The 84964-nt window shown below is 34.5% G+C and carries 75 protein-coding genes, 2 tRNA genes and 1 riboswitch; of the genes, 38 read left to right on the top strand and 39 right to left on the bottom strand.

What is annotated here, in order from left to right; translation table 11 throughout:
* The 12 genes from DMB71_RS16840 to DMB71_RS16785 form a co-directional block, all read right to left on the bottom strand.
* A partial coding sequence (locus tag DMB71_RS16840; protein ID WP_111368042.1) for an Ig-like domain-containing protein occupies positions 1–7137 on the bottom strand: 7137 nt, incomplete at its 3' end.
* Positions 7138–7655: 518 nt separating this feature from the next.
* Positions 7656–8579 (bottom strand): tRNA epoxyqueuosine(34) reductase QueG, encoded by a 924-nt coding sequence (gene queG / locus DMB71_RS16835; protein ID WP_111368040.1) that lies wholly within the window; start codon positions 8577–8579, stop codon positions 7656–7658.
* On the bottom strand, positions 8579–9925 hold the full coding sequence (locus tag DMB71_RS16830) for a cytochrome P450 (protein WP_111368038.1): 1347 nt from the start codon (positions 9923–9925) through the stop codon (positions 8579–8581). The genes queG and DMB71_RS16830 overlap by 1 nt, the downstream gene beginning before the upstream one ends.
* A gap of 11 nt (positions 9926–9936) precedes the next feature.
* Positions 9937–10959: a Holliday junction branch migration DNA helicase RuvB gene (gene ruvB / locus DMB71_RS16825; protein WP_111368036.1), complete on the bottom strand. Its 1023-nt coding sequence runs from the start codon at positions 10957–10959 to the stop codon at positions 9937–9939.
* 105 nt (positions 10960–11064) lie between these two features.
* Positions 11065–12867: a cytochrome c oxidase subunit I gene (locus tag DMB71_RS16820; RefSeq protein ID WP_111368034.1), complete on the bottom strand. Its 1803-nt coding sequence runs from the start codon at positions 12865–12867 to the stop codon at positions 11065–11067.
* A 30-nt stretch (positions 12868–12897) separates the two neighbouring features.
* On the bottom strand, positions 12898–14088 hold the full coding sequence (locus DMB71_RS16815; protein WP_111368032.1) for a cytochrome c oxidase subunit II: 1191 nt from the start codon (positions 14086–14088) through the stop codon (positions 12898–12900).
* Positions 14089–14107: 19 nt separating this feature from the next.
* The gene (locus tag DMB71_RS16810; protein ID WP_111368074.1) at positions 14108–15502 is read right to left on the bottom strand and encodes a cation-translocating P-type ATPase; all 1395 of its coding nucleotides are present in this window, start codon (positions 15500–15502) and stop codon (positions 14108–14110) included.
* Positions 15503–15529: 27 nt separating this feature from the next.
* Positions 15530–16075 (bottom strand): c-type cytochrome, encoded by a 546-nt coding sequence (locus DMB71_RS16805; RefSeq protein ID WP_111368030.1) that lies wholly within the window; start codon positions 16073–16075, stop codon positions 15530–15532.
* A gap of 8 nt (positions 16076–16083) precedes the next feature.
* Positions 16084–16608 carry a DUF3341 domain-containing protein gene (locus DMB71_RS16800; protein WP_008466841.1) on the bottom strand — a complete coding sequence of 175 codons (525 nt, stop codon included), beginning with the start codon at positions 16606–16608 and terminating at the stop codon, positions 16084–16086.
* Complete coding sequence (nrfD, locus tag DMB71_RS16795) at positions 16601–18004, bottom strand: NrfD/PsrC family molybdoenzyme membrane anchor subunit (protein ID WP_111368028.1); 1404 nt, start codon at positions 18002–18004, stop codon at positions 16601–16603. The genes DMB71_RS16800 and nrfD overlap by 8 nt, the downstream gene beginning before the upstream one ends.
* 34 nt (positions 18005–18038) lie before the next feature.
* Positions 18039–21089, bottom strand: a complete 3051-nt coding sequence (locus tag DMB71_RS16790; RefSeq protein WP_111368027.1) for a TAT-variant-translocated molybdopterin oxidoreductase — start codon at positions 21087–21089, stop codon at positions 18039–18041.
* Between the two features lie 32 nt (positions 21090–21121).
* The gene (locus DMB71_RS16785) at positions 21122–22456 is read right to left on the bottom strand and encodes a c-type cytochrome (RefSeq protein ID WP_111368072.1); all 1335 of its coding nucleotides are present in this window, start codon (positions 22454–22456) and stop codon (positions 21122–21124) included.
* Positions 22457–22676: 220 nt separating this feature from the next.
* Here DMB71_RS16785 and DMB71_RS16780 point away from each other — a divergent pair, with 220 nt between their 5' ends.
* Positions 22677–23066: an SPOR domain-containing protein gene (locus DMB71_RS16780; protein ID WP_111368026.1), complete on the top strand. Its 390-nt coding sequence runs from the start codon at positions 22677–22679 to the stop codon at positions 23064–23066.
* Positions 23067–23340: 274 nt separating this feature from the next.
* Here the strand turns inward: DMB71_RS16780 and DMB71_RS16775 are convergent, their stop codons facing one another.
* The 4 genes from DMB71_RS16775 to rimP all read right to left on the bottom strand — a co-directional run bounded on the left by DMB71_RS16775 (position 23341) and on the right by rimP (position 28548).
* Positions 23341–23733, bottom strand: coding sequence for a DUF4920 domain-containing protein (locus DMB71_RS16775; RefSeq protein WP_317048400.1), 393 nt, complete (start codon positions 23731–23733; stop codon positions 23341–23343).
* Positions 23734–23878: 145 nt separating this feature from the next.
* Positions 23879–26752: a translation initiation factor IF-2 gene (gene infB, locus DMB71_RS16770; RefSeq protein ID WP_111368025.1), complete on the bottom strand. Its 2874-nt coding sequence runs from the start codon at positions 26750–26752 to the stop codon at positions 23879–23881.
* A 58-nt stretch (positions 26753–26810) separates the two neighbouring features.
* Positions 26811–28064 carry a transcription termination factor NusA gene (gene nusA / locus DMB71_RS16765; RefSeq protein WP_095927936.1) on the bottom strand — a complete coding sequence of 418 codons (1254 nt, stop codon included), beginning with the start codon at positions 28062–28064 and terminating at the stop codon, positions 26811–26813.
* Positions 28065–28083: 19 nt separating this feature from the next.
* Positions 28084–28548, bottom strand: coding sequence for a ribosome assembly cofactor RimP (gene rimP / locus DMB71_RS16760; protein ID WP_162536295.1), 465 nt, complete (start codon positions 28546–28548; stop codon positions 28084–28086).
* 175 nt (positions 28549–28723) lie between these two features.
* On the opposite strand from rimP, the gene DMB71_RS16755 reads away from it, so the two are divergent.
* From DMB71_RS16755 to DMB71_RS16745, 3 genes are all read left to right on the top strand, one after another.
* Positions 28724–29548, top strand: coding sequence for a universal stress protein (locus tag DMB71_RS16755; protein WP_111368022.1), 825 nt, complete (start codon positions 28724–28726; stop codon positions 29546–29548).
* A 156-nt stretch (positions 29549–29704) separates the two neighbouring features.
* Positions 29705–31126, top strand: coding sequence for an aldehyde dehydrogenase family protein (locus DMB71_RS16750; RefSeq protein WP_111368020.1), 1422 nt, complete (start codon positions 29705–29707; stop codon positions 31124–31126).
* Positions 31127–31188: 62 nt separating this feature from the next.
* Positions 31189–31995, top strand: a complete 807-nt coding sequence (locus DMB71_RS16745; RefSeq protein ID WP_111368019.1) for a helix-turn-helix domain-containing protein — start codon at positions 31189–31191, stop codon at positions 31993–31995.
* A gap of 230 nt (positions 31996–32225) precedes the next feature.
* On the opposite strand, the gene DMB71_RS16740 is transcribed toward DMB71_RS16745, so the two are convergent.
* Together DMB71_RS16740 and DMB71_RS16735 are read right to left on the bottom strand one after the other, a co-directional pair.
* Positions 32226–32296: transfer RNA gene (locus DMB71_RS16740), tRNA-Gln, on the bottom strand.
* A 111-nt stretch (positions 32297–32407) separates the two neighbouring features.
* Positions 32408–32478: transfer RNA gene (locus DMB71_RS16735), tRNA-Gln, on the bottom strand.
* A gap of 247 nt (positions 32479–32725) precedes the next feature.
* Between DMB71_RS16735 and DMB71_RS16730 the strand changes: the two genes are divergently transcribed.
* Both DMB71_RS16730 and DMB71_RS16725 read left to right on the top strand, forming a co-directional pair.
* Positions 32726–36004: a glycosyltransferase family 117 protein gene (locus tag DMB71_RS16730; RefSeq protein WP_111368017.1), complete on the top strand. Its 3279-nt coding sequence runs from the start codon at positions 32726–32728 to the stop codon at positions 36002–36004.
* A 101-nt stretch (positions 36005–36105) separates the two neighbouring features.
* Complete coding sequence (locus DMB71_RS16725; protein ID WP_111368015.1) at positions 36106–36747, top strand: polysaccharide deacetylase family protein; 642 nt, start codon at positions 36106–36108, stop codon at positions 36745–36747.
* Positions 36748–36772: 25 nt separating this feature from the next.
* Here DMB71_RS16725 and DMB71_RS16720 read toward each other — a convergent pair whose 3' ends face one another.
* The 7 genes from DMB71_RS16720 to DMB71_RS16690 all read right to left on the bottom strand — a co-directional run bounded on the left by DMB71_RS16720 (position 36773) and on the right by DMB71_RS16690 (position 41456).
* A complete protein-coding gene (locus tag DMB71_RS16720; protein WP_008466807.1) occupies positions 36773–37075 on the bottom strand; it encodes a thioredoxin family protein in 303 nt (100 codons plus the stop codon).
* A gap of 72 nt (positions 37076–37147) precedes the next feature.
* Complete coding sequence (locus DMB71_RS16715; protein ID WP_111368013.1) at positions 37148–38383, bottom strand: metallophosphoesterase; 1236 nt, start codon at positions 38381–38383, stop codon at positions 37148–37150.
* A 161-nt stretch (positions 38384–38544) separates the two neighbouring features.
* Positions 38545–38727: a hypothetical protein gene (locus tag DMB71_RS16710; protein ID WP_111368011.1), complete on the bottom strand. Its 183-nt coding sequence runs from the start codon at positions 38725–38727 to the stop codon at positions 38545–38547.
* Positions 38728–38831: 104 nt separating this feature from the next.
* Positions 38832–40160: a sensor histidine kinase gene (locus tag DMB71_RS16705; RefSeq protein ID WP_239452993.1), complete on the bottom strand. Its 1329-nt coding sequence runs from the start codon at positions 40158–40160 to the stop codon at positions 38832–38834.
* 11 nt (positions 40161–40171) lie between these two features.
* Complete coding sequence (locus DMB71_RS16700; protein ID WP_111368010.1) at positions 40172–40846, bottom strand: response regulator transcription factor; 675 nt, start codon at positions 40844–40846, stop codon at positions 40172–40174.
* Positions 40847–41031: 185 nt separating this feature from the next.
* Positions 41032–41214, bottom strand: a complete 183-nt coding sequence (locus DMB71_RS16695; protein WP_111368008.1) for a hypothetical protein — start codon at positions 41212–41214, stop codon at positions 41032–41034.
* A 26-nt stretch (positions 41215–41240) separates the two neighbouring features.
* Positions 41241–41456, bottom strand: coding sequence for a hypothetical protein (locus DMB71_RS16690; protein ID WP_111368007.1), 216 nt, complete (start codon positions 41454–41456; stop codon positions 41241–41243).
* A 325-nt stretch (positions 41457–41781) separates the two neighbouring features.
* Here DMB71_RS16690 and polA point away from each other — a divergent pair, with 325 nt between their 5' ends.
* Positions 41782–44619, top strand: coding sequence for a DNA polymerase I (gene polA / locus DMB71_RS16685; RefSeq protein WP_111368005.1), 2838 nt, complete (start codon positions 41782–41784; stop codon positions 44617–44619).
* Between the two features lie 57 nt (positions 44620–44676).
* A complete protein-coding gene (locus DMB71_RS16680) occupies positions 44677–45066 on the top strand; it encodes a hypothetical protein (protein ID WP_111368003.1) in 390 nt (129 codons plus the stop codon).
* Positions 45067–45107: 41 nt separating this feature from the next.
* Here DMB71_RS16680 and DMB71_RS16675 read toward each other — a convergent pair whose 3' ends face one another.
* Positions 45108–46133 (bottom strand): LacI family DNA-binding transcriptional regulator, encoded by a 1026-nt coding sequence (locus tag DMB71_RS16675; RefSeq protein ID WP_111368001.1) that lies wholly within the window; start codon positions 46131–46133, stop codon positions 45108–45110.
* A gap of 207 nt (positions 46134–46340) precedes the next feature.
* On the opposite strand from DMB71_RS16675, the gene DMB71_RS16670 reads away from it, so the two are divergent.
* The 6 genes from DMB71_RS16670 to tsf all read left to right on the top strand — a co-directional run bounded on the left by DMB71_RS16670 (position 46341) and on the right by tsf (position 51011).
* The gene (locus tag DMB71_RS16670; protein WP_111368000.1) at positions 46341–47087 is read left to right on the top strand and encodes a ferritin-like domain-containing protein; all 747 of its coding nucleotides are present in this window, start codon (positions 46341–46343) and stop codon (positions 47085–47087) included.
* A gap of 25 nt (positions 47088–47112) precedes the next feature.
* Positions 47113–47925 (top strand): ferritin-like domain-containing protein, encoded by an 813-nt coding sequence (locus tag DMB71_RS16665; protein ID WP_111367998.1) that lies wholly within the window; start codon positions 47113–47115, stop codon positions 47923–47925.
* Positions 47926–48119: 194 nt separating this feature from the next.
* Positions 48120–48575: a 50S ribosomal protein L13 gene (gene rplM, locus DMB71_RS16660; protein WP_008466793.1), complete on the top strand. Its 456-nt coding sequence runs from the start codon at positions 48120–48122 to the stop codon at positions 48573–48575.
* Positions 48575–48961 (top strand): 30S ribosomal protein S9, encoded by a 387-nt coding sequence (rpsI, locus tag DMB71_RS16655; RefSeq protein ID WP_008466792.1) that lies wholly within the window; start codon positions 48575–48577, stop codon positions 48959–48961. The genes rplM and rpsI overlap by 1 nt, the downstream gene beginning before the upstream one ends.
* Positions 48962–49137: 176 nt before the next feature.
* Entirely contained in the window at positions 49138–49905 is a 768-nt protein-coding gene (gene rpsB / locus DMB71_RS16650) for a 30S ribosomal protein S2 (RefSeq protein ID WP_111367996.1), read from the top strand.
* A gap of 143 nt (positions 49906–50048) precedes the next feature.
* Positions 50049–51011: a translation elongation factor Ts gene (gene tsf / locus DMB71_RS16645; RefSeq protein ID WP_091493501.1), complete on the top strand. Its 963-nt coding sequence runs from the start codon at positions 50049–50051 to the stop codon at positions 51009–51011.
* 60 nt (positions 51012–51071) lie between these two features.
* On the opposite strand, the gene DMB71_RS16640 is transcribed toward tsf, so the two are convergent.
* Positions 51072–53135: a M3 family metallopeptidase gene (locus DMB71_RS16640; RefSeq protein WP_111368069.1), complete on the bottom strand. Its 2064-nt coding sequence runs from the start codon at positions 53133–53135 to the stop codon at positions 51072–51074.
* A gap of 161 nt (positions 53136–53296) precedes the next feature.
* Here DMB71_RS16640 and DMB71_RS16635 point away from each other — a divergent pair, with 161 nt between their 5' ends.
* From DMB71_RS16635 to DMB71_RS16580, 12 genes are all read left to right on the top strand, one after another.
* On the top strand, positions 53297–53959 hold the full coding sequence (locus DMB71_RS16635; RefSeq protein ID WP_111367994.1) for a queuosine precursor transporter: 663 nt from the start codon (positions 53297–53299) through the stop codon (positions 53957–53959).
* Positions 53960–53982: 23 nt separating this feature from the next.
* Positions 53983–54663: a hypothetical protein gene (locus DMB71_RS16630; protein WP_111367992.1), complete on the top strand. Its 681-nt coding sequence runs from the start codon at positions 53983–53985 to the stop codon at positions 54661–54663.
* Between the two features lie 14 nt (positions 54664–54677).
* On the top strand, positions 54678–55238 hold the full coding sequence (locus DMB71_RS16625) for a DNA-3-methyladenine glycosylase I (RefSeq protein ID WP_111367991.1): 561 nt from the start codon (positions 54678–54680) through the stop codon (positions 55236–55238).
* A gap of 109 nt (positions 55239–55347) precedes the next feature.
* Positions 55348–55444: riboswitch (TPP riboswitch) on the top strand.
* A gap of 67 nt (positions 55445–55511) precedes the next feature.
* Complete coding sequence (thiS, locus tag DMB71_RS16620; protein WP_111367989.1) at positions 55512–55718, top strand: sulfur carrier protein ThiS; 207 nt, start codon at positions 55512–55514, stop codon at positions 55716–55718.
* A gap of 138 nt (positions 55719–55856) precedes the next feature.
* Positions 55857–57680, top strand: coding sequence for a phosphomethylpyrimidine synthase ThiC (gene thiC / locus DMB71_RS16615; protein WP_111367987.1), 1824 nt, complete (start codon positions 55857–55859; stop codon positions 57678–57680).
* Positions 57681–57770: 90 nt separating this feature from the next.
* Positions 57771–58382, top strand: coding sequence for a thiamine phosphate synthase (locus DMB71_RS16610; RefSeq protein WP_111367985.1), 612 nt, complete (start codon positions 57771–57773; stop codon positions 58380–58382).
* The gene (locus DMB71_RS16605) at positions 58340–59092 is read left to right on the top strand and encodes a hydroxymethylpyrimidine/phosphomethylpyrimidine kinase (RefSeq protein ID WP_111367983.1); all 753 of its coding nucleotides are present in this window, start codon (positions 58340–58342) and stop codon (positions 59090–59092) included. The genes DMB71_RS16610 and DMB71_RS16605 overlap by 43 nt, the downstream gene beginning before the upstream one ends.
* Positions 59085–59723: a thiamine phosphate synthase gene (locus tag DMB71_RS16600; RefSeq protein ID WP_111367981.1), complete on the top strand. Its 639-nt coding sequence runs from the start codon at positions 59085–59087 to the stop codon at positions 59721–59723. Before DMB71_RS16605 ends, DMB71_RS16600 begins: the two co-directional genes overlap by 8 nt.
* Positions 59704–60480, top strand: a complete 777-nt coding sequence (locus DMB71_RS16595; protein WP_111367979.1) for a thiazole synthase — start codon at positions 59704–59706, stop codon at positions 60478–60480. Before DMB71_RS16600 ends, DMB71_RS16595 begins: the two co-directional genes overlap by 20 nt.
* A gap of 133 nt (positions 60481–60613) precedes the next feature.
* Positions 60614–60991 carry a GxxExxY protein gene (locus DMB71_RS16590; protein ID WP_111367978.1) on the top strand — a complete coding sequence of 126 codons (378 nt, stop codon included), beginning with the start codon at positions 60614–60616 and terminating at the stop codon, positions 60989–60991.
* Between the two features lie 40 nt (positions 60992–61031).
* A complete protein-coding gene (thiH, locus tag DMB71_RS16585; RefSeq protein WP_111367976.1) occupies positions 61032–62144 on the top strand; it encodes a 2-iminoacetate synthase ThiH in 1113 nt (370 codons plus the stop codon).
* 71 nt (positions 62145–62215) lie between these two features.
* Positions 62216–62926 (top strand): HesA/MoeB/ThiF family protein, encoded by a 711-nt coding sequence (locus DMB71_RS16580; protein ID WP_111367974.1) that lies wholly within the window; start codon positions 62216–62218, stop codon positions 62924–62926.
* Here DMB71_RS16580 and DMB71_RS16575 read toward each other — a convergent pair.
* The 4 genes from DMB71_RS16575 to DMB71_RS16560 all read right to left on the bottom strand — a co-directional run bounded on the left by DMB71_RS16575 (position 62923) and on the right by DMB71_RS16560 (position 65838).
* Positions 62923–63717 carry an MOSC domain-containing protein gene (locus DMB71_RS16575; protein ID WP_111367972.1) on the bottom strand — a complete coding sequence of 265 codons (795 nt, stop codon included), beginning with the start codon at positions 63715–63717 and terminating at the stop codon, positions 62923–62925. The two genes, DMB71_RS16580 and DMB71_RS16575, sit on opposite strands and share 4 nt — an antisense overlap.
* Before the next feature lie 4 nt (positions 63718–63721).
* Complete coding sequence (gene aat / locus DMB71_RS16570; RefSeq protein ID WP_111367970.1) at positions 63722–64366, bottom strand: leucyl/phenylalanyl-tRNA--protein transferase; 645 nt, start codon at positions 64364–64366, stop codon at positions 63722–63724.
* A 192-nt stretch (positions 64367–64558) separates the two neighbouring features.
* The gene (locus DMB71_RS16565) at positions 64559–64930 is read right to left on the bottom strand and encodes a DUF3127 domain-containing protein (protein ID WP_111367968.1); all 372 of its coding nucleotides are present in this window, start codon (positions 64928–64930) and stop codon (positions 64559–64561) included.
* Positions 64931–64962: 32 nt separating this feature from the next.
* Positions 64963–65838: a flavin reductase family protein gene (locus DMB71_RS16560; RefSeq protein ID WP_111367966.1), complete on the bottom strand. Its 876-nt coding sequence runs from the start codon at positions 65836–65838 to the stop codon at positions 64963–64965.
* 161 nt (positions 65839–65999) lie between these two features.
* Here DMB71_RS16560 and DMB71_RS16555 point away from each other — a divergent pair, with 161 nt between their 5' ends.
* The gene (locus DMB71_RS16555; protein WP_111367964.1) at positions 66000–67151 is read left to right on the top strand and encodes a sensor histidine kinase; all 1152 of its coding nucleotides are present in this window, start codon (positions 66000–66002) and stop codon (positions 67149–67151) included.
* 50 nt (positions 67152–67201) lie between these two features.
* Here the strand turns inward: DMB71_RS16555 and DMB71_RS16550 are convergent, their stop codons facing one another.
* Together DMB71_RS16550 and greA are read right to left on the bottom strand one after the other, a co-directional pair.
* On the bottom strand, positions 67202–67591 hold the full coding sequence (locus DMB71_RS16550; protein WP_111367962.1) for an HIT family protein: 390 nt from the start codon (positions 67589–67591) through the stop codon (positions 67202–67204).
* Positions 67592–67701: 110 nt separating this feature from the next.
* Entirely contained in the window at positions 67702–68178 is a 477-nt protein-coding gene (gene greA, locus DMB71_RS16545; RefSeq protein ID WP_111367960.1) for a transcription elongation factor GreA, read from the bottom strand.
* A 159-nt stretch (positions 68179–68337) separates the two neighbouring features.
* Between greA and DMB71_RS16540 the strand changes: the two genes are divergently transcribed.
* On the top strand, positions 68338–68754 hold the full coding sequence (locus DMB71_RS16540; protein WP_111367958.1) for a Rieske (2Fe-2S) protein: 417 nt from the start codon (positions 68338–68340) through the stop codon (positions 68752–68754).
* Positions 68755–68809: 55 nt separating this feature from the next.
* Here the strand turns inward: DMB71_RS16540 and DMB71_RS16535 are convergent, their stop codons facing one another.
* The 5 genes from DMB71_RS16535 to DMB71_RS16515 form a co-directional block, all read right to left on the bottom strand.
* The gene (locus DMB71_RS16535; RefSeq protein WP_111367956.1) at positions 68810–70993 is read right to left on the bottom strand and encodes a TonB-dependent receptor; all 2184 of its coding nucleotides are present in this window, start codon (positions 70991–70993) and stop codon (positions 68810–68812) included.
* 314 nt (positions 70994–71307) lie between these two features.
* On the bottom strand, positions 71308–71712 hold the full coding sequence (arfB, locus tag DMB71_RS16530; RefSeq protein ID WP_111367954.1) for an alternative ribosome rescue aminoacyl-tRNA hydrolase ArfB: 405 nt from the start codon (positions 71710–71712) through the stop codon (positions 71308–71310).
* Between the two features lies 1 nt (position 71713).
* Positions 71714–73828, bottom strand: coding sequence for a DUF4301 family protein (locus DMB71_RS16525; RefSeq protein WP_111367952.1), 2115 nt, complete (start codon positions 73826–73828; stop codon positions 71714–71716).
* Positions 73789–74412: a nicotinamide riboside transporter PnuC gene (gene pnuC / locus DMB71_RS16520; protein WP_111367950.1), complete on the bottom strand. Its 624-nt coding sequence runs from the start codon at positions 74410–74412 to the stop codon at positions 73789–73791. Before pnuC ends, DMB71_RS16525 begins: the two co-directional genes overlap by 40 nt.
* 20 nt (positions 74413–74432) lie before the next feature.
* Positions 74433–75161, bottom strand: coding sequence for a geranylgeranylglyceryl/heptaprenylglyceryl phosphate synthase (locus tag DMB71_RS16515; protein ID WP_111367948.1), 729 nt, complete (start codon positions 75159–75161; stop codon positions 74433–74435).
* Between the two features lie 94 nt (positions 75162–75255).
* Here DMB71_RS16515 and DMB71_RS16510 point away from each other — a divergent pair, with 94 nt between their 5' ends.
* From DMB71_RS16510 to DMB71_RS16500, 3 genes are all read left to right on the top strand, one after another.
* The gene (locus DMB71_RS16510; protein WP_111367946.1) at positions 75256–75852 is read left to right on the top strand and encodes a Crp/Fnr family transcriptional regulator; all 597 of its coding nucleotides are present in this window, start codon (positions 75256–75258) and stop codon (positions 75850–75852) included.
* An 82-nt stretch (positions 75853–75934) separates the two neighbouring features.
* Positions 75935–76222, top strand: coding sequence for a hypothetical protein (locus tag DMB71_RS16505; protein WP_111367944.1), 288 nt, complete (start codon positions 75935–75937; stop codon positions 76220–76222).
* Positions 76219–76617, top strand: coding sequence for a group III truncated hemoglobin (locus tag DMB71_RS16500; RefSeq protein WP_111367942.1), 399 nt, complete (start codon positions 76219–76221; stop codon positions 76615–76617). The genes DMB71_RS16505 and DMB71_RS16500 overlap by 4 nt, the downstream gene beginning before the upstream one ends.
* Before the next feature lie 87 nt (positions 76618–76704).
* Here DMB71_RS16500 and DMB71_RS16495 read toward each other — a convergent pair whose 3' ends face one another.
* On the bottom strand, positions 76705–77352 hold the full coding sequence (locus DMB71_RS16495) for a 4'-phosphopantetheinyl transferase family protein (protein WP_111367940.1): 648 nt from the start codon (positions 77350–77352) through the stop codon (positions 76705–76707).
* Positions 77353–77645: 293 nt separating this feature from the next.
* Here DMB71_RS16495 and ahcY point away from each other — a divergent pair, with 293 nt between their 5' ends.
* The 7 genes from ahcY (at position 77646) to DMB71_RS16460 (ending at position 84892) form a co-directional block, all read left to right on the top strand.
* Entirely contained in the window at positions 77646–78962 is a 1317-nt protein-coding gene (gene ahcY, locus DMB71_RS16490; RefSeq protein WP_111367939.1) for an adenosylhomocysteinase, read from the top strand.
* A 199-nt stretch (positions 78963–79161) separates the two neighbouring features.
* On the top strand, positions 79162–81480 hold the full coding sequence (locus DMB71_RS16485; protein ID WP_111367938.1) for a patatin-like phospholipase family protein: 2319 nt from the start codon (positions 79162–79164) through the stop codon (positions 81478–81480).
* A gap of 242 nt (positions 81481–81722) precedes the next feature.
* The gene (locus DMB71_RS16480) at positions 81723–82007 is read left to right on the top strand and encodes a hypothetical protein (protein ID WP_111367937.1); all 285 of its coding nucleotides are present in this window, start codon (positions 81723–81725) and stop codon (positions 82005–82007) included.
* 48 nt (positions 82008–82055) lie between these two features.
* Positions 82056–82388, top strand: coding sequence for a DMT family transporter (locus DMB71_RS16475; protein ID WP_111367936.1), 333 nt, complete (start codon positions 82056–82058; stop codon positions 82386–82388).
* A 17-nt stretch (positions 82389–82405) separates the two neighbouring features.
* The gene (locus DMB71_RS16470) at positions 82406–82924 is read left to right on the top strand and encodes a GNAT family N-acetyltransferase (protein WP_111367935.1); all 519 of its coding nucleotides are present in this window, start codon (positions 82406–82408) and stop codon (positions 82922–82924) included.
* A gap of 277 nt (positions 82925–83201) precedes the next feature.
* The gene (locus tag DMB71_RS16465; protein ID WP_111367933.1) at positions 83202–84044 is read left to right on the top strand and encodes a bifunctional helix-turn-helix domain-containing protein/methylated-DNA--[protein]-cysteine S-methyltransferase; all 843 of its coding nucleotides are present in this window, start codon (positions 83202–83204) and stop codon (positions 84042–84044) included.
* A 134-nt stretch (positions 84045–84178) separates the two neighbouring features.
* Positions 84179–84892 carry a 2OG-Fe(II) oxygenase gene (locus tag DMB71_RS16460; RefSeq protein WP_111368067.1) on the top strand — a complete coding sequence of 238 codons (714 nt, stop codon included), beginning with the start codon at positions 84179–84181 and terminating at the stop codon, positions 84890–84892.
* The last annotated feature ends 72 nt before the right edge of the window (positions 84893–84964 follow it).

Raw genomic sequence — 84964 nt, 5'->3', positions numbered from 1 at the left:
ATAATTTCCTTTTGGCGTGTTTGGCGCAACAGTGATAGTGTAATCTGAATTTAAAGTTAATCCTGTAGGAAGCGTTCCGATAATTTCAAACTTAACTTCTCCAGCTCCTGTTCCAACTACGATTGGGCTTCCGTTTAATTTATCATTTGCTGTTAATGCTATTGTTTTTCCTCCGATATTTCCGTTTATTGAAGCTATCACATCTTCAACGGCATCGATTACCGGCATAGCAACTGTAACTTTCACAGTATTTGAACTGCAGTTGTCTGGATTCAGTTTCTCGCAGATTTCATACGTCAGCTCATAATCTCCTGCTGGCGGATTTGCTCCTAAAACAATGTTTCCATTTGCATCTACAGTCAGATATCCTTTTGGATCTGCCGATGTAGTTTTCAGCGTAACATCTGACGGATTTAACGGCTGGGCATTTTTTGTGTCATTGTCAAAAACATTCTTCCCTAATGCCTGAGGAACATTCGATCCTAAAACTGAAGGAATTTCATCTGCATTTGCTACAAGATTTCCTGCTGTTACAGGCACAGTAATAGTTACTGAATCGCAGTTTGTTGGATTTGTGTTTTCGCAGATTTTATATTCTACATTGTAATTTCCTTTTGGCGTATTTGGCGCAACAGTAATAGTTCCATTTGCATTTAATGTCAATCCTGTCGGAAGCGTTCCAATAATTTCAAACTTAACTTCTCCTGCAGCTGTTCCAACCACAATTGGATTTCCATTTAATTTATCATTTGCAGTCAATGAAATTGTTGTTCCTCCGATATTACCGTTTATTGAAGCTATAACATCTTCAACTGCATCAATTACCGGCAAACCAACTGTTACTTTCACAGTATTTGAACTGCAGTTGTCTGGATTCAATTTCTCGCAGATTTCATAAGTCAATTCATAATCTCCTGCTGGCGGACTTGCTCCTAAAACAATGTTTCCATTTGCATCTACAGTAAGATATCCTTTCGAATCTGCCACTGTAGTTTTCAGCGTAACATCTGACGGATTTAACGGCTGGGCATTTTTTGTGTCATTATCAAAAACATTCTTCCCTAATGTCTGAGGAACATTCGATCCTAAAACTGATGGAATTTCATCTGCATTTGCTACAAGGTTTCCTGCCGTTACCGGTACGGTAATAGTTACTGAATCGCAATTAGCAGGAACTGCACCTATTTCGCAAATTCTATACTCTAGATCATAATTTCCTTTTGGCGTATTTGGCGCAACAGTAATAGTTCCATTTGCATTTAATGTCAATCCTGATGGCAAAGTACCAACAATATTTATTGCAACTTCTCCAGAATTGATTCCAATTGCAGCTTGTTTTCCATTTAATGTATCATTTCCTATTAGAGATACCGTTGTCCCGCCAATATTTCCATTAATTGGATCAATAGTATCTAGTACTGCGTCTATTGTATTTACAACTTTAACTTCCGCAACTGCTGTCTTGCAGTTTGCAGGATTTGCGCCTTTCTCGCAGATTTCATAAGTAATGCTGTAAGTTCCGCTAGGCGTGTTTGCCGCTAGAGTTACATCTCCGTTTGCATCAACGCTTAATGGTCCTGATGAATCTATTGTAACAACTGTATTTCCAGACGTAACAAATGCTCCGTCTAAAGTGTCATTTGTTTTTACATTTCCGATAGTTGCCGATGTTGATCCTGAAGTTTTTGTTCCGAAATCGTCTTTAACCGCAATTAAGCCGTTTTCAACCTTAACTTCTGCTGTTGCTGTCTTGCAGTTTGCTGGATTCGCACCTTTCTCGCAGATTTCATAAGTAATGCTGTAAGTTCCGCTTGGCGTGTTTGCCGCTAGAGTTACATCTCCGTTTGCATCAACGCTTAATGGGGCATCACTGTGAACTGATACAACTGTATTTGCATTAGTAACAGCCACTCCATTTAAAGTGTCATTTGTTTTTACATTTCCAATTGTTGCTGCTACGGATCCCGAAGATTTTGTTCCAAAATCATCATTATTAGCGCATAAGATTGATTTTATAACAAAACTTACATCACTAGAAAAACATCCATTAGAAGATACTGAAATAATATAACTCCCTGCAGGTGCTGTAATTGTGCCTGCATTATTTGTAACTCCAGTTGAAGGAGTTATTGTATAATTATAAGCTGAATTGTAATTATTAATACTAAAGCTTCCCTTTGCATCTAAACATGTTGGCTGTGTTATAGCACTTAATACTGCCGCTGCTGGCGTCGCATTTACTGTAACCGATACCGAAGTTCTTGAGCTCTCGCATCCGTTTGTTGTTTGGCTTACGTAATAAGTTCCTGTTGCAAGTGTTTCAGTTCCTGCATACAGAGTCCCGCCCGTATTGGCGCTGTACCATTTATATGATGCTCCTGATGGAGACAGGTCGCTTACTTTTTTATTGTCCGATGAACAGAATGTTTGAGCTGAAGCTGTCGGTGCTGATGGCGTAGCATTCACTGTATCCCATAACGAAGTTCTCAAACTCTCGCATCCGTTTGTTGTTTGGCTTACGTAATAAGTTCCTGTTGCAAGTGTTTCAGTTCCTGCATACAGAGTCCCGCCCGTATTGGCGCTGTACCATTTATATGATGCTCCTGATGGAGACAGGTCGCTTACTTTTTTATTGTCCGATGAACAGAATGTTTGAGCTGAAGCTGTTGGTGCTGATGGCGTAGCATTCACTGTAACCGATACCGAAGTTCTCAAACTCTCGCATCCGTTTGTTGTTTGGCTTACGTAATACGTTCCTGTTGCAAGTGTTTCAGTTCCTGAATACAGAGTCCCGCCCGTATTGGCGCTGTACCATTTATATGATGCTCCTGATGGAGACAGATCGCTTACTTTTTTATTGTCTGAAGCACAGAACGTTTGACCAGAAGCTGTCGGTGCTGATGGCGTAGTATTCACTGTAACCGATACCGAAGTTCTTGAACTCTCGCATCCATTTGTTGTTTGGCTTACGTAATACGTTCCTGTTGCAAGCGCTTCAGTTCCCGTGTATAGAATTCCGCCTGTATTAGCGCTGTACCATTTATATGATGCCCCTGATGGAGACAGATCGCCTATTTTTTTATTGTCTGATGAACAAAACGCTTGGGCAGAAGCTGTCGGTGCAGTTGGCGTAGTATTCACCGTAACCGATACCGAAGTTCTTGAACTCTCGCATCCGTTTGATGTTTGGCTTACGTAATAGGTTCCCGTTGCAAGTGTTTCAGTTCCTGCATACAGAGTGCCGCCTGTATTGGCGCTGTACCATTTATATGATACTCCTGATGGAGACAGATCGCCTACTTTTTTATTGTCTGATGAACAGAATGTTTGAGCTGAAGCTGTCGGTGCTGATGGTATAGCATTTACCGTAACAGTTGTTGCTGTTGAAAATGCACTATAACATCCTGAAGCATTAGATACTTTAACACTATAATTTCCTGAAGCTGATACAATAATTGATTGTGTTGTTGCTCCTGTTGACCATAAATAACTGCTTCCTCCTGTAGAAGTCAAAGTTACACTACTTCCTTGGCAGAAAGTTGTTGCTCCATCTGCTGAAATTGAAGGTGCTGTCGGTGTAGGATTTACAGTGACAGACACTAAAAGCCTTGTACTTTCACAACTATTAATAGTTTGACTTACATAATAATTACCTGAAGTTAAAGTTTCGTCTCCTGAATATTGTGTACCTCCTGCACTTGAATCATACCATTTTAAGTTAGATCCTGTTGCAACTAAATCTTTTACTTTTTTATTTTCTGATGAACAGAAAGTTTGTGTTGATGCTGAAGGTGCAGTTGGAGTTTGATTTACAGTTACATTTACAGCTGTTCTTAAACTTTCACATCCATTTGTTGTCTGGCTTACATAATAAGTTCCTGTTGCAAGTGTTTCATTTCCTGCATACAAAGTTCCACCTATGTTAGCATTATACCATTTATATGATGCTCCTGAAGGAGATAAATCACTTACTTTTTTTAATTCTCCAGAACAAAAAGTTTGAGATGAAACTGTAGGGGCAGCGGTATTATTTATTGTTACAGAGACTGTAGTTCTTGTGCTCTCTCCACAGTCATTTGTTTGACTTACATAATAATTCCCTGATGATAAAGTTTCAGTTCCTGCATATAAACTACCTCCTGTAGCAGCACTATACCATTTATAAGCAGCTCCTGAAGGCGTTAAATCGCTCACTTTTTTATTATCATTTGCGCAAAATGCTTGAGAAGAAACCGTTGGCGCAGATGGTCTTGTATTTATCGTAACAGTAACCTTTGTTCTTGCACTTTCTCCGCAACTATTTGCTGTCTGGCTTACATAATAGTCTCCATTAGTTAGACCTTGCGATAATAAAAGCGCAGTACCTCCTGAAGATACATTATACCATTTTAAACTTGCACCTGTCGCTTGTAAATTATTAACTGTACTATTATCTGCAGCACAAAATGATTGTGACGCAGCAGCAACTGGAGCCGAGGATTTAGAATTCACAGTCACACGAACTCTAGTTCTTGAGCTTTCACAGCCATTCAAAGTTTGACTAGCATAATAATCTGTGTTATTAGTCAATGCTAAATTTGATGCTAATACAGTATTACTGCTATTACTACTATACCATTTTATATTATTTCCTGTTACGATCAAATCTCCGACAGTTTTATTCTCTGAAGAACAGAATGTTTGATCAGAAGCTGTAGGTGCTGGTGAAAAATTAACTGTAACAGCTGCTGAGCTATTACTAACGCAACCAGAACTATTTACTATTTGAAGAGTATATGTTCCATCAGTTGTAACCGTTATACTTTGTGTAGTAGCACCAGTTGACCATAAATAAGAGGTTCCATTATATGAAGCGGCAGTATTATCTGCCTTTAAAACTGTAGAAGCTGAAGTTACACACAATGTCGCGTTTCCATTAATTTTTGGAGTTAATGGTTGCGGATTAATTGTCACCACAACTGGTTTTATAAAAGTACATCCATCTGCAGAAACTGCTTTTATGTAATAAGTTCCTGAAGCAGTAACAGCATTCGGTGAAGATAATGCTGTTGTTGCACCTGAGTTTGTCCAGTAAGAAAGTGTCAAATTTGAAGAACTTCCTGCTGTTACAGCAGAAGCTGTCAAATTAACAGTCGAAGGTGCGCAAACTGAAGCTGGATTAGTTACAACAAGATTTGCAGATTTTGGATTTACCGCCACACTCGCAGAATTGTTTGCTGTATTGGTATCTACTCCATTTGGTAATGCTGCTGTGTTTGTATAATTTCCAGATGCATTTACTGTCGCAACAATTTTTAATGTAATTGAAGATTGTGCCTCCACATCACCAATAGTCCAAATCCCTGTTGTTGCATCATACACGCCAACAGAGGGTGTCGAATTTACATACGTATAGCCAGAAGGAAGCAAATCAGTTACTGAAATTCCAGAAACATTATTCCCTCCCAAATTACTAACCTTAACCGTAAATTCTACATTAGATCCAATACAAGGTGTAGCATTATCAACTGCTTTAGTAATTCCTAAATCAGTACATAAAGTTACCGAAGCTGTTTTAGAAGGAGTTTGAGCTCCACATGCCAATGTATAAGACACTGAATAATTACCAGTTTTTGTCGCAATATATGTCGAAGAATTAGCGCCACTAATTGCTACGCCATTGTAATACCACTGATAAGGATCAAAACCCGATTGTGTTGTTAATTTGGCAGTATTGTTTGTACATCCACCTCCTTCAATATAAGTTAAAGTAGGATCTTCTGGTAGAGATGCAAAAGTCGAGAAAAAACCAGCCATCGAAAAACCTCCTGCTTGCTGCACTATAGAAACAGTAAGCTTAGCTTTACTTTCAATTGAAAGAACTTCAGGTCTTCCAATTTGTTCACTATTAAAATTTATTATATACCAACCTGTAGAACCTATCTGATAACGATTCCCTACTCCAGATATGCTGGTAGTTTTAACACCATTAATAGTAACATCTTCAGAAGCACTTCTTAATAAAATATATCCAAAATAATCTAAATTAGATGAGTTATAGCTTTTAAATTTAGATGTTTCAATAAATTCAGAACCTCCACATTCCGACACTGGTGCAATAGTTGAAATATCAACCTCACAGCCTTGCGCCGTTCCGGAAAACACAGCTACCCTCTTGTTTGCAACAATACGTGAAGCTGTAAAATTGGTATTATTTGAACCATTAACAAAAGTATAAAACTTACCTGCCTTATCTAAAACAACTGTATTTCTAGTTACTAATGCTCCAGTAGTAGAATACCCTTCAACAGTTACAGATGTATCATCTTGTGTTGCAACTACAGTAGTCTGCTCTGCTGTACTATTACCTGTTCCTCTTTCTAAAAAATATTCTGTTCCTAAAACAGCTTCAGGTGGAATTTGATTATACGCACTATCACCACAACCGCCCGGGGTATCAATTGCAGCAGACGTATTCATCACAATTGGGTTCGAAGATTCAACTAAAGTTCCTATAGGGGCTTTAAATAAATAACTCTGTCCAACATTTAAGGTAGTAGTAACAATATTATTAAGTTTTATTGTTGTATTATTAGCAGTAGCCATAATACTATAAATCGGACGTTGATCTCCATAATTATTAAAATTACCTAACGACCCGTCTCTATAATATCCAACTCGAAATCTTACTCCAAGACCTGCATCACCAAAGCTTGTTAATGCAGCATTTCCTTTAATCTGCTTATCTATATCTTGACCTGTTAAAGCGTCAGAAGCCACATTTCTTAAATTAATAGAAACAGGAGCGCTACCTTCTACAATTAATCCTATGCCATTTAAAACGGTGTCAAAAGCATATGCCTTTGTTCCTGTTGGACTAGGTGCACCAATAAATCTATATACAGCAGGAGCTCCTTTACTTGCTGTTAAGTTAGTTACTAGTGTTCCATCGCTTTTTGATACACGAATATTTACAGTGCTTACAGAATTTGTTGCTATAACAATTTCATTAGCATTATTAAAATATTGCCAAGGGGCTGGTGCAATGTAATGCTTAGTATAAAATTGAGCCGAAACACTGTAAGCATTTAGTAATAAAAAAACAATAAGAAAAATTAGTCTGGAAAATCCAGACTTACAAAAAGTAGAGTTACGCATAGACAACTTGAGTTTGTGGAACAGAAATTTTGAATGCTAAAAAACGGATGATCATTTTTTGCATCTTGATGAGATACGTGAAAAAATATAAAATGGATTTAGAAAAACTAGAAATAGTTTTTTCAAGACTTACATACAAAAAAGGCATTATGTAGACCATTGTCATATAGTAAAATAAAGACTATAAAAGTCTTTCTGGTTTTAAATTAAGTAGATTTGGAAAGCGCGAAAGTATATCTAGGAACGACAACTATCCTCATTATTCCGACAAAGTGCACATAAACTCGTTAAACAACCGTTTTTAACAATTGTTCATCACTTGAAAATCAAAAATCTATAAACATTCAGCAATAAAACAGTTGAATTTTCTTAAATATTTGCAATAATCAAGAGTTCTTACAGAATTTATTGACAAATAAGTAATTAAACGTAGGAAATAAAAACGATGAAATAGGAAATGATACTTTCAATAAAAAACACTGAAAACCAACAACATAAACAAAACAAACATTGATATGCTATTGCAAAAACTTGATGTTACGTTTTAGTCCGTCAAATTTTGTTCTCTTGATTGGTGAATTTTTAAAGACTGTTCGGAAAGTTTCCTCAGTAATCTCTAACCAGTCTTTTTTAGTAAAGGAAAGTAAATCTGGATTAGGATTAAACAAAGGCTCCGAGTGTGGTTTTGAAAATCGATTCCATGGACAAACATCTTGGCAAGTATCACAGCCAAACATCCATTCATCAAATTTTCCTTTCATCTCTTCAGGAAGATTTTCTTTTAATTCGATGGTGTAATAAGAAATGCATTTACTGCCATCAACAATGTAGGGAGCTACAATTGCTTGCGTGGGACAAGCATCAATACAGGCTGTACAAGAACCACAATGATCTGTGACAGCATAATCATATTCTAATTCTAAATCAATAATAAGTTCGGCTATAAAATAAAAAGAGCCAACTCTTTGAGTAATCAAATTACTGTTTTTTCCAATCCAACCTAAACCGCTTTTAGCTGCCCAAGCTTTATCTAAAACTGGTGCAGAATCGACAAAAGCACGTCCAGAAACTTCACCAATATTTTCTTGAATAGAGTGAAGAAGTTCTTTCAATTTATCCTTAATTACAAAATGGTAATCTTGTCCGTAAGCGTATTTGGAAATCTTAAAACTTTCATCATTTTGGAAGGAATCAGGATAATAATTAAGTAAAAGTGATACGACACTTTTTCCGTCATCTACCAATAAAGTTGGGTCTAAACGTTTGTCAAAATGGTTTTCCATGTATGCCATCTGACCATTACGATTATTCTTCAACCAATTTTCAAGACGAGGTGCTTCCTGTTCTAAAAAACCTGCTTTAGATATACCGCAAGAAAGAAATCCAAGTCTTTTGGCTTCCTCTTTTATAAATTTCGAATATTTTTCTTTAGAATTAATCATTATCTTTCAGAAAAAACAACTTCAACACCAACAGGTTTTAAGGTAATCAACGGATTAAACTTGACAATATCTTCTATTGCAACCACTTTGTATTTTTTAACAATATAAGAAATTGCTAAACACATTTCATAAATAGCGAAACCAGCACCAATACACATTCTTGGTCCAGCTCCAAAAGGATAAAAATATTGCATCGAACGCTTTTTCTGTTCTCCTAAAAAACGATCTGGATTGAATTCATCTGGATTATCCCAATACTTTGGATTTCGGTGCAATTCATAAAAAGAAACACCAATCAAAGTATCTTTTTTGATATTAAATTTTCCTAAAACATCATCTTCCACATTTTGTCGATCTGTAATCCAAGCCGGCGGATATAAGCGCATTGATTCATTCAATACGGCGTTTATATAAGTCATTCTTTGCAGTTGCTCTATAACATCATTGTTTTCAGATTCAACTTTAAGAATTTCTTCATATACCTTTTGCTGAACATCTGAATTGCTCCCCAGTAATTGTAATGTAAAAGTCAAGGCATTGGCAGTTGTTTCATGTCCAGCAATAAATAAAATTTTTATTTCATCTATTAATTGTTCAACTGACATTCCTTCGCCAGTATCTTCATAACGAGTTTCCAAAAGCATATTAAGTAAATCATTTACTTCGCTTTTTGAAGCAACTCGTTCTTCAATAATACTTCGAATGATTGCATTATTTTCTTCAGCCAATAGAAGATGTTTTTTCACTTGACCGCTAATAGCAAACCACCATCCTTTATGTGGAAGTCGAATTTCTTTAATTAGGAAATTTTGAACTGTTTCGATAATATATTTTATCCGATTCAACTTTTCTTCTGCAATAGAAAATTGAAATAATGATTTGGCAACAACATTAAAAGCCAGTTCACTCATTAAAGGAAAAAGATCCATTACCTTATTTTCCTCTATTCCTTCTAACTCAGAAATGATTGTCGTCTTCATATTACCAACCAGCTGATTCATCTTTTGTTTATGAAATGCTGGCTGAATAAGTCTACGCTGCTTTAACCAATATTCTCCATCAACTGTTAATAATCCTTTACCCAAATATTTAGATAAATAAACAGACTGGAACTTGGACTTATGGTAGTTCTTATGATTTTTTTGAAGGATGTATTGAGCAACCTCATTATCTCTAGATAAAATAATGTGTCGAGATTTTCCTATTCTTATAGAAAATGAATCTCCAAAATGCTCAAAATATTTTTTATGATATGGTATCGGATTTCTACGAACTCCTTCGGCGTCAACAAAAAATCTTAAAATAGAGAGCTTTGGCGGATAATTATATTTTTTACTTATAGACATTTCTATCAGTATTAAAACAATTCTCCCTGAATATTTGTATTTACTTTTCCGAGATGTTTATAAGCCTTATCTGTAACTTCTCTACCACGAGGAGTCCTCATGATAAATCCTTCTTGAATTAAAAAAGGTTCGTACACTTCTTCAATAGTTTCACTGCTTTCACTAACGGCAGTGGCTAAGGTTGAAAGTCCAACCGGACCTCCTTTGAATTTATTGATGATGGTCAACAATATTTTATTATCCATTTCATCCAATCCATGAGCATCTACATTAAGTGCTTTTAAAGCATATCTCGAAATTTCTATATCAATTCTTCCGTTTCCTTTAATTTGTGCAAAATCACGAACTCGTCTTAATAAAGCATTTGCAATACGAGGTGTACCTCGGCTTCTACCCGCAATTTCAATCGCAGCTTCTAAATCAATAGGCATTTTTAAAATAGAAGCACTTCTTTCAACAATAGTTGTTAAAAGTTCAGTAGTGTAATATTGTAAACGAGAAGATATTCCAAAACGAGCACGCATCGGTGCCGTTAATAATCCTGAACGAGTAGTTGCCCCAATTAGAGTAAAAGGATTTAAATTAATTTGAACCGTTCTTGCATTTGGACCAGATTCAATCATAATATCAATCTTGAAATCCTCCATCGCAGAATACAAATACTCTTCAACAACAGGACTAAGTCTATGAATCTCATCAATGAATAAAACATCTCTTTCATCTAAGTTAGTTAGCAAACCAGCCAAATCACCGGGCTTATCTAATACTGGACCAGAAGTGATTTTAATACCAACTTGCAGCTCATTGGCTAAGATATTTGCCAAAGTAGTTTTTCCTAGACCTGGAGGACCATGAAAAAGGGCATGGTCAAGCGCTTCTCCACGCTGATTGGCAGCAGCAACAAAGACTTTCAAATTTTCCAAAACTTGATCTTGTCCGGCGAAATCATCAAATGATAGCGGACGCAATCTTTTTTCAAGATCTAACTCTTCTGAGTTGTATCCTTTAGTAGTAGGATCTAGATTTTCATTCATCCCACAAAGATATATAAACTAATCAGTTTCTAAAACAGTTAAACTGAACGATTAAAACTTTAACTAAACAAAAAGGCTGTCATCTCTGACAGCCCTTGATTATTTCTAGTGGTGTAAAACTTCTTCACCTTCTTTCATTGGTACATTTTGAGGAACAAAATCTACATCGTGATTAGGGTTACTATAGTCATACGGCCAACGGTATACGTGAGGAATTTCTCCTGGCCAGTTTCCGTGGATATGCTCAACTGGCGTAGTCCACTCTAAAGTTGTAGACTTCCATGGGTTTTGAACTGCTTTCTTACCGTAGAAAATACTGCTAAAGAAGTTGTATAAGAATACTAATTGGAACGCACCTCCTACAAGAGCAAATGTTGTAATTAAAACATTCACATTTTGTAAATCATCAAATAATGGGAAGTTAGTATTTGTATAGTAACGTCTTGGTAAACCAGCTAATCCGATAAAGTGCATTGGGAAGAAAACTCCATAAGCACAAACTGCAGTTACCCAGAAGTGGATGTAACCTAAGTTTTTGTTTAACATTCTTCCGTACATTTTAGGGAACCAGTGGTAAATACCAGCAAACATTCCGTAAAGTGCAGAGATACCCATTACTAAGTGAAAGTGAGCAATTACGAAGTAAGTATCGTGAACGTTAATATCTAATGTACTATCTCCTAAAATGATTCCTGTTAAACCTCCAGTGATGAAAGTAGAAACCATTCCGATAGAGAATAACATCGCAGGGTTGAATTGTAAGTTACCTTTCCATAAAGTTGTAATCCAGTTAAAAGCTTTTACAGCAGAAGGGATTGCAATCAATAAAGTTGTAAAAGTAAATACAGATCCTAAGAAAGGATTCATACCTGAAATAAACATGTGGTGACCCCAAACGATAGTTGATAAGAATGCAATTGCAAGAACTGACATAATCATCGCTCTGTAACCGAAAATTGGTTTACGAGCATTTGTTGCCATAATTTCTGAAACAAGACCCATTGCTGGTAAGATTACAATGTAAACCTCAGGGTGACCTAAGAACCAGAATAAGTGCTCAAACAATACTGGAGAACCTCCTTGGTAGTGTAAAACCTCTCCTGCAATATAGATATCAGATAAGAAGAATGAAGTTCCAAAACTTCTATCAAAAATCAATAATAAAGCTGCAGATAATAAAACTGGGAATGAAATAACACCAATAATAGCTGTTACGAAAAATGTCCAGATTGTAAGTGGAAGTCTAGTCATAGACATTCCTTTAGTTCTTAAGTTAAGTACAGTAACGATGTAGTTCAAAGATCCCATTAAAGAAGATGCAATGAAAATAGCCATAGATACTAACCATAATGTCATACCTGTTCCTGATCCTGGAATTGCTTGTGGCAATGCACTTAAAGGAGGGTAGATTGTCCATCCTGCAGATGCTGGTCCAGCTTCAACAAATAAAGAACATAACATTACAACTGCTGATAAGAAAAACAACCAGTATGAAATCATATTCATAAATCCAGATGCCATATCTCGTGCTCCAATTTGAAGTGGAATCAATAAGTTACTGAATGTTCCACTCAAACCAGCCGTCAGTACAAAGAATACCATGATGGTACCGTGAATTGTAACTAAAGCTAGATAAATATCATTTGCCATTACACCATCAGGTGCAAATTTATCTCCTAATAAAACATTAAATATTTTGAAAGACTCTTCTGGCCACGCTAACTGCATTCTGAAAAGCAAGGACATTGCAATCCCAATTACTCCCATAACAATACCAGTAATCAAGTATTGTTTAGCAATCATTTTGTGATCAATACTAAAAATATATTTAGTAATGAACGTGTCTTTATGATGATGTTCGTGCTCGTGATCGTGTCCGTGATCGTGACCGTGCGCTTCTGCTGACATATAATTGTACTTTAAATTTTCTTAATAATATTATTTCATCGCAACTTTAGCTACAGCAGCTTTAACAGTATCAACAACTGTTTTAACAGTGTCAATTACTTTTGCAGCAGTATCTGTAGTTGGTGCAGCTCCTTCAGCTGGTTTCTCAGCAGCAGCTGCCGCTTTAATATCTTGAGCTAAAGTAGTTTTCTCACTTAACCATTTTTTGTAATCCTCCGGAGAATCAACTACAACTTTCATTTGCATATTGTAGTGAGAAGCTCCACAAATTTTATTACATAATAATAAATAATCAAATGTGTAAGGATCTAAAGCTGTACCACCTTTTGCAACTAACTCAGCACTTTTTTCAGCTCTAAGTTTGTTGATGTGTGCCACTTTTTCAACCATAAATGGTAACTCTCTATATTCCGCAGTAGTATAAGTTGGAACGAAAGCAAATTCAGTAACCATACCTGGAACACAGTTCATTTGTGCTCTAAAGTGAGGAAAGTAAGCAGAGTGCAATACATCCTGAGAACGCATTTTAAAGTGAACTTTTTTTCCTTTAGGAATGTGTAATTCTGAAACTACAATATCATCTTGAGCATTAGGATCAGACATGTCAACTCCTAATGTATTAACTCCTTCAATTAAACGTACGTTAGCTTTACCTAAAACATTGTCTTGTCCAGCATATCTAGCTGTCCATTTAAATTGTTGAGCGTATAATTCGATTTCGATTACATCTTCATCTTTATCAACAAACATAATGTTATTCCAAGCATATAATCCGTAAAGGATCAAACAAGCTAAAACAACAGATGGAATAATACTCCAGATTGCTTCTAGTTTATTACTATCAGCAAAGAATAATGCTTTTCTATCCTTGTTTCCTCTATTTTTAAAAGAAAACCAGTAAAGCAAACCTTGCGTAATAACTTGAACTGTAAAGATTAAAACCCAAGTAATATTCATTAAATTATCTACTAAACCACCGTGCTCAGAAGCAGGAGTATGAAGTACCAAATTACCCCATTTTAGTAAACCATAAATCGTAAATATATAAATGAAAGCTAAAAAGCCAAACATAATATATCCCTGTACGTTATTGTCATTATCTGATGCAACCTGAGAATCATCAGAAGACGATCCTACCTGAGTAAGATCAAATATCTTCGTCAATTGCCATAATGCAACCGCTAATAAAACTAAAACTATAATTACCAACAAACTTGTCATCTGTTTACTTCTTTAAATATTAATAATGAAAATGTTTACTTTCTTCGATGAAAGGATTTCTTTTTGCAAGCAAAGGAGATTTAGTTAATGCAGTAAATACAACAAATATAAATAAACCTAAGAAGAAAAGAATTGATGCAATTTCAGGAACTCCAATAAACCATTTGTCTCCTACTGTACCAGGCATAATCATATTAAAGAAATCAACATAATGACCTAATAATATTACAATACCTGCCATTACAACAACCCAGTTAAGACGTTTGAAGTCAGTATTGATTAATATTAATAATGGGAAAACAAAGTTCATAACAACCGCTCCAAAGAAAGGAAGGTTATATAATTGAATTCTTGTTACAAAATAAGTTACCTCTTCTGGAATGTTAGCGTACCAAATCAACATGAATTGAGAGAACCATAAATAAGTCCAGAATACACTAATACCAAACATAAACTTAGCTAAATCATGGATATGACTTGTATTTACATACTCTAAATATCCTTTTGATTTTAAATAAATTGTTACTAATGCAATAGTTGTAATACCACTTACGAAGAAAGAAGCAAATACATACCAAGCAAACAATGTACTAAACCAGTGTGGGTCAAATGACATAATCCAATCCCAAGCCATGATAGACTCAGATACAATGAAGAATACTAAGAATCCTGCAGAAGCTTTGAAGTTCTTTTTGTAGTAAAGATCATCATTTGCCTCATCTTGCTCTAAACAGTTTTTTCTAGAATAGTATCGGTATAAGTTCCATCCTAACAAAAAGATAGCTGCTCTTACAATCCAGAAAGGAAAATTCAAATAACCAGATTTTCCAGCAATAATTGCATCATAATTAGCGTTTTTAGGATCTGTTACACCTTCACCTAACCAAACAAAGATATGGTTGAAGTGCAATCCGCATAAAACTAAGATGATAAAAAAGATAACAGAACCAGCTGGTAAATAAGCTGTGATACCTTGCATAACTCTAAACAAAACTGGAGACCAACCAGCTTGAGCAACTTGTTGGATAGCATAGAAAGCTAAAACTCCCATTGAAAGCAGTAAAAAGAAAATACAAGCTACATATACAGCAGACCAAGGCTTGTTTTGCAATTGGTGTAATACGTGCTCTAAATGTTTTTCGTGCTCATTTGCACCAGAAACTTCAGCATGTGCTGCTCCTTTGTGAGCGTCATGTCCAGCTTCAGCAGCTTCATGATGACCTGCTTCTTTGTGAGATGCCTCCGCTTTTTCTTCATGTGCAGCACCATGTGAACCATGTTCATCTGCAGCTAGTATTTTTTCAACTTCTTGAATATCTTTTGGTGCACTTAAAAAACCATACCCAATTCCTAATAAACCAACGGCCATTAAGATGATAGAAAAAGTTTTTAATTTACTTGAAAATGTATACATATCTATTACGATCAGTTTGTTCAACAATTATAATTGGCTTCTTAGTTTCAGAACATAGTCAGCAACTAACCAACGTTCGTGAGCACTTAATTGATTTGCATGTGAACCCATTGCATTTAAACCATAAGTCTCAACATGAAAGATACTTCCTTCAGTGATCTCTCTGTCTTTATAGCTAGGTACTCCAAGAAATTTCTCTCTCTCAACCAATTTACCTTTACCGTTACCAGCAGCACCATGGCAACTGATACAGTAAATTTCGAAAAGTTCTTTTCCTTTTCCAGAGTTTTTCTCTTCTTCTGTTAAAGGTGATTTTAAATTAGCTTTTGCTAATTCATAACCAGCAGTTGAATTTTCATATTCATAAGGTTCAAAACCTCTATTGATAGTTCCTGCAACAGGAAGCTGTCCTTCTTTTCCTCCCTTAAATATTTTTGCTTCTGAATATGGCTCGTAAGCAACAGATTCATACATATTAGGGAAATACTGATAGTTCGGTGCCGAATTATTGTGGCAAGATGAAACTAAAATAGTTATACCAACTAAAAGTGTTATTTTATATATCCTTTTCATAGCTACAATTAATTCTTTTCTATTACTTTAACTTCAACAGCTCCAGTTCCTTCAAAGAAAGAAACTAATTCAGCTTCGTTATCATTTACAGCAACCTCCATTAAAAAATGGTCATCAGTTGTTCTTACATCTGGGTTTTCAGCTTCTTTAAAAGGCCATAATCTACTTCTCATGTAAAAAGTAATTACCATTAAGTGAGCTGCAAAAAATACAGTCATCTCAAACATAATTGGGACAAAAGATGGCATATTTTGGATGAAACTAAAACTTGGTTTACCACCAATATCCTGCGGCCAATCATGAATCATGATGTAACCCATCATTGTTGTTGCAACAGAAATACCAACACATCCATATAAAAAAGCACATATTGCTAATCTTGTTGGTGCTAATCCCATGGCTTTATCCAAACCGTGAACCGGGAATGGAGTAAAAACCTCTTCAATATGATGATGAGCAGCTCTAGTTTTCTTTACTGCATTCATCAAAACGTCATCGTCATTATAAATGGCGTATATAACTTTATTACTCATGATGTGAATCTTTACTTTTTGCTCTTTCTCTAATGTAATTATCTCCTGTTCCTTTCAAAATTGTTTTAACCTCTGCCTGAGCAATTACAGGGAATGTTCTAGAGTATAATAAAAACAATACAAAGAAGAAACCAATTGTTCCAATGAAAATTCCAATATCAACAAATGTTGGTGAGAACATTGTCCAAGAAGATGGAAGGTAATCTCTATGTAAAGAAGTAACAATAATTACGAATCTTTCAAACCACATACCGATGTTTACAACAATCGAAATGATGAATGAGAACATGATACTTGTTCTTAATTTTTTGAACCACATGAACTGAGGAGAGAACACGTTACATGTCATCATTGACCAATATGCCCACCAGTAAGGTCCAGTAGCTCTGTTTAAGAATGCATATTGCTCATATTCTACACCTGAATACCAAGCTACGAATAACTCAGTGATATAAGCTACACCTACGATAGATCCAGTAATCATGATAATGATGTTCATTAACTCGATATGCTGTAATGTGATGTATGCTTCAAGGTTAGATACTTTTCTCATAACGATAAGCAATGTGTTTACCATCGCGAATCCAGAGAAAACCGCTCCAGCAACGAAGTATGGAGGGAAAATTGTTGTATGCCATCCAGGAATTACAGAAGTAGCAAAGTCCATAGATACAATTGTGTGTACAGAAAGTACAAGTGGAGTAGCTAAACCAGCTAATACTAAAGATACTTCTTCAAAACGCTGCCAGTCTTTTGCTCTACCGCTCCATCCAAAACTTAAGATAGAATACACTCTTTTGTTAAAAGGAGTAATAGCTCTATCACGAAGCATTGCAAAGTCAGGTAACAAACCAGTCCACCAGAAAACTAATGATACTGAAAGATACGTTGAAATCGCGAATACGTCCCAAAGTAAAGGTGAGTTAAAGTTTACCCATAAAGATCCAAATTGGTTTGGAATAGGTAATACCCAGTATGCTAACCATGGACGTCCCATGTGAATGATTGGGAAAAGACCTGCTTGAACTACAGAGAAAATAGTCATAGCTTCTGCAGAACGGTTGATGGCCATTCTCCAACGTTGACGGAAAAGTAATAATACCGCAGAAATTAATGTTCCAGCGTGACCAATACCAACCCACCAAACGAAGTTAGTAATATCCCAAGCCCAGCCAACTGTTTTATTTAATCCCCATGTTCCGATACCGGTAGATACGGTGTAAATTATACAACCTAACCCCCAAAGGAAGGCTATTAATGCGATTGAAAATACAATCCACCATTGTTTGTTTGCAGGCCCCTCAACAGGTGCAGCTACATCTACAGTTACATCGTGATAAGATTTATCACCTATAACTAAAGGTTTTCTAATGGGTGCTTCGAAGTGAGACGACATAATCCTTTATATTGTTTCTTAATTAATAATTTTACTAAGTATTTCTAACTTTAACATGGTAAACCACATTAGGTTTTGTACCTACATGCTCTAATAAGTGGTATGATCTTTCGTCAGCAGCTAATTTAGCAACTTTACTTTCTTTATCATTTACATCACCAAATATCATCGCTCCTGAAGAACAAGCACTAGAACAAGCTGTTTGGAATTCACCATCTCTAACTGGACGGCCTTCGTTTTTAGCTTTTAATTTAGTCGCTTGTGTCATTTGGATACACATAGAACATTTCTCCATAACACCACGAGAACGTACGTTAACGTCTGGATTAAGAACCATACGTCCTAAATCATCGTTCATATGATAATCGAACTCGCTGTTTTTGTTGTATAAGAACCAGTTAAAACGACGTACTTTATATGGACAGTTGTTTGCACAGTAACGAGTACCAACACATCTGTTGTAAGCCATATGGTTTTGGCCTTCGCGACCGTGAGAAGTTGCAGCAACAGGACAAACTGTTTCACAAGGTGCGTGGTTACAGTGTTGACACATTACAGGTTGGAATGCAACTTGAGGATTATCTCCTGCTTTTTCCATTTCATTAAATGTAGATAATGAACTAGATAAACCAGCAATTCCTTCTTTTCTTTCATTATCACCTTCAAAAGTACTTTCAGAAGAGTAGTATCTATCGATACGTAACCAGTGCATATCACGGCTTCTTCTTACCTCTGCTTTACCTACAACAGGAACGTTGTTTTCAGCGTGACAAGCGATAACGCAAGCTCCACATCCAGTACAAGCATTTAAGTCAATTGAAAGATTAAAGTGGTGACCAGTTGTGCGATCAAATGATTCCCAAAGATCTACAGTAGTAGCCTCAACTTCTTGGTGATCTAAAGATACCATTGGTTTTTCGTTCCAATGTTCAGCATCTTTAGTATTGAATATTTCTAAAGTAGTTTCTTTAATAATATCTCCTCTACCCATTAAAGTTTTCTGACCTTGAACACAAGCAAACTCGTGTACTCCTCCAGCTTTTGCTATAGATACAGATTGAACATTATTGAAACCTTTATATAAAGCGTAAGCATTTAAACCTACTTGCATTTCTTCTTTAAGAGCTGCTTTACGTCCGTAACCAAGAGCTAGTCCTAAAGTACCAACTGCTTGACCTGGCTGAACGATCACTGGAACATTTTCCAATTTAGTTCCGTCAACAGTAATAGTAGCATAACTACCATTTAATCCTCCATTTGCAACAATTTCATTTGATAAACCAAGTTTTTTAGCATCAGCATTAGAAACTGTAACATAGTTATCCCAAGAAACTCTTGTAATAGGATCTGGAAACTCTTGCAACCAAGGGTTGTTAGCGTGCTGTCCATCTCCTAATCCTGTTTTAGTATATAAAACTAATTCAAAATCACCAGCTGATTTAGATCTTGCAACCGCATTTGCAGCAGTAGCAGCATCAATAGCTCCTCCTGATAATGCTGAAGTTCCAAGAACAGCTACACCATCGTGTAATACTTTGTTCCAAGAAGCTCCTCCAGTATAAGCTCCAGAATTTGCTTTTAAATAGTCATAATAAGTACCAGCAACACCGTTTACTGACAATAAAACATCTTGAAATTGTTTTGTATTGAAAATAGGACGGATTGTAGGCTGAGTTAAACTGTAAGTTCCACTTGTAAGCTCAAGATCTCCCCAAGACTCTAAATAGTGAGGAGCTGGTGCAGCAATTGAAACAATTGATGCAGTTTCGTCTTCTTTTAATGAAAAAGCAACAGACGTTTTAACTTTTTTCAATCCTGAAACAAAAGCTTCTGAATCAGCCAAAGTGTAAACTGGGTTAACTCCGCTCATAATTAAAGTATGAACACTTCCTGCGTTCAAATCTTTAATTAACTGTGCAATTGCAGCATTAGAACCCTTTCTAATTTGTCTTGCTCCAGCAGTACTAAAAGCCTCACTAGCCAATACTTGATTGATAGCTAAAACTAATAATTGAGCATTTTTATCTTCAATTCCAGATACTAAAACTCCTTTTGAACCAGCAGCTTTAAGCTGTTGTGCAGCTTTTACTACTTCAGTTTTAAAGTTTCCTTCTAAAGCTACAGGAATAGAAGCACCTACAACAATATTATAAATTTGAACTAAAGCTTGCTTTTGAGCAGCTACAGTCATTGGAACACGCTTATCAGCAGCAGCTCCAGACAATGTCATGTTTGATTCAAATTGGAAGTGACGAGACATTTTTCCGTTTTGTGGAATACGTCCTTGTGCATATCCAGTATCATATCCTCCACCTTGCCAATCTCCTAAGAAATCAGCACCAACAGATACAATTAAAGAAGCTTTTGAAAAATCGTAATCTACTAAAGCTCTTTGACCGTATACAGCTTCAAAAGCATCTAATGCTTCAGATGAAGAAACTGCGTCATACACAACGTGCTTAGCATTTGGATTTTTAGCAATAAACTCAGCAATTAATTTTTCTGTAGATGGACTTGCTAAAGTATTAGTTAATAATACTACTTGACCACCTTTAGCTTTAGCATCTGCTAAACTTGATTTGATTTTCAAATCAACAGCCGACCAAGAAGAGTTTTGACCGTCTACTTTTGGCTCTTTTAAACGAGCGCTATCATACAGACCTAATATAGATGCATGAATTCTAGCATTCGCAGAAAATTTAGCTCCAGCAATTGTATTGTTTTCAATTTTAATTGGACGACCCTCACGAGTTTTCACCAAAAGATTAGCAAAATCAAATCCATCAAAAACTGTAGTTGCATAATAATCTGCAACACCAGGGATGATTTGCTCTGGTTGTAATACATAAGGGATAGACTTGTGAACCGGACCTTCGCAAGCAGCTAATGTTACAGCCGCCGTACTAAACCCTACGTACTTTAAAAAGTCACGACGTGAAGTTCCTGATGTAGATAAAGCCTCAGCATTACCCAAAAACTCATCAGTTGGAATTTCTTCAACAAATTCGTTATTTCTAAGCGCCTCAACAATAGAGCTATTTTCTAGCTCCTCAACACTTTTCCAGTATTTTTTGTTTGATGACATTGTATATATATATTAAAATCTTAATAAATCGATTAATAGTGGCATTTACCACACTCTAAACCTCCCATTTGCGCTGCAGTTAATTTCTCTACACCGTATTTTTTAGAAAGCTCAGCATGAATTTTGTCATAGTAAGCATTACCTTCCATCTTAACATCAGTTTTTCTATGGCAATCAACACACCATCCCATTGTTAATTTAGAGTATTGCTTCATGATTTCAAATTCTTGTACTGGTCCGTGACAAGTTTGACATTCAATACCAGCAACAGAAACGTGTTGAGAGTGATTGAAGTAAACGAAGTCAGGCAAGTTGTGAATACGAACCCATTTTACAGGCATTGTTTTTCCAGTATAAGCCTGTTTAGTCTTATCCCATCCAACAGCATCATATAATTTTTGGATTTGTGCATCGTAGAACGCTTTGCTGTACTCAGGAGTAGCAGTAGTTTCAGCAACCTCTGAAATGTTTTTATGACAGTTCATACAAACATTTAAAGAAGGAATACCAGCTGTTTTACTTACACGAGCAGCAGAGTGGCAATATTTACAATTGATTTCGTTATCACCAGCGTGAATTTTGTGAGAGTAGTGAATTGGCTGAATTGGCTCATAATTCTGATCTACACCTACTTGCATCAAGTATCCGTAAACAAAATAACCACTAGCCAAAAGCAAGAAGATTGCAGTTACTAGAACCAAGAATTGATTTTTAGCGAAAGCTTTCCAGATTGGAAGCCTTTCTTCTTTTGGAGCAACCTCAATACCGTTTTTATTTGCAACTTTAGTTAAAACCTTGTTTACCATGAACAACATCACAACTAAAATAGCCATAACAAGAGCAAGAGCCCCTAAAATAATGTTATTTGAAATAGCGCCATCTTGAACATTTGTTCCAGGAGGAGTTGCGGCACCACCTGTAGCCGCAGCAGGTTCAGCTTTAGGCTCAGAAGTATACGCTATAATATTATCAATATCTCCTTCAGACAATTGAGGAAACGAAGTCATAACAGCTTTGTTATTTTCCTCAAAAAGTTTAACAGCAACAGGATCACCTGACTTAATCATGTCAGAACTGTTATGCACCCACTTGTAAATCCAAGCCATATCATGCTTAGAAGCAACTCCCCTTAAAGCAGGACCAGTTGATTTAGCATCTAATTTGTGACATGCAGCGCAATTTGCATTAAAAAGTTCTTTCCCTTTTACTGGATCACCGCCTCCTGCAGCTGGAGCAGCCGCAGCAGCCTCAGGCGCCGCCGGAGCAGCAGCATCTTGAGCAAATGAAGTTAGGGAGAAAATTAACGTTAGCGATAAGCCAAGCAGTAATTTTCTTGAGATCGAATTATGGTTACCCACCTTTTTCATATAGTATAAATAATTGTCTACTAATTTTTGGTATGATTTTTTCTGTACTAAATCCAGCAAAAACCTATACCCTCTTTTAAAACTTGCACAAAAATACGACTTATGAGCTATTCTCAAAACCTTAAAATAGTCTTAATTATCAATTTATATCAATTCTAAATAATATTAAAATTTTACACTCAAACTTTAAATAGTATTTTTGCATAAAAACCATCACATTATGAGAATTTTAAGTCCTTCAAAAAGCCTTTTATTAACAATTACAACGATTGCTTTCGCGCACAATATTAACGCGCAAGACCAAAATTTAACATTGAATCAAGATCCTAAATTTGAGCAATTGCTAAATGAGAAACGCAAAATTAACACGTCAATAAATACAAACGATACTTATAGAATCCAAATCTTTAGCGGCAAAAGTGACGAGGCAAAAAAAACGTTATCGGATTTCAAAAGAGAAAATTCAGACATAGACGGAACTATCATTTTTAGCACTCCAAATTACAAGGTAATTGTTGGGAATTTTAAAACCAGAATAGAAGCCGAAAGAAATCTGGCAGAAATCAAGAAAAGATACAAAAGTGTCTTCCTACTTAAACCAGGTAAATAATTCATAAGAAACAAAAAAAAGCGGGATTTTCATCTCGCTTTTTTTTTGTTTCTTGTACAGCTCAGACAATCTTGTCAATAATTATCAATAATCAAATAATATCGATCCGACAATAAATTAATTAAGTTTCCAAAATCATATCAACCACAACCTTCAATCTAATTCACCACTTTAATCCCGCTAGCTAAAAAACGGATTTCTTCTTTCGGTGCTTTAATAGCATCAATCTCCGCTTTTGTCTTTTTAGCATCTTTCGCATAGTGCTTCAACTCTTCTACAGATGTGATTTTTTCTCTACATCACCTTCTAACACTACACTTTTACCTTTTAAGGCAGTCGGCACAAAAAAAGCATAATCTTTCATTTTAACAAAGAAAGACACCCCATTTTCCGCCTTAATGCTTACCCAACACCCTCTTTTGGGACATACATCTACAACCTCTCCCTTTACAGCAACATGTTCCAATTTGTTCACGTTATTCAAATCCTCCCCTAGCTCTGCGACTGAAATTGCCTTACTCGCAGAAACATTTGAAATATCTTCTCCATAATAATCACCAACTAGAGCATTTCCTGCAGGTGGAGCAGGTTTTTCTACAGCTTCTTGAGCAAAAGACAAAGCTGAAAAACTCATAAATAAAATCACCAAGTAAAAACTCTTTTTCATATTCGTTATTTTTTTAACAATATTAAAATCTAGATAAAATAAAAATACAATAATATACTAAACCAGCACTTTTCATCTTTAATTTTCGCATCAAACAAAAAAAGTCCCAACTTACATTGGGACTTTTAAATATATTAATTGAATATTATTTCAATTTCTTTTTGATTGCTACTTCGTGATAAGCCTCAATAACATCATTGATTTCAATATCATTAAATCCTTTAATTTGAATACCACAATCGTAACCTTTAGTTACTTCTTTGACATCGTCTTTGAAACGTTTCAAGGCAACTAATTCACCTGTATGAACTACAACACCATCTCTAATAACTCTAATTTTAGAAGTTCTCAAGATTTTACCATCAGTTACCATACATCCAGCAATTGAACCCACTTTAGAAATTTTGAAAATCTCACGAATTTCAGCATTACCTAAAACTTCTTCTTTCATCTCTGGCGCTAACATTCCTTCCATTGCATCTTTCAAGTCATCGATAGCCGCATAAATAATAGAATAGTAACGAATATCAATTTCTTCTTTATCAGCAAGCTGTCTTGCATTTCCTGCAGGACGAACGTTAAATCCGATGATGATTGCGTCTGATGCAGAAGCCAAGTTAACGTCGGTTTCTGTAATTGCACCAACACCTTTATGGATAATATTGATTTGAACTTCTTCTGTAGAAAGTTTAGAGAACGAGTCTGATAATGCTTCAACAGAACCATCCACGTCTCCTTTAAGAATTACGTTCAATTCTTTAAACTGACCAAGAGCAATACGACGTCCAATTTCGTCAAGCGTAATATGTCTTTGAGTACGAACAGACTGCTCACGCATTAATTGAGAACGTTTAGATGCAATTTGTTTTGCTTCTTTTTCGTCTTCAAATACATTAAACTTATCACCCGCAGTTGGTGCTCCGTCTAAACCTAAAACTGATACTGGAGTTGAAGGACCAGCAGATAAAACTGTATGTCCTCTTTCATCATGCATCGCTTTCACTTTACCATGATGTTTTCCAGCCAACATATAATCTCCAATTTTTAAAGTACCTTGCTGTACTAAAATTGTAGAAACATATCCTTTTCCTTTATCTAAATAAGCCTCAACAACAGTTCCTTGAGCTGCTTTATTTGGATTTGCTTTAAGATCTAAAATCTCTGCTTCTAATAAAACTTTCTCCAATAATTCTTTAACTCCCGTTCCGACTTTAGCAGAAATATCATGTGACTGAATTTTCCCACCCCAATCTTCAACAAGTAAATTCATACCAGCCAAACGTTCTTTAATTTTATCAACGTTAGCGTTTGGTTTATCAATTTTATTGATTGCAAATATAATTGGCACTCCCGCTGCTTGCGCGTGAGAAATTGCCTCTTTTGTTTGTGGCATGATATCATCATCAGCCGCAACTACGATAATCGCAATATCGGTAACTTGAGCTCCACGCGCACGCATCGCTGTAAACGCCTCGTGACCCGGAGTATCTAAGAATGCAATTTTTTGTCCGTTATCCAAAGTAACTCCATACGCTCCAATGTGCTGAGTAATTCCTCCAGACTCACCAGCGATAACATTTTCTTTACGAATATAATCCAGTAAAGATGTTTTACCGTGGTCAACGTGACCCATTACAGTCACAATTGGCGCTCTAGTTACTAAATCTTCTTCTCTATCCTCTACAACTTCGATAGCTTCTTCAATATCTACTGTAATGAATTCAACATCATAACCAAATTCATCTGCTACGATAGTTAATGTTTCAGCATCTAGACGTTGGTTCATAGTAACCATGATACCAAGAGACATACAAGTTCCAATTACTTTAGTAATCGGCACATCCATCATGATTGCAATTTCACCTACAGTAACGAATTCCGTAACCTTAATAGTTTTACTTCCTTCATCAAGAGCTCTTTGCTCATCATCAGATTTCTGACGGTGTGTTTCTCTTTTATCTCTTCTATATTTTGCCGCCTTAGATTTCCCTCCTTTACCTTGAAGTTTTTCAAGAGTTTCTCTAATTTGGTTTTTTACTTCTTCTTCAGTAGGCTCAACTTTAGCTACAATTGCAGGGCGATTTCCTTTTACAAAACCAGGTCTTTGGCTTCTATTAGCATTAAAACCTCCACCATTGTTATTTTGGCCTGGCTTATTTGGATTTGGTGTTCCAGGCGCATTACCTGTAGCAGGTTTTGGTGCGCCAGGCGTACCTGGTTTTGGACCAATTCTTTTACGCTTGTTTTTATTTGCGTTATTATTATTTCCAACTCCAGGAGCTCCAGGTTTATTCTGAGCAGCTTTAGGATCTTCTTTCTTTTTCTTAGGTTTATTAAATTGAGATAAATCAATTGTTTGACCCGTAAGAGTTGTTCCTGTAAGCTTTTGATATTGAGTAGTAATAGTCTCCTCTGAAGTTGTTGGATCAGTAGACACAATTGGCTCCTGCGCAACTTTAGATTCTGCTTTAACTTCTTTTTTCTCAGTAATAATAGGTTCTTCTTTTTTAGTTTCAGAAACAGGAGTTGAAACAACTGGTTCAGATTTTACTGTTTCATTTTGAACAGGTTTTTCTGGCTGCACAGGCGCAGCAACAGCTTTTGGTTCTTCAACCTTAGCCGCTTCGTCAGAAGGAGTAATCGCAGGTTTTTTTGGATTCAAGTCAATTTTACCAACTTGTACAGGTCCCGAAACAACTGCTCTTGCTTTAATTATTTCTTGCTGTTTTAGACGCTCTTCTTCTTGTCTGCGTTTGTCTTCAATTTCTTTCTCACGCTCTACACGTAATGCTTCTTTTTCTTTTCTTTTTTCTTCTCCAACCTCTTTAGAAGCCTCCTTGTTCCCCTTATCGCCCGCAAATTGGCTTTGAAGGATATTAAATTCGCTATCAGAAATTTTTGCATTTGGATTTGCATCAATAGCAATTCCCTTATCTTTTAGATAATCTACAGCTCTTTCTAACGAAATATTTAATTCCCTTAAAACCTTGTTTATTCTTATTACTCTCTCTTCAGACATATAACCTTTTTATTATTACCTTTTTCGTTGTGTTGTTAGAGCAGATGTAAGCTACTGCTTAATTATCAAACTCCTCTTTTAGTATCTTCATAACATCTAGAATAGTTTCCTCTTCTAAATCTGTTCTTCTTACTAAATCTTCTACATCGTGTTTCAAGATACTTTTTGCAGTATCTAAACCGATTTTAGCAAACTCTTCAATTACCCACTCTTCGATCTCATCTGAGAACTCTGTTAATTCAACATCGTCTTCATCTGCAACAGTACCGGCAACATCTCCTTCACGAATAACATCTAACTCATAACCTGTCAATTGACCTGCTAATTTGATATTGTGACCACCTCTACCAATTGCTTTAGAAACCTCTTCTAATTTCAAGAATACTTCAGCACGTTTGTTATCTTCATCAATTTTGATAGAAGAAACTTTAGCAGGGCTTAAAGCTCTTGTAATAAATAATTGAATATTGTTTGTATAATTGATTACATCAATATTTTCATTTCCTAATTCGCGAACAATTCCGTGAATACGAGAACCTTTCATTCCCACACAAGCTCCAACTGGATCAATTCTATCATCATAAGAATCTACCGCAACTTTTGCTTTTTCACCTGGAATACGAACTACATTTTTCACAGTAATTAATCCGTCGAAAACCTCTGGGATTTCTTGCTCAAATAATTTTTCTAAGAACTTCTCAGAAGTTCTAGACATAATAATCTGAGGTTTGTTTCCTTTTAATTCAACGCTTTCAATAATTCCACGAACATTATCTCCTTTACGGAAGAAATCTGATGGAATCTGTTTTTCTTTTGGAAGCACAATCTCGTTTCCTTCATCATCAACTAAGATCACTACTCTTGGACGTACGTGGTGTACTTCAGCTGTATAAATATCACCGATAATATCTTTAAACTGTTTGTATAAGTTTGTATTATCGTGTTCGTGAATTTTAGATATAAGATTCTGACGAAGCGCTAAGATAGCTCTTCTTCCTAAATCAATCAATTTTACTTCTTCAGAAACTTCTTCTCCAATTTCAAAATCCGCTTCAATCTTTCTTGCTTCAGTCAATGTAATTTCCTCATTTTCAAAATCAAGATCCTCATCAGCAACAATTACTCTTCTTCTCCAGATTTCCATATCGCCTTTATCAGGATTAATAATGATATCGAAATTTTCATCTGAACCGTATTTTTTCTTTAATGCATTTCTAAATACGTCCTCTAAAATTGCCATAAGCGTTACACGATCAATAAGTTTATTATCTTTAAACTCTGAGAATGAATCGATTAATGCTAAATTTTCCATGCGAATTTTTTAATTAAAATTAAAATGTTACCGTAACAACTGCCTCTTTAATTTCTGTATAAGGTATTTGTTGCTCTTTTTGAACTGTTTCTTTTCCTTTTCCTACTTTTTTCGGTTCTCTTGCTTTCCAAGACAAAATTATGAAAACATCATTAGCTTCTACTAATTCCGCTTCGATTTTTTCTGTATTTGTGGTAACAATCAACGTTCTACCAACATTTTTCTTGTATTGTCTTATCATTTTAAGAGGAGTTCCTACTCCAACCGATGCTACTTCAAGCGAAAAATCCTGCTCTTCACGATCCAGATTATTTTCGATTGCACGACTAATGTCAATACAGTCTTGTAGCGCCACTCCATTATCTCCGTCTAAACCAACACTAATTTTAAAAGAATCCGAAACCGCCAAATCAACCAAAAAGACTGATGGTTTTTCCAGAAGAGCTTCTGTAATTAATCCGTTTACTTTTTCTTTAAATGTCATAATTTTATAAAAAGAGGGGACACTTAGTCCCCTCATTATTTAGATTTTAATAAATAACAGTGCAAATATAGTGTTTTTTTTATAAATCAAATATAATTGATTGCTCTAAAATAATTTCTTATCTTTATATAGCATTAAAAACGCGAATTATTCATAATTTTTAACCCTCAAAATCATGAAACGAATTTTAGTACCTACCGACTTCTCAGAACATGCAGAAGACGCTTTAAAAGTTGCCGCTCAAATCGCAAAAAAGAACAACTCTGAACTCATTCTTCTTCATATGCTCGAATTGCCGCAGCAATCAAATGATGCAGTATTGGGAGGAACCAGCATTCCTGAAACCATGCTTTTTATGAAGAAAGCAAACGAAACACTAGACGAAGTTGCCTCTAGAAATTACCTAGAAGGAATCCCGGTAACTGAAATTGTAAAGATGGACAAACCTATACACGGTATCACTCAAATTAGCAAAGATTACGACATTGATCTAATTGTCATGGGATCGCATGGATCTTCTGGCGTTGAAGAACTCCTAATAGGCTCAAATACAGAAAAAGTAGTCAGAAACTCTGAAATTCCTGTTTTAGTCATCAAGAAAAATATTCCAAATTTTAATGCAGCCAATATTGTTTTTGCTTCTGACTTTTCAGACGAAGCAAAAAAACCATTTGAAAAGCTTTTAAGTTTCACCAAACTATTTGATTCAAAACTGCACTTAGTCACTATTTGCACACCCAACAGCTTCAAACCAACTCACGTAAGCGAAAAAGCAATGAATGATTTTGTAGAGAAATTTGACATCTCCAATTACACCACACAAATTTACAATGACACCAATATTGAAAAAGGAATTATAAATTTCTCCAACAGAATAGACGCCGATGTTATCGGAATGTGCACACACGGCAGAACAGGCTTTGCACACTTCTTTAACGGAAGCATTAGCGAAGGTTTGGTCAATCATGCCATCAAACCCGTTATAACATTAAAAATCTAACATAATTATTTTCTCTTCTTGAAGCTTCTCCAACGAGAAGCTTTTTTTATACAAAAAAATGAGCTTCTCAACAAAGCATAACTGAGCTTCACAACAAAACCGCCAGCGTATATAATGCAGAAATTTGTCAAATAGAAATTCATTAAAAACTAAAAAATGAAAACAATAGACAAAATTTACATCAATGGAGAATTTGTCACTCCAAACGGGACTGAGTATTTTGATTTAATTAGCCCTACAACAAACGAAAAATTAGGAAAAGTCCGTTTAGGCAACACCAAAGACACTCAAAAAGCAATTGAAGCCGCTAAAAATGCTTTTAAAACTTTTTCTAAAACAACACCTTCAGAAAGAATTCAATATCTTAAAAACATCAAATCTTCTGTTGAAAAAAGAAAAAGCGACTTTATTAATATAATGACCGAAGAATACGGAGGAACGTTTCAATTTGCATCTGTAAGTTACGAATACATGATAAAAGGATTTGATTCAGCAATTAATTTATTAAACAGCTATGATTTCATCAAAACAATGGGGCAATCTGAAGTTCAAATGGCGCCAATTGGAGTTGTCGGAATTATTATTCCTTGGAACTCAAGCAACGGTTTTATTTGCAGCAAACTATCTACAGCAATTGTTGCAGGATGTACAACCGTAATCAAGCCAAGCGAGATGAGCGCACAGCAAACGCAGTTGATGATGGAATGCTTACATGACGCGCAACTTCCAAAAGGCATAGTTAATATCGTAAACGGATTAGGAGAAGTTGTTGGCGCCGAAATAAGCCGAAATCCAGATATTGCAAAAATATCTTTTACTGGCTCGACAAATGTCGGGAAGATCATTGCCAAAGAAGCAGTCAACACCATGAAACGCGTTACGCTAGAACTTGGCGGAAAATCTCCAAACATTATCCTAAACGATGCCGATTTTTCAAAAGCCATCCCGCTTGCCATTGGCGCAGCATTTATGAATAGCGGACAAGCCTGCATTGCAGGAACTAGATTATTAATTCCAGAAAACAAATTAGACGAAGTAAAATTCCTTATCAAAGAAACGATTCCAAACTTCATTGTTGGCGACCCAAAAAATCCAAATACCGCAGTCGGACCAATGGTTAGCGAAAAACAATTTAATCGCGTTCAAGATTATATTCAGATCGGAATCAATGAAGGCGCAGAAATATTAATTGGCGGATTAGGAAAACCAGAAGGATTAGAAAACGGAAATTTCGTAAAACCAACTGTTTTCATCAACGTTAACAATCAGATGCGCATTGCTAGAGAAGAAATATTTGGCCCTGTTCTATCTGTCATCACTTATAAAACAGAAGAAGAAGCCATTGAAATTGCAAATGACACCACTTATGGACTGCAAGCTTACGTAAGTTCATCAGATTCAAAAAGAGCCTATAACGTAGCTTCACAAATTAATGCAGGTCGCGTACAAGTTAACGGAATCGGTCACGACCCAATGGCTCCTTTTGGCGGATTTAAACAATCTGGAATCGGACGCGAATTTGGAACAATTGGCCTTGAAGCTTATTTAGAACCAAGAGCATTGATTCAACCAAAATAATCTTCATCAATCTGGAAATCTTTACACATAAAGATTTCCAGATCTTTTAGTATTTTTACAATATGAGTACAAAACCAAATACAAAGCCCAAGATTCTTTACTCGTGCTATTATTCACGCAGTCGAGAAGGCGAGCATTTTATTCCTGAACATGTTTTCAGCTATCAGATTTCTGGAGAAATGATCGCTTCAGACAGCAAAAACACTTTTCATTCAAAAGCAGGAGATTTTCGCTTTAGCAGAAGAAATCATTTGGCAAAATTCACCAAGATCCCACCAGAAGAAGGAGAATTTAAAACCATTTCTCTTTTTCTAGATCAAGAAATTTTAAAAGAAATCAGCAAAGAATATAATTTGAAAGCCGACAAAAAAGCAGATTCAAACGCTATGTTTTCATTGGCTCCAAACCCACTCTACAAGTCTTTCATGGAATCCCTGCTATCTTATCTTGAAGTTGAAGAAGAAAATAACGAGGCTTTATTCAATTTAAAAATCAAGGAAGCCATTCACCTTTTATTAAAAGTAAATCCAGAATTAAAAGACATATTATTTAATTTTAATGAACCTGGCAAAATCGACTTAGAAGCTTTTATGAATAAGAATTTTCACTTCAACGTTCAAATGCAGCGATTCGCCTATCTTACAGGAAGAAGTCTCGCCACCTTTAAAAGAGATTTTCAAAAAGTATTTCAAGAAACACCCGGAAAATGGCTTTTAAACAAAAGACTTCAAGAAGCATATTATTTAATCAGCCAAGGAAATCCGCCTTCAGAAGTATATATCGGTGTTGGTTTTGAAGATCTTTCGCATTTTTCATTTTCCTTTAAAAAGAAATTCGGAATTGTTCCTTCTTCTTTAAATCATAAATAGACGTTCTACAATATACCTCCCAGAATACGTCTTTCACAATAAGCTCCCCGTGGTTGAAACCACGGGCTATGTTAAAATAAAACTCGGAAAATCTCACCGACAAAGCTTTGCGAACTCAGCATTCTTAAAAAAGACTTAGCGCACTTTGCGAATACCTTAGCGTACTTTGCGTTAAAAAACCTATAATTCAAAGCATAAAAAAAGCCTCCCATTTCTGAGAGGCTTTTCTGTTGGTCTACTAGGACTCGAACCTAGAAAGACGGCACCAAAAACCGTAGTGTTACCATTACACCATAGACCAGCAGTGCGGTTAAGCGGGTGCAAAATTAAAACTTTATTTAATTTATGCAAATTTTAATTGAAACTTTTTTAAATAAAAAAAAAAGTCTCTCATTTCTGAGAGACTTTTCTGTTGGTCTACTAGGACTCGAACCTAGAAAGACGGCACCAAAAACCGTAGTGTTACCATTACACCATAGACCAGCAGTGCTGTAAAGCGAGTGCAAATTTAAGTCTTTATTTAGTTTGTGCAAACTTTTTGAGCAAAAAAAAATCATTTTTTTTGATTTTTTTCACATTGAAATCTACTTCCACTTCGAAAACTTCTCAGAAACAACACGTTACTTTAAACTTATAGTTTTATAGAATTTTTTGTTAATGCTCGTTTCTTTACATAAAAAAACATTTTCTTTGTAGGATAGAAAAACATTCAAATTTTTAACACCTAAATATGGCACAATTCAATTTCAATAAATGGAATACAATTATTGGTTGGTTTGCATTTGCAATCGCTTTAATAACTTATACATTAACAGTTGAACCTACAATGAGCTTTTGGGATTGCGGAGAATATATTGCTACCGCAGCCAAACTTGAAGTTGGTCACCCACCGGGAGCTCCACTTTTCCAGATGATGGGTGCATTTTTTGCCATGTTTGCAATAGATGCTCAGCATGTGGCTCTAATGGTTAACATGATGTCTGTTTTCTCTAGCGCATTTACCATATTATTTATGTTCTGGTCATCATCTATGATTTTGAAAAAGATCGTAGGTCGTTTTGCCGAGATCGACCAAAACAATTCGATTGTAATTTTAGGAAGCTCTTTTGTAGGCGCTTTGGCTTATACATTTTCTGATAGTTTTTGGTTTAACGCAGTAGAAGCCGAAGTTTATGCAATGGCTTCTTTATTAATTGCATTGCTTTTCTGGCTTGGTTTACGTTGGGAACAAGACATGGATAAACCAAAAGGAAATAAATGGCTTTTAATTATTTCATTGGTTATAGGTCTTTCGTTTGGAGTTCACTTTATGGCTCTTTTGACTATTCCTTCTATTGGATTCTTATACTACTTTAAACACTACGAAAAAGTTACTATCAAAAACTTTCTTATTGCCAATGTAGTTGTTATTGGAATTTTATTATTCATTTTCAAATTATTGCTTCCATTAACTATGGCATTTTTCGGAAAAACCGAGATTTTCATGGTAAACAGCATGGGACTTCCTTTCAACTCAGGAACTATCTTTGTAGCATTATTATTTGTTGCCTTTTTCTATTTTGGATTAAAATACACTAGACAAAAAGGCTTAATATTCTACAACACTATTATATTGTGTATCTTATTCATCCTGATTGGTTTCTCAACTTGGCTAATGCTTCCTGTTCGTGCAAACGCTAATACAGTTATCAACGAAAACAAACCATCAGATGCTACTGAGGTTTTAGCTTATTATAATCGTGAGCAATACGGAGTGAATCCTCTGTTTTATGGGCCTCAATACACTGAACTTTTTGCTGGTCTTGATGCTAAAACGCCTTATTTAGACAAAAAACCAAACTACGAAAGAGACTACAAAACAGGTAAATATATTATTACCAATAATTATAAAAATGCAGAACAAAATTCTGATGACAACCAGAAAGCAATTCTGCCAAGAATGTGGAGTACAGAAACGGGTCACATTCAAAACTATATCAACTTTACAAATCCTCCAAAATTCCGAATCAATCCTAATTATAATTATGATGAAGATTTGGCAAAATACGGAATCGACGCTAGCCAATTAAGTGAAGATGAATACAATAAAGCTACAGCTCAATTACGTAACGAAGTTGAAAAAACAGTTTCTGAGTTTAGAAAAGCTTACGCTCAAAAACAAATTGACAATGAAGGTTACGTAAAATTCTTAAGAAGTTACGGCGAATATCTACTTATTGAAAAACCAACAACAGCAGACAATTTCAGTTTTATGTTTGAATATCAATTTGGATATATGTACTGGAGATATTTGATGTGGAATTTTGTTGGACGACAAAATGATCAGCAAGGTAAATACGATAATCTAGACGGAAACTGGATCAGCGGCATCAAAGCTTTGGATTCTGTTCATTTAGGTTCTCAAGACAATCTGCCAACAGATGTTTTAAACAACAAAGGTCGTAATGCTTATTATTTCCTTCCTTTTATTTTAGGATTAATTGGTATCATGTACCATGCAAATAAAGACTTGAAGAGCTTCTACGTGCTTTTGGCTTTATTTTTATTTACAGGAATTGCACTAAAAATATATTTAAATGAAAGACCTTTTGAGCCTCGCGAAAGAGATTATGCTCTTGTAGGTTCCTTCTATGTCTTTGCCATCTGGATCGGGTTTGGTGTTTACTCACTCTATGAAAGTTTGTACAAATATTTGGCTCCAAAAATTGCCGGACCAGTAATTATTGCCGGAAGTTTGTTGGCTGCGCCTGTTTTAATGGCTTCTCAAAACTGGGATGATCACGATAGATCTGGAAGATATACTGCAGTTGCAATGGCAAAAGCTTATTTAAGTTCTTGCGATAAAAATGCTATTTTATTTACCATTGGAGATAACGACACCTTCCCTCTTTGGTATGCGCAGGAAATTGAGCATTTTAGAACCGATGTCAAGATTGTAAACACAAGTTTATTCATGACAGACTGGTACATTGATCAAATGAAAGCGAAGTCTTATGAATCAAATCCGTTGCCTATTTCTTTTGTACATAGCCAATATGTAGGGGATAATTTAGATTACACAGCTTATATTCAGAAGATTGATACACGTTGGAATATTAAAGATTTTATCGATTTTATCAAAAACCCTAAATCGACTGTTGGATTGCAAAATGGACAAACTATCCATTTTTACCCAACAAACAAGATTAGAGTAAATGTAGACAAAAACACTATTATCCAAAATAAAGTAGTGAACCCTAAGTATTACGATTCTATTGTTCCTTACTTAGATATTGACATCAAAGGAAGCGCATTATACAAAAATCGTTTAATGATGCTTGATATCTTAGCAAATAACAACTGGAAGAGACCTATTTACTTTAGCGGCGGAGCTTTTGATGACGAAGACTATTTATGGTTAAAAGATTATCTGCAATTGGACGGAATGGTGTATAAATTGGTTCCAATAAAAAATACTCCTTCTAAAGATGGCGGACCATTAGATATGGGACAAATTGATGCAGATAAAATGTACGATATTGTAATGAAATGGGATTGGGGCAATAGCAATGGAAACATTTATCATGACCCTGAAACTAGAAGAAATAGTATTACCTACCGCACTAATCTTTCAAGATTAATGAACCAGCTTATTGCTGAAGGTAAAATTGACAAGGCTAAAAATGTAATCAATTTAGCAATGACCAAAATGCCTTTAGACCAATATGGTTATTATTCATTGGTTGAGGCTTTTACTGATGGCTACTATAAAGTTGGCGAAAAAGCCAAAGCGCAAGATCTTTTAAACAAATTGGTTCAGAAATATAAAGAGAACTTAAACTATTATAGTACATTGACTCCTTCTGACCAAACTGATTTGGCTGTAGACATTATTACAGATATTGAGCGTTACAGAAGTTTGCTGCATGTAATGGACGATAATAAAGACACTGCTTTTTACAACCAGCACAAAACAACATTTAATACTTACGTGAATGTTTTTGAGCGTTTTGGACGTGAAAAAGAATAAATAATATACGAAAATCTTACTTATTAAAAAAATGCAGCGCTGTTTGATAAATAGCGCTGCATTTTTTAATTTTATACATACTAATACAATTTTAATTCAAAATGAGCTTCTATTGGGTAAAAACTAACGCATTTATAAAAAAGGTGTTTTCTAAATATTGCTGGGACATTCCTAACAACGAAAAGAAAATATACCTGACTTTTGATGATGGCCCAACTCCAGAAATTACGGATTGGGTTTTATCTGAATTAAAAAAATTTGATGCAAAAGCTACTTTTTTCTGCATCGGAAAAAATATTAAAGCCAACTTGGCTTTGTTTGAAAAGTTAATTACCGACGGACATTCAATTGGCAACCACACCATGAATCATGTGAATGGATGGAAAATCCATACTAATGAATATATTGAAAATGTAAAAAACTGTGCTGCTGTTTTAGATGAGCAAGAAAAAGCTCCTCACCGCTTATTGTTTCGCCCTCCTTATGGAAAAATCAAAAAAGCGCAATCTAAAATTCTTAGAAGTTTAGGCTATAAAATAGTAATGTGGGATGTTTTAAGCGCCGATTTCGATCAAAGCATTACTCCAGAAAAGTGTCTTGAAAATGTTACCAAAAATGTAAAATCTGGTAGCGTAATTGTTTTCCATGACAGTATTAAAGCTTCGCCAAATTTAAGATTTGCTTTGCCTCGAACACTTCATTTTTTAAAAGAAAACGGATATAAGTTTGACATTATTCACTAAATAACATCAACAAAAGAGAAGTTATTTAGACGTTAAATTGTTCCTGAACAATTCCGATTATAGTATTGGCATCAAGCTCTCCAGATTGCCTCCAGATCATTTGCCCTTCTTTGTAAATCATTAAAGTTGGAAGTCCTTTTATACGAAGTGCTTCTGCTAGTTCCTGATTTTTATCTACATCAATTTTGATTACTTTGGCTTTATCGCCAAGCGCAGCAGCTACGTCCTTAATAACAGGATGCATAGAAACTGAAGATTCATTCCAATCTGTGTAAAAATCAATTAACACTGGAACTTGGGCATTTATTAGTTCTCCAAATTTTGACATAAAACCAAAAATTAAGTTTTTTAAATCTCTTAAAAGAAATAAATATTATACAAATGTAGCATTTTTAACGAATTAACCGACATTACGGCCTTTTTTTAGTTCAATTACTGTTATTTCTGGCATAATTCCAACTCGTCCTGGATAAGCATGAAAACCAAATCCGCGGTTAACATAAACGTATCTTCCGACGTTTTCGTACAATCCAGCCCATTGTTTGTAAATGTATTGTGCTAGACTCCATTTAAAATAACCCGGAATTTCAATTCCGAACTGCATACCATGTGTGTGACCTGCAAATGTCAAATGAAAATTCTTTGGGTGATCTTTAATTTCGGCATCCCAATGGCTCGGGTCGTGACTCATTAGAATTTTAAAATCATCCTGATGCACATTTTCAGAAGCTTTGTTTAAATCACCAGCTTTCTTAAAATTCACTCCCCAGTTTTCTACACCAATAAGAGCAATTTTATCATCGCCTTTTTGAATATAAGTATGTTCGTTCAGCATTAATTTAAAGCCAATTTGACCATACAAATTTTTAATAGCCTTAAAGTTTTCGTCTTTTTCTTTTTCAGAAGGCCAAGTCACATATTCGCCGTAATCGTGATTTCCTAAAACTGCAAACTTCCCATATTTATAATCTTTAATACGACTAAAAGTTTCCAGCCAAGGATGCATTTCTTTAGCATGTGTATTTACAATATCACCCGTAAACAAAATCAAGTCTGATTCTTGCGCGTTGATCAGATCAATAGCGTAATTTATTTTTTCTGGATTATCAAAACTTCCGCTATGAACATCAGAAATCTGTGTGATTTTAAACCCATCAAAAGCATCTGGAAGATCTGGAAAAAATATGGTTTGTTTGATTACTTTGAAATTATATTTCCCTTCAAAAATTCCGTAAATAATAGAAAGAAAAGGAATTGCTGCAAGACCTAATGCAATCTGACTCACAAACTTTCTGCGATCAGGCATCATTTCTTTTCGTGGAGTATTGTAAATAAAATAATTTACGATACTGGCTCCGATTCTAAAAATATCTTCACTGAACATTATTAGTGTAAGCACAATTTTAGGCACATACACTGTCAGCATCAAACCTGTTGTAAACACAAATTGTCTAGTCTGACCAACAGAGCGGTCTACTTGCGAAAAAGAATAAATGATGAAGACTAAGACAAGTAAACTTATAACTTGATAGCTAATCAAAACCCAACGTGTTTTGATTAAAGTTCGAAAAGCCTGATATGAATAGAACTCAATAAATAATAAAAGAGCACATAGAATTATAAAACGAAAGATCATTTAATTTATAGTTTTAAACAAAGTAACAAAGAATGAGAATTCTATTTCTTTTTATTATAAAAAATTTAACGCTGTAAAACCAAAAAGCTGAAAGATGACTCTCTCAGCTTCTAACCTACCAACCTTTAAAACTATTTAATCTTAAGACTTAAAATCTTATATTATTTTGCTTTTGGAGCTTCTGTTTTTGGAGCTTCTGCTTTTTTGTCTCCTTTAGCTTTTTTGTTTGCTTTTTTATCGTGTTTTTCAGTTTTCACTTCTTTTGTTTGTGCTGGAGTTGTTTGCGCGTTTGCGATTGCAAATGTTCCTAAAACTGCTACTGCTAAAATTGCTAATTTTTTCATGATTCTAAATTTTTATTGATTGTTAATTTATTATTTACGAGTCAAAGATAGAATCGTAAAATGAAGATGAAATGAAGATAAAGTCCTACAAGAAATTTTAACTTTTAATTAGCTTTTTCAAACAATAAAGTAAATGTAGTTCCTTGATTTAAAATTGATTTTACCTTGATTTGAATATGATGAAAAGAAGCAATGCTCTGCGCAATTGCAAGTCCTAACCCCTGCCCTTCCTGATCTGAACTGATTCTAGCAAAACGACTGAATATTTTCTCCAACTGCGATTCGTCCATTCCTATTCCTGAATCTTTTACCGAAATAAAATAGTGTTCATCGGCAAAACCATCTTCTATAATTATGCCTCCTTTAGGTTTATTGTATTTAATGGCATTAGTTACAAGATTATAAATAAGAATATGAACTAAGGTTTTATTTCCTACAAAAACAAAATCACTTTCTATTTCGTTCATAAACTGAATATCTTTATCCTCAATTCGATCTTGAAGGTCTTCTTGCAGATCAGAAACAATTTCTCGAAGATTAATCTCCTCATTCAATTCATATTGATTATTATCTATTCTAGAAATCAGCAATAAATTATTGATGATTTTTTTTAGCATATCTAGCGTTTTTAGAGAGCCTGCAATTTTATCAACAGCATTATCATCTAAAGACTGATTCTGCAATAAATTTTCGAGTTTGTTTTTGAGCAGTGCAATCGGCGTAAGAAGTTCATGTGAAACATTGGAGATAAACTGTTTTTCCTTTTTAAAAACTTCACTAATTCGATCCATCATTTGGTTCAAAACAAAGTCCAATTCCCTAAAGTCTCTTGAAGTTGCTTTTATCGGAGTGTGATCAAATGTTTCTGGTTCGTTTACACGTCTAATTTTGGTATCAATAATTTTATAAAATGGTTTTAGGAGGTATTCAATATAAAAAGTGTCTGCCAAAAAAGTAATCAGGAGAATTATCACAAAAACGATTATAATAAAAAGCTTTATGACAAAAGTCAAATCGTTAACCTCGCTCAAACTGCTTCCTATTTCAAGCTGATAATCTTCGCCATCATACGTAAAATGATGCTGCAGGATTCGATACTCGCTTTCTTCCCCTTCTATTTTTCGATATTCATTGCTAAATGTTGTTTTTTTCTGATGTGGTTTTATAGAAACTCTAGACAGCACCAAAAACTCACTATGAAGCGTTGAAAACTCAGAAAAAGTATCGGTCGAATCGTCTGGGTTTTCGATAAAATCATTAATTTCTTCTCTATTCAGGTGCTCAATAAATTTCTTCTTTTTCTCAAGCAGTGTATTATTAATATGATGATATACCACATTTTCTACCAAAATAGGAAGCATCAACCATAAAACCAAAATGACCAGCAATCTGGTCATGGCATTAAAAATAGCTAATTGATGTTTTATTTTCACAAGAAATGAATTTATTCGTTTATACGATAACCCACATTTCGAACAGTTTCAAACCAATCTATCGAAGTATGTTTGTCTAATTTTTTTCGAAGATTTCGAACATGAACATCTATAAAGTTAGAATCTGAATTGACTTCCAGGATATCGCCCCAAATATGCTCAGTCAATTGCAGTCTAGTGATAACACGATTTTTGTTGAGAACTAAATACTGAAAAATATCAAATTCTTTTTTAGTGAGGCTTAAGGGGATTTCATCAAAGCTCACTTTATAATCTTGAAGTTGCAATAAAAAACCATGAATACTTAAATTGTTTAAAGTAAAACCATGAATTCTACGAATTACAGCAAACAATCTCGCCGCCAATTCTGTCAAAGCAAAAGGTTTTGTGAGATAATCATCAGCTCCAAGATGAAGCCCGTTAATTCTATCGTCCAATTCTCCGCGCGCTGTAAGCACAATTACAGCAATCTTTGATTTTGTTTTTCGAATGGCCTGCAAAACCTCAAAACCATCTCCATCAGGCAAACCAAGATCCAACAGCATAGCATCATAATCATTGCTTCCAAATTCTTCCAAAGCATCGGCACAGTTATTTGCAATTTTACAGATATAACCTGCGTTACACAAAAAGTCATAAACTTCTACAGCAAGCTCTTTATTATCCTCAACAATTAAAACATTCATAAACAAAGCATTTAAGCACAACTAAAATTAATCAATTATCGAAAATTTTGCTGCACATTATTAAAAAATTAACTAACGAAAAAAGCTGATAAATTTCTTCATCAGCTTCTTCAATCGCGTTCTCATAATCATTATTCCTGTTTTGCCTTCGTTACAACGCTTCGAAAACAAAACGAGAGCAATTTTTATTTTTTTACTGGCGCTACTTCTTCTTTTGTAGCATCAGCTTTTGCTTTTTTATTTCCTTTGTGATGATGTTTTGTAGCTTTTACTTCTTTTGTCGGTGCTGCTTGGGCTGGAGTTGTTTGAGCGCTTACCATTACACTTGTTCCTAAAACTGCTGCCAATACAATAAATAAATTTTTCATAACTTTTTATTTTTTTTGATTATTTGTTATTTTTTCATTTTTGCAGTTTCTGGTTTAGCTGCTTCTGTTTTTGGCGCTTCACTTTTCACTGATTTTGTTTTTTTGTCTGTTTTACTTTTTTTAGGATGTTTGGTTGCTTTTACTTCTTTTGCTGGAGCTGTTTTTCCATCTTTTGCAGGGAATGCGTGAACCATTGCACTTGTTCCTAAAACTGCCACTAGTAACATTAATAAATTTCTCATGATTTCTAAGATTTAAGAATTAATACCTTTTATTTTACAGATCAAAATTACCTTCGTAACATGAAGAGAAAATGAAGAAATCCCTGAATAAATTATTTTTAACTTGATATTAACTTTTGCTGCTTTTTCAACATATGAGTTCTACAAATTCATTTAAATCTTTAATCGTTTTCCAGCATTAATTTATTTATCAGGAAGACGCGCTGCGATACGTCTCTACTAAAATGGACTTATATGACTTGTATGGTCAAACAAAATTAATTTTCAAGAACTGAATCGTTTTTTAAAACCCAATTGTTTATTTTTACAGACTAATATTTTTAATATGTCAACTCAAAAACGCCTTTTTCTTCTAGATGCTTACGCATTAATTTTTCGTGGTTATTATGCTTTTATAAAAAACCCGAGAATCAACTCAAAAGGAATGGATACATCTGCAATTATGGGTTTTATGAACTCACTTTTGGATGTTATTAAAAGAGAAAAACCAGATCATTTGGCCGTTGCTTTTGATAAAGGAGGAAGCCATGTGAGAACAGAAATGTTTGTAGAATACAAAGCGAACAGAGATGAAACTCCAGAAGCGATTAAAATTGCTGTTCCGTATATTCAAGAGTTATTAAGAGCTATGCATATTCCGATTATTGAACTTGAAGGCTGCGAAGCCGATGATTTAATTGGAACAATCGCTAAACAGGCAGAAAAACAAAACTACAAAGTCTATATGGTAACTCCAGATAAGGACTTTGCCCAACTAGTTTCTGAAAATATTTTTATGTATAAACCAGCCCGAATGGGTAATGGAATCGAAATTTGGGGAGTTCCTGAGGTTTTGGCAAAATTTGAAGTTGAAAGGCCAGAACAAGTAATTGATTTTCTTGGAATGATGGGTGATGCTGTCGATAATATTCCTGGGCTTCCTGGTGTTGGTGAAGTAACTGCCAAAAAATTCCTGAAAGAATTTGGCACTATGGAAAACCTTTTAGCAAATACTGATAAGCTTAAAGGCAAAATGAAAGAAAATATCGAAGCGAATAAAGAAAAAGGCATTCTTTCTAAAAAACTGGCTGCAATTATTACTGATTGCGATGTTACTTTTAATGAAGAAGATTACGAACTTTCTCGTCCAGATATCGAAAAAACAGATGCTATTTTTCAAGAATTAGAATTCAGAAGAATGGCAGAACAGTTTGACAATTTATTCAGAACAGATGGTGGTCAAGTGACTACTGCAACTCCAGATGCAAAACCAGCTAAAAAAACTGCTGCTAAAAACGAAGACCAATTTGATCTTTTTGGAAGCGCTGATGCAGATGAAGATACAGACGCTCCAAGAACTTCTTTCTATAACACTTTAGAAAATACTGAACATTCGTATCAGACTATTCAAGGTGATTTAGGAATTAAATTGCTTTTACAGAATTTACAAAAACAGACTTCCGTTTGTTTTGATACCGAAACCACAGGAATCGATGCTCTTCACGCAGAATTGGTCGGAATGTCATTTTCTTACGAAAAAGGAAAAGCATTTTACGTTCCGTTTCCGGAAAATCAGGAAGAAGCAAAAGCTTTAGTAGACAAATTTGTCCCGTTTTTTGAAAATGAAAACATTGAAAAAATCGGACAGAATTTAAAATACGATTTAAAAATCCTTTCTAATTATGGCGTTACCGTAAAAGGAAAACTTTTTGATACGATGATCGCGCATTATCTGATTAATCCTGATATGCGTCATAATATGGATATTTTGGCTGAAACGTATTTGAAATATTCTCCAAAATCTATTGAAACTTTGATTGGTAAAAAAGGGAAGAATCAGCTTAATATGCGTGATGTTCCTTTAGAAGATATTAAAGAATACGCTGCAGAAGATGCTGATATTACCTTACAACTGAAAGAGATCTTCACAACTCAATTAGACAAAACCGAAACTAAAAAGTTATTTGACGAAATCGAAATTCCTTTAGTAAGCGTTTTAGCCGATATGGAAATGGAGGGTATTCGTCTTGACGTTGATTTCTTAAAAGACATGTCTAAAGAAATGGATGTTGAAATCAAATCTTTGGAACAAAAAATATACGAAACGGCTGGCGAGAAATTCAACCTAGCTTCACCAAAACAATTAGGTGATATTTTATTCGAAAAACTAAAAATTGGCGGAGCAAAACAAAAGAAAACCAAAACCGGACAATATGCAACTGGCGAAGAAGTTTTGACTTATTTGGCAAATGACAACCCAATCGTAAAAGATATTTTAGATTGGCGCCAGATGGTAAAACTGCAAAGCACTTATATTTTGGCTCTGCCAGAACAAGTTGACAAAAAGACCTTACGCGTTCATACCGATTATATGCAGGCGGTTGCTGCGACTGGGCGTTTAAGCTCTAATAATCCGAACTTACAGAACATCCCGATTCGTACCGAAAGAGGGCGTCAGATTCGTAAAGCTTTTGTTGCACGCGATGAAAACCATACTTTAATCTCTGCCGATTACTCGCAAATTGAATTGCGAATTATTGCTGCTCTAAGTGGCGAAGAAAATATGATTGCCGCTTTCCAAAACGGAGAAGACATTCACAGAGCAACCGCTGCAAAGGTTTTTAATGTTGCTTTAGAAGAAGTTTCCCGCGAACAAAGAAGCAATGCTAAAACGGTAAACTTCGGAATCATATACGGTGTTTCTGCTTTTGGATTAAGCAGCCAGACTTCACTTTCTAGAAGTGAAAGTGCCGCTTTGATCGATGCATATTACAAAACTTATCCGCGTTTGAAATCTTATATTTCAGAACAAGTCGAATTTGCACGCGAAAAAGGTTATGTACAAACTATTTTAGGCCGTCGTCGTTACTTAAAAGACATTAATTCTGCCAATGCCGTTGTAAGAAGTGCAGCAGAACGAAATGCTGTAAATGCGCCAATTCAAGGAAGTGCTGCCGATGTAATCAAAATAGCAATGATCAACATTCATAAAAAACTTCGTGACGAAAACTGGAAATCTAGAATGTTACTGCAAGTACATGATGAGCTTGTGTTCGATGTTCATAACGACGAACTCGAAAAAATCCAGCCTATGATTAAACACGAAATGGAAAATGCTTTTAAAATGTCAGTCCCTTTAGAAGTTGAACTTGGAATGGGCAAAGACTGGTTAGAAGCGCATTAATTTTATTTTAGATTGCAGATTGTTGATTTTAGGTTTTAAAATTTGTAAAAAGCAAGAATGGTCGATAATTTCAAGCCTCCTATAAAAAGCAGGACAACAGAGGAACTTTTAAATATTGTTGGTTCTCCAAAAAAATGGAACCGTGATGCTGTTTATCTAGCAAAACATGAATTATCTAACAGAAATGTCGATACTTCAGAAATTGAAAATGCAATTAAAGCTGCAGAAAAAGAAGAAGCAGAAGAAATTTTAAGAAAGGCAAATAAGAGTTATCAAATCTCAGATTTTGTACTTAAACCCAAAAGCACATTGTTTGAACTGCTATTTACATGGGAGCTTAAAAAAGACGGCTATATTCTTAAAGCTAAACAACAAAAAACATTTAGAATCACACTTATCACTGTTATTCTTTTTGTTTATCTAATTAAATTTATAAAAGAGCTATAAATAAAAAACCATCAGCGCAAACTGATGGTTTTTCTTCATTATTATACTTTTCTTGTCGATTCTCTTTCTTTTAATTTTGTTTTGATTACGATTGTTTCATAATCTGAAACTGTTCCTTCCGGCTCTTCTAATCTTTCGATTAATCTTTTTGCGGCAACCTCTCCAATTTCAACTCCATGCTGACTTACTGTAGTCAAACTTGGCGACAAACGTCTTGAAGCCAAAATACCATCTGCAAAACCAATAATCGAAATATCTTCTGGAACTCTGTAGCCTTTTTTCAAACTTACTCTTAAAGCTGCAACCGAATCATTTTCGTCCAAAGCAAAAATTCCATCAATTTTATTCTCAAAAAGCGCATCTATTTTGGCTTTCATATCTTCTTCAGAATCGGTACGAAGAATAATTTTTTCGTTAACTGGAATATTATTGTCTTTTAAAGCTTTTAAATAACCATCAGCTCTTAGTTTTCCAACGCTCAAATTATCCACAGAAGATATTAAAGCAATATTTTTACATCCAAGATTAATTAAATGCTGTGTTGAATTTAATGCAGAATCGAAATCATCTACAACAACCTTATCACAATCTACTTCATCAGCAATACGGTCAAACATCACGATTGGCGTTCCGTCATTAATAATTTCAGAAAAATGGTTGTAATCTTGAAGTTTTTGAGCTTCTTCAGAAACCGAAAGGATAAATCCGTCAATGGTTCCGTTACTCAACATTTCAAGCGTATGAATTTCTTTTTCTAAAGATTCGTTAGAAATACATGTAATTACATTATATCCTTTTTTATCGGCAACTTTCTCAATACCGCTAAAAACTTTCGCGAAGAAAGAATTTAGAATATTAGGAATAATTACTCCTATCGTTTTGGTTTTACGATTTTTTAAATTTAGACCAATAACATTCGGCTTATAATTTTTGAGTTTGGCATACTCCTTAATCTTAACCTTCGTTTGCTCACTAATTTCTGGACTGTCATTCAATGCTTTAGACACTGTTGACACAGAAACTCCTAGTTCTTTCGCAATTTGTTTTAGAGTTGCTTTAGCTTTCATCTATAAAAGTTTATGTAATTAATACAAATATAGTAGAATTACCGAAAATAAAACAAAAAACAGCCATTTAGTCTTTTAAATTATACCACCTATTCGAAAAAAATCCATAAAAGAAGATTTTTATAAAACCGTATCCCTTAAAATTTCGTTAATAATTAAATACCAAACAACTAAGACCAATGTTGTTAACCTAATAAAAAATTGATTATGAAAAACGAAGTTAAAATTCATGAAGTTGATCCTTCACTGAATAGCAGAAGGAGCTTTCTTAAGCTCAGTGGATTAACATTAGTAACCACAGGTTTGGTTCTAGCTGGATGCAGCGATAATGATAATGACAACAATATGGAAGACACTTCTCTGCCAGGAGTAAGAAATGGTGTTTTCGATTTGGGTTCGGGAGATTTTGGAGTGTTAACCTATGCGTACGCCCTAGAGCAACTAGAAGCAGACTTTTATACTAAAGTTGTAAATTCTACAAGCTTTAATACAGTATTTAATGACACTGAGCGTCAAGTTTTGACCGACTTATATCATCATGAAGTAGTTCACAGAGATTTTTTCAAAGCAGCCTTGACTGGTGCGCTTCCAGATCCTAGTTCACAACTGCTTCCTTCTTTAGCCTTTAATTACGGTTCTTTAAATTTTAATAGCCGTAACGAAGTTTTAGCCACTGCGAAAGCCCTTGAAGACACAGGTGTTGCCGCTTACAATGGAGCAGGAAAATTAATTAAAACTGCAGATTACTTATTATTAGCAGGGAAAATTGTTTCCGTTGAAGCTAGACACGCATCAGCCATAAGAAGTTTGATCAACCCAAATTCTAAAGATTTTGCTGGAGACGATATCGTAAATATGTCAACAGGATTAGATGATGCAAAAGATCCATCTAAAATCCTGCCGATTGCTGCTGGTTTTATTACCACAAAATTTACAGCTAAATACTTGCCTTAATCCTAACCAATAAAACTTAGAAATTATGAACATTTTAAAATTTATAGAATCCTTTACTGATGATAATTTAATGAACAGTACTGGTTCACGCAGAGACAGTTTTTCGCATTTTGGAAATATTGGAAAAAATTTAGCCTTAGCGTCAATTCCTTTCGGACTGTCGGCTCTTACCAATAAAGCTTTCGCTAAAGACATTACAGCAACTCCAGCAACTCCAATTGGAGCTCTTCAATTTGCTTTAACCTTAGAATATCTTGAAAACGAATTTTACTCAATGGCTTTAGATTCTGGGGTAATTCCAGCTTCTGAGAATGGCGGGCGTGATTTAAAAGTATTCCAACAGATTGCGGATCATGAATCTGATCATGTCAAATTTTTAATTGCAGGCTTAGGCGGTACCGCAAGCCCGAACTTTGTTCCTAAACCCACTTTTGATTTTACTGTGGGTGGAGCATTTGATCCTTTTCATGATTATCCAACATTTTTAGCTTTGGCACAAGCCTTTGAAGACACAGGAGTTAGAGCATACAAAGGTCAGGCTGCAAACTTAATCACAACACCCGATTTATTGACTGCAGCACTACAGATTCATTCAGTCGAAGCCCGTCATGCTTCTGAGGTTAGAAGACTGCGAGGTTTAAAAGGATGGATTTCCAATTCTGACCGAGGTGCTGGAATGCCAGCAGCTACTCAACCTGTTTATGATGGTGAAGGCGTAACGGTACAAGCAGGATTTAATACCGCTGCCGCATTTGGTGCCGCGGCCGGCTCAGAAGCTTATGATGAGCCACTTACAACACAACAAGTTGTTGATATTGCCAATATATTTATTGTATAATTACTTTTTTCTCTAAATATTTAACCGTCTTGACATTATTGTGAAGACGGTTTTTTTATTCATTAATTAATTAAAAAACTGAGTACCTGATTTTCAGCAGATAAAATATTCTTTCAGGTATTTGGTTTTAAAATAATTAATTGTACTTTTGCATCCCCTTTATTGGGGATGGAATGTTTAATTAAAATAATATTATGGACGCATTAAGCTACAAAACAGTTTCAGCAAGTAAAGCCACTGTAACTAAAGAGTGGATTGTTGTTGACGCTGAAGGTCATAACTTAGGACGTCTTGCTTCTAAAGTTGCAATGATTTTAAGAGGTAAGTACAAGCCAAGTTACACACCGCACGTTGACTGTGGAGATAACGTAATTGTTATCAACTCAGAAAAAATTAACCTTACAGGTACAAAAATGAATGACAAAATTTACATGCGTCATACAGGTTACCCAGGAGGACAAAGAACTTTAACTGCTAAAGTATTGCAAGCTAAAAATCCAGCTGCATTAGTAGAAAAAGCTGTAAAAGGTATGTTACCTAAAAACAAATTAGGTGCTGAACTTTTTAGAAATCTAAATGTTGTTGTAGGATCTGAGCACAAACACGGAGCTCAAAAACCTAGAACTGTTAACCTAAATGATCTTAAGTAATGGGAGTTATTCACAAAATCGGTAGAAGAAAAACCGCTGTTGCACGTGTATACGTTTCTGAAGGAACTGGAAACATCACTGTAAACAAAAAAGAATTCGCAACTTACTTTCCAACTGCAACTTTACAATACAAAGTTTTACAACCGCTTTCTATGACAGAAAACGCTAGTAACTTTGACGTAAAAGTAAACGTTTACGGAGGTGGTACAACTGGTCAGGCAGAAGCTGTAAGAATGGCATTAGCACGCGTAATGTGTGAAGTTAACGCTGAAAACAGAGCTATCCTTAAACCAGAAGGTTTATTAACAAGAGACCCAAGAATGGTTGAACGTAAGAAATTCGGTCAGAAGAAAGCTCGTAAGAGATTCCAATTCTCTAAACGTTAATATTACCTGTCTTGTTCAGATGGGACAAGACATTATCAATTATTTATTGAAATTAAAAAACACAGTTATTGTTGCTCTCCTATCGAGGTAGGATATAGTTTAGCATCTAAATGTATAAAGCCAGAGAAATCGCCATTTATACATTGCTAATCAACAGAACGTAAACTAGTACAAAAATGGCAAACAAAATAGAAGTAAAAGAATTACTAGAAGCAGGTGTTCACTTCGGACACATGACTAGAAAATGGGATCCAAACATGGCTCCTTACATTTATATGGAGCGTAATGGTATTCACATTATCAATCTATACAAAACTGCAGCTAAAATTGAAGAGGCTAACGAAGCTTTGAAAAAAATCGCTGCATCAGGTAGAAAAATCTTATTCGTAGCTACCAAAAAACAAGCAAAAGACATCGTTGCTGATAAAGCAAAAGCAGCAAACATGCCTTACATCACTGAAAGATGGCCAGGTGGAATGTTGACTAACTTCGTAACTATCAGAAAGGCAGTTAAAAAAATGTCTTCTATCGATAAAATGAAGAAAGATGGTACTTTCAACACTTTATCTAAAAAAGAGCGTTTACAAGTTGATCGTCTACGTGCTAAATTAGAAAAAAACTTAGGTTCAATTGCTGATATGTCTAGACTACCTGCAGCATTGTTCGTAGTAGATATCAAAGCTGAACACATCGCAATAAAAGAAGCTCAAAAATTAAACATTCCAGTTTTCGCAATGGTTGATACGAATTCTGACCCAAGAGAGGTTGATTACGTAATTCCTGCAAATGATGACGCTTCTAAATCAATTGACAAAATTTTATCTTTAGTGACTACTGCAGTAATCGAAGGTCTTTCTGACAGAGGTGCTGAAAAAGAAGTTGAAGCTGCTGAAGAAGCTCCTGCTGTTGAAGCTGAAGCTCCTGCAACTGAAACTGAAGAATAAATCAAAATTTAAATTCCAAATTTTAAATTCCAAAATCCAAGACAAAATTAAAAACGTTATGTTGATAATTTATTAAAATTGGAGTTTGGGATTTAAAAGATGGAATTTTTTACTTTTAAAAACATATTAAAACTTAAAATATTATGGCAACAATTACTGCTGCAGACGTAAATAAATTAAGACAATCTACAGGTGCCGGAATGATGGACTGTAAAAAGGCTTTAGTTGAAGCTGAAGGTGATTTCGATAAAGCTATCCAAATCCTTAGAGAAAAAGGACAAAAAGTTGCTGCTAACCGTTCTGATCGTGAGTCTGCTGAAGGAGCTGCTGTTTCTTTCATCAATGCTGACAATACTAAAGGAGCGATCATCACTTTAAACTGCGAAACTGACTTCGTAGGTAAAAATGAAGCTTTCGTTGCTTTAGCTAAAGATTTAGTAGAAAGAGCTATCAACTTCTCTACAAAAGAAGAATTATTAGCTTCTGATTTCAACGGAATCACAGTTGCTGAGAAATTAATCGAGCAAACTGGTGTTATCGGTGAGAAAATCGAAATCGGTGGTTTTGAAATTTTAGAAGGTGCTTACGTTGGATCTTATGTACACGTTAATAAAATTGCTGCTTTAACTGCAATTTCTGCTCCAGTTGCAAACGCTGAAGCTTTAACAAAAGACATTTCTATGCAAGTTGCTTCTATGGGAGCTGATACTTTATCTTACAAAGATTTTGATCCTGCTTTCGTTGAATCTGAACTTGCTGCTCGTATTGCTGTAATCGAAAAAGACAACGAAGAAGCAAAACGTTTAGGAAAAACTTTGAAAAATGTTCCTAAATACATCTCTTTCTCTCAATTAACTCCTGAAGTTATCAAACAAGCTGAAGAAGATGCTAAAGCTGAATTAAAAGCTGAAGGAAAACCAGAGCAGATCTGGGACAAAATTCTTCCAGGAAAAGTTCAACGTTTTATCTCTGATAACACTACTTTAGATCAAGAGAAAGCTCTTTTAGATCAAAACTTCATCAAAGATGACAGTAAAAAAGTTGGTGATTACGTAAAAGGATTCAATGTTGAAATTACAGGTTTCAAAAGAGTTACTTTAGGTTAATATATTATTTTCAATATTAAAAAGCCCGAATATTTAGTTATTCGGGCTTTTTTATTTCGTTTAATTTTCAATTGGAAAATTTCTTGCTCGCATCAATGCATCAGATTTTGGAGCGTGGCCTCTGAAATTCTCATACATTTCTTCATTATCAATAGTATTTCCGACACTTAAAACTGTTTTATAAAGACGTTCTGAAACATTTTTATCAAACGGTCCATCTGCTTCCAGAAAAGCCTCGTAAGCATCTGCATTAATAACATCTGCCCATAAATAACTGTAGTAACCAGCCGCATAACCGTCGCTTGAAAATATATGCGCAAACTGTGGAATTCTGTGTCGCATTACAATTTCAGATGGCATATTAATTTCGCTCAAGATCTTCTTCTCAAACGCATGCGGGTCAACTGTTTCAGTTGTTAAATGCAATTTCATATCGACAAAAGAACTTGAGATCGTTTCTACCGTTGCAAAACCTTCATTAAAATTAGCCGCCTTACCTATTCTTTCTACCAATGATTGCGACAAAGGTTCGTTAGTTTTATAATGAAGCGCAAATTTATTCAACACTTCTGGCGTCGCCAGCCAGTGTTCTAGCAACTGAGACGGAAACTCCACATAATCTCTCGCAACCGAAGTTCCAGAAAGACTTGGATAAGTAACATTCGAGCACAATCCATGAAGCGCATGGCCAAATTCGTGAAACAAAGTTGTAGCATCATCCCACGAAATCAAAACAGGTTCGTCACTATTTCCTTTTATGAAATTGCAATTGTTTGAAACAATAGGAAGCACATTCCCTTTTATTTTCTGCTGGTCCCTATGCGAATTCATCCAAGCTCCCGAACGCTTTCCTGTACGTGCATAAGGATCAAAATACCACAAACCAATAGGTTCGCCAGTTTTTTTATTATTTACTTCCCAAACTCGAACATCGGAATGATAAACCGGAACATCAAATAATTGTTTAAAACCTAAATCAAACAATTCTCCAGCCGTCCAGAACATTCCTTCACGTAAATTTTCCAGCTGCAAATATTGTTTAATTTCATTCTGATCTAAATCGTATTTTGCTTTACGGACTTTCTCTGCATAATAACGGTAATCCCAAGGCTGGATTTTAAAATCTTCCCCTTCTTCATTTACCATTTCCTGCATAGCCGAAACATCGTTATTCACCTTCTCTACAGCAGGTTTCCATACAGAATGCATCAAATCGAGCGTTTTCTGTGGGTCTTTAGCCATTTTATTTGATAAACTCCATTCAGCAAAGTTTTTAAAACCTAAAATCTTTGCTTTTTCAGCTCTTAATCTTAAAATAGACACAAGAGTTTCATTGGTATCATTTTCGTTTTTATTATCGCCTCGTTTAACAAAAATATCAAAAGCTTTTTCTCTTAAATTTCTCCTGTTTGAAAAAGTCAAGAAAGGTTCTATTGAAGATCTTGTGTTTCCAATACAACCTAAAACATTTAGATTTCTTTCTTTCGCCTCGGCAATTGCCGCATTCTTAAATTCCTCAGGCAAACCGTCAAAATCAGCCTCTGTATTTAGCTCTATATATTGATTATTTTCTTCTGCCAATAGCTTTTGACTAAAAGCTGTAAAAAGTCCAGCCAATTCTTGATTGATCTTAGCCACTTTACTCTTATCCTGTTCGTTTAGCTCTGCTCCTTCCCTAACAAAATCGGTATAATAAAGCCAAAGCAAACGTTGCTGCTCTTTGGTTAAGTTTTTCTTTTCATCCGATTTGTATAAAGCTTCAATTCTAGAAAACAGTTTATCATTTTGATACAGTTTATCATTAATCTCAGCCAATTTTGGCGACATTTCAGTGTCAACTGTATTAAACTCTGGAGTACTTAAATTGGATCTGTAAATACCATAAACTGCGTGAATTCTATCCAATTTTTCGCCAGAAAGTTCCAATGCTTCAATTGTGTTTTTAAAGGTTGGCCTGTCTGAATTATTAGCAATAGCATAAATTTCTTCTAGTTTTTCTTGAATAGCAAATTCTATTGCTGGCTTAAAATCTGAAACTTGGTAAGTACTAAAATCTGAAACTCCTCCATAAGGCCCAGACCAATCTTTTAACAATGGATTATCTAATTCTATTGGTGTTTTCATAATAAATGCATTAATTAATTCTGAGCAAATTTCGATTTGAAAAAAAAGCAACAGAATCTCAAAATTAACCAATCAAAAGCAAACTTCATACGCCAACGAATTATAGTTTCAAAGAATTAAAAGAAATAGTTTATTTTTGAAATATCAATACCAAAAATCAAATGTTTAGAACCAGAAAAGAAATTGTTTTTGTAATTTTAGCAGGAATATTTATAACTAATGCCGTTGTGGCTGAGTTAATTGGAGGAAAGCTAATTCAAATTGGACCTTTTGTCATGAGTATAGGAATTCTACCTTGGCCAGTTGTATTTCTAACTACCGATTTGATTAATGAATATTTTGGCGAAAAAGGCGTAAAAAAACTTTCTTTCATAACGGCATGTCTGATTGCTTATGCTTTTTTGATTCTTTTTATGGCAATTACAATTCCAGCTGCAAAAGGAATTAGTCCTGTAAATGACCAGCAGTTTCAAGCGGTATTTGGACAAAGTATGTGGATTATTATTGGAAGCTTAATCGCTTTCATGGCATCACAGCTTATTGACGTATGGATATTTTGGTTTTTCAAAAACAGAACGGGTGAGAAAAAAATATGGTTAAGAACTACTGGCTCTACTGTTATTTCGCAATTGTTTGATTCATTTATTGTTTTAGGAATTGCATTTTGGCTTCCTGGGAAAATTGATTTTGACACTTTTATATCTTCGGGATTAATAGGATATACTTTTAAGTTAGCAATTGCTATTTTATTAACCCCAGCAATTTATTTAGGACATCATTTGATTAAAAAATATTTGGACGAAGATCCGGCGCATAAAGGATAAAGAATAAAAAAAATATTTAGGTCATGAAAAAAATTCACTTGCTTATTTTATTCTCTGTTACCTATTTCTTTTTCAGCTGTGGCAATGACGAAAAAAAACAGCCTAAAAAAGTCATTCAATCTGTCAATAAGTTGACACCAGCTGCTGTGAAGATACCTCGCAAAGTTTCTTCAAAAAGTATTACCGCTTCAAAGGAATTTGAATCCCCAAAAACCGCTTCTCAAAAAAATCCATTTGCTGTTAAAAATCCGATAGCAATACCTGAGTTAAGTCCTCAAATACCAACTCATACTCCGAGTACTACCACGTCTATAAAAAAAGAAGTCAACGAGGAATTATTAAATTTTGTTAATGTTCGTAAAATATTAGCAAAATGCAAAATGGGTCAGACCATGACTCAAAAACAATTAACCGAACATTTTGAAATTCCAGAAGAAGCTGTTAAACTAATTAAAAGTGTTACTAAAACTGCAGAAAATGAGTTATCTGTTAAATGGAAATCAACTTGGCTTGTTGAAAAAGTATCAGATGCCGAACTTGAAGATGGCAAAATGAAAGTAAAATTCAAAGCAAATAAAATGTATATGTCGGGCAATGCTATCGGCATCAAATATAATAGGAAAATCTATACCAATTTAATCATAATTGGGCGCTCAGCCTATATTCCGAGTGTAAAAGGATATAGCTGGCAAATTGGAAGATAAAATTAGAATTAAAAATGGAACCAATAAGATGTGGCTGGTGTTCTGCCAGCGATTTGTATAAAAAATATCATGACGAAGAATGGGGAACTCCTGTCTATGACGACCCTACTATTTTTGAGTTTTTAATTCTAGAAACTTTTCAAGCCGGATTAAGCTGGATTACTATTTTAAATAAAAGAGAAAACTTCAAAACTGCTTTTGACAATTTTGATTATAAAAAAATTGCTAATTATTCTGAAGATAAAATCGAAGAATTACTTCAAGACACTGGAATTATCCGAAATAAACTCAAAATTAGATCGGCTGTCACAAATGCTCAGGCCTTTATGAAGGTACAAGAAGAATTTGGAACATTCTCTGATTACATCTGGAAATTTATTGAAGGAAAACCAATTGACAATAAGCCAAAAACGTTAAAAGATGTTCCAGCAACCACTCCAATTTCTGATGCTATCAGCAAAGATTTAAAAAAACGAGGATTCAAATTTGTCGGTTCAACCGTTATTTATGCTCATATGCAGGCAACGGGAATGGTCAATGATCATGTAGAAGATTGCTGGACGAGAAAAAAATAGTTTTGTTTCATGTTTCAAGTTTCACGTTGTGGCTGCACTCAAAAAAACAACTTAAAACATGAAACTTGAAACTTTTTTAAACTCCCAAACAAAATTTTATTACATTTGCTTCACACTTTAGGGGTGTCTGCAACACGCAGGCTGAGATTTTACCCTCTGAACCTGATCTAGTTCATACTAGCGTAGGGAAAAGTAAGATGACTTCTTGAACGCATTTCTATGCGTTACTGTAGCCATTCCTAATGTGTATCTATACACTAAACTGAAAAAGGAATGGAACTAAAAATCAATCAACAAACCAAACAATTCAATGCTGAATCGCTAAGCGTTCAATCATTGCTCGATCTCGAAATTCCGAACAAACAAAACGGAATCGCCGTTGCCGTCAACAATACTGTAGTTCCCAAACTCAAATGGAACGAATTTTTCGTACAAGAAACTGACGAAATCCTGATTATTTCTGCTACACAAGGGGGATAAATTTCAATTTAAAATTCGAATACAAAAATTTCAAATTCCAATTATATGCTGGATGTAGGCGCACTGCACATCTCCACAATGTTGCGATTAAACGCAATCAGAATCAACTTTAAACTTCAAACCTGAAACAAAAATATTATGACAAACGAAGAACAAATATCCAGAACCCCGTTTCCGAATTCTAAAAAAGTTTATATCGACGGAGAAATTCATCCAATAAAAGTAGCCATGCGCGAAATAACTTTAAGCGACACTAAACTCTCAAATGGCGGAATTGAGAAAAATCCTCCCGTTACAGTTTATGATACATCAGGAGCTTACACAGATCCAAATATTGAAATTAATATTAGAAAAGGATTGCCACGCCTACGCGAAAATTGGATTCTTGACCGAAATGATGTCGAAATTTTAGATGAAATCACTTCAGATTACGGCTTAAGCAGATTAAAAGATGAAAGTTTGAATCATCTTCGTTTTGAATATCTTCATCAGCCAAAACGTGCCAAAAAAGGTGCAAATGTAACACAGTTATACTATGCTAAAAAAGGCATTATTACTCCAGAAATGGAATATATTGCGATTCGTGAAAACCAAAGAATTGAGGTTTTAAATGAGCAAACCAAAGCGATGCAATGCCAACATAGTGGAAACAGCTTTGGCGCGAATACTCCAAAAAACAAAATTACACCTGAATTTGTACGTTCTGAAGTTGCCTGTGGAAGAGCTATTATCCCAAACAACATCAACCATCCAGAAAGTGAACCTATGATTGTGGGTCGTAATTTTTTGGTAAAAATTAATGCCAATATCGGAAACAGTGCCGTGACTTCAAGCATTGAAGAAGAAGTTGAAAAAGCGGTTTGGGCGTGTCGCTGGGGAGCTGATACGATTATGGATTTATCTACAGGAAAAAACATTCACGAAACCAGAGAATGGATTATCAGAAATTCTCCTGTTCCAATTGGAACCGTCCCCATTTATCAAGCTTTAGAAAAAGTAAAAGGAATTGCAGAAGATTTAACTTGGGAAATTTTCCGTGATACGCTGATTGAACAAGCAGAACAAGGTGTTTCGTATTTTACGATTCATGCTGGAGTCTTACTTCGTTACATTCATTTAACCGCCAATCGAGTTACAGGAATCGTTTCTCGCGGCGGATCAATCATGGCAAAATGGTGTTTATTTCATCATAAAGAAAACTTTCTGTACACACATTTTGAAGAGATCTGCGAAATCATGAAACAATACGATGTGGCTTTCTCTCTTGGAGACGGTTTACGTCCGGGTTCGATTGCAGATGCTAATGACGCTGCACAATTTGCTGAATTAGAAACTTTGGGAGAATTAACCAAAATTGCTTGGAAACATGATGTTCAGGTTTTTATTGAAGGTCCGGGGCACGTTCCGATGCACATGATTAAAGAAAACATGGACAAACAATTAGAGCATTGCCATGAAGCTCCTTTTTATACTTTAGGTCCTTTAACTACAGATATTGCACCGGGTTACGACCATATTACTTCGGCAATTGGCGCTGCCATGATTGGCTGGTACGGATGTGCCATGTTGTGTTATGTGACGCCAAAAGAACATCTTGGTTTACCAAATAAAAAAGATGTAAAAGACGGTGTGATTACTTATAAAATTTCTGCTCACGCTGCCGATTTAGCAAAAGGCCATCCTGGAGCACAATATAGAGACAATGCTTTGAGTAAAGCACGTTTTGAATTCCGTTGGGAAGATCAGTTCAATTTGGCTTTAGATCCAGATACCGCAAGAGAATTTCATGACGAAACACTTCCTGCTGATGGTGCTAAAGTAGCGCATTTCTGTTCGATGTGCGGGCCGAAATTCTGCTCTATGAAAATATCACAAGAAATCAGAGATGTCGCTGCAGCAGAAAAAGGAATGCAGGAGAAATCAGAGGAATTTATTGAGCAAGGAAAAGAGATTTATATATAACAAAAGTATTAAGATGGAAGAATTAAGTATTAAGACTTAAAATCTGCAAACTCTTAATACTTTCATCTTAATACTTAATACTTTTTTGAAATGATTGTGATTACAAATCCTTTTTTTATTGAAGATGAAATTCAAATTCTACATTCTTTATTAGAAGAAGGATTGTCTTTGCTTCATATTCGAAAACCTGATTTTTCAGAGTTGGAAATGACTCAGTTTATTAATCAGATAAAACTAGAATTTCGTAATAAACTGGTTTTGCACAATCATTATGATTTGGCAGAAGATTTTGGAATTAAACGATTGCATTTTTCTGAAAAAGAAAGAAAAAGCAATCTTGATTCTCCTGCAAGGTTTCCAAAACCTTGTAGGTATAAATCGACATCAACACATTCAGTAGAAGATTTTAATTCGTTAGAAAATGATTTTGATTATGCATTCTTAAGTCCAGTTTTTAAAAGCATTTCAAAAGAAAATTATTATCCAATAATTGATCTTTTTGAAGCATTAAAATTGCGAAAAAACTATAAAACGAAAGTTATTGCTTTAGGCGGAATTGATTCTCAAAACATACACAAAACTCTTGAAAATGGTTTTGATGATATCGCTCTTTTGGGAAGTATTTGGAACAATGAAAATCCTGTAAAACAATTTAAATTATGTCAGAAAATCGTCCATTCGTACTCACAATCGCAGGTTTAGATCCGTCTGGTGGTGCTGGGATTTTGGCTGATATCAAAACATTTGAACAGCATAAAGTTACTGGCTTCGCTATTGCAACAGCTAATACTATTCAGACTGAAAATGAATTTTATAAGATTGAATGGATTAATATCAATTTTGTGATACGATCTATTGAAGTCTTGTTTCAAAGCTATAAAATAAGTGCTGTTAAAATAGGGATTGTACCATCTCTTTCTTACTTAAATCGAATTCTATCAACGATAAAATTGATTTCTCCTGATACAAAAATTGTCTGGGATCCAGTTTTAAAATCGACTACAGAGTTTGATTTCTTAAACATTGAAGATCATTCAGATCTCAACCAAATCTTGTCAAAAATCAATTTGATTACACCAAATTATATAGAAATCGAACAATTACTTCCCGGTTTTATAAAAGATCATCTTTGGATTGAGAATGAAATTTCGACTGCAATTCTGCTCAAAGGCGGACACAATTCAAATGAAATCGGAAAAGATCAATTGTTTTTGAAAAATAAAATTCTTGATTTATTTCCTACTGAAAAAGACTGCTACGAAAAACATGGCTCAGGCTGTGTCCTTTCTTCGGCTATCGCTTCAAATTTAGCCCTAAACCAAACTACAGAAGAAGCCTGCAAAAATGCTAAAATCTATATTGAAAACTATCTTAGTTCAACTACAACATTAATCGGATACCATTATGTATAACAAACTGCAATATATTTCGCAAGGCGAAACAATTGACGACCAATTACGCAACATACACCAAGCGCTTGATGCTGGATGCAATTGGGTACAAATGCGATTTAAAAATCAAACTCAAAAAGACGTTTTTACTTTGGCGGAAGCAGTAAAACCTTTGTGCGAAGAATATCTTGCGAATTTTATTGTAAATGACGATTTACATCTCGCAGAACAAATTTCAGCTGATGGTGTTCATTTAGGACTAACGGACACAAAAATCGATGAAGCAAGAGCGATTTTAGGCTCTACAAAAATCATCGGAGGAACTGCCAATACTTTTGAAGATATCGAAAATCACGTAAAAAACGGTTGCGATTATATTGGCTTGGGGCCTTTCAGGTTTACAGCTACAAAAGAAAAACTGAGTCCAATTTTGGGTTTGTCAGGTTATCATGAAATTCTTCAAAAACTGAAAAAAAATAAAATCGACATTCCAGTTTATGCTATTGGAGGCATCACATTACGCGATGTGAGTCCGTTAATGGAAACTGGAATTTTCGGAATTGCCGTTTCTGGAATCATTACTGAAAGTGATGAAAAGGAAAAATTAATTCAACAATTAAAAGAAAAATTATATGCAAACATCATTGTTTAATTTAGGAGACAAAGCGTTCGTATCCCGTCTGTTTCTTGGAACGGGAAAATTTGGCTCGAATGAAGAAATGGAACAGGCTATTTTGGCTTCAGAAAGCGAATTAGTTACTGTTGCATTAAAACGCATTGATCTTGAAACTGATACCGACGCTATTTTATCGCACTTAAAATATCCAAATATCAATTTATTACCCAATACTTCTGGAGCGAGAAATGCCAAAGAAGCTGTTTTTGCTGCGCAACTGGCTCGAGAAGCTTTGGAAACCAACTGGGTAAAACTGGAAATTCATCCTGACCCAAAATATTTGATGCCCGATCCAATTGAAACTTTAAAAGCGACAGAAGAATTGGCAAAATTGGGTTTTATTGTACTTCCTTATATTCACGCTGATCCTGTTTTGTGCAAACATTTAGAAAGCGCAGGAACATCGGCTGTAATGCCTTTAGGCTCACCAATTGGAAGCAATAAAGGTTTAAAAACGATTGATTTTCTCGAAATTATAATCGAACAAAGTACAGTTCCTGTTATTGTAGATGCAGGAATTGGAGCGCCATCTGATGCAGCAAAAGCAATGGAAATTGGAGCCGATGCTGTTTTGGTGAATACTGCGATTGCCGTTGCAGGAAATCCGAAATTAATGGCTGAAGCTTTTAAAGAAGCGGTTATTGCTGGAAGAAAGGCTTTTGAAGCTAAAGTTGCTAATCAGCAAAATTATGCTTCGGCTTCTAGCCCGTTGACTTCTTTTCTTTATGAGTAAATTGATTTTTCTCTCGCAGATTCTGCAGATTTAGCAGATATTTTTATATGCTAAAACTGGTCATTCTATTTATTATGATATTTTCACCATATTCAAAAAGACAGAATTTTCTTTAATTTTGAATTAAAAAAATATGTCAGAAAATGAGATTTCATATAAAATTAGAGGAGCAATTTTTAAAGTATATAACACTCTTGGGCCTGGATTATTAGAATCAATTTATGAGAGCGCACTTTATTATCAATTAGAAAAAGATGGATTACACGTAGTTAAACAAATTGATTTACCAGTTAAATATGATAATGTTTACTTAGATATAACTTTCAGATTAGACATTTTGGTCGAAAATAAAGTAATTATAGAATTGAAATCAGTAGAAGAAATAAAACCTATTCATTTTAAACAATTAAATACTTATTTAAAATTGACTAACAAAAAACTTGGACTATTAGTCAATTTCAACTGCTCTAATATCTTAGAAAATATTCATCGTGTTGCCAATAAAATTTAATCTGCATGATCTGCAAAATCTGCGGGAAACAAATAAAAAAATGAAAACATTCAAATCCATTTTTGAGCAATATAATTGGGATGAAATCCAATCTAAAATATACAAAACCACATCAAAAGATGTTGAGCGCACTTTGTCCAAAACCAAATACAATCTCGATGATTTTTTGATCTTAATCTCGCCTATTGCTCAAAATTATTTGGAACAAATGGCTCAAAAGTGCCATGAAATCACCAAAAAACGTTTTGGAAAAACGATACAAATGTATGCTCCGTTATACTTGAGTAATGAATGTCAAAATATCTGTACGTACTGCGGATTTAGTTTAGACAATAAAATCAAAAGAAAAACACTTTCTGATGCCGAAATAAAACTAGAAGTCGAAGCCTTAAAAAGTGCTGGTTTTGACCATGTTTTATTGGTTACAGGCGAAGCAAATTATACTGTAAACATCAATTATTTCCTGAATGCAATTGCTCTAATTAGAAAAGATTTTTCCATTATTTCTGTTGAAGTGCAACCGCTTTCTAAAGAAGATTACCAGCGTTTGCATTATGCTGGAGTATATTCAGTTTTAGTTTATCAGGAAACATATCATCAGGAAGTTTACAAAAAATATCATACAAAAGGAAAAAAATCAAACTTTGATTATCGATTAGAAACGCCTGATAGAATTGGAACTGCTGGAATTCATAAAATTGGTTTAGGGGTTTTATTAGGTTTGGAAGACTGGCGAACTGATAGTTTTTTCAATGCTTTACATTTAGATTATCTTCAAAAGAAATATTGGCAGACGAAATATTCTGTTTCTTTTCCACGTCTCCGTCCAGCAGAAGGCATTATAGAGCCTAATTTCATTATGGATGACAAAGATTTGACACAATTAATTTGCGCATACAGATTGTGGAATGAAGATTTAGAGATCTCTATTTCAACGCGAGAAAATGAGAAATTCAGAAACAACATTATTCCGATTGGAGTTACAAGTATGAGCGCTGGTTCGAAGACAAATCCTGGCGGTTATGTTGTTGATCCGCAATCTTTGGAGCAATTCGAAATCAGCGATGAACGTTCAGCAGAAGAAATTTCAAACATCATAAAAAATGCAGGTTATGAACCTGTTTGGAAAGATTGGGACAAAGTTTATAGTTGAAATTGTTTCAATTTTCAGGTTCCAAGACTTAACATTTTACAATTCACAATTCACAATTCACAATTAAAATAATGAGTATCATAAAAGAATTCCTTCGCTACAATAGACAAACCATCCTTCCTGAAATTGGCGATGAAGGGCAGGAAAAATTAAAAAAGGCCAGAGTTCTGGTAATTGGAGCCGGTGGTTTGGGCTGTCCGATTTTGCAATATATTGCGACTGCAGGAGTTGGATTTATTGGAATCATGGATTTTGATACCATTGAAATTCATAATCTCCATAGACAGATTTTATATACCGAAAATGAAATTGGTCAGCATAAATCAATTGTTGCTAAAGAAGTAGTTTCTAAACTAAATCCGTTAATTGAGGCTGTTGCCATTAATGAAAAATTAACTGCTGAAAATGCATCGGAAATCATTCAGCAATATGATATTGTTGTCGATGGTTCTGATAATTTCTCCACTCGTTATTTAGTCAATGATACTTGCGTTCAGCTTAAAAAACCTTTGATTTACGGAAGTATTTTAAAATTTGAAGGACAACTTGCTGTTTTTAATCATAACGGAAGTAAAAATCTTAGGGATTTATTCCCGGAAATGCCCGATCCAAAAGATGTTCCAAATTGTAATTTAAATGGTGTTTTAGGAACATTGCCTGGAATTATAGGCAACATGATGGCGCACGAAACTTTAAAGCTGATTTTAGAATTGCCACCTTTAAATAATGAACTTGTTATTTTTAATACCTTAAACTGGAATTTTACAAAGTTGAATTTCTAAAAAACAACCTCATCTCCTACGCTGATAATTCCAGAATTCAGACTCACAATATTGGTTCCGAATAAAACCGAATTATCAACATTTCTGTATTTGCTCAACGTTTTTAGAGGTTCTTTTTTCAAACGCCCATTTTCTGGATCATTGTTTACCATAACACATCTTCCGCAGGGTTTTATATTTTTAAATTGAACCTCTCCTATCTTAAAAGTCTTAAAATCATCTTCTTCATGAGGTTTTTCAGTACTTACTACAAGGTTTGGGCGAAATCTTTTTATGGTAATTTTTTCATCCAATTTATCATTCAAAAAATCCAAGCTTTTGGTTCCAAGTAATAAATATGGATAACCATCTGCAAGACTTACATTGAATGTTTCTTTTAATTTGGAGCTTTCGTGTTTACGAGCTCCATTTTTAAGTATTTTAACCAATTTACATTCAAAACCTAAATGTTGGCTAAACCATTTTGAAGTTTCAAGATTTACCTCAACCACTTCACTTTTATCATCCCAAACATTTACTTCTATTGCGTTTTCTAAATGTTCGTTAATAGAAAATTCATGCTTTTGATCCTGAAAAGTAATGCTGATTTTTCCATTTGAAATCTGCGGATAAAACTGACTCATAATTCGATGTTCTCTCTGTGTCAGCATTTGGTTTTCTGCATCAACCAGCATCCAACGGCGATCGTTTTCAAAGCCCATTTCTTCAGCTTTTGCAGATTCAAGACTGATTCCTGCCAAGCTTTTTATCGGATAAATATAAATTTCTTTTACGCTGTAAATTGCACTCATTTTTCTATTTACTTTTTAAAATGGACATAAACTCTTCACGATCAATTTCTCGGCAGCCTAAGCTCTCCAAATGCGGATTGTAAACCTGACAATCCAGCAATTTGTAATTTTCTTTTTTCAAATATAAAGCTAATGCAATAAAAGCTGTTTTCGAAGCATTTGAAACTTTAGAAAACATACTTTCTCCGCAAAAAATATTTCCCTTTCCCAAATCAATTCCATACAAACCACCAACCAAAACATCATCTTGCCATACTTCAACCGATTTTGCCACTCCTTCTTCATTCAATTTGCAGTACGCTTCAATCATTTCATCCGAAATCCAAGTTCCATCTTGTCCCTCTCTTTTTATTTGTTGGCAATTTGAAATTACTTCTCTAAAACTTTTATTATAAGTAACCTTAAACATTTTCTTATTGAGAATTTTTCTCATGCTTTTGGATATCACCAACTCATCAAAAAATAATACCATTCTAGGATCTGGCGCCCACCAAAGAATTGGTTCTCCTTCATTAAACCAAGGAAAAATACCGCTTTTGTAAGCCAATAGTAAACGCTCTGGACTTAGATCTCCTCCTATCGCTAAAATTCCCTCTTCATCAGCTTCTTCAACTGGCGGAAAAAACAAATCGTTGAATAAATAATACATCTTTTTTTAATATTCAATTATGAAATTCCAAATTCCAATACAAATAGAAATCTCAATACTAAAAATTCCACATTCCAAACTTTCAGAATATTGTCTTTTATTTAAAATAAAGCTCTAAACTAAAATTCCAAATCCCAAAACATAGTTATGAATTGGAATTTGGAATTTATAATTTGAAATTTAAACCTTTTTTTAGAACGGTAAATCGTCTGGTTCGTCTTCGTTTAAGTTTGTTGCTGGTGCAAAAGTTTCTGCAGCTGGCATTGGAGCTCCTTGTGCAGGTCCTTCTGCTGCTAATCTTTCGATTCTCCAACCTTGAATACTATTGAAATATCTAGTTTCTCCTTGCGGATTAACCCATTCTCTTCCTCTTAAATTGATAGAAACTTTTACTGCATCTCCTTGTTTATAGCTACTCAACAAATCGCATTTATCTTGTGTAAATTCGATTAAAATATGTTGTGGATACTGCTCCTCAGTAGTAACAACTAATTCTCTTTTTTTGAATGAGGCACTAACTTGCTGCTCTGGGTTAACCACTTTTACTTTTCCTGTAACTTCCATCTTCGTCTATTTAATTATTGTTTCTATTTCTTTTATTTTTTAGCTAAAAGCACTTTCCAAGCCGATTCCACATCACCGTTATCCAGATATTTTTTGGCTTCTAAATGTACTTTTTTCTGGTCGTCTGAGCTTAAAACTCCTTTGACTGCGAAATTTTCTTTCACAAATATACTAACTTCTTCTTTTGTAGGCAAGGCTTCAATGTTACCTAATTTTCCTAAATCGTTCCCATCAAAAACAGGGCTTTCTTTTACAAAATCTGGTATCGCATCTACGCCTACTCCCATTGTTGTCAAGGGTTTTGCGACTTCAAAAAGTCCTTGATTTGATCTTGAATACCAATTATTTCCAAGTCTTGAAACCAAATCAATTTTATGCTGATCGATTCCTCCGTTTTCATCTAAAATCGATTCATCAATATGAATTTTCACTACTTCGCATAAAATCAAATTTCCCGCTCCACCTTCTGTTCCTAACGGAATAATCTGCGTAATCTTGCATTCAAATTGAACTGGAGATTCTTTTACGCGATATGGTTTTACTAAATCTGAAGGAATTTGTGTTAATCCAGCTTTGATAAATTCGTTTACTCCGTCTGCATATTCTGTACTTGCCAATGATGTTTGTTGTACAATATCATAACTAACAACATTTATTACCACTTCGCGAGTTGCTTCGGCATTAATTAAAGTATGTTTAATGGTATTATCACGAACACGTCTTGATGGCGAGAAAACCAAAATAGGCGGATTGGCACTAAATACATTAAAGAAACTAAATGGAGATAAATTAGGAATCCCTTTTTCGCTAATTGTGCTTGCAAAAGCAATAGGTCTCGGTCCGATTGAACTCTGCAGATAGCCTTGCAATTTGGCCGTTGGAATCTCTTTTGGGTTAACGCTGATCATACTTTAAAATTTAGACAGAATCTCATTTTAGCAGCTACAAAAGTATTGAAATGGTTTAATTCGAAGAAATAGTTTTGCGGATAAAAATGAAAAAATCTTTCTATCTCGGCAAAATATAAAATGTTTATATTTCGTTATATTTATACCTCAAAAAAACTGATATGTCTTTTTCTGAAAGAACAAATACAACCCGCTGGATTATTATTTCCGTTTGTTTTATAATCATTTCTCTAATTCTTTGGAACACTTATACTTTCTTCCAAATTTTTAAAAATGAGGAACGTTTAAAAATGAACCTTTTTGTGAAGGCGCAAATAACTATAGTCAACGCCGATGAAAATACCGATGTAGAACTTCCTCTTCAGATTTTCAACAATAACACTTCGATTCCAGGTATAATAATGCTTTATGATAACGTGGTAAGTGCCGTGAATGTTCCTGATGAAATTCTTAATGACAAGAAAAAAAGAATCGCTTTCTTAAATAAACTGAAAAATGAAAATGAGCCTATAACTTTTGAATATGCTCCGGGAAAATATCAGACGTTATATTACGGCAACTCTTCATTATTGAACAAACTCAAATATTATCCTATTGCACTTCTTCTGATTATATTCTTGTGTATTGCTTTAATTTATAATTTTTATAAAAGCACTAAAATGGCAACCCAGAACAAGCTTTGGGCAGGAATGGCAAAAGAGACAGCACATCAGATTGGAACTCCTCTCTCTTCATTAATTGGCTGGGTAGAAATATTAAAAACCGAAAATATTGATTCGTCAATTAGCACTGAAATCGAAAAAGATATTGAACGTTTGCAGACTATTACTGATCGTTTTTCTAAAATTGGTTCAGTACCAGTTTTAGAGCTTCATGATATTGTAAAAGAAACTAAAACAGCTTATGAGTATCTGCAATCTCGTTTTTCTAAACAAGTTACATTTTCGTTTCAAGCTCCAAACGAGCCTATTTTAGGAATGATAAACCCTACTTTGCATAGCTGGACTATCGAAAACTTAGTTAAAAATGCTATTGATGCGATGAAAGGAAAAGGAACACTGGATCTTCAAATTGAGCAAGATGCGCATCAGGTAAAAATCAATATCAAAGATTCGGGAACTGGAATTCCTAAAAAACAATTTAAAACTATTTTCGAAACAGGATACACTACCAAAAAACGCGGTTGGGGACTTGGCCTTTCTTTAACTAAAAGAATTGTAGAAGAATACCACAACGGAAAAATTAAAGTGTTACATTCTGAAATCGGAAAAGGAACTACTTTTCAGATTGTGTTAAATAAAAAAGTGCAGTAAAAAATATTTTACTGCACTTTACATTGTCAGGTTGAGCGAAGTCGAAACCCTTATAAATTTGCTTGAATATCTTTTGTTAGAGCTTCGAATTCTTCTTTAGAAAGCGAAACTTTATTAATGAAACGCATTTCGTCCATTTCGTTTAAAGGAATCAAATGTACGTGTGCGTGAGGCACTTCAAGTCCAACAACAGCCATTCCGATTCTTTTGCATGGAACTGTTTTTTCTAAAGCTGCAGCAATTCTTTTAGAGAATTTCATTAGCCCTAAATACAACTCTTCATCCATATCAAAAATCTTATCGATTTCTTGTTTCGGAATACAAAGCGTATGTCCTTTTGCGTTTGGATTTACATCTAAAAATGCTAGATAGTTTTCGTCTTCAGCAATTTTGTATGCCGGAATTTCTCCGTTTACTATTTTAGAGAATATTGATGCCATTGTTTTTTGGGTTAATCGTTTAACTGTTTATTTGTTTAACCGATTTAACGATTAAACGGTTAAACTTTTAAAAATCTTAATAGTGCGATTGCTTCGTTCCTCGCAATGACTTAGTCTCTTGTGATTTCTAGAATTTCAAATTTCAAAACTCCATTTGGAACTGTAATTTCTGCTACTTCTCCAACAGATTTCCCCAACAAACCTTTCCCAATAGGAGATGTTACAGAGATTTTTCCCGTTTTTAAATCTGCTTCGCTTTCTGCAACAAGCGTATATTTCATCTCCATTCCGTTAGTTTGGTTTTTGATTTTTACATTCGATAAAACCAAAACTTTAGAAACATCCAATTGAGATTCGTCAATTAATCTTGCATTTGCATATACTTCTTCAAGTTTAGCAATTCTCATTTCTAATAAACCTTGCGCTTCTTTTGCTGCATCATATTCTGCATTTTCAGACAAATCACCTTTATCTCTTGCATCTGCAATATCTTGAGATGCCTTTGGACGCATTACACTTTTTAAATGCTCCAATTCATCTTTTAATTTTTTTAATCCTTCTGCTGTATAATAAGATACTTTACTCATAACTTCATCGTTTATATAAATACAAAAAATCCCATCGCGACGGGATTTTCTTACCACAAATATACTATAATTTTTAATAGTACATAATTATATGTTAATCATATATAGATTTCAAATCTAAATAAATTATTTTTGTTTTAACTAATTCTTATTCAAATAATGAAAAAAATCTGGTTCTTTATCGCATTTACTGCAGTTTTATTCGCTTGCAGCGACAATAATAGAAGTAATAATAATCCGTATATCCCGAACTACTCGATAAACGCGTATCTCGACACTAATCTTCCTACTTATAACAAATTACTGTATCCTAGTAATCCTGTTTATGTTGCCAATTATGGTGCAAAAGGAATTATTGTAATGAAAACTGGAGAAGGAACTTATACTGCTTTTGATGCAGCTTGTCCAAACCAAGCTTTAACTTCTTGTACTGCAATGACAATTGACGGAATTTATGCTGTTTGTTCTTGTGACAAAACCCAATATAATTTATTTACAGGACTTGGCGGAAAAGAATATCCGATGAAACAATATCGTGTCGAATCTTCTGGAACCGTAATTCACGTATATAATTAACAACAAAAAAGCCTGAAAGTAAGTAGTTTCAGGCTTTTTTTGTGTCTTAGCTTCATTAGAATTTCAAACTCAAACCAATTAAGAAATTTGTTCCCGCTTGCGGATAATAGTACGGATAAACATCCCACATTGCTCCGTTTGAAACATATTTTTTATCGAAAATGTTATTTACCAAAGCCGTAATTGTTATCGATTGGAAAATTGTTTTTGGCTTTATTTCGTATGATGCATTAAAATCATTTACAAAGTAATCTGCCAATTTTGCCGCTGGAAGTTCAATATTGTTCATGTATTGCTCTCCAACATATTTTTGCAATAATGAAAGATACAATCTCTCCATTGGTTTATACACAATAACGTTTCCTGCAATTACTTCTGGAGAATACGCAATTTTGGTTGTTCCGTAATATTCTCCATCAACAGCCAAATCCACATTTTTGTTGCTGCTTAAAGTAAAGTTTGGTCTTAAAGTAAATTTCTCAGAAAGCGCAATCGTCGCATCAAATTCAAAACCTAAACGGTAACTTTTTTCAGTATTTGCTCGAATAGGATTTCCAACATCATCCAATCTTCCAGTTAAAATCAACTGGTCTTTGTATGCCATGTAATACACATTAGAATTCAATTGGAATTTCTCTGAATTGAATCTCCAACCTAATTCAAAATCATTCAATTTTTCTGGTTTTACATTTCCGCCTTCATAATCTGTTCTATTTGGCTCACGATTTGCTCGTGCGTAAGAGAAATACAAAGTGTTTTTTTCGTTGAAAGCATAATTCAAACCTGCTTTCGGATTAAAGAAATTGAAATTATCATCTACCAAACCAGTTTCTGCACTATTGGCTTTATACTTCACATTTCTATATTGCAAATCTCCATAAAAGCTTAATTTTTCTGTGAATTGATAATTTGCTTTCGCGAAAACATTACCATCCGTTTTTGACGAATAATCATCATAGTAATGAGCTCCTAATGCTGATTGATCAGAGTATTGCGACCAAATTACTTTTCCGAAATGATCCCCTTCATATTTATTCCAGCCTCCGCCTAAAATAATATTTAGTTTTTCAGTCACATATTTAGCAGAAAAAGTAGTTCCGTAGAAATCATTATCCAGCCATTTTTGACGAATCAAATCGGTTACTGGAATTAAATTTCCGTTGCCATCATCAACCGTTTTTGTTGGCTGAATTGGTCCATAACCAGCAACAGGTTCATCTTCTTTATAATTTTCGTAATACCCTTTCCCTTTAGTATAATGAAATGCTAAGTTTGTACTCCATTTATCAGAAATCGATTCGCTCCAGTGCAATTGATAATGGTCTTGATTATAATTATCGGTTTCGTTATCATAAAAATGAACATTTCCTGCATCATCTGTGTACATTCCTGCAGAATTAAAAGTACGATTTGTGTTAAGAGTTTCTGCATCAATTCCGTTCCAAGATTGGTAGGTTTTTTCAGTTCCTCCAAAAACCAATGCTTTAATTAAAGTTGTTTTGCCTACATAAGTTCCCTGCAAGAAATATGATTTTAGATCTGCACTTCCGCGATCAATATAGCCGTGTGTTTTTATTGTAGACAAACGTCCAGCAATTTCAAAATGATCATTTAGTAAACCAGTACTAAATTTTACAGTATTTTTAAATGTATTGAATGATCCTGCAGAACTTGAGATTTCACCTGTTGCTTTTCTAGCATAACTATCAGTCAATAAATTCAAACTAGCTCCAAAAGCTCCTGCCCCATTTGTTGATGTTCCAACTCCTCGCTGTAATTGAAGACTTTCTACAGAAGAAGCAAAATCAGGCATATTTACCCAAAACGTTCCTTGGCTTTCTGCATCATTGTACGGAATTCCATTTATAGTTACGTTGACACGAGTAGCATCGCTTCCACGAACTCTAATTCCTGTATAACCAACACCATTTCCTGCATCTGAAGTGGTTACTACCGAAGGCATGTAATTCATCAGAACAGGAATATCTTGACCTAGATTTCTATACTTAATTTCTTTTTTATCCATATTGCTAAAACTCACCGGAGTCTTAGAAGTAACACGAATAGCAGAAACTAAAACCTCATCTAGAGAATTTACTTTTGTAGAATCTTTTGGATGTTGCTGAGCATAAGATAATAGTGTAAAGAAAAAAGAAGAAAGAAAGAAAATAGACGACTTTTGGGTCAGCTTTGAACCTTTGTACCTTTGTACCTTTGTACCTTTAAATAAAGTTTTCATTCGTAAAGGATTACGAATAAAAGGGGGAATTATTCTTTTGTTAAAATTAATAAATGTGTTTCACGACAAAATAAAGTGTGCACGCTCGATAGTGTCGTTTTCCCTTAGCAACATTACTCGCTCAGGTTCTTTGGGTATGATCTCAGCTCGTTATTTGGAGCACCCCTTTGAGACAGTGCAAATGTAATGTTAAAAAGTTAAATTTCAATATTGAAAATTTCAAATTCCAAAAAATTCAGCTAGATTGAAAATTAAAATTCCAAATTCCAACGTTAACCTTAGTTGTTGGAATTTGGAATTTATAAATTGGAATTTTACTCTATATTCGGTTTTCTTCTTGATTGCTTCAAGTCTGAAATATTCTTTTTGTCTTTGATTCTTTTCTTAATCACAGCTTTTGGGACTTTTGTAGCCTTTCTTACTTTTGGAACAAATAATCCTTTTTTTATGATTTCCAGAAATCGTTTGGTTACAATTTCTTTGTTTTTAAGCTGACTACGGTCTTCGTCGCAGTTTAAAATCAAGATATTTTCAGAAGTTAATCTTGCTGAAATATTTTCTTGCAATAGTAATTTCTCTTCATCAGATAGAGCTTGTGAAGCATTCAGATCAAAATTCAAAACTACTTTAGACGAAACTTTGTTCACGTTTTGTCCGCCCGATCCACTACTACGAACGGCTTTAAAGTTTAATTCTGATATAATTTTTTCTGAATTCATATTATTGTGGCTGATGTGCTGCTTTCAACAAATCGTTTACAGTCTTTACTGGATTAAAAGTAATCAAAGGAACAGCTACAAAAACGGTTAACCAATTGGCCATTGATCCATTCCATAAACCTGGCAATTCGTAATTTTTGACTGATTTTCCTTCAAGGCTTTTTTCTACAATAAATCCAGCTTCATGATCTACATATTGTAGTAGATTAAACTTTTCGTTTTTATAATTTTTTATGCCACAAACCAAATCTACTGGATTAAAATGTGTTGCCTCGGCTAAAATCTTCTTTTGTTTTTTATCTTCTAAATCAACTTGGGAAGTCTCTACAATCTGAAGTGATTTTATTCCTTTTTTATTCATAACCCAAAAAGGGCCTCCGCCTGGCTCTCCTTCATTTTTAACCATTCCGCAAATACGAATTGGTCTACCTAAAAGTTCTTTTAGCTTGCTTATTTTGTTTTCAAAAGTAAATTTATTGAAATCCGCAGTCATTTCAACACTAAAGCCCTTTTCTAAAAAAAGAAGTATCTCTTCAATATTATCTTCTTTAATTTTCTCTTGATCAATTAATCTTAAATATTCAAAAACTTTTTGCTGCATCTCTACCAAAACACCTGCCAAAGCTTTCTTGTACAATGTAATTTGATCAATGTGATTCTGGATTACATTATCTATGTTTTTAATAAAGATTACATCTGCATCCAGATTATTTAAATTTTCAATCAAAGCGCCATGTCCGCCCGGTCTGAAAACTAAATTGTCATTTTTATCTTTTACTAGTTTATTTTTTTCATCTATTGTAATAGAATCTGTGCTTTTGCTTTGATAAGAATATCCGATATCTATCTTAATACCTGAAGGTTTTTCAATTTTGTCTTTAACTTCATCAACTGCTATTTCAAACAAGTTTTGATGTATTTCTGAGACTGTAAAATGCAAATTAGATACATTTTTTGATGACGCATAATGAACACATTCATTCAAATGTTCTTCAATCGGGTTGGCGATATGAGTATCATATTGATGAAATGGCAAAACAGCTTTGGGTTTATTTGCTGAATTATAATAATCTGAAGACAACAGTAGTTTTATAAAATAGTAATTTTTATAATCTCTTTCTAAAGTCTCAAATTCAGGATAAATTTCTCTTAATTTTTTGTCTACCGTTTCAAAGAAAGGAAACTTCTCCATACCAACGATAAAAATGGCAAGTTCTTTATCATTTTTTCTGTTGATGTAAGCGTTTATTGTTTCTCTTGTAATATCAAAATCATTCAGAAATGCCGTTAAGAATTTGTACATTCTTGTTGCCGCGCCTGATGCTGGAACAAATTTTTTAATTTTAAATTTGTCCTTCTGCTGATCAAAAAATAACGCTTTCTGTTGGAATTCTTCATCTGACAAACTCAAAATCCCATCGTTGATTGTAGCGGGTCTAATTAAATCGCTTTTTGCAATTCCCTTTTTAAAACTTTTTAATTGTTTTAAAATAGTCTCAAAAGATATTCCTCTATTATATATCTGGACAAAATCATTAGAAGAAAAATCATGCTCTTTAGCTAAAGTCAAATCATCAATAATAGCTGTTGCCTTTGCCAAACGTGTTTCTTTGTCTCCTGATAATGTTATAAAAGGCTTTTTTGTATCTATTAGTGTTTGTTTAAAAACAGAAAATATGGTTTCTCTTCCTTCTGGAGTATCGCGAATATCGTCTTTCTCCCAAGGAACATCAATATCTGTAAGGAAAAACAAATCATATTCATGTTTTAATGCTGCTTCATTTAAAAGCGGGTCACAAAAACCGTAATACATCTCAGAAAACACTTTGGTTACCATCAAATTGGTATCACAAAACAAGTATTTATTTGCACTAGCCAATTTTTCATTTTCCAATGCAGTCTGACCATAAGCAATTGGCATCATATCATCCGCTACACAAATATGCTTATTCTCCTCCCATTTTTCTTGCAGATAATCGCGTGCAAACTCAGGAACCCATTCGGTTTCGTAGTAATCTGCAAGCTGTTTTGCTAAGGTTGTTTTTCCTGTACTTTCAGGTCCAAACAAAGCAATTTTTATGATATTTGTTTTTTGCTGTTTAAGATCTTTCTCCATTCTAAATAAGCTGAAATAGCCAAAATTGTAAAAATTATGTATTGAAGCGACAACATTCCTAAGCCACGATAAGCGTAGAGAGGCACAACAATAATATCACCAATAATCCAAAGTGTCCAGTTTTCTATTTTTTTTCTGGCCATGTACCACATTCCTGCAAAAAATATTCCTGACGAAATCATATCAACATAATTGTCTGGATGTATTTTGTAATCAAAATATTTATAAATGCCGAAAACTACAAAAACAGTGACAATAAACAGTAAGATTCCGATTATTTTTTCACTAAAACTTGTACGTGTAATTGGCAGATTATCATCTGCCGTTCCGCCTTTTGCCCAGACATACCAGCCATAAATACTCATTATTGAAAAATAAGCGTTTATGATCATATCGCCGATATAACCTGCAACATAAAGCAGATATACAGATATTGCCGTCGCAATTAATCCTGTTGGATACACCCAAATATTTTCTTTTTTAGCAAACCAAACGCTTAAAATTCCACAGACAAATACCAGAAACTCCAAAGCAATATGCCATAGCGGTGCGTTCTTATAACTTTCTAAAAAAAAATCTATCATGAAAATGTGGTATTTGGCTTTTATAACTCAAAAAAGCGACTATTATTTTCAAAAGCAGTTCCAATCACAACCAAATCTGCTCCAGCTTCATACGCTTTCTGAATTCCTTGCAAATCTACAATTCCTCCACCAACAATAACAGGAATTTGAATATTTTGAGCAATAAGTTCAATCATTTCTGTTGGAACGGGCTGTTTAGCACCACTTCCTGCTTCTAAATAAATCAATTGATTTCCTAACATTTCTCCTGCCTGAGCTGTTGCTAAAACCAAATCAAGATTTTCACGACTTAAAGGTTTTGTTTTACTCACACGGGCAACAGCTGTCTCATTGCCACTTTCAATTAAAATGTATCCTGTAGAAATAACCTCTAGATTTGTTTTTTTTAGAATTGGTGCTGCCTGAACCTGATATTCAATCAAATAATCTGGATTTCGACCAGACAATAAAGACAGAAACAAGATACCATCAGCTTTTGGTGAAATCTGAGAAGGATCTCCAGGAAATAAAATAACAGGTAGATTTGTTTTTTGTTTTAACTCCGAAATCAATTCTTCTAAAATGTTATTCTGAACAATACTTCCTCCTACGAAAATGTGAGTTGCAGGCGAACCATTAATTTTTTCAATTAAATGATTGACATTTTCCAATACAATTTTATCAGGATCCAAAAGCACTGCCAGTAATTTTTGGCCATTGCTTTTAGCTTCTAAAATCTGTTGTCTAATGGTAAGTATTTGTTCTTGCATACGGGGTGTAAAAGTAAAAGATTTTTAATGTAGAAGAACTATTTTGAATGAATTATATTTGTTTAACGTTTTTTGATAACGTAAATAACACATTATGATTACAGTTGAATTACTAGAAAAGTACGGAGTCATAAAAAAATCATTTGATAAAAATGATATTATTTTAGAAGAAGGGAATCTTCCGTTACACTACTACCAGATTATTTCTGGCGAAGTAAAAATGAGTAATTATAATGATGATGGACGTGAATTTATTCAAGGCATTTTTTATAACGGACAATCTTTTGGAGAACCTCCATTGTTTTTAAATCAAAAATATCCAGCAAATGCAATTGCTGTTGAAAATACCGAGCTTTTTATTCTTCCGAAAGAAAACTTTATGAAGCTTTTAGAAGAAAATCCAAAAGTGAGCATTCAAATAATTGAAAATCTAGCGCAACGTTTGTACTACAAATCGGTTATGGCTGCGGAAATATCTACTCACGAGCCTGAACATCGCGTTTTAAAATTAATAGATCACGGAATTGCTTATTTCAATTTTCAAAAAGATAAAAATGGTCATCTTATTAATTTTACCAGACAGCAAATTGGAGATTTAACCGGTTTACGTGTAGAAACAGTTATTAGAACGATAAAAGCATTGGAAAAAAAAGGCGAATTAAAGATTATTAACCGAAAAGTATACAGATAAAAAAATTCTCGTTTTATGATTTTAATCATAAAATGGAGCACTATTGTTGACGTAATTTTGTTGATATAAAAAACTGAATATCATGACACTATATCAAACAACATTCGACATTTTCAATAGAAATTATATGGGTTCTGCTGCAATGGCAGTAATTGGGCAAAGCTGTTTAGGAGGCGCAGCGGCTATGTATGTTTTAGCCAACGGAACTTCTATTCCGCAAATGATTCAGCTAGGAATTATTGTTTTAGCTTGTGTTTTTGCAAATACATCTATTTTAGCGCAAATGAAACACAAAGTAGTTTTCAACCTTATTATGCTAAGTGCAACTTTAAGTTTGTTCTTTATACTTTTGAATAGTTTTATTCTATGAAAAAACAAATAGAAAATAGAGCAGATGTTTCCTTTTTGGTTCATCAGTTTTATGCTAAAATAAGAGCCGATCAAGAAATCGGCTTTTATTTTAATGAAATGATTTCTGATTGGGATGCGCATCTCGAAAAACTTACAGATTTTTGGGAAACCAATCTATTTGGTGTTCGCAAATACAAAGGAAATCCGCATGCCGTACACAATGAAGTTGATGCTCATTTTGATGAAAAGATCGCACCTAATGAATTCGGAATCTGGCTGAATCACTGGTTTCAAACCATTGACGAGCATTTTGAAGGTGAAAACGCCGAAACACTTAAAAGACGCGCTCGCAAAATGAGCACTTTTCTATATATGAGTATGTTTCAGCATAGACAAAAAGAAAGCGAGATTTAAATGTCGTTGTGAGGAACGAAGCAATCCCATTTGCTAAATCAATTATAGTGAGGTTGCTTCGTCTCTAGCAATGACCAAACTTTGTGGCTATTTCTCAAAAGCGTAAACCAAAGTAAAAGTTCCTTCAAAATTATCCGATTTGATTTCTTGATAATGAACATCAAAATCCTTAATCAAATTATCAAAATGAAGACTTGCCTGCGTTTGGGTTTTATCTAAAGAAAAGTTGTCTACATTAATATGATCTTTAAAACTTATACCTTTTTCATTTCTTATTTTAAAGATCGCCTCTTTTGCACCCCAGATAACGGTAAGTTTTTTTATGTATTCTTTAGAATTCGGTTCTAAATATTTGCATTCATAATCTGTGAATTTATCAGCGATTTTTTGAATTTTCTCACGCTGTAATTCCATATCAATTCCAACCTTTTCTTTGCTTATAATGATTGCCGCAAAATGGTACGAATGTGTAATTGAGATATGATTATCACAATCGAAATACGGTTTCCCGAATTCGTCATAATGCAAATCTTTATCCGTAAATCCCATTTCCTGAATTAGCATTCGCACACTCAAAAAAGCACGCTGATGCATTTGAGATTTCATTCCGTCAAGTCTGCGTTGTGTCTTTTCTTTCAAGGTAACACGACTATACAATTCGTCAAAAGATTCGGTTATTTCCCAAATTAAGATTTTAGTAGTTTCGTTGAATTGTATGGTCTGAAATAAAGGCATTTCTTTTTTAATTATGAATTATGAGTTGTAAATGATAAATTGTTCTTTTTTCGAAAATGAAATTTCTAATGAATATCTGATCTTTTTAGCCCTGATGGAAGCGGCATCCTTTTTCTGGCTTCTTTAGCCAGGAAAAGATACAGCGGACAGCAGGATTAGCTCCTAAAGACCTTTATAACTAACTTTCTATGGATTAAGAAATTAAAGATTTCACAAATCTTACAGAAATTAGTAAAATTAAAAACCTATTACGTAAATTTGCAAAAATTTTACAATATACAAATATACTATAAATGAGTACTACAACTACGCCTTATGTGGCTTATAAAGTAAAAGACATTTCTCTAGCGGCTTGGGGAAGAAAAGAAATTGAACTAGCTGAAGCTGAAATGCCAGGTTTAATGGCACTTCGCGCTGAATACAAAGACGAACAACCATTAAAAGGTGCTCGTATTGCTGGATGTTTGCACATGACGATTCAAACTGCTGTTTTGATCGAAACTTTAATTGCTCTTGGTGCAGAAGTTACTTGGTCTTCTTGTAACATTTTCTCGACTCAAGATCAGGCTGCTGCTGCTATTGCTGCTGCTGGAATTTCTGTGTACGCTTGGAAAGGTTTAAATGAAGAAGAATTTGACTGGTGTATTGAGCAGACTTTATTCTTTGGTGAAGATAGAAAACCGTTGAACATGATCTTGGATGATGGTGGAGATTTAACTAATATGGTTATTGACCGTTACCCAGAATTGGTTCCTGGAATTAAAGGTCTTTCTGAAGAAACTACAACTGGTGTTCACAGACTTTACGAAAGAGTAAAAGCTGGAACTTTACCAATGCCTGCTATCAACATTAACGATTCTGTTACTAAATCTAAATTTGATAACAAATACGGATGTAAAGAATCTGCTGTAGATGCTATTCGTCGTGCAACTGACTTAATGTTAGCTGGAAAAAGAGTAATTGTTTGCGGATACGGTGACGTAGGAAAAGGAACTGCTGCTTCTTTTAGAGGTGCTGGTTCTATTGTAACAGTTACTGAAATTGATCCAATCTGTGCTTTACAAGCTGCAATGGACGGTTACGAAGTTAAAAAATTAGATACTGTAATTGCTAATGCTGACATCATCATTACAACTACAGGAAATAAAGATATCGTAGTTGGAAGTCATTTCGAAAAAATGAAAGACAAAACTGTTGTTTGTAACATCGGACACTTTGATAACGAAATCGACATGGCTTGGTTAAACAAAAACCACGGTGCTTCTAAAATCGAAATCAAACCTCAGGTTGACAAATATACTATCGCTGGAAAAGATATCATTATCTTGGCTGAAGGTCGTTTAGTAAACCTTGGTTGTGCTACAGGTCACCCAAGTTTTGTAATGAGTAACTCATTTACAAACCAAACTTTAGCTCAAATCGAATTATGGAACAACAGTGCAGCTTACAAAAATGAAGTTTACATGTTACCAAAACATTTAGATGAAAAAGTTGCTGCTTTACACTTAGCTAAATTAGGTGTTGAATTAGAAACTTTACGTGAAGATCAAGCGGCTTACATTGGTGTTGAAGTTCAAGGTCCATTTAAACCAGAATACTACAGATACTAATCTATTTTAGATTGTAGATTTCTGATTTTAGATTTCCTCAAAATCATATATCAAACCCGACAGGTTTTAAAAACTTGTCGGGTTTTATTTTTAACAAACAAAAAAGATTTCTATAAAAAATGTGCTTTATTAAGAATAACTCCTTAATTTTAAGATATCAAATAAGTTACTATTTCTCAACTACATAAACGCTGTAATCTTGAAAAAAACATCTTATTTATTCGTTTTCTTGTTTTTACTTAGCCTTCCGCAGATTATTTTTTCTCAGGAAAAAAAGCCTAAAGTCGTATTAGTTTTAAGCGGTGGAGGCGCAAAAGGAATTGCACATATTCCTCTTTTACAGAAATTAGACTCTCTTCACATTGTTCCAGACCTTATTGTTGGAAACAGTATGGGAAGTATTATAGGTGGCTTATATGCAATGGGATATTCTGGCGACAGCATAGAAAAAATCACTAAAGATATTTATTGGGATAAACTCTTAGGCGGTGGACAGTCATTACGAGCTGTAAGCGCCGAAGAAAAAAGAGAATTTCAACGGTATTTAGTCGGAATAGGTGTTAAAGATGGAAAACTTAACAGCATTGGTTCTCTACTAAATGATCAAAATTTAAGAGAATATCTTTCCGAACTAACTTTCCCTGTATACAATGTTAAAGATTTTGATAGTCTGCCGATTCCTTTCAGGGCGATGGCTACAGACTTGGTCGAAGGAAAAGAAGTTATTTTAAGCAAAGGAAGTTTATCTTACGCCATGCGTGCCAGCATGTCGCTACCAGCCATCTTTAAACCAATGCCCTACGGAAAAACAGTTTTGGTAGACGGTGGCGTATTAAACAATTTCCCAACTGATGTTGCCAAACAAATGGGTGCCGATATTATTATTGGAAGTGATGTCGGAGGCGGAATGGAACCTGTAGACAAGCTTAACAATCTTATGACTATATTAATGCAGACTAGTATGTTTCCGAGTAACATTAAAAATCCTGCAAACCGTGATTTATGTACAATACTGGTTGATCATTTACCAAACCTTCGCTTCTCTACTGCCGATTTTGCCAATAGCAATGAAATTTACAAAGACGGTAAAATTGCCACAAATCAGAATCTTCCCGCTTTAATTGCTCTATCAGAAAAGTTAAAGGGATTTCAGCAGCGAACCCACAAATTGCCCGACATGCCAAATGAGTTTGTTCTAGATACTATAGTTTATAAAAAAATAAGTCCGGAAAATATGCCGTTGGTTGTCGGAAGAGCCAATCTTAAAACTCATGTAAAATATACCACCAAAGATTTAATTGCAGGAATTAACAGAGCAATGGGAACCAATCTTTTTGATGAGATTACGTATAGTTATTTCATTAAAGACGAAGACAAATTAGGCATTACATTATTCGGATTTGAACGCGCTAAAAATCAGTTAAACACTTCTATTCATTATGACACTTATAGAGGTGTCGGAATAATTTTTAACTACACAGGAAGAAACGTACTTGCCGATGCATCGCGTCTTCTTTTAACGGTAGATATTGCCGAACAGCCAAAAGCCAGAATCAATTATCAGAAAAATTTTGGGCAACACCGAGAATGGTGGTGGATGTCTGAAGCTTATGGGGCTTTACTTCGCCAAGAAATTTACATTAATGGTAAAGCATCAGACAATATACTTTATAACACTCTTGAAATCAACAATGAGGTAAACAGAAATTTAAATTCTCTAAAAAGCTATTTAGGTTTTGGACTAAACTACAGCTACACCAATCTAAAACCAAAATATGACCGAGAATACAATCCCAATTCTTTGAGTATTAACAACTATAGCTTTAATAACATCGAACTAAACTTGCATTATTCTTATAATGACATGGATAGAGTTTTCTTTGCCACCGACGGAACCATTATAAAATCAAACATTGCACGATCATTTCTTACCGATCTAGATGCTTCATTTTCAGACCCAGACTTAACACGTGTTTCGGGCTCTACAAATGGCTACACCAAATTTGGTTTAACCTATGAAAAGAGATTGCCCATAAAAAAGAAAATTACAGGAATCATAGGATTTGATTATTATTTTATTTTTCAAGATAAAGTTAAACATGACGACATTCCGTTTTCAGGATTTGGATACGCTGCAAAATATTTCATAGGTGGCATTATACCAAGTTCTGGCAGCAACCGTTTCTCGTTTGCAGGGCTTCATGAAGACGAACTCAATGTGACACAATATATGGGTCTTAAACTTGGATCTCAAATAAACTTAATCGGAAAAATTTATCTTACGCCTCATTTCAATGTTGCCTCTGTTGGCTTTGATAATTTCAACGATTATATAAAACATGCCTTCGATCCAAAAGGAAATTGGGATGAGAATATCGATACCAGTCTTGTAATATCAGGAGGTGCAGCGATTTCCTATCAATCCATTTTAGGTCCAATTCATTTTGACACTTCTTGGATCAATAATATAGACAAAGTACGAGTATTTTTCAGTGTAGGATTATCATTCAATCCGTAGAAAAATATTTTAAATCTAAATAATCTGGGCGTGCCATAATTTAAAAAAAGGCCTAAATATGCTTTGTCTACATTAGGCCTTTTCTTAAATCATGTCGGACTATCCGCTCCGCCGCGGCGGATAGCTCCTATCCCTCACGCAAATCAGAATTCATAAAAAGTCTTATTCTTATTTATGACTTCGAAAATTATAAGTTTAAATTTGAAACCCCTTAACTTATAAAAAAGGGAGAAAAGAAAATTATGATCGAAAAAGTTTTATGCGAAATACACGGTACAAAAGAAATGACTTTTGGCTGTATTCACATTGCAATGGCAACAGACTCCAAAGAAAAAGTAGGTTTTTACTATTCAGAAGCCGAAGAAGATCTCCCTCAAATTGCTTGGTGCGGAGAATGCGAACAATGGCTTCTTGATAATGGTGAAGAATGGACTGACATTTTTCAAACCAAAGCCGATTTTAAAATGCTATGCATTGATTGTTTTGATGAAGTAAAAAATAATGAAACAGAAGTTCATATTCGATAAATTACTTTCCATTTCAAACAAAACTTAATTTTGTAAAAAACGAAAATCATGAAAAACTTTTTATTCCTATTTATCGCCATTGTTTTCGAAATCATTGCTACCTCAGCATTAAAAAAGTCTGAAGAATTCACAAAACTTATTCCTAGCATTATTACCATTATTGGATATTGTGGCGCTTTTTATTGTTTGAGTTTCGCCATCAGAACCATTCCCGTCGGATTCGCTTATGCCATTTGGTCTGGAGTCGGAATTGTATTAATTACTGCAATTGGTGCTATTTTTTTTAAAGAAATTCCAGATTTACCAGCGATTATTGGCTTAGCTTTAATTATAATTGGCGTTGTTGTGATCAATGTTTTTTCTAAAACTACGGCGCATTAAACTTTTTGAATCAACAAATGATACTATCATTTGATACTATCATAAACAGTATTTCTCTAAAAATCAAAACATTGATCATTTTCAAAAAAGCAACAATTTCAGATTTAAGCGAAATGCAGCAATTGTATATGGAAACCATACAATCTGTCTGCAAAAACGATTATAATACAGCTCAAATAGAAGCCTGGATTTCTGGCGTAAAAAATAAAGAACGATGGATTAAAGTCATTGAAAAACAATTTGTTTTATTAGCTATTATCGAAAACAAAATTGCAGGTTTCGGAACCTTAAAAGATGGTAATTACATTGATTTCTTCTACATTCACAAAGATTTTCAGCGACAAGGAATTGCAGACAAAATTCTAAACGAATTAGAAATTGAAGCTAGAAAGCACCATTCAAAAATAATAACATCAGATATCAGCATAACAGCAAAACCATTTTTTGAAAAGAAAGGATTTACCGTAAAAGCTGAGCAGAAAAATATTCGCTTGGGCGTTGAATTAATTAACTTTAAGATGGAAAAAGAAATATAATGAGCAATGTAATCTCGCAAAGGCGCAGAGCCGCTAAGTTATATTTTAAGTTCACTTACCTTTGTGGGCTTACTTTGAGATACTTCGGCTTCGCTTATAAAGACAAAATTGAAAAAAACTTTGCGCCTCTGCGTCTTTGCGAGATTAAAAACATTGCGAACTTTGCATATCCCGATAGTTATCGGGATTGCGCTCTTTGCGGTTAAAAAACTCAGCAAGTTTCGGATTTTTTATCTGTCAAAACCAATCGATCTTTGCCTTATAAAATGGAAGAAAAATGAACACACAAGAAACCATTAATTATAACCGTATTGCAGAAGCAATCGATTATATCAAAGCAAATTTTAAAGATCAGCCCAATCTTGATGAAGTGGCAGAAAAAGTGCATTTAAGTCCGTTTCACTTTCAGAGACTTTTTAGTGAATGGGCAGGAACAAGTCCGAAGAAGTTTTTACAATTTACAAGCATCGAATACGCCAAAAAATTACTTAAAGAAAATCAAGCAACGATTTCTGAAACGGCATACGAAACTGGACTTTCAGGCACGAGCCGACTTCATGATTTATTTGTCAATATCGAAGGAATGACTCCTGCCGAATATAAAAACGGCGGAAAAAATCTAGCCATCAATTATAGTTTTGCCGAAAGTCCGTTTGGGAATATTATTGTTGCATCGACTTCAAAAGGCGTTTGTTTTATGGCTTTCGCCGAAGATGAAATAAATGGACTTATCGCATTAAAAGATAAATTTCCGAATGCTTCTTTTACCCAAAAACTAGATTTGGCACAGCAAAATGCATTATTCATTTTCCAAAATGATTGGAGCAAATTATCTGAAATTAAACTGCATTTAAAAGGGACAGATTTTCAACTGAAAGTCTGGGAAGCTTTACTTAAAATTCCAATGGGACAGCTTTCTACTTATGGAACAATTGCAAACCAAATTCAAAAACCAAATGCTTCTCGCGCTGTCGGAACCGCAATTGGAAGCAATCCTGTTGCGTTTCTTATTCCATGCCATCGCGTGATCCAGTCTTCTGGAACTTTTGGCGGTTACATGTGGGGAAATACCAGAAAAACAGCAATAATTGGCTGGGAAGGTGCGCATATAAATCTATAAGTTTTTCTGCCACGAATTCACGAATTTTCTTTTTAAAATCTTTGCGATTATTTATTCGAATTAATTCGAATAATCAGATAACGCATTTGAAAAAATAATTCGTGAATTCGTGGCGAAAAAAAAATCTAAATCTTATGCAAAATATACAATCAAAAATTGCTTCCCAAAACTGGGAGAGCATCACCGAATCTATGCACGAAAATGGATTCGCAATCATTCCGAAAGTCCTTAATAATAAACAATGTGAAGACTTGAAATTCGATTATGATAATCCAAATTCCTACCGAAAAACGGTTGTAATGGAACGTTATCGATTTGGTTTAGGCGAATACAAATATTTCAATTATCCGTTGCCTGATTTAATTCAGAATATTCGATCTTCGATTTATCCAAAATTAGCGCCAATTGCCAATGCTTGGATGAAAGCCTTAAATATCGATACAGTATTTCCAGCAAAACATGAAGATTTACTAAAACAATGCCATGACAATAATCAGCTCAAAGCAACAGTTTTAATTTTAAAATATGGCGAAAGTGGTTTTAATACTTTGCATCAAGATTTATATGGAGATGTTTATTTTCCTATTCAAATTGTACTTTTTCTAAATGAACCCGATGAGGATTTTACTGGCGGTGAATTTGTTCTGACTCAACAAACACCAAGAGCACAATCTAAAGCGATTGTTTTAAAACCCAAAAAAGGAGATATTTTGGTTTTTACAACCAATTTTAGACCTGTAAAAGGCACGAAAGGTTATTATCGGGTGAATATGAAACATGGAGTGAGCGAAATTCATTCTGGTGAACGTTTTACATTGGGAATTATTTTTCATGATGCGCTTTCGTGATTTTTGCTCGCAAAGTCGCGAAGTCGCCAAGAGATATTTTTAAGACTTAGCAAACTTAATTTTTTAAGATTA

Source organism: Flavobacterium tistrianum (assembly GCF_003254545.1).
Taxonomy (GTDB): Bacteria; Bacteroidota; Bacteroidia; order Flavobacteriales; family Flavobacteriaceae; genus Flavobacterium; species Flavobacterium tistrianum.
Note: the sequence above shows the minus strand (reverse complement) of the source record. Positions and strands in the feature narration are given on the sequence as shown.

Excerpts from the sequence above, each read along its gene's own strand:
- queG (WP_111368040.1), bottom strand. The coding sequence starts at position 8,579 with ATGATTAATTCTAAAGAAAAATATTCGAAATTTATAAAAGAGGAAGCC.
- DMB71_RS16830 (WP_111368038.1), bottom strand. The coding sequence starts at position 9,925 with ATGTCTATAAGTAAAAAATATAATTATCCGCCAAAGCTCTCTATTTTA.
- ruvB (WP_111368036.1), bottom strand. The coding sequence starts at position 10,959 with ATGAATGAAAATCTAGATCCTACTACTAAAGGATACAACTCAGAAGAG.
- DMB71_RS16820 (WP_111368034.1), bottom strand. The coding sequence starts at position 12,867 with ATGTCAGCAGAAGCGCACGGTCACGATCACGGACACGATCACGAGCAC.
- DMB71_RS16815 (WP_111368032.1), bottom strand. The coding sequence starts at position 14,088 with ATGACAAGTTTGTTGGTAATTATAGTTTTAGTTTTATTAGCGGTTGCA.
- DMB71_RS16810 (WP_111368074.1), bottom strand. The coding sequence starts at position 15,502 with ATGTATACATTTTCAAGTAAATTAAAAACTTTTTCTATCATCTTAATG.
- DMB71_RS16805 (WP_111368030.1), bottom strand. The coding sequence starts at position 16,075 with ATGAAAAGGATATATAAAATAACACTTTTAGTTGGTATAACTATTTTA.
- DMB71_RS16800 (WP_008466841.1), bottom strand. The coding sequence starts at position 16,608 with ATGAGTAATAAAGTTATATACGCCATTTATAATGACGATGACGTTTTG.
- nrfD (WP_111368028.1), bottom strand. The coding sequence starts at position 18,004 with ATGTCGTCTCACTTCGAAGCACCCATTAGAAAACCTTTAGTTATAGGT.
- DMB71_RS16790 (WP_111368027.1), bottom strand. The coding sequence starts at position 21,089 with ATGTCATCAAACAAAAAATACTGGAAAAGTGTTGAGGAGCTAGAAAAT.
- DMB71_RS16785 (WP_111368072.1), bottom strand. The coding sequence starts at position 22,456 with ATGAAAAAGGTGGGTAACCATAATTCGATCTCAAGAAAATTACTGCTT.
- DMB71_RS16780 (WP_111368026.1), top strand. The coding sequence starts at position 22,677 with ATGAGAATTTTAAGTCCTTCAAAAAGCCTTTTATTAACAATTACAACG.
- DMB71_RS16775 (WP_317048400.1), bottom strand. The coding sequence starts at position 23,733 with ATGAAAAAGAGTTTTTACTTGGTGATTTTATTTATGAGTTTTTCAGCT.
- infB (WP_111368025.1), bottom strand. The coding sequence starts at position 26,752 with ATGTCTGAAGAGAGAGTAATAAGAATAAACAAGGTTTTAAGGGAATTA.
- nusA (WP_095927936.1), bottom strand. The coding sequence starts at position 28,064 with ATGGAAAATTTAGCATTAATCGATTCATTCTCAGAGTTTAAAGATAAT.
- rimP (WP_162536295.1), bottom strand. The coding sequence starts at position 28,548 with ATGACATTTAAAGAAAAAGTAAACGGATTAATTACAGAAGCTCTTCTG.
- DMB71_RS16755 (WP_111368022.1), top strand. The coding sequence starts at position 28,724 with ATGAAACGAATTTTAGTACCTACCGACTTCTCAGAACATGCAGAAGAC.
- DMB71_RS16750 (WP_111368020.1), top strand. The coding sequence starts at position 29,705 with ATGAAAACAATAGACAAAATTTACATCAATGGAGAATTTGTCACTCCA.
- DMB71_RS16745 (WP_111368019.1), top strand. The coding sequence starts at position 31,189 with ATGAGTACAAAACCAAATACAAAGCCCAAGATTCTTTACTCGTGCTAT.
- DMB71_RS16730 (WP_111368017.1), top strand. The coding sequence starts at position 32,726 with ATGGCACAATTCAATTTCAATAAATGGAATACAATTATTGGTTGGTTT.
- DMB71_RS16725 (WP_111368015.1), top strand. The coding sequence starts at position 36,106 with ATGAGCTTCTATTGGGTAAAAACTAACGCATTTATAAAAAAGGTGTTT.
- DMB71_RS16720 (WP_008466807.1), bottom strand. The coding sequence starts at position 37,075 with ATGTCAAAATTTGGAGAACTAATAAATGCCCAAGTTCCAGTGTTAATT.
- DMB71_RS16715 (WP_111368013.1), bottom strand. The coding sequence starts at position 38,383 with ATGATCTTTCGTTTTATAATTCTATGTGCTCTTTTATTATTTATTGAG.
- DMB71_RS16710 (WP_111368011.1), bottom strand. The coding sequence starts at position 38,727 with ATGAAAAAATTAGCAATTTTAGCAGTAGCAGTTTTAGGAACATTTGCA.
- DMB71_RS16700 (WP_111368010.1), bottom strand. The coding sequence starts at position 40,846 with ATGAATGTTTTAATTGTTGAGGATAATAAAGAGCTTGCTGTAGAAGTT.
- DMB71_RS16695 (WP_111368008.1), bottom strand. The coding sequence starts at position 41,214 with ATGAAAAATTTATTTATTGTATTGGCAGCAGTTTTAGGAACAAGTGTA.
- DMB71_RS16690 (WP_111368007.1), bottom strand. The coding sequence starts at position 41,456 with ATGAGAAATTTATTAATGTTACTAGTGGCAGTTTTAGGAACAAGTGCA.
- polA (WP_111368005.1), top strand. The coding sequence starts at position 41,782 with ATGTCAACTCAAAAACGCCTTTTTCTTCTAGATGCTTACGCATTAATT.
- DMB71_RS16680 (WP_111368003.1), top strand. The coding sequence starts at position 44,677 with ATGGTCGATAATTTCAAGCCTCCTATAAAAAGCAGGACAACAGAGGAA.
- DMB71_RS16675 (WP_111368001.1), bottom strand. The coding sequence starts at position 46,133 with ATGAAAGCTAAAGCAACTCTAAAACAAATTGCGAAAGAACTAGGAGTT.
- DMB71_RS16670 (WP_111368000.1), top strand. The coding sequence starts at position 46,341 with ATGAAAAACGAAGTTAAAATTCATGAAGTTGATCCTTCACTGAATAGC.
- DMB71_RS16665 (WP_111367998.1), top strand. The coding sequence starts at position 47,113 with ATGAACATTTTAAAATTTATAGAATCCTTTACTGATGATAATTTAATG.
- rplM (WP_008466793.1), top strand. The coding sequence starts at position 48,120 with ATGGACGCATTAAGCTACAAAACAGTTTCAGCAAGTAAAGCCACTGTA.
- rpsI (WP_008466792.1), top strand. The coding sequence starts at position 48,575 with ATGGGAGTTATTCACAAAATCGGTAGAAGAAAAACCGCTGTTGCACGT.
- rpsB (WP_111367996.1), top strand. The coding sequence starts at position 49,138 with ATGGCAAACAAAATAGAAGTAAAAGAATTACTAGAAGCAGGTGTTCAC.
- tsf (WP_091493501.1), top strand. The coding sequence starts at position 50,049 with ATGGCAACAATTACTGCTGCAGACGTAAATAAATTAAGACAATCTACA.
- DMB71_RS16640 (WP_111368069.1), bottom strand. The coding sequence starts at position 53,135 with ATGAAAACACCAATAGAATTAGATAATCCATTGTTAAAAGATTGGTCT.
- DMB71_RS16635 (WP_111367994.1), top strand. The coding sequence starts at position 53,297 with ATGTTTAGAACCAGAAAAGAAATTGTTTTTGTAATTTTAGCAGGAATA.
- DMB71_RS16630 (WP_111367992.1), top strand. The coding sequence starts at position 53,983 with ATGAAAAAAATTCACTTGCTTATTTTATTCTCTGTTACCTATTTCTTT.
- DMB71_RS16625 (WP_111367991.1), top strand. The coding sequence starts at position 54,678 with ATGGAACCAATAAGATGTGGCTGGTGTTCTGCCAGCGATTTGTATAAA.
- thiS (WP_111367989.1), top strand. The coding sequence starts at position 55,512 with ATGGAACTAAAAATCAATCAACAAACCAAACAATTCAATGCTGAATCG.
- thiC (WP_111367987.1), top strand. The coding sequence starts at position 55,857 with ATGACAAACGAAGAACAAATATCCAGAACCCCGTTTCCGAATTCTAAA.
- DMB71_RS16610 (WP_111367985.1), top strand. The coding sequence starts at position 57,771 with ATGATTGTGATTACAAATCCTTTTTTTATTGAAGATGAAATTCAAATT.
- DMB71_RS16605 (WP_111367983.1), top strand. The coding sequence starts at position 58,340 with ATGTCAGAAAATCGTCCATTCGTACTCACAATCGCAGGTTTAGATCCG.
- DMB71_RS16600 (WP_111367981.1), top strand. The coding sequence starts at position 59,085 with ATGTATAACAAACTGCAATATATTTCGCAAGGCGAAACAATTGACGAC.
- DMB71_RS16595 (WP_111367979.1), top strand. The coding sequence starts at position 59,704 with ATGCAAACATCATTGTTTAATTTAGGAGACAAAGCGTTCGTATCCCGT.
- DMB71_RS16590 (WP_111367978.1), top strand. The coding sequence starts at position 60,614 with ATGTCAGAAAATGAGATTTCATATAAAATTAGAGGAGCAATTTTTAAA.
- thiH (WP_111367976.1), top strand. The coding sequence starts at position 61,032 with ATGAAAACATTCAAATCCATTTTTGAGCAATATAATTGGGATGAAATC.
- DMB71_RS16580 (WP_111367974.1), top strand. The coding sequence starts at position 62,216 with ATGAGTATCATAAAAGAATTCCTTCGCTACAATAGACAAACCATCCTT.
- DMB71_RS16575 (WP_111367972.1), bottom strand. The coding sequence starts at position 63,717 with ATGAGTGCAATTTACAGCGTAAAAGAAATTTATATTTATCCGATAAAA.
- aat (WP_111367970.1), bottom strand. The coding sequence starts at position 64,366 with ATGTATTATTTATTCAACGATTTGTTTTTTCCGCCAGTTGAAGAAGCT.
- DMB71_RS16565 (WP_111367968.1), bottom strand. The coding sequence starts at position 64,930 with ATGGAAGTTACAGGAAAAGTAAAAGTGGTTAACCCAGAGCAGCAAGTT.
- DMB71_RS16560 (WP_111367966.1), bottom strand. The coding sequence starts at position 65,838 with ATGATCAGCGTTAACCCAAAAGAGATTCCAACGGCCAAATTGCAAGGC.
- DMB71_RS16555 (WP_111367964.1), top strand. The coding sequence starts at position 66,000 with ATGTCTTTTTCTGAAAGAACAAATACAACCCGCTGGATTATTATTTCC.
- DMB71_RS16550 (WP_111367962.1), bottom strand. The coding sequence starts at position 67,591 with ATGGCATCAATATTCTCTAAAATAGTAAACGGAGAAATTCCGGCATAC.
- greA (WP_111367960.1), bottom strand. The coding sequence starts at position 68,178 with ATGAGTAAAGTATCTTATTATACAGCAGAAGGATTAAAAAAATTAAAA.
- DMB71_RS16540 (WP_111367958.1), top strand. The coding sequence starts at position 68,338 with ATGAAAAAAATCTGGTTCTTTATCGCATTTACTGCAGTTTTATTCGCT.
- DMB71_RS16535 (WP_111367956.1), bottom strand. The coding sequence starts at position 70,993 with ATGAAAACTTTATTTAAAGGTACAAAGGTACAAAGGTACAAAGGTTCA.
- arfB (WP_111367954.1), bottom strand. The coding sequence starts at position 71,712 with ATGAATTCAGAAAAAATTATATCAGAATTAAACTTTAAAGCCGTTCGT.
- DMB71_RS16525 (WP_111367952.1), bottom strand. The coding sequence starts at position 73,828 with ATGGAGAAAGATCTTAAACAGCAAAAAACAAATATCATAAAAATTGCT.
- pnuC (WP_111367950.1), bottom strand. The coding sequence starts at position 74,412 with ATGATAGATTTTTTTTTAGAAAGTTATAAGAACGCACCGCTATGGCAT.
- DMB71_RS16515 (WP_111367948.1), bottom strand. The coding sequence starts at position 75,161 with ATGCAAGAACAAATACTTACCATTAGACAACAGATTTTAGAAGCTAAA.
- DMB71_RS16510 (WP_111367946.1), top strand. The coding sequence starts at position 75,256 with ATGATTACAGTTGAATTACTAGAAAAGTACGGAGTCATAAAAAAATCA.
- DMB71_RS16505 (WP_111367944.1), top strand. The coding sequence starts at position 75,935 with ATGACACTATATCAAACAACATTCGACATTTTCAATAGAAATTATATG.
- DMB71_RS16500 (WP_111367942.1), top strand. The coding sequence starts at position 76,219 with ATGAAAAAACAAATAGAAAATAGAGCAGATGTTTCCTTTTTGGTTCAT.
- DMB71_RS16495 (WP_111367940.1), bottom strand. The coding sequence starts at position 77,352 with ATGCCTTTATTTCAGACCATACAATTCAACGAAACTACTAAAATCTTA.
- ahcY (WP_111367939.1), top strand. The coding sequence starts at position 77,646 with ATGAGTACTACAACTACGCCTTATGTGGCTTATAAAGTAAAAGACATT.
- DMB71_RS16480 (WP_111367937.1), top strand. The coding sequence starts at position 81,723 with ATGATCGAAAAAGTTTTATGCGAAATACACGGTACAAAAGAAATGACT.
- DMB71_RS16475 (WP_111367936.1), top strand. The coding sequence starts at position 82,056 with ATGAAAAACTTTTTATTCCTATTTATCGCCATTGTTTTCGAAATCATT.
- DMB71_RS16470 (WP_111367935.1), top strand. The coding sequence starts at position 82,406 with ATGATACTATCATTTGATACTATCATAAACAGTATTTCTCTAAAAATC.
- DMB71_RS16465 (WP_111367933.1), top strand. The coding sequence starts at position 83,202 with ATGAACACACAAGAAACCATTAATTATAACCGTATTGCAGAAGCAATC.
- DMB71_RS16460 (WP_111368067.1), top strand. The coding sequence starts at position 84,179 with ATGCAAAATATACAATCAAAAATTGCTTCCCAAAACTGGGAGAGCATC.